The organism is Cellulophaga tyrosinoxydans, from assembly GCF_900176415.1.
GTDB classification, from domain to species: domain Bacteria; phylum Bacteroidota; class Bacteroidia; order Flavobacteriales; family Flavobacteriaceae; genus Cellulophaga; species Cellulophaga tyrosinoxydans.
The window spans coordinates 1-115,343 of the sequence record NZ_FWXO01000003.1; the positions used below are offsets into that span (position 1 = coordinate 1).

Below are 115,343 nucleotides of genomic sequence, written 5' to 3' on the forward strand. Positions count from 1 at the left end.
ACTTTAGAATTAACTATTGATACTACAGCGCCGAGTGCTCCAATTGTAGAAATCACGGAAGACGTTAATAATGAAGGCTTAATTTCCGAAGATGAATTGATTGGCGATATTGATGCAGTGCTAACACTTCCTGCAGATGCTGTAGAAGGAGATACTGTAACAATTTCCGATGGAAATGGAAACACTCAAAATATCATACTGACAGCTACAGATATTGTTAATGGAACAATTAATGTAATTATATCAAATCCTGGTGATAATGGAACTATTGATGTAAATGCTTATATAACCGATGTAGCTGGAAATGTAGGATCTAATAGCGTAACAGATAGTGCAACACTAGATTTAACAAATCCTTTGGTTGATAGTTTCGCCACTATAGATATTACTCCTGTTTTAACTGGTCAAGGAGATCCAAATGAAACTTTAACCATAGCCTTAGACACTAATGCAGATGGCACACCTGACGTTACATATACAATTACTACTGACGGAAATGGAGATTGGAGCTTAGACACTGAAACAGCAACCCCTAATTCTGGAAGCTTCCCAGTTCTGGTAGATCAAGATGTAATTGATATTACTGCTACTGATCCTGCTGGCAATAGCGGAATGGGTGCAGTTACCGTTTCTGTTGATTCTGATGGCGATGGACTTAATGATAACGAAGAGGTTACCTTAGGAACTGATCCGAACAATCCGGATTCAGATGGCGATGGTATAAATGATGGACAAGAGGTAAATATTGACAATACAGACCCATTAGACGATTGTAGTTCTATTGGTGGAACTCCTTTAGATACTAGTGATTGTGATACCGACGGACTTACAACTTCTGAAGAGACCACTTTAGGTACGGATCCTAATAATCCGGATTCCGATATTGATGGTCTGCTAGATGGTGAAGAAGTAGCCTTAGGTACCGACCCAAATAATCCTGACTCAGATGGAGATGGCATAAATGATGGTCAAGAAGTTACCGATGCAACTAATCCTCTAGACGATTGTGATCATATTGGTGGCAATGCTCTTCCCGATAGTGATTGTGATGCGGATGGTCTAACCACTGCTCAAGAAGATGCTATTGGAACTGATCCAGATAATGCCGATACAGATGGTGATACTATTAATGATGGTCAGGAAATTAATGACGGTACTGATCCTCTTAATCCTTGCGATTCTATAGGTGGTGTACCGACGCTTGGTGCAGGTTGTAATTCTGAAGTAGTGGAATCTGGTATTGCCGTTTCTAACGAAATTATAACGCCTGATAATGATGGAACTAATGATTTCTTTAGAATTGAAAATATCGAATCTTTCCCAAACAATACGGTTCAAATTTATAACCGTTGGGGAGTAATTGTATATGAAATGTCAGGTTATGACAATGTTTCAAATACATTCAAAGGAACATCAAGTGGAAGAGCTACGATTAATAAAGATTCCGAATTACCTGTAGGCGTTTATTTCTATGTTATTAATTATGTAAATAATGGTGAAAATTTAAACAAATCAGGTTATCTATACATTAATCGTTAAAAGAAATATAATTAATAGTCATTAAGATAAAACATACCATGAAAAAATATATCATAATCATCCTAATAATCACTGGTTTTCAATCGGTTAGTGCTCAGCAAGATGCACAATACACACAATATATGTACAATACCATTGCCGTAAATCCTGCCTATGCTGGTTCTCGAGGAGTATTCAGCATTGGTGCGCTACACCGTTCTCAATGGGTAGGTCTAGATGGAGCACCTGTTACACAAACGCTTAACTTTCATACCCCTGTTTCTAACAGAGTGGGACTGGGTTTGTCTATAGTTAATGATGAAATAGGGAATGGAACCAATCAAGACACATATTTTGACGCGGCTTTTTCTTACACCATTCCTACCTCCGAAGAAGGTAAACTTTCCTTTGGATTAAAAGCGGGTGGGCATTTTCTAAACATAGATTTTACAAAACTTAGAAATTATGGAGCTGAGACCAATTTACCTAATATTGACAATAAATTCTCTCCCAATTTTGGAGCAGGAATTTACTACCATACCGATAAGTTTTATACCGGATTATCTGTGCCTAATTTTTTACAAACAGAACATTTTGATAATTCAGGCACTAATAGTTCTTCTTTTTTAGCTGAAGAGCGTTTAAATATTTACCTAATTACAGGGTATGTCTTTGATATAAATCCTAATTTAAAATTTAAACCCGCTGGATTGGCAAAAGCAGTTAAAGGTGCTCCTTTGCAAGTAGATGTTTCTGCAAATTTCTTAATTAATGAAAAATTCTCTGTAGGTGCCGCTTACCGATGGGATGCTGCCGTAAGTTTATTGGCTGGTTTTCAAATTTCAGATCAACTTATGTTAGGATTAGCCTATGACAGGGAAACTACTGATTTAGGCGCTACGCGTTTCAACGATGGATCTTTTGAAGTCTTTCTTCGTTACGAGTTTTTAACGAGATACAAAAAAGTACTAACACCAAGATTCTTCTAAATCAATTGAACATGAAACTAAAATATATTGTAATCTGTACTACCCTGCTTACCATAGTTGGTAATGCACAAGAAAAACAAATTAAAAAAGGCAATGCGTTGTTTGATAATTTTATTTATCAAGAGGCTATTGCTTCTTATGAAGAACTAATCGCTAAAGGCTATTCTAATGAAGATGTATATAAAAACTTAGGCAACGCTAATTATTTTAATGCCAATTATGAAGCTGCTGCTGGTTGGTTTGAAAAATTAGTGAGTTTAGATAATACTACTCTAGATGCTGAATATTTCTACAAATATGCCCAGAGTCTTAAATCCTTAAAAAAATATAAGGAATCGGATGATTGGATGCGAAAATTTGAAACTGCTAAATCACAAGATAATCGTGGACGAATATTTGGTAAAAGTGAAGATTATCTCAGCAAGATAAAAGAAAACTCTGGTAGGTATACCATTAAAAGTAGTAGCATAAACTCTACAGCCTCAGATTTCGCACCTTCTTTTAATGGTTCGCAATTGGTGTTTTCAACAGCTAGGGATTCTGGCATTACTAGCAAAAATATTCACCAATGGACCGGAAAAGCGTTCTTAAATTTATATGAAGCTACCATCAATAATCATGAAAATCTTACAGAACTTACGCCTCTTTCTAAAAAATTAAATAAAAAAACCCACGAGTCTTCCACTGTTTTTACCAAAGATGGAAAAACCATGTATTTCACCAGAAATAATTCTGAAAATGGTGCATTCTCAAGAGATGAACAAGGGGTTAGTAGATTAAAAATTTATAAAGCATCATTAATAAATAACACTTGGGATAATATTATAGAATTACCGTTTAATAGTGACAGCTATTCTGTTGCGCACCCCACCCTTTCCCCTGATGAATCTAAATTATACTTTGCTTCTGATATGCCAGGAACATTAGGTGCTTCTGATATTTTTATGGTTAATATTAATGACGATGGCACTTATAGTACTCCTATAAATCTTGGCCCTAAAGTTAATACCGAAGCACGTGAAACGTTTCCTTTTATATCTTCCTCTAACAAATTATACTTTGCTTCAGATGGGCATCCAGGACTTGGTGGCTTAGATATCTTTGCACTTGATCTTAATAACTTAGATAACGGAGTTGTTTTAAATGTTGGAGCTCCTGTTAATAGCGAAGAAGATGATTTTACTTTTATAATCAATGAAAGTACTCGTAAAGGATATTTTGCTTCCAACAGAAAAGATGGCTTAGGCAGTGATGATATTTATAGCTTCGTTGAAAATACGCCGCTTAATTTTTCGTGCATCACTATTTTAAGAGGAATAGTTAAAGACGAAAAAACGAGTGAATTCCTACCAGATACTCGACTTACTGTTATAAATGCTGAAGGTGAAACTGTTATTCAAGGCGTTTCTGATTCTAATGGTAATTTTACCCTAGAAGGCGATTGTACCAAAGGTGACTACACCATTGTTGCAGCTAAAACAGACTACAATGAAACTACATTTAATTTCACCAATTCTGGAGAATCCGAATTAAACAACCTTAATATTAGTCTTAAATCTAGCTTAGATGAAGCTGAAACAGGAGATGATTTAGCTAAAAAATTGAACTTAGAAAAAATCTATTTTGATTTTGATAAAGCTAACATTAGAAGAGATGCTCAAGCGGTTTTAGAAAAAGTAGTAACCTACTTAAAGCAATATCCTAATACTAATATCCAAATTGGATCGCATACAGATGCTAGAGGTAATGATAACTATAACCTAGCTTTATCCAACCGAAGAGCTAAAGCAACATTACAATATTTAATCACTCAAGGTATTGATGAAAATAGATTATCTGCGCAAGGTTTTGGCGAAACTAATTTAACTAATAACTGCGATAACACAACTAAATGCTCAGAGGAAGAACATCAACTTAATAGAAGATCTGTATTTTTAGTAATCAAATAAATACTTCCTTTTATAAGAGTAAAAAGGCAGAAAATCTACATTAGATTCTCTGCCTTTTTTAATTGAAAATTACTGAAAAATCTATTGATCTACAGTAGTCAATATTTAATAAAGAGTAGTAATTTTGTACCCTAAATTATAAGCATGCAAAAGCACTTTAAAAAATTTGCTAAAACAGCTTTAATACTAGTTTATCTAGTAATTATAGCGGGAGCGGTTGTTAGAATGACAGGCAGTGGAATGGGTTGTCCTGATTGGCCAAAATGCTTTGGTTATTATATTCCCCCAACAGATGAAGCTGTGTTGGAATGGCAAGAAAATAGAGCATTTGAAAAAGGACAGGTCATAATTTACGAAGAGTCTTTAAAAATTGCTAAATCTAATTTTACAACCACCAAAAACTTTAATAATGCAAATTGGGAAGATTATACTAAACATGACTATGCTATATTTAATGTTTGGCATACATGGATAGAATATATTAACAGGCTATTAGGTGCGTTAGCTGGGTTAGCAACTTTGGTATTGGCCATTGCATCTTTATGGTTTTGGAAAAAGAACAAGGTAATACCTATATTATCTTGGTTAGTAGTTTTTGGAATGGGCTTTCAGGCATGGCTAGGTGCAACAGTGGTGTATTCTGTATTAGAGCCAGTAAAAATAACACTACATATGATGATGGCCTTAATTATTGTGGCCATGCTCCTCTACATCATCTTTAAAGCTTCAAAATCGCGTAAAAATAGAAAAAATAGTAATCTACTAATCAAATTACTAGGTGTAGCGATCATTTTAACCTTAATTCAAATAGTTCTAGGAACACAAGTGCGTCAGTTTGTAGATCATCAAATAGATTTACATGGAGAACAAGCAAAAAATTTATGGCTTCAAAAACCAGAACTTCAATTTTATATTCACCGATCTTTTTCTGTTTTGGTTGTTTTATTGAATTTATATATCGCTTTTCTAATCCACAAATCTAACTTAGGTTATAAAAAAATAAATTGGGTTCTTATATTGTTATTATCAGAAATAATATCAGGTATCACCATGTATTATATGAATTTTCCCTTCGGAAGTCAGACGATACATTTAGTAATGGCCTCATTACTTTTTGGTGCACAATTCTATTTGGTATTAGAAGCAATAAATGCCAAACGAAGTGTCAAAACTTTGTAACTTTGCAGCACTATTAAAACATCAATAGAATGATTTATAAGATTCGTATAATTTTAGATACCGAAGAAGATATCTTTAGAGATATAGAAATAGAGGCTAGTAATACTTTAGAAGATTTTCATAATGCCATAACTCAAGCCTTTGGATTTTTAGGTAATGAAATGGCTTCTTTTTATACTTGCGATCAAGAGTGGAACCAAGATGAAGAAATTGCGTTACATGATATAAGTGATGGTAGTTCTGATGTGCGACTAATGAACGAAACGTTTATAGAAGACATCATAACCGAAAATACGCCAAAGCTAATTTATGTGTACGATTTTTTAAGCATGTGGACTTTCTTTGTAGAATTAGCGGATATTGCCGAAAAGGAAGATGGTAGAACTTATCCAAACATCTTATTTAGTTTTGGTGAAATCCCAGATTCTCCTCCAGAAAAAAGGTTTGAAGCTGATCCTTCTTTTGATTTTGATGATACCTATGAAAATTACGAAGATTTAGATTTTGATGAAAATTGGAACTAATTTCTAATACCTTAACTTAATATTTTTATTTCCCGAATTATAAACTATGATTAATTTATACGCCACTCAAATAGATACCATTTCCCTTCACCGCGTTGGGAATAAAAACAAAGGTGAAGCAATATTTTTATCTGAGGGCTCATTTGCTCTAAACGATGAAACAACAGGACTTTTAAAAGAATACTTTTTTAAGCCCTTTCGTGAGAAAGAAGAAAATTACTTTCATTTTTCAAATGATGTTGATGTTGAGTTTAATGAAATGTATAAGATAGTATCTGCTATTTTTACAGATCCGGATAGCTTACATGCAAACTCTAAAAAAATTGCATCCTACTTATATGAACAGTCCAACCATCCACACATAAAAAGTGGTGAAGTTTATATTGCCTATTTAAGTGGTGTTCTGTTGGACAATGTTAAAGTGAATGCCATTGGTATTTTTAAAAGCGAGTTAAAGCACGATTTTATACAGTTTGAAGAAAAAGGTAGTAATCTAGACATTATTATTCAGCAAGGAATAAATATTAATAAACTTGATAAGGGTTGTTTAATATTTAATTCTAATAAAGAAGAAGGTTATAAAATTTTATCGGTTGATAGCAACCGTTATGATACAAAATATTGGCTAGAAGAATTTTTAGGTGTTGAAGCCTTATCTGATGATAATTTTAAAACCAAAAACTATTTAAAATTCTGTCAAAATTTCGCAAAAGATGTTGTATTGCCTGCAGAGGATAAGCAACAAGAAGTGCTTTTTATGAATAGAGCAGTAAATCATTTTGCGAAAAATGATTTGTTTGAAGAAAGCAATTTTCTTAACGAAGTAATGGAAAATCCAGATCTTATCCCTGAGTTTAAACATTATAAAACAGAAAAAGGTCCAAAATATAGTGTAGAAGACGTTTCTACATTCGATATTGCTAATAAAGCGGTATCCGATGCAAGAAAGAAAATAAAAAACGTAATTAATCTAGACACCAATATTCAGATTAAGCTAGATTTTATAAATCCAGAATCTGCACAAAAATTTGTGGAAAAAGGTTGGGATGAAGAAAAACAAATGTATTACTATTTAGTATACTTTAATAAAGAGCAAAAAAGCTAAAACATTAGATATTAATTTTGTTCTCCATTATTTGTTTCATACTTACATCTTCGTAATTATTTAAAACAAACTCTAAGGCTAGATGTAATACCTCGCCCATTTTGGAGCATTTTTTAAAGTTTACATCTAAGGTTAGATCATAGATTTGCGATTTTAATAATTCTATATTCTCAGGTGTTGATATATCATCTTCAACACATGCTCGCATGAGTCGTTTTATTCTATTACCCGAACTTTTAATTCGTTTGGCGACAATAGAACGTTCTTCTAATTTATATTGATCTACTGATTTTTTCTGGAGCTTAGAGCGTACCAATTCTACCATTTGGTAGTTTTCTTTAAAAAACTGTGGGCGGTATACTTTTAATTTTCCTTCAAAGCATTGTTGATCAAAATCTATAGGCCTTATCTTATATACTACATGATCAAAATCATGAGTAGGTACAATAACATAATTATACGATCGCATGTCACCAAGCAACCTAATCATACAACGTTCATTAAATTTCACAAACTCTTTAGATAGTTGCGCTTTATCAGGTTCTGTACAGTTTGGTAACATTTCCTTTATAAATACATCGCCAGGAATACCAGCAATATGCTCTTCTATTAAGGTGTTTTTGTAAACCAAAAAGTTTAAATTATAAGGAGATAACATATGCTCTAGCTCTAATCCATAGATTCTTGAAGCATCGGTTTTTTTTACATAAAAATACGTGAAGTTATCATTCAGAATGTTTCTAACTTTAATTCTAAAGGGTTTAGAGTTACCGAAAGTACAGTAGTCCACAGCATCTACATTCAAATACTGAAAAATTTGGTCTCCCCCATCGGAAAGTAAAATAGAATATACTTTTTTTAGGCTTTGATCTATTTCAGCTCTTTCAAATTCCGAATAATATACGCGAACCCATAAACTATCTTCATCGTTAGAATCATAAACAACTATAGATCCTGAAAATCGCAATAAATCTTCGTAAAAAATCGGAATTTCTATAGTACGATTATAATGTCTTAAATAGCTCTCTAATTTGCTACTTACTGGGTAAGCGGGCTTTTTTTTAGACATTAATCTTTCTTCAGACATAAAAGCTATTTTAATATTGATTTCTTCTAAAGTTATTATTTAAATCCAAAAAAGCAACTAAATACCTAAAATAACCTAGTTATTATTTTATGAAATATGTCTTACGAAAACAGCAAATTTCCTACAATAGAAAATCCAAAGCAACATACAATTAATGGTTCACTACAACGGATAGTCAGTTCACAACATAGAATTGTCCGTTAGCTGAATTAGGCCTTATTTTATCTTAAAATGTGTCTTGATTTACCATAAATAGATGAAAAAATACTGTCTTCTCCTTCTTGCTTTACTTTCTTTTAGTAGTATTTCTTTTGCTCAGTTGAGTGATCTTCATTATTTGCCACCTTTAAAACAAGGAAGAAATAATGCCGCAATAGAGCGTCAAGCAGTTTATCTTTCTACTCCTGTAACAACAGCGTTTACTGTAAATGCCTATAGAGGAACCTCAGCTACTCCTATTGCAACATTCAATATTTCGAATGTAAGTCCAGCAGTATATACATTGGCCACCGGTGACAACAACATTACTTTAGTAACTGATGCGAATACTGGTATTGTTTTAAATAATAGTGGATTACGATTTGAATCTCCAAGTGGCAACAAGTTTTATGTAAACTATAGAGGATACTCTTCAGCACAAGCTACCTCGCTAACTTCTAAAGGAAGAGTGGCTTTAGGTCGACGTTTTAAATGGGGAGGTGTGCCAAACCTAGGTGCAGAAGTATCAAAATCTAACACATTAGGTATTATGGCTACGGCAAATAATACTAGAGTAACACTTTCTGGTTATGATCCTAATTGCGTTTTTAGATTAGGTAATAATGTTGCAGGTATTACAGCAGATAGCTATACCATAACTCTTAATGCTAACGAATCTTTTGTTTTTGAAAACTATGTGGGTAATACTCCTACATTAGCCAGCCGCCAAGGTTGGATAGGTGCTTCCATTGAAGCAGATAAAGACATTGTAATAAGTAATGGTTCATTGAACTTTGGTAGACAAGAAAATAATAGTAACAGAGATGCTGGTATAGATCAACCAGTACCCGAAAATAAATTAGGTAAAGAATATGTTTTTGTACGTGGAAATGGTCACTCTAACGGATGGACAGAATTTCCACTATTAATAGCAACTGCAGATAATACACAAATTTTTGTGAATGGGTCTGCAACGCCAATTGCAACTATAAACAATGGTGAGTTTTATGAAGTACCAAGCACTTACTATTCTTCAAGTACTGCTGGAGCAAATATGTTTATCTATACCTCAAAAGATGTATATGCGTACCAATGCTTGGCTGGAAGTACAGGAGCTCAAACCGCAGAACTTAATTTCGTAGCACCAGTAAACTGTTTGTTACCTGATGTTTTGGACAATATTCCTGATATTAGAAACATAGCTGGGTTAATTGTTACAGGAGGCGTAACTATTATTGCCGCTAACAATACCCCTGATGCAAATATTACTGTAACTGATGGAAATGGAAATGTTACGTTGCCAGCTTCACAAGCTGTTGCTGGAACTACCGATTGGAAAACTTTTTATATTCCTAATTTAAACGGAAACGTTAGAGTACAATCTACTGGTCCAATAGCCGTTGGATTTTTTGGTGTTAATGGTAATCAAGGAGTTGCAGGTTATTTTTCAGGATTTGATACCGTTCCGGAGGTTACCTTAGATGTAAGAGGTGGAAGCGGTTGTTTTGTTGGTTCTGAAATATATGAGGCTACAGGAAATTTTGATGCGTATCAATGGTACGAGGATGGCGTTGCTATCCCTGGGGCCAACGGTCCTAGTTATGCAGCGATGCGCGCTGGAGATTATTTCGTCAGAGGAACCAAAGGTCCTTGTACCTATGATTCACAGCCTTTAACCGCGCTATACTGCGATCCAGATGTGGTTATCAATAAAACTGTAGATAAATCGGAAATAATGGAAGGCGAAACTGCCACGTTTACGATACGTGTTCGTAACCTAGGCGCAGGTCCTTTAACTAATTTACGAATTACAGACAACATACCAACAGGACTTACCCTAGTGACAGCGCAAACGATAACTGGGTCTTGGAGTGGTAACACTTGGAATATTGGAACATTAAACGGTGGTGAATCGGCTATTTTAAGACTGGAAGTTCTGGCAGATGAAATAAACACTTTACCGCTTTTAAGTTTGGTAAATACAGCAACAAATACACAAGATCAAGTTGATACAAATATCACCAAAGATTCTCCTTCTGCTTATATAACTGTTCATAACGATTATGATAAGGATGGAATAAAAGATATTACTGACTTAGATGATGATAATGATGGAATTTATGATGAACAAGAATGCAGTAATTTATCTTTAAATATTGCAAATGGGGCTTCCTTTAACAATACGTTTGTTACTATTGATAATTATTTAGTCTTAGATATTTTTAACCTTGACAATTCCTTCAATTTACAAATTAATGGAACCAATATTGCTGGTGAAATTCAATTTCAATCTGCAGTTTCTGGCAATTTCGCTACTTTCTTAGACGGTTATGGTTATGGTCAAAATGGAAACTCACAAGTATATACATTATCTGGTTCTACAGCTACTCCATTAATAAGACTTGTTATTAATCAAGCAGGAGAATTAATGCTCTTTGGAGCTAAAACTAGTAATGGAACATTATTGCCGATGGTTCTAACAACCCCTGCAACCGCGGTTAACTGGAATGCATCGGGCACAAATACGGTAACTATTGGACAGATGGTTACAGGACCAACCAATATGCGTGGAATTTTAAGAACTGCAGGTTGTGATACAGACGCTGATGGTTTACCAAATCATTTAGATCTTGATAGTGATGGCGATGGCTGTAGTGATGCAAATGAATTTTATAAAAGTGACAATGCTGATGGTGGTGATGGTGGTGAATACGGTACGGGTGTTCCTGCTGTAAATGCATCAAACGGAACCGTTTCTGCTGCGTCATACGTTAGAGTACTAGCGCCAGAAATCCTACTAGGTAACACTTCTGAAAATTTAGGCGGAACCAATATTAATGGTCAATCAGTAACCCTAGGTCAAACATTACAATACGTATTACGCTTTCAAAATACAGGAGATGATAATGCCTTAAACTATACTATTCGAGATATTTTACCCAACAATGTAACCTTGGAGAATGTAGATGTATCTGGAGCACCAGGAACGACGTATACGTATGACATCAATACAAGAAACGTAGTATTTACCATCCCTAATAATTTAGTTGAAGTTGGTGACACAGAATATAGTATTAGAATAAGAGTTAAAATCACCTCCAATTGTACAGATTTTGTTGCGGCTTGTTCATCAAACCTTGAAAACATAGCCTATTCCACTTACCAAGGGGCAATCAATACAAGAACTTTTACAGATGAAGGTGGACTTACAACTATAACTGCCTGTGCACGTACGCCAGAAATAGCTAGTAATTCTATTCTTAATGATTTAACTGCCTGTAACCAAGCTAGAACAGTACAATTATGTGGAGATTTTACCATATTAACGGCTGGTGCTGGTTATGTATCTTACAACTGGTTTTTAGATACTAATAACAACGGCGTTATCGATGCTGGTGATACTGCTTTAAATGATGGCAATCCAGATAATAATCCAAGAACATACCGCACCACGGTAATTGGTAACTTTATAGTACAAAAAATATCAGATGGTAGTTGTCCTAATTTAGTAGAACGCATCACAGTAGAACGCTTTGGAACCACCCAAACAAATCCTATTGTAGATTATTTTAACCAAGTAAATAGTGACGCTAACCCAGATAATGATTTACAGGGTGAAATTGTAACATGTTCTATAGATGGTGATTTATTACCAAAAATATTTCTTTGTGGAGCATCTGATGAAGCTACTATTCAATTGGGAATTACAGACGCACAAAGTATTTCATGGCAATTGCTAGATGAAAACAGTTGTACGGATAGTGGTGAAGATTGTGGTAACAAAAACGGAACTTGCTCTTGGACAACTGTATCTAATTTAAACAATTTCACGGTTTCAAATAGTGGTGAATACAGAGTTGTTTTAAATTACACGAACGGATGTTCCAGTCGTTTCTATTTTTCAGTATTTAAAAACGAATTAGATATTAACTATACTTCAAAAAACATACTTTGTGCAACTGATGGAAATATTAGGATAACAAATGTAGGTTCTGGTTATGGCTTTAGTTTAGTAAATGCATTAGACAACACGGTTATCATACCTTTCTCTGCTAATAACGGCCCTAACTTTAATATTGCCAATAGTGGTACTTACAAGGTGCAAATAACACAACTTAACCCAAGTGACAATGCACCAATTGCGGGAAGTTGTATTTTCGAAACAGAAGATATAGGTATTCGAAGAGAAGATTTTACAGTGAATATTAGTACTACTCCCGAAGATTGTAATGCTGGTGGAACCATACGCGTACAAGTAGAAAATGCACTTCCAAATTATAACTATGAGTTACGTTTAGATGACGGTAGTAATGGCGGTTTAGGCTCTCCTGTTCAAAATCATCCTACACAAAATGATAACTCTTACGAATTTACAGGAGTTAGTGCAGGCAATTATATTGTACTTACTACAACACAAGATGGCTGCTCAAATTCACAAGATATCACAGTCGGAATTATTGAAGAGTTAAAACTAAATGCGGTAACATCTGAAAACATTACTTGTACAGCTGGAATTGTTAATCTTACTCCTTCTGGAGGATTACCAAGTCCAAATTATGAAATGGCTATTTGGAGTAAAGATGGTGTAGCTCTTTATAGTAATGAAATAAGCGTACCTGCTTCAGCCTATACAACTGAAGTTAGTTTCTTATTTGGTTATCGAGGTTCTCCTATTACTTATTACCCAAATGAAGAGGGAGACTATGTTTTTATTTTAAAAGATGGCAATGGTTGTTATGCATTCTCTAACTCGGTTCGTGTTGAGGATTTTGGCACTCCAAGCATAACTCCTTCCCATAGTCAAATTATTTGTGCGGATAGCTCAAGTTCTACATTAACTGTTTCGGTTACAGGTGGCACAGCACCATATAGATATAGTTTAAACGGTGGAATTAATTATCAATCCACAAATACTTTTGAAAATTTAGCTGCAGGCATATATTCTATTACCGTAATGGATGCAAGTGGCGCAACGGAAACAACAGGCTGTGAAACAAGTATCGAATACGAAATAGATCAACCTTTTAGATTACTTGCTTCTGCTGCAATAATAGAAGATGCATCATGTAATCCTACTGGTGCATTGGTTAAAATATTAAACCCTACAGGAGGCGATGGCATCTATGAATATAGTTTTGATGGTGGCTCAACATTTACCGCAGCTAACGCTAGAAATTTAGCTCCAGGGGATTATGATTTAGTATTACGTGATGGATTAGAGTGTACTTATGAAATGGAAATAACCGTTCCATCTCCTTCAGCAGATCCTAGTTTTACAAGCGCAATTGATTATGATTGTAATGGATTAGGCACCATAACAGTTACTCCATCCAATACAACAGATTTTAATTATACCTATCAATTAAACGGCGCAAATAATACGCCGATAGATAATAATATTTTTACCGGTGTTTCGAATGGTACGCAAACAATTTCTATTGGTTATTCTGGCACTATCACACCTGCGCAAAGCACCTTGTTCTTTGAAAATTTTGGAGCAGGAATATCTACGCAAATTGCAGAAATAGGATCTGATTATTGCTATGAACCACAAAGTGGCGCTGAAACAGATTGTAATCGTGGGCCTGCAGGAATATTAGTAAACGGAGAATATACGGTTACTAACTTTGTTACCAATCCAATCCCAGCTTGGAGAAGTCCTAATGATCATAGTGGGTTAACGGATGGTCGTTTCTTAGTGGTCGACATAAGTACATTCTCTGATGTTTACGCAACTCCTGTCAGCAAAAGTATTTTATGGCAGAAAAATAATTTAGAAGTATTACCAAACAGAGAAATTACTTTATCACTCTATGCCTACAACCTAATGCAGGTTAGCGGTAATGGCAATAACCCAAGAATGCTTATAGAATTAATTGATACTAGTGGAAACATTATTGCAAGTACATCTACTGCAGAAATACCAAAAAATACTAATGCAAATGATTGGCATAACCGCACGGTAACTTTTAATCCTGGTGCTAATACCAATGTAGGAATTGTTATAAGAAGTGACCTAAATAGTGATTTTGGAAATGATCTTATCTTGGATGACATTCTAGCATATCAAACACCAGAAGTTTGTGAAAAAACAGAAAATATTACTGTAATTGTTGAAGACAATAAAGAATTTAGCGCAAGATCATTAAGCAAAACAGACCCAAGTTGTAATGCTGGTTCTGATGGTAGCATACGTTTTGAAGTATTAAATTTTGATACAGCCACAGGATTTGAGTATTCTGTTGATGGTGGCACTAACTGGACCACCTCTTTAGTATCTCCTATTACAACCACAGCTACTTTAGCAGATGGATTGTATACCGTATTAGTTAGAAAGGTAAGTGACAATGCATGTGCGACTAACTTTGATGTTACCTTGGTTGAACCATCAGCTATTATTCCTGGCTTAAGTCAGACTGCAGATTACACATGTTTTAACACTGGAGCAACGCTTACTGCTTCAGCCACAGGCGGGAACCCTGCTTATCAATATCAACTAGAACAAGCTGGAAATGTTATTGTAAGACCATTCCAAACAAACAAAATCTTCAACAATATTACTGAAGGAGATTACTTTGTTAGAGTAAGAGATGCTAAAGGTTGCGAGCAAATTACAACCGTAGCAATAACTGTAGATCGTTATCAAGATGTTGACTTTGATTTGACAGCAACTGCATGTTATGATGGTAGTAATAACGCTACAATTACAGCAACGGTAACTTCTGGTAATACTGGTTACACTTTTAGAATTAATGGAAACGCATGGATTACTCCTAGCCCATCAACTTCTAATACACATACTTTTAGTGGTTTAGCAAATGGAAGTTATACCGTTGAAGTAACCGACGCTTATGGTTGTGTTTCTGTAGTTAAAACTATTGATATTCAACCTATTTTAAATGCTAGTATTACTTTAAATCATGTGAGTTCATGCGCAGATGGTAGCATTACTGTTAATGCAACTGGTGGTGATGGTAATTTAGCCTATGCTTTTGTACCAACTGGTACTGGTGTTTCTTTTTCAGATTTTGGTCCTTCAAATGTATATACAGTTGCTGCAGCAAACGCAGGTACTTATGATGTTTATGTTTGGGATAACAATGCAGCAAATCCTCATTGTGAATATTCAGAAACGGTTACCATAAACCCTGCTACGCCATTAACCATAAACGCAGTAGCAACGGATCCATCTTGCTATAATGGCAATGGTAGAATAACAGTATCTGTTAGCTCAGGAATTGCACCTTATACTTATCAAATTATCGATCTGGATAATGGAGGTGCTTCCAACCAAACAACAAGTAGCCTATCGGCCAATACAAGAACATTCTTTAATCTTGCTCCAGGAAATTACACTATTAATGTTACTGATGCTTCTGGTTGTACCAGTACTCAAACACCAGTAACTATTGGTAATCCAGATGAATTAATATCAGACTTAGAATCTATATTATCAGATGATTGTGCACCTGCAACAGGATTTAGATTTATAAACTATACTACAACCCTTAGCGGAACCTTACAGTTTAGTCACAATGGTGGAACCACTTGGCAATTATCTGATACTTTTGAATCACCTGCTTATACGTTAACATCTGGTAATACGGTTAACCCATCTATTAGAACAGTTGATGGTTCCGGAAATACTTTATGTAGAGTAGATTTCCCACAATACACCATAAACTTTCCACTGGATGATCTAGATATTACTGTTTCTACGGTTATTAAAAACTGTAATGAATTAATTGTTACTGTACAGGGGAATGAAGGTACAGCTCCATATCAATATACTTATAGTGATGATCCAGCAAACTTTAATGCTATTACTCCTGCCAACCCATGGTCCACACCTGCAAGAGGCTTAGGAGACCCAGAAGTATTTAATGGTTTAATTCCAGGTAGAACTTATGTTTTTTATGTGAAAGATGCCAATGGATGTATCAGACAGAGCGACCAAAACGTTGCAGAACTGAACACCAATCCAATAGATATTGATGCGACTTTTACACCATCATGTTCAGCCCTAAATAACGGTCAAATTGTATATACTCTTATTGACAATCAAGCTCCTACCGAGCTTAACATGAGATGGGAATTACGCAATTTAAGTGGAACTATTATCCGTTCTAGTGGTAATGGACTTACTCCAGGACTTCCTGGTGCTATTATTGGCTATAATTCTTCAATTACTATTGGTAACTTAAGTCCTGATGATTATTATATAACTGTAACCGAAGTAAATGGCACAACAGACACCTGTATTTCAGCATCGGAAAACCTAAAATTAATTGAATTAAATCCTATAACTGCAGCATTAAATAAACTGCAAGACATGACTTGTGACAATCCTGGTTTAATAGCGATTGAAAATATAAATGGTGGTGGCGGCAGCTATAATTACACAGTAACAGGTCCTGCTCCATTTAGCGCTATTTCTGGTACAACAGATAATCCAATTGAAATTCCTGCAGGTTCTCCTACGGGCACATACAATGTTTCCATTAGTGATCAATATGGTTGCGGTGCCTATGCTATAGGTAGTGTAAATATGACTATGCCCCTTCCACCAACTATTACGAGCGTAGCAGTAGAGAATTGCAGTACCAAACCAAGTATTACAATTACGGCCAGTAGTCCTTCTTCTTCCATTCTTTATTATTCTATTGATGGCGGATTAAATTATGTAACCAACAACGTTTTTAATAATTTAACTGCAGGAACATATGCTGTTTTTGTTAAAGATGGTAATGGCTGTACGTTTATATACACTACTAGTCCTGTAATTGTACATCCAAGATTGCAAGCAACGGCTTCGTTGGTTTCAAGTTTAGGTTGTGGTCCAGGTCAGGAAGCAGAAATAGAAATTAATGCAATCTCAGGATCTGGCAATTATGATTACATCATTGCTGATTCTTCTGGTCCTTTAGGAGTAAGACAAGCATTAACATCACCAGAAATAGTTTTGGTTTCTGTGGCAGACATTTACACGATTACCGTTTATGATAACAATACTTCCGGACCTGAATGTTCTAGAGTATTTACTGTAGAAGTTCCTGCGGCTGTTCAACCCAATTTTACAGCAACACCTACAGATGTTAGTTGCGATGGATCAACTGATGGAACTATTGCTATTGCAGAAACTAACAATGGCAACAATCCACTAAGCTACAGTTTAGTGCCCAATAATGGTAGTTATGACAGTGCAACAAATTCTTTTATTAATTTGCCTGCTGCAACTTATCAAGTAACTGGAACAGGACCTAATGGCTGCCAAACTGTTGTTAATACTGTTGTGGTTGGAGTACCTAACCCTATTACATTTACAACACCAGTAGTGAATGAATTTGGTTGTACTACTAATAATACTACAAACAATGCAACTATTGTATTGGACGCTTCAAGTATAACTGGAGGTAGCAATAATTATGTTCGATTTGAATTTATTGATGTAGCAACTGGAACTATTTTACAAAACAATACGTCTTCTACATACCAGTATACAGATTTCAATGGTGGTGATGTTATTGTTCGTGTTATAGATAATAATGGTTGTAGTGGTGAAGAAACCGTTACAGTAGCTCCTTATGATCAACTTATTTCAGCTTCTACAAGTGTTGTTGAAGCCATAAATTGTATCAATGCAGGTGAAGATATTAGCGTTTCGGTAACTGGGCGTCTTTCAACCTATGCGACTAATCCAGGAGATTATACCTTTAGATTATTGCCTTCAGGTACTGTACAAGGATCAAATATTTTCCCAGACTTACAACCAGGCACGCACACCATTGAAGTTAGAAATAGTATTACAGGTTGTGTTATAACTACGCAACATGTAGTGCGAGCGCCAAATACATTTACTGTTTTAGTAGAGAAATTGTCAGATGCAGTTTGTTATGGGGACAATGGTAGCATTAGACTTACAATGAGTGACGCTACGTACACCGGAAGTTATACCTATCGAGTGTACAATACAAACAATACTCCTAACGATCCTTCAGATGATGGTAGCGCTATTTTTACAGCAAGCTCACCTAATGCTGGTCCAACTCCTGCAATTGATGTGGCTGCTGGAAATTATAGAGTAGAAGTAATTCAGGACGGCTTACCAAATTGTCCGCAAAATAGAGTATTCAGTATTTCTACACCAAGTGCTCCGGTTACACTAGCGCCTATAGCTAGAAAGGATGTAGGTTGTACTAATGACCAAGGAACGGCTATTATTGATCCAAATGGTGGATTAGCACCTTATACTATAACCTTAACAAACGATGATACTAGTGTTAGTAGAACTGTCACAAATGTAAATGCTCAGCAATTTCAAAATTTAACAGCAGGTCGTTATTCAGTAGTTGTTGTAGATGCTTTAGGATGCTCTAATACTTTCACAAATGTATTTGAATTATTGCTTCCTGATCCAATATCTGGCACAATTAGTAATACAAATTTAGTTTGTGCAGGTGATACGGATGCATCTGTTAGTATTAGTGTAAATTCAAGAAATATTACTACTAATTACAGATATAAATTAAACAGATATAATGATGCTTTAGGAAGTACATTACTGCAGTCAACTGCTAATCAAACCTCAGCAACATTTAACAATCTTGGGGCCGGATATTACAGTATTAGTGTAATAGATGATATGAATTGTACCTTCGAATCTTCTATTGTAGAAATCATTAATCCTATAAAACCAAAAGGTTCACTAGTTATGTTATCACCTTTAGGTTGCACAGTTGGGGCACAATTACAATTAACAGCCACTGGCGGATCTGCACCCTACACATGGAGTACTGATGGTGTTACATTTAATGCTATGAACGAAACTAATGGTAGTGATACGCATCTTTTCCTAAACATGACAGCTGGAACGTATACCTATTACATTAGAGATAGTTTCAATTGTATTTCAACGGTTTCTAATACAGTAGTTGTAGATCCTATAGAGACATTAACTCTGGCTGTAAATACAACAGCGGCGGTAATTAATTGTAATGGCGAAAGCACCGCAGTTATAAGCGTAAGAGCCGATGGTGGATTAGGAAATTATCAATATGGTTTATTCGCAGATGCCGGTTTAACTAATCAAATTAGAGCCTATCAAAATTCTGAGGTGTTTGCAGATTTACCAATGGGTGTATACTTTATAAACGTTCAAAGTGAAGATTGTGAGACTATTTCAAGTCAAATAAACATTACAGAACCAACACCATTGATAGTTGACCCTGTTGTGACAAATGTGAGTTGTTTTGAGGAAAATGATGGAAGTATTGTTGTTAATTTAAGTGGAGGTTCTGGTAATTACCAATATGCCATATCGCCAAATCTTAATAAGTTCGATACCAAAAACACCTTCACTAATTTAGGACCAGGAACTTATACCATAATTGCTCAAGATAAAAACGGTTGTTTTGAACAATTAGAAATCACAATTACTGAGCCTAGTCTATTGGAGTTTGTTGCTACAACCACTCCAGAAGTTTGCGCTGGCGATGAAGATGGTACCATTAGCTTAACCATAAATGGCGGCACTGGACCATATAGCACTAGTTTAAATTCAGATAATGATGCAGATTTTGTTGAAGGTCAAACACTTTATCAAGATTTAGCGGCTGGAACTTACACCGTTTTTGTAAAAGATGCTAATAACTGTATTACTAATCAGGCTATTATCGTTGAAGGAGGTGAAAATTTAAACACCACGCTTACAGTAGTCTACGAGTGTACTGGTGATACTCCTAACAACAGTCTTGCTATTGATTTTGAAGATCCAAGTATTAGTGCTGATGTTCTTTACGGTTTAGATACAATGGATCCAAATGATTTTGTAATGGATCCTGACTTTACCAACATAGCGCCTGGAGCACATTATTTAACTATTGCTCACGCAAATGGTTGTATTAGAACATTTGATTTCAATGTAGAAGCATATGAACCTCTTGTACTAACATTAGAACAAAGAGCTATTAATGAAATTACGGCGACTGCTGTAGGTGGTAAAGAAGGATATACCTACTATTTTGATGGCATTGAGAATGGTGAAGATAATACATTCTATATAAAACGTACAGCTACCTATACTGTTCGTGTTGTTGATGAAAATGGCTGTGAGTCGGTAGCCTCCATTGCAATGGAATTTATAGATATAGAAATACCAAATTTCTTTACACCAGATGCTGACGGAATTAATGATTACTGGATCCCAAAAAATATTGAACATTTCCCTAACATATGGATTAATATTTTTGATAGGTATGGTAGATTAATTTACAAACTTGAAGATAATGCTGCAGGTTGGGATGGACTATACCAGAACACTGATTTACCAACTGGGGATTACTGGTATATTATTAAGCTAAATGGTGCTGAAGACACACGTGAATTCGTAGGAAACTTCACCCTGTATAGATAGAAAACTTTTAAATTAAGCCTATATAAAACCGAAAGAATTATTTAGAATAATTCTTTCGGTTTTTAATTTTATGACTAAATAGACTGTAACGTTTTTAACTATTCAACCTCAAACCACAGCTAATTCAAAATTCACAACATTTAATTGAACTTCACATCATATATGTGCTATTTTGCAAGAAATCAATTGTAAATACTAGAAAAATCTAGAAAACATTTGACCTGTTCATGAAGTATTTTTATTTATTTTTTCTACTGGTATTCCTTTCAACAAACTATGTTTTTGCGCAGTTAAGTGATTTACATTACTTGCCACCCCTAAAACAAGGGAGTAATAACCAAGCTATTCAACAACAGGCAGTCTATTTATCTACTCCAGAAACAACCGCCTTTAATGTAGATGTATATTTAGGCACAAACACTACAGCAATAGCAACACTCTCAATATCAAAAACTAGTCCGGCGGTGTATAATCTTTCTAACGGGGATAATAATGTTACTTTGGTAACAAATGCTAATACGGGGATTGTTTTAAATAGTAGTGGATTACGATTTGAATCACCGAGCGGAAATGAATTTTATGTAAACTACCGAGGTATTTCTGGATCACAGGCAGCATCATTAACTTCAAAAGGTAGAGCAGCTATGGGTACCCGTTTTAAATGGGGAGGTGTTCCAAATTTAGGAACTCACGTTTCTAAATCCAATACCGTGGGCATCATGGCAACAGAAAATAATACAACCATAAATTTAACTGGTTATGATCCAAATTGCGTATTTAGGTTAGGCAATGATCCAGATGGAATTACAGCAGACTCATATCAAATTACTTTAAATGCTAATGAATCATTTGTATTCGAAGCCTACATGGGTAACTCTTTTTCTATTGCTCAAAGCCAAGGTTGGATTGGAGCCTCAATTGTGTCCGATAAAAATATAGTTATCAGCAATGGTTCTTTAAATTATGGGCGACAAGCAAATTCAAGTAACCGAGATGCAGGAATTGACCAACCTGTTCCTGAGAACAGATTAGGAAAAGAATATGTTTTTGTAAGAGGAAATGGAGGATCAGGTGGTGAAACAGAATTTCCTATAATTATCGGAACTCAAAACAATACTGCGATTTATGTGAATGGTTCCGCTACTCCAATTGCAACAATTAATAATGGTGATTACTTTGAAATACCAAGCAGTTTTTATTCATCTAATTCAGTTGGGGCAAATATGTTTGTAACAACTTCAAAAGACGCTTACGCTTATCAATGTATAGCTGGATCTAGTGCTATTTACACTCAAGGATTAAATTTCGTTGCGCCAGTCAACTGTCTTCTACCCGATATTATGGATAATATTCCAGATATCACTAATGTAGCAGGAACAACATTGTCTGGAGGAGTAACCATAATTGCCTCTACCTCTACTCCAGATGCTAATATTCAAGTTACGGATGGAACAGGGCCAATTACACTTCCTAGTTCAACTAGCGTTGCGGGCACAACTTTATGGAAAACGTATTACGTACCCGGGTTAACCGGAGATGTTAGTGTAGAATCTACAGGACCCATAGCGGTCGGATTTATAGGTTTTAATGGAGCTAGAGGTATCGCTGGTTATTTTTCAGGTTTCGATACGGTTCCAGATGTGGAACTTCAAGTTTCTGGAGGTGGTTGTCTACCTTCAGCAGATGTGGAAGTTGTAGATCCAAATTTTGATAACTATCAGTGGTTCGAAAATGGTAATTTAATTGTGGGTGCAAATTCCGCAACATATACGCCAAGTCAAGCTGGCGATTATTACGTTCGTGTAACCAAAGGTGGTTGTACTTATGACTCGCAGCCGTTAACAGCGTATTATTGCGACCCAGATATAGTGCTAAATAAGGATGCAGATCAAAATATTGTTTATGATGGTGATACCGTAACATTTACGATTACTGTCGAAACTTTAGGCATAAATCCTGTAACTAATTTAGTACTAACAGATGTACTTCCATCTGGATTAGAATTACTATCATCTTCAGTTTCTAAAGGTGCATTCTCTTATCCAAACTGGAATGTAGGAAACATGAATCCAGGGGATCTTGAAACTTTAATTTTAGTAACTAAAGCAGGGCTTGAAAATATCTACATTTCTTCTGCAAATTATACAAACACGGTAACCAACAGTCAAGATCAAATAGATACCAATATTACAACCGATGACCCATCGGAAACAATTACAGTGAATATGGTTAATCCTACTTCGGTAATTACCAACAGAAGAATAACGTATCGTATCAAAAGAAATTGATTTAACATCAATCTTATACAGCCTTAGGCTGCTGATTATTTTTTTCTTCATTTTAGCTTTACTGATAGCTAATAAAACCACCTATGCAACATGTATTTATTCTTTTACAACAAACAGTTTATCATTAAAATATAGTATACGTTCTTTACTTAAAGTAACATATATTTCGGGCATCGTCCTAGTGAAAAAATGAAGCATTCTTATTCAGTAGCTATTGTTCTACTATTGTTTGTTAATCTAGGGTATACTCAATTGAGTGACTTACATTATTTACCACCTTTAAAACAAGGAAGTAATAATTCATCAGTAAAGGAACAGACCATTTATTTGTCTACTCCAGAAACCACGGCGTTTATAGTAAATGCTTATATTGGCACTTCCACAACCCCAGCAGCAACTTTTTCTATTTCAAATTTAAATCCAGGTATCTATAATTTAGCTAATGGTGACAATGATGTCACTATGGTTAGAGATAATAATACAGGAGTAGTCCTTGCTAATAGTGGACTACGATTTGAATCGCCCGGAGGACAAAAATTCTATGTTAATTATCGTGGTTCTTCTAGCGCACAAGCAACTTCATTAACATCTAAGGGCAGACAAGCTTTAGGAACTAAATTTAAATGGGGTGGCGCACCAAATTATGCTACAACAAGTGATATATCTACCTCATTGGGGATAATGGCCACTGAAGACAATACTGTTGTAGACATTTCAGGATATGATCCAAATTGCGAGTTTAGACTTCAAAATAATAGAGGTGGAATAACGAGTAATACGATACAAATTACACTAAACAAAAATGAATCTTTTGTCTTAGAAGCGTATACTACTCAAACAACTGCAAATATAGATGGATGGTTAGGTGCATCGATTGATGCTACTAAAAATATTGCTATTAGTAATGGTGGATTAAACTACGGTGTTGTAGCATCCTCTAGTGGTAGTCGTGATGCGGGAATTGATCAACCTGTACCAGAAAATAAACTTGGAAAAGAATACGTTTTTATACGTGGTAATGGTCGTGATGACACTGAATTTCCCATTATTATTGGTACTCAAAACAATACAGACATTTTTGTAAATGGTGCTACAACTCCTATTGCTACAATAAATACTGGAGATTACTTTATTGTGCCTGGCACTAATTATTCTAGTGGTTCACCAGGTGCTAATATGCTAGTAACAACATCAAAAGATGCTTACGCCTACCAGAATTTGGCGGGTAGTTCTGGAGTACAAACTATAGGTTTAAATTTTGTGGCACCAGTAAACTGTTTATTGCCTGATAATATGGATAATATTCCCAATATTACCGATGCAGCAGGAACAACATTAACTGGAGGAATTACCATAATTGCCTCTACATCTACACCTAATAGTAATATTACTGTAAAAGATGGGTCAGGAAATGTTACATTACCCACTCCTTTAAATGTTGCGGGAACTACAGATTGGAAAACTTTTTATTTACCTAACTTAACTGGTAATGTTAGTGTTCAATCAACGGGACCCATTGCGGTCGGTTTCTTTGGAGTGAATGCCAATAGAGGAATTGCAGGTTATTTTTCTGGGTTTGATACGGTACCTGTGGTTGGCTTACAACTTTCTGGTGGCGGTTGCCTACCTGGCGCAGATATTGAAGTTATTTCAGGTACATACGATTCGTATCAGTGGTATGGTGATGGTGCTTTAATTCCTGGAGCAATTTTTGCAAAATATACACCCACAACAGCTGGAGATTATTATGTTAAAGTAAGAAAAGGAACCTGTACCTACGACTCACAACCGATTGCTGCATATTATTGTAATCCGGATATTGTTATTAAAAAAACAGCTAATAAAACTGCTGTTCTCGAAGGTGAATCCGTTACATTTAGAATTACTGTGGAGAGTTTTGGCATTAACCCCGTAACTAATTTAAACGTTACAGATGTTATGCCTTCTGGTTTTACTTTAGTTTCAGCAAACCCAACTGTTGGAAGTTGGACTAATCCTGTTTGGAATGTAGGAACTCTTAATTCAGGTGCACTAGAATCTATAACTATTATAGCTACAGCCAATCAATTACCAAGTAACTCAGAGTTTCAGTCGTTCACAAATACAGCAACTCACACCCAAAATCAAACCGATAATAACTTGACTACAGATAGTCCTAGTGCAACAGTACGAGTGAATAATGACACCGATTTAGATGGTGTTATTGATAGTGATGATCTTGATGATGATAATGATGGTATATTAGATACTGTGGAATGTGGGGCAGCCTCGGGTGCTAATGTTGTATTCAATGGTGATTTTTCATCTTGGTATTTTAATGGATGGACACCAGATGGCAGTAACTGGCAAGAACCCGGTTCAGGACTATATGCTTTTTATGAAAGTTATAATACAGGAACCAGAGCATTATACCAAAATTTAAATGTGGTATCAGGAACTACGTATATATTATCGTTTCAAGTAGGTACCATATCTAGTTTTGTAAATTCTTCTACGCTGAGAGTTTATTTAAATGGAGTTCTGCTATATTCTAAAATTTCAGACCAAATGAGTATAGAAAATGGCGGGGATACTGCAGACATAGGTGGTGGAAATTTATCTAATACTACTGTTGTCTCTATACCATTTACCGCCACATCAAATACAACACAGTTACGTTTTGAAGGAATATCAGCAGCACAGCCACACGATCAATTTTTTTTAGACAATGTTAGTTTAACACCGAGTAATGCTTGTGCAGACACTGATGGTGATGGTATTTTTGATCGTGTAGATTTAGATAGTGACGGAGATGGATGCTCTGATGCTAATGAAGCTTACAATAATTCCAATGCTGATGGTGGCGATGACGGAAGATATGGAGTAGGAAATCCAGCAGTAAATTCCAATGGTACGGTTGTAGCTGCAACATACGCTGTTCCAGCCGATAATAATTCTAATGGTACATACGAATTTAAAGAAGCCAGTGCTGCACCTAGTATTAGTTCACAACCAATTAGTACCTTAGTATTTGATACTAGCAATGCTTCATTTAGTACAAATGCATCAAATGCTAGTTCATACCAATGGCAAGTTAGTACAAATGGTGGTGCTAGTTTTAGTAATCTAACTAACGGATCAGAATATTCAGGTGCGCAAACAAATAATTTAACGGTATTAAATGCCAACCTGACTAAAAATAATTATCAATATAGAGTAGTAATTGCAAACAATAGTTATGTCTGCGGTACTACCACTTCTGCGGTTGGCATACTATCTGTACGAGTTAAAAATGTAATTACCAATAGAAGAATTACCTATCGGGTTCAAAAAACATAAACTTTAAATTCATTTTTAAGTCTATTTCATTTTTCTTTTTTTAGGTAAGTTGTAACAATTAGCAATCTAATTCGTCAAACATACACAACCTAAAACTAGCGCTATTTTGAATACGATACTTACAGTAACCAATTTAACCAAGAAATTTGGTGCACTAACAGCAGTCAGTGATTTATCTTTTATCATAGAAAAAGGAAATGTTTACGGCATTTTAGGACCCAATGGCAGTGGTAAATCTACCACTTTGGGCATTGTATTGAATGTTGTAAATAAAACCTCTGGGGAATTTAGTTGGTTTGACGGTCAAACCTCAACACATGAGGCATTAAAAAAAGTAGGGGCTATAATAGAAAGACCCAACTTTTACCCGTACATGACGGCAATTCAGAATTTAAAGTTAGTTTGTAAAATTAAAGAGGTTCCTGAAACTAAAATAGAAGAAAAGTTAGAATTAGTTGGACTTTTAGATCGTAAAAACAGTAAATTTCAAACGTATTCATTAGGGATGAAACAGCGTTTAGCTATTGCCTCTGCCCTACTTAACGATCCTGAAATACTTATTCTTGATGAACCAACAAATGGCTTAGATCCGCAAGGAATTCATCAAATTAGAGAAATTATTAAAAAAATTGCTTCACAAGGCACAACAATCCTTTTAGCGTCTCATTTATTAGACGAAGTAGAAAAAGTTTGTAGTCATGTAGTTATACTACGCAAAGGCAAAAAATTATATTCTGGCAGTGTAGATACTATGCTAGCAAGCCATGGCTTTTTTGAGCTTAGAACTAAAAAAGAAAAAGAGCTATTAGATTATTTAGAAGGCAACTCCAGTTTTGGATCTGTAAAAAATATTGACGGCTTAATTACTGCATATCTTAACGAGGATTTACAAGCAGAGGAACTTAATAAAATACTCTTCGAAAAAGGAATTATACTGTCTCATTTATCCAAACGACGAGAAAGTTTAGAAGAGCAATTTTTAGCACTTACTAATAACTCCAGCAATTAAGTATCCCAACCAACTAAAACATTTAAAATGATACGTTTACTACAAATAGAATTTATAAAACTTTGGAATAATAGAGCTAGTAAATTTCTAATATTCGCATATTTTGGCCTCATACTTTGTATGGCATTAATAGCTATGATAAAGATAGATAGGCCACCGATAGTTTTCAATATTGCCGATCAAGGAATATTTAATTTTCCCTATATCTGGCACATGAATACTTGGATTGCCTCTTGGCTTAAACTGTTCTTTGCTATTGTAATTGTGTCGATGATGGCTAATGAATATAGCAACAAAACTATTAAACAAAATTTAATCGACGGACTCTCAAAAAAAGAGTTTCTTATGAGTAAATTTTTAATGGTAATTAGCTTTTCAATCCTATCCACAATTTTTGTGTTTTTAGTTTCTTTAGTCCTAGGATTACTATATTCAGATTTTACTGAAATAGCGATTATTTTCTCAGATTTGGAGTATTTTCTGGGCTATTTTGTTAAGTTACTTGGTTTTTTCACCATGTGTTTATTTTTGGGCTTATTAGTAAAAAGATCCGCTTTTGCATTAGGCTTTTTAATACTTTGGTGGGGTATTTTTGAAAACTTAATAGTGCGAATTTCTGCTTGGAAACTTTTTGGCAAAGAAGGCTCAGAATCAGTAATGCGCTTTATGCCACTAGAGGCCATGTCTAACCTTATTGTCGAACCAGTAACCAAGTTTAAGGCCGTGCAATCTTTAAGTACACAATTAGGCACAGATTTGTCTAGAGATTATGCTGTGCATTGGTATGATTTACTCATTGTTTTAGGCTGGACAGCTATTTTCATATATTTATCGTACGCGTTATTAAAGAAAAGAGATTTGTAGTATATTGTAGCGTCTGAGAAACGCTATGCAAAAAAACTACTTTTTAATTTTATTACTATGCTTGTGCTCCTATAGTACTATTTATAGTCAAGGAGAAACATCTAATTGGTATTTTGGCCAAGGTGCTGGTGTGCGTTTTACGAATAATGGCAGTATTACCCCATTAACAAATGGCAAACTAAATACCGTTGAAGGTTGTACTTCTATTTCTGATGCAGACGGTAATTTATTAGCTTATACAGACGGTATAACAGTATATAATAAAAACCATCAAATTGTTCAAAACGGAAATGGATTGTATGGAGATCCATCCAGTACGCAATCTGCAATCATGGTACCAAAACCAGAAGATCCTAACATCTACTACATATTTACGGTTGATACCTCAGTTAATGACAATGATCCTGATTACGGTCTTAATTATTCTGTTTTAGACATTTCAATGAATGGCGGAAACGGTGCTATTGTTCAAAAAAATGTGAATTTATTACAAGATAGTTCTGAAAAAATTACCGGTGTTATAAAAGATTGTTTTGACAAATCTATTTGGGTAATAACATTGGCAGCAGAAAATGGTTCTCCTGACTTTTTCAACACCTATCATTGTTTTGAGGTTAACACATCTGGTGTAAATACAAACGCAGTGCGCAATACTTTTGCAAATTTGAACATTGGCGATCCAAGAGGGTATTTAAAATTATCATCTGATGGCAAGAAAATGGTTAGTGCGAATGTCTCCGATGGCGTATACATTTATGATTTTGAACCAGAAACGGGAACATTATCAAATCAGCTACAATTAACGGTACCTGGATATGAAAATCAAGCATATGGTGTCGAATTTTCTACAGAAGGTCGTTTCTTATATTTAAACACATTTACCAATGAAAATGTGAGTCAATCTTTATTATTACAATACGATCTAAATGCACCAGATATTTCGGGTTCTGTTGTTATTATAGATCAAAGAGCAGCGTATAGAGGTGCTTTACAAATGGCGGAGAATGGTAAAATTTATAGAGCAAACCCTAATAGTTATACCGAAGGAATTCCTTTTTTAAGTGTTATTAATAAACCTAGTGAAAAAGGTTTAGCCGTAAATTATGTACATAATGCAGTCTCTTTAGCTGGCAACAATGTCATGCAAGGCTTACCTCCATTTATACAATCATTTTTCAATAAAACAGATCTTATTAGGAATCCTGATGGTACCTCAAGTGCAACTTTGGAAATTTGTGAAGGAGATTCCTTTATTCTAGAAGCAGACAACATTCCTGGCGCTATTTACGAATGGGAAAAAGACGGCAACCCAATCGCTAATCCAAATAATTACTTTTTAGACATATCTAATGCCAGCCTAAATGAAGCTGGAAAATATAGTTTGAAAATAACCTCAGCGGACCCTAAAGTGTGCCCAATACTAGGAGAATCAGCAATTATAGTAAATCCCGCTCCTCCAAATGGCACCTTAACTATTGTACAATGCGATATAGATAATGATAATTCTACCGATGGCATCACAACAATTAATCTCGAGCAAGCTTACATTTACGAAACAAATTCGCGAGATTTTACTTTTACGTTCTATGAAAACGCTGCAAATTTAGCCAGTAATACGCCAATTACAAATACAATTGGCTATATAAACACAACACCATTAAACCAAACAATATATTACAAGGCTACAAGTACAAAATGGTGTGATTCTGAAGGGATAGTGGAAATCAGTATACTACCAACAACAGTTAGTATAAATCCACAAAGTCCGTTTTATGCTTGTGACAATAATGCAAATGATTCGCAAGAATTAGGCACTTTTGATTTAGAAATGATCAAACTCCTTAACTATCCAAATTTAGAGGCAACATTCTATACCTCTTTGGCAGATGCTTCTTTAGAGCAAAATGCAGTTTCTGGCATATTAACAACAGCATCGACAAACTTGTATGTACGATTAGAAAATTCGAATGAATGTCAAGGTGTAGATGAAATAGCGTTAATCGTAAATTCTACTCCGATTTTATCTTTTCCTGAGCTTCATTATTTATGTACAGATGGCAATGATCTGGTTTTAAACGCTCCGGATGGTTATGATGTATACAAATGGATAAAAGTAGAAAATGGCATAGAAACTATAATCTCAAACTCCACATTTATAGCTATTAATGAAATTGGAAATTATCAACTAGAATTAGGTTATGAATATATTACCAATGGCGGAACAATGGTATGTGAAAACAGCACTAATTTTGAGGTTAAACCATCTAATATTGCCAATATAGAAACGATAGAAATTAAAGATCTATCTGATGAAAATACCATAGAAATTTTCACTTCAGGTGATGGTGACTATGAATTTTCTATAGATGGAATCAACTTTCAAGAAAGTCCTAAATTTGAAAATCTTTTACCTGGGTTTGTCACCGTTTATGTTCAAGATAAAAATGGCTGCGGCGTTAAAGATGAAAAAATTGCCATTATAGGCTATCCAAAATTTTTCACTCCAAATGGCGATGGCGCCCATGATAATTGGCAAATAATTGGTGTTGACGATATGTTTCAACCAAATAGCTTAATTACCATCTATGATCGTTACGGTACGCTTGTAGCCAATATTTCTCCAAAAAATAGTGGCTGGAATGGTAATTTTAATGGCCAGCCTTTACCGGCTTCGGACTACTGGTTCAAAGTAAATTTAGAAGATGGTAGAATTTTTAAAGGTCATTTTGCTCTAAAGCGATAATAACGTTTAAAATGAATTATAAAACTCAAAGATTTTAATAAGATCCTCTTTTGATTTATTTCCCAATTTTTCTTTTTTCATATAGGCTTCAATTTTTTCAGCATCTTCTTTAAATAAACTTAGAAAATCATTCTTTTTTCTGGGTAATTCTACGGCATTATGATCAGCCTGTGAAACAAAAAATTTGTCTGTTACACGCTTTAATGTAGGAGGTGTATCTTCTTTCAAAGTAGATCTGGTTTTAACTCCTTCAAAAAATTTCACATCCTCTAATACTAAAAGTTTATGCCTTCCTTTAGTTAAAACCACAAAAAACTCAGTAGTAAATTCACCATCAACAAAATAATCAAATACTTGATACGTCTTATCAGTTGTAGTGAAGTTTATGGTCACGTTATAAGACATCGGCGCCAAATAAATCCCATCTTCCTGCTGTGCCTCCATTTGATTAGTATAGGCGTCATATCTCATAAAATACAACACTTTACCATCATTAATTTTGGCAGGCAAAAATTCCTCATTAATATATGGCGTTCCTACTAACGCTCCGCCTCCCAAATCAAAACTCTTAAAAACTGTACCTCTAATTAAATCTTGATCTAAAACGTCTTGAGCATAAGCACTTATACTTATTAGTAGAAAAAATAGCATTTTAAACATGGTAAATAATTTTAATTCATACATCTCTAAATCCCTCTATTATAGCTTAATACACAGAAACGACAAAAGTAAATATACTTTTTTTTTAACGCTTAATTCTAATACCAATCAACTTTCGTAATTTTATAGTATGAAATTTAAGGTCGTATCTGAATTCAAACCTACTGGAGATCAGCCCCAAGCTATAAAACAATTAGTACAAGGAATTGAAGTAGATGAAAAATACCAAACATTACTTGGTGTAACTGGTTCAGGAAAAACCTTTACCGTGGCTAATGTTATAGAAAATGTGCAAAAGCCAACGCTTGTTTTAGCACACAACAAAACGCTTGCAGCCCAATTATATTCAGAGTTCAAGCAGTTTTTTCCTGAAAATGCTGTAGAATACTTTGTTTCTTATTATGATTATTATCAGCCAGAAGCATATATACCTACATCTGGTTTATATATTGAGAAAGATTTATCTATAAATGAAGATATTGAAAAACTTCGTTTAAGCACTACATCTTCATTACTATCTGGAAGAAGAGATGTTATTGTTGTTGCGTCCGTTTCTTGCTTATATGGTATTGGAAATCCTATAGAATTTCAAAAAAATGTTATTTCTATAAAAAAGGATCAGGTTATTTCTAGAACCAAATTTCTACATCAATTAGTACAAAGTTTGTATTCTAGAACAACCGCGGATTTCAGAAATGGTAATTTTCGTGTTAAAGGAGATGTTGTAGATGTTTTTCCTAGTTATGCCGACCATGCGTTTAGAATTCACTTTTTTGGTGATGAAATTGAGGAAATTGAAGCTTTTGATCCTTTAAAAAATAGCAAGTTAGAAAATTACGAAAACCTTAATATTTACCCTGCAAATATGTTTGTTACCTCACCAGACATTTTGCAAAATGCCATTCATCAAATTCAAGATGATATGGTAAAGCAAGTAGATTACTTTAAAGAAATAGGAAAACCTCTAGAAGCTAAACGACTTGAAGAACGCACAAGTTTTGACTTAGAAATGATTCGTGAATTAGGGTATTGCTCTGGTATTGAAAACTACTCGCGTTATTTAGATGGAAGAGAACCCGGAACAAGACCCTTTTGCCTTTTAGATTATTTTCCGGATGATTATTTAATGGTTATTGATGAGAGCCATGTAACCATTTCTCAAGTACATGCCATGTATGGAGGCGACCGTTCTAGAAAAGAAAATCTTGTAGAATATGGTTTTAGATTACCTGCGGCTATGGACAATAGACCCTTAAAGTTTGAAGAATTTGAAGCTTTACAAAATCAGGTTATTTTTGTAAGTGCAACACCTGCAGATTATGAATTACAACTGTGTCAGGGTGTATATGTAGAGCAAATAATTAGGCCAACAGGATTACTAGATCCAATAATTGAAATAAGACCTAGCCTTAACCAAATAGATGATTTAGTTGAAGAAATTCAACAACGAACAGAAAAAGACGAACGTACTTTAGTAACTACATTAACGAAAAGGATGGCTGAAGAATTAGCCAAATATTTAGATAGGATTAATGTACGTTGTAGATACATTCATAGTGATGTGGATACCTTAGAAAGAGTTGAAATCATGCAAGATTTGCGTAAAGGTATTTTTGATGTACTTATTGGTGTTAACCTGCTACGTGAAGGCTTAGATTTGCCCGAAGTATCATTAGTAGCTATTTTAGATGCTGACAAAGAAGGCTTTTTACGCAGTAATCGATCACTCACACAAACAGTAGGACGCGCAGCGCGTAATTTAAATGGTAAGGCTATTATGTATGCCGATAAAATTACCAATAGTATGCAAAAGACTATTGATGAAACCAACTATAGAAGAGAAAAGCAAATTGCTTATAACACCAAACACAATTTAGTACCTAAAGCGCTAAATAAAAGTTTGGACAGTGCCTTATCTAAAAATTCAGTTTCTACCTATCATTTTGAGAAGGAAGTATTACGTGCAGCAGAACCAGATGTAGATTATTTAACGAAAGAACAAATAGACCAATTAATTCGTGATAAACGAAAAGATATGGAAAAAGCAGCTAAAGAACTAGATTTTCAGCAAGCAGCTAAATTACGAGATCAAATAAAGGCCCTTCAAGAAAAGGTTTAAAAACTCTTCTTATTTTATCAACTATTTAGTTATCTTTTCTTGATTAAAACCTGAGACCATGAATTCAATTCGCTCTTTATATGGGTTGTTATTTATTTTGATAAGTTTTTCTGCACAGGCACAAAGTTTATCAAAAGAAAAAATCTATGCCTTGTCAAAGGAAAAATTTCCAAAAGCAATAGAAAGCTACAACGCCTTTCTAGAATTACCGAATGATGGCCATTATCCAGATCAGATTGAGGATAATTTAATTTATTGTCAAAAAATATTTTCAGATTTAAAATTTGAACTAAAGCGAATAGAAACAACGGGAGCTCCACTCCTATTTGCACAAAAAATTGTTCGTAAAAGTGCTAAAACGGTGTTGTTCTATATGCAAATAGACGGGCAAGCCGTGGATACTTTGGCTTGGGATCAGCCAAATCCGTTTAAGCCTGTTTTAAAAGAAAAGCAAAATAATTCATGGCAAATTATAGACATGAATTTACTCCAAGAACAATTTAATCCGGATTGGAGAATTTTTGCTCGTTCTTCTTCGGACTCAAAAGGACCTGCAATGTCGCTAATAGCAGCATTACAAATTCTTCAAGAACAGCGTATAAAACAGGCTTATAACATAAAAATAATAATGGATTTTCAAGAAGAAATGGGTTCTCCAACGCTTCCTAAAGCCGTATTAGACAATAAGGATTTACTTTCTGCCGACATGTTATTTATTATGGATGGTACAAGACATGTTTCTAACCTTCCTACACTTACTTATGGTGCCCGAGGAATTGCAACCGCCACTATAAAGTTCTTTGGTCCAATAGAGCCCTTACACAGCGGTCAATATGGCAATTATGCACCTAATCCAGTGTTTCAAGCCACTAAACTTTTAGGTGGCTTAAAAAACGACCAAGGCAAAGTTACTTTACCAGGGTTTTATGATGGAATCAACCTAAGTAATGAAGAAAAAGAAATCTTACAGCGAACACTAGAAAATAAAGATAGTATTATGGCAAGATTAGGCATTTCTATACCTGATGCCATTGGTGAATCTTATGAAGAATCTTTACAATATCCGTCGTTAAACATTAGAGGATTAAGTTCTGGATGGGTTGGGAAAGAAGTAAGAACAATTATTCCCTCGGAGGTTACAGCCGAAATAGACATGCGTTTGGTGCCAGAATCTGATGGGAAAAAATTAATGGAATCTCTAAAAACTTATATCGAGGAAAATGGGTATCATTTGGTTGACTCTATACCTACCGCCGAAGAAAGAATTAAGTATCCTAAACTTGCCTCTTTTACCTTTAGATTGGGATCCTTACCATTTAGAACAGAAATGAATTCAGAAATTGGCAATTTACTAAATAAGGCTATGAAAAAAGTTTTTGGTGATGCTGTAGTAAACATGAGAACCACCGGAGGCTCACAACCAATGTCGCCATTTATAACCACATTAAACATTCCCGCTGTTTCTGTTAGAATACCTAATCCCGATAACAATATTCATAGTCCTAATGAAAATTTACGTATTGGAAACTTTCTAGAAGGTATTATTACGTGTTTAGCTATTTTAAATGAACCCGTAAAGTAAAAAAACGTCTCGATACAAGTACCGAGACGTTCCTAACCAACTAACCAACCAATCATTATGAAAATCTATGATATTCATAAAACTTTAATACTTACCCTAATTCAATTAATCTTTTAGGCTTAGGTAAAGCTTCTTCCTTTTTTGGAAGATTAAAACTTAATATTCCATTTTCATACGATGCTTTAATTGCATCTACATTAATAGTTTCTGGTAAGGTAAAACTTCTTTTAAATGATGAAAATGAAAATTCTTTTCTTGTATACTTTACTTTATTTTCTTCCTTCTCATCAACAACTTCATTGGATTGCTCAGAAGTGACTGTCAAAAGATCATTTTCAACTTCAATTTTAAAGTCTTCTTTTTTTCTTCCAGGTGCAATTAAATCTAGAACAAAGGAAGTTTCATCTTCTTTAATGTTTACTGAAGGAATTTTGCTATTCAACACTTCTGCTCCTCCAAACCAATCTGGTTTGAATATTTCATTCATTAATGCTGGAAACGAAACCTGATTTCTATTTACTATACTCATAATATCAATTTTTTAATTAAACTTTATTCATTGTTTATATGTTAATTGACAAATTATATACCAGAGATAAAAACATGTCAATATGTCGTTTTTAATGTGATTAACAATGTCATTTTGTCTTATAATGGTGCTTTTTCTCCATTTTATTTAAATATTTAAGGAATAAGACACCATAAATATGATGTAGAACACTGAAAATTAATGTCCCTATTATTTAAAATAGTACCTTGCGGCAAAATTTTAATGAATGACGAATAATGATATCCTTAAGAAATTACGTGTAGCGTTAATGCTTAGAGATGACGAAATAGTAGATATATTAAAATTGGTAGATTTTAAAATGTCTAAAGCAGAATTAGGTGCCTTCTTTAGAAAAGAAGATCACCCGAATTACATGGAATGTGGTGACCAGGTGTTACGTAATTTTTTAAACGGATTGGTAATACATTTCAGAGGAACAAAAGAGAGTCCTAAAAATCCTAAAGTAACTTTAGCAAATCTTAAAAAAGGACCAAGCTTTAAAAAAAGCTATGATCCGGACTTTAAAGCTAAGCAAGAAAAAAAAGTGGATAAAAATATTATACACGGAAAGTACAAAAACAAAAAAAGTCCTAAGTAATCTTAGGACTTTTACTAATAATCAACATAATAATACTACCTATTCAGACACTCTTACCGGCAAAGAATAAGTTCTACCTTCACGATAGTCCTCAAGAGTAACTTTTTGATAGTTTAATCTTCCTTTTACAAACTGCTCTAATTTTCCACTATCTGTTTTCACAGATAATACCACAATTTCTTTTTCTTCATTAATAGTGAAAAGCACTGTTGCAACTTCTTCACCTTGGACAACTATAGAATTATCCCTTAACAATTCAGCAATTTGTGTTGACAATTTTTTTCTTGGGTTATCTTCTGATTTTACATCATTAGCAAAAATAGACCCAGCAAAAAGTAGCATCGCAGCTACTAAAAATAAACTTGATTTTCTCATGATAATTTGTTTTAAGATTGATAAAATGATTAATTGATGATATATAAAAGACGACTAGTGGAATATAATGTTACACTTAATTTTTACTTTAACACATTCTTAACTCCACCAAGGTCTTTTATTTTCATGTCAAAATTATACCTAAAAAATTGTAAAAAGGAACAAGTTCTAAAGCCTTAACCAAGATTTAAAGCACGTAACTCAAAGTTTAAACTAAATTGCAATTACAGTCATTTTGTATAATTGTAAACTGATTAAACTTTTTGTAAAATACTTAGATTTTAAAGCGGAATTCGCTTTTAATGATGAAGAAAATGAAATAACAAATACATTTTATTAGCAAAAAAAAAAAACGGACAATGTTAAATTAACATTGTCCGTTTTAAGATATTATTTTTGAGTTTTTAATTTCTTAACTCAATACTGCTTTTACTTTATCAGCTGCTTCTTGGAATTGAACCGCCGATTGAACGTCTAACCCAGAATTATCAATTAATTCTTTTGCAATATCTGCATTAGTTCCTTGTAAACGAACAATAATAGGAACGTTTATGTTACCCATATTTTTATAAGCATCAATAACACCTTGTGCTACTCTATCACAACGTACAATACCACCAAAAATATTTATTAAAATAGCTTTTACCGCAGGATCCTTTAAAATGATTTTAAAAGCAGCCTCAACTCTTTTAGCGTCAGCAGTACCACCAACGTCTAAGAAGTTAGCTGGCTCACCACCTGCTTGCTTAATTAAATCCATGGTTGCCATTGCCAATCCAGCACCATTAACCATACAGCCAACGTTACCATCTAAATCTACATAATTAAGACCTAAAGCACCAGCTTCAACTTCAATAGGGTTCTCCTCACGAAGATCACGCATTTCAGCATATTGCTTTCTTCTAAACAATGCATTATCATCAATAGATACCTTTGCATCTACTGCCATGATTTTATCATCAGAAGTTTTTAATACTGGATTAATTTCAAACATACTAGAATCACTTTCTACATATGCCTTATATAAAGAAGAAACAAATTTTGTCATTTCTTTAAATGCATTTCCAGATAAACCTAAATTAAAGGCAATCTTTCTTGCTTGAAAAGGTAATAATCCAACTGCTGGGTCTATTTCTTCAGTAAAAATTAAATGTGGTGTATGCTCTGCAACTTCTTCAATATCCATTCCACCTTCTGTAGAATACATAATCATATTTCTTCCAGTACCACGGTTTAATAAAACCGACATGTAAAACTCATTAGTTTCACTTGCCCCAGGATAATACACATCCTCTGCAATTAACACCTGATGCACTTTTTTACCTTCAGCTGAAGTTTGTGGAGTTATCAGATTCATTCCAATAATTTGTCCTGCAATTTCTTCAACTTCTTTTAAATTTTTAGCCAATTTAACTCCGCCACCTTTTCCGCGACCACCAGCGTGTACTTGAGCTTTGATAACGTGCCAACCTGTTCCCGTTTCTGCCGTTAATTGTTTTGCTGCATCAACTGCTTCTTTTGCATTGTGAGCTACTATTCCACGTTGGATACGCACCCCAAAACTTGCTAAAATTTCTTTTCCTTGATATTCGTGAAGATTCATAAGTAAATCGTGTCTTAATTTTACGTGCACAAAAATAACAAACCAATACTAATTACCCTAATGAAATTATAATACTCTGGTTTAAATTTTTAATCATTCTAATATACCTCCTAAAGAAATGAACTTTATAACGCATTTATTATCACAATACCACACGAATTTCCCAATAAAACCAAGCCCAATTGTTTATAACTAAACAACCCCTACCATAGAAAGTTTCATTTATTAAATTTTGTTTTATATATAACAATTTGTTGTATTTTGAATTTTTGGTTAAATATTTTGTTCAAAAGCTAGAAGTAGTCTAGATTTGCTCTTTAAATAAATTTGCAATGACTAATAAAGATTTATTGAACATAGCTAAAACATACGGAGATCCAGTTTATGTTTATGATTCAGAAAAGATTATATCTCAGTTTAACCGACTAACCAACGCGTTTAGTGGAGTTAAAAAATTGAAACTAAACTATGCAGCTAAAGCACTTTCGAATATCACTATTTTAAAGTTAATGAATAGTCTTGGTAGCGGACTTGATACTGTTTCTATTCAAGAAGTGCAATTAGGACTTTTAGCTGGTTTCAAACCAGAAAATATCATATTTACACCTAATGGAGTTTCATTAGAAGAAATAGAAGAAGCTTCTAAATTAGGGGTGAGCATCAATATTGATAATTTGTCCATTTTAGAACAATTTGGAAGCAAATATCCAAAAGTACCCGTTTGTATTAGAATAAATCCACATGTTATGGCTGGAGGCAATTCTAACATATCTGTTGGTCATATCGATTCAAAATTTGGAATAAGCATTCACCAAATTCCTCATTTACTGCGTATTGTTGAACTTACCAAAATGAATATTAATGGTATTCACATGCATACTGGTAGTGATATATTAGATATTGATGTGTTCTTATATGCCTCTGAAATATTATTTGAAACTGCCAAAAATTTCAAAAATTTAGAATTTATTGATTTTGGTAGTGGTTTTAAGGTACCTTATAAAGAAGCTGATATCGAAACTAACATTGAAGAGTTAGGTAAAAAGCTTACAGAAAAATTTAATGCTTTCTGTAAAGAATATGGTAAGGAACTTACCTTGGCTTTTGAGCCAGGAAAATTTTTAGTGAGTGAAGCTGGACATTTTTTAGCAAAAGTAAATGTAGTAAAGCAAACCACTTCTACTGTATTTGCTAGTGTAGACTCTGGTTTCAATCACTTAATTCGTCCAATGCTTTATGGCTCTTACCATAGAATAATAAACATATCAAATCCAGAAGGAAGAGAGCGCTATTATTCTGTTGTAGGATATATTTGTGAAACAGACACTTTTGCAAGTAATCGTCGTATAAACGAAATATCGGAAGGTGATATTCTTTGCTTTAAAAACGCAGGAGCCTATTGTTTTACTATGGCTAGCAATTATAACAGCAGATTTAAACCTGCAGAAGTATTGTGGCACAATGGCGAAGCTATTTTGATACGCGAACGAGAGACTTTTGATGATATTTTAAGAAATCAAGTTGATGTTAAAAATCTTTTCACAACTAAAAAAGAAAAAGTTGCCGTAAAATAATAGAACCCAATAGATTCAACAAAAAAAATCCTTTTACCAAGGATTTTTTTGTTTTACAGCTATTCGTTTTTAATATGGCTTTAACAGTGGTCAGAAAATAAAATCAATATTAAAACGTTAGTTTTATTTAAGTTAGTTGACTAAGTAAAAAAGATTACAATGAAAACCTTACTGTATATTTTCTGTTTTGTATTAAGCTTAAACTCCATAACCATTAGTGCCCAAGAAGTAAAATGGTTATCATGGGAAGAAGCTGTGAAATTAGCGGAAACAGATAAAAATCCTAAAAAAATATTTATTGATGTTTATACCGACTGGTGTGGATGGTGCAAAAAAATGGATAAAGACACTTTTCAAGATGCCACTGTAGCTGCTTACATGCAAAAGAATTTTTATATGGTTAAATTAGATGGGGAAGGTAAAGATCCTATCGAATTTAAAGGTAAAACGTTTAAGTTTGTTGCATCTGGTAGAAATGGTTATCATGAATTTGCTGCTGCTTTAATGCAAGGCAAACTTAGTTACCCAACGACTATTTTTTTAGATGAAAAAATGAATATGCTTTCACCCGTTCCTGGATACCAAAAGCCAGAACCTTTTTTAAATATCGCTAAATATTTTGGCGACAACATTTATAAAGAAAAAGATTGGAAGACCTATTCTGAAGGAAAATAATATTAGTTTACTTTTTGAGCCCATTCTGTCCATGAACCATCATAGACAGAATTTTTTTTATCCAGTACTAAAGTGCTTGCCAATAATACTATACAGGCAGTTATTCCCGAACCACAACTAAATATCAAAGGTCGTTTGTCGCTTTTAAGGTCTTTGAAAATTTTCTCTAGCTTTTCCTTAGATTTAAATTTTCCATTATTTAAAACAGTTTCATATGGGATATTTACAGAATTTGGAATATGACCGCTACGTAAGTCTTTTCTTGGTTCAGGTTCTGTACCCTCAAATCTCCCTTTAGATCGGGCATCAATTAATAGCGCTTCTTGAGTCAGTGTATTTGTATATACTTTATTAAAACCCTCCACCATATCGTCTTGAAAACTAGCCGTAAAATCACCCTTTTTAATTTCGAGCTTTTCATATTTTTCCGAAATTGGGTAGTTATTCTTCATCCAATCTTGCAAACCACCATCCAATACTGCAATTTTTTCATGCCCCATGGCCTTAAACATCCACCATACTCTAGGGCTCCAATAAACCCCTAAATTATCATAGACCACTATTTTGCTAGAATTATTTATCCCCAGTTTTCTGCATGATTCTTGGAATTGTCCAAAGGAAGGCATTGTATTAGGCAAAGAGCTAGTACTATCTGAAAAATCGTTTTTCAAATCAAATGCACGAGCACCCATAATTCTAGTATTGTTATGTTCAGATACATGTCCGGTTACTGTTGACGCTACACTTGCATCAAGAATAATTAAATCTGCGTCATTTAAATACGCCGCCAACCATGCTGAAGATACAATTGATTCCATAATATATATAATAAAAAAGAGGCGCTAAAGGCCTCTTTGATTATTTATCTACTGTAATTTGGTGATTCTTTTGTTATGGTAACATCATGCGGATGACTTTCATTTATACCGCTTGCTGTAATTTTTACAAACTTGCCAGTGTCTTGTAATGTAGCAATATCTTTCGCACCACAATAGCCCATTCCCGCTCTTAATCCACCTACAAACTGATGTATACTTTCAAACAAATCTCCTTTGTAAGGTACACGACCTACAATACCTTCCGGTACTAATTTTTTAATATCATCTTCAACATCTTGAAAATAGCGATCTTTAGATCCTTGTTTCATAGCCTCAACAGAACCCATCCCTCGGTACGATTTAAATTTTCTTCCTTCATAAATAATGGTTTCCCCTGGCGATTCTTTTGTACCAGCCAATAAAGAGCCTAACATTACGGTATCTGCACCAGCTGCAATAGCTTTTGGAATATCACCAGTATAACGGATTCCTCCATCTGCAATCACAGGCACTCCACTACCCTTTATTGCGGCTGCCACTTCTAAAACTGCAGAAAATTGTGGAAAACCAACACCTGCAACCACACGTGTAGTACAAATAGATCCTGGGCCTATTCCAACTTTAACTGCATCTGCACCTGCTTCAACTAAATATTTAGCTGCTTCACCTGTTGCAATATTTCCAACAATTACTTCCAAATTTGGAAATTTTGCTTTTACCTTCTTCAACACATCCACTACTCCACGAGTATGGCCATGTGCAGTATCAATAACTACGGCATCTACACCGGCATTCACCAAAGCTTCTGCTCTATCCACAGCATCTGGTGTCACACCTAAAGCAGCTGCAACTCTTAAACGACCATACTGATCCTTATTAGCTATAGGTTTTTGAGTAAGTTTTGTAATATCTCTAAAAGTAATTAAACCTACTAATTTGTAATCTTTATTTACAACCGGTAATTTTTCAATTTTATTTTCTTGTAAAATATCTTCGGCTTGTTCCAAAGAAGTTCCTTCTGCAACAGTTACTAAATTTTTAGAAGTCATTACTTCTGAAATTGGTCGGTCGTTATTTTTTTCAAAACGTAAATCACGATTTGTAACAATACCTATGAGCTTACCTGAAGCATCTACTATTGGAATACCTCCAATACCAAATTCTTTCATGTTTGCTTTTGCATCGCGAACTAGTGCAGTTGTTGGTAAAGTAACAGGATCGATAATCATACCGCTTTCAGCTCTTTTTACCTTACGAACTTTCATTGCCTGTTGCTCTATAGACATGTTTTTGTGTAGCACTCCAATACCACCTTCCTGCGCCATAGCTATTGCCATTTTTGACTCAGTAACTGTATCCATAGCTGCGGAAACTATTGGAACATTGATAGTAATGTTTCTTGTGAATTTTGTTTGAATATTTACTTCTCTTGGAAGTACTTCAGAAAAAGCTGGGACTAAGAGTACGTCATCATAAGTAAGACCTTCTCCAACTATTTTATCAAGATGTGCTTGCATGGCAATTAAAGATTAATTGCGTGCAAATATACGATTTTTATTGGTTAAACTCCTTGACGCTAAAAATATATGATGATTTGATTTACTCGATGATACTAAATTTAAAAAATTTATAATTTAAACTGTAATGTTGTATAAAACGTTCTTGTTTGTGATGGCAAAATTCCAGGGCCTGGATAGCCTGTAGCTCTACGAGTAAAATAGTTTTTATCTAAAAGATTGTTTATTCCTGCTTCTAATTTAAAATACGAAAAAGAATATGAAAAAGAAAGATCTAAAATATCATAAGCTGGTATTTCTCCAACAATACCACTTTGACTATCAAAATCTCTTGGAGAATTAGTAGCATCGGTATACTGACTACCTAAATAGGTATACTGCAAACTTCCCAATAGGTTTTTGTATCCAAAACTCAAGCCTGTTTTTAGATTAACATTTGGAATAAATTCTACTTTATTCCCTTCTATATTGTTTTCTTCAGAAGAAATATACTCACTATCAGTTAAAGCCAAATTTACAAAGAGGTTAAGTTTCCCATTTTCATTATTAGAAATTGTTTTCCATAAATTAAAATCTATAAAACTTTCAAATCCATAGGTAACAGCATCTCCTATGTTACCTCTAAATTGTTCTTGTTGAATATCGCTCACCGCTCTTAAAACAACTCCTAAACGATTATCATATCGCAATAAAAACCCTCCTAAGTCATACGATAGTACATTACCCAATCTACCTCTAGCACCAAGATCAAATGTATACCCACTTTCATCTGAAATATTAGGGTCTATTACCAAGGATGGATTATTTATACGGATATCATTGAAGGTTACCGATCTATAATTTTGACTAAAATTTCCGTATAACTCCAAATAATTTAAAGGTTTATAACTTATGCCAACACCTAATAAAACAAATTGTCTGGCAAAATCTCGATTATCAGGTATGTCTACATTTAGAATTGGATTACCTGCATTATCCAAATTTATTTGCTTGTATTCTCCTTTACTTTCTGTTTTAATATATTCAAAACGAGCCCCTGGAGTAATTGATAAATGATCTGTTACATTAAAAATATTTTCAGCAAACAACGCTAAATTCAAGTTAGGAAATTCAAAATCGCTTTGTCTTGAATAATTTGGGTAGTCATTATCGGCAAAACTAAAATCGGCATCAGCACCATTTGTTCCCGGTCCTTGGCGTTCTGAATTTTTTGATTGATAGTATTTTGAGCCAATTAAAAACACATGGTTCGCATCCAATATACTATAACGGGTCAATACTCTTGCTTCGGCTCCCCAGTTATTAAAATTACCAACTATTAGTTCTCTAGGAGCAGTTAAATCATCTTCTTGTGAAACTCTATTTTCTCTAAAACCAACTGATTTTCTAAAAGCATCTAATGCAAATAAGTTTAAACTAAAATCAGTTTTATCAGATAGTGAATGATCTAATTTCATAGAATATAATTTCCAATCTACGTTAAACCAATTTCTTGTTCTATTGCTAAAAGTTGGATCATCTTCAAATTGTTGATCTGTTAAGCCACCTGGTTGATGCGCCAAATAATTTAAATAACTAAACTCGAATGAAACTTTGGTCCTATCTGAAAAATTATGATTTACGTGTGCATAACCATTATAAGAATCGAATTCTGAATTTGGTCTAAACCCATCTCCTGTTTTAAAATTATAAAAAGCGTAATATTGCGTTTTACCTACCGTTCCACTTAGGCTGCTAAAGTTGGTTATCAAATTGTTAGAACCCAATGTTTGCCTTGTAATCCATTCTATTTTTTTCTCTGAATTTGGCTGTTTCATTTTAAAATTAACCAAACCTCCAAATTGTGTTCCGTATTGCAATGATGCTGCCCCTCTAATAACCTCGATCCTATCTAAACCCTCTGCTGGTGGTGTATAATAGCTTTCTGGATATCCAAGCACATCGGCAGAAATATCGTATCCATTTTGCCTGGTATTAAAACTAGCTGTTCTGTTTGGATCCAAACCTCTACCGCCAATATTTAATTGTAAGCCAGCATCATTATTCTCGTAAATATTTAATCCTGCAACCTGTGCATACAACTGTCTTGCCGTACCACTAGCCAGGTTTATTGTTAAATTATCAACAAGAACTACTTCACTTTTTTTACCTTCGTATATGGAGGTGCCTTCTACCGCTTTTAGCTTATTTAAAGCAAATATTTTTTCCTTTCTTGCCACCAGAACAACTTCTGATAAATGCTCTCCTAGTGCTTCTAATGCGATAGATATAGTAGTATTATCAGTAACATTTAAATTTTGCTCAGAAATCGCATATTCATATGAAAACACCACTAATTTATAATTGCCAGGTTTAACATCATTAAACTGAAAAGTTCCATCTGCCTCGCTTACTACTTTTTTAGAGAGTTCGTAAATATACACTTCAGCATTAGCAACAGGCTCTAAAGAATCTGCGCTAGTAATTGTACCTGAAATAGTCCATTGGCTTTGTGCTGTAGAAGCAAGCAACAAAAAAACTATGCCTAAAATTATTTTAAAGTCCTTTAATTTCATCATTAAAACTAAGTATCCATTTTTTTGGTGCAAAAGAATCTTTTTCTTTTGCCAAATCCACATTAGGATCTACATAAGGCTGGCTCAATCTTCCATTTAAAGCAACGTAACTTTCTACATAAACCGCAATATCCTTTTTACCATTTTTCGAAAAATGATCTGCTAAATAGTGAGCGTATTGCAAAATAAAATCGGGTTGCGTACTCATTTGCTTTTCCTGAAAAGATGTTAAAAAATCATTATTATTAATTAAAAATGACTTTCCACTAGTCTTGTCAACAACCTTAAATTGAGCATAGCCTGCTTTTTCCATTAACATTACTCGCCATGAAAAACGATACCCTTCTTCTGTCCAGAAAAGTTCATTTTTATAAAGTAAATAACGCCATGGCAAAAGTAATTGTATTAAAAGAAATAGCCCTATTATAAACAGCGGAATTTTACTAGTTGTTTTTTGTTTAGCTGTTATATTATCCAGTGGTTTTAATTTTAAAAGTTTTGAAGTCTTTGCAATTAACTTTTCGTGAAAACTACTATCAAAAAAAATTAAAGCGCTTACAATCATGACAAAAGGAAATACACCTATCGGAAACAAAATACTTGTAAGTAAATGAAAAACCACTACCAGGAAGAAACCAAACCAACGTGTGGGTTTATATAGTAACAGAAATGGTATCATCAAATCATATAATGCTCCTCCCCAACTAAAGGCATAATGCACCCATTCTTTTTGCAATAGATTTCCTAAAATGGGTAAATCATAATTTGAAGGCAACCATATTTTAAGGGGCATAGCGTCTACCAACCAGTCACTATTTAATTTCGCTAAACCTGCATAAAAATATACTATGAATAGCATTACTTTTATACCATCTACATTCCACTTGGGAATATACTCTTGGTTAATTGAGTTATCTAGATAGGCATCTAAAGAAAATCTCCCATTTGCAGGCAAAAAAATCATTAGAAAACTAAGACAGCTCACAAAATAATAATGATTAAGATATGTGGTTTTATCCATCAATTCGATATAGGTAAAACATAAAAAAAAGATGATGATACTATATCTGTATTTATACCCTATTGCAATTAGAAACGAACTTATTAAACAAATAATGAATAAGGCGTAAGTATAAACGCCTAATGGCCTAATCCATTCAAAACCATAATAAGAAAAAAATAATTTAGGTTGAATATATAATTTATCTACCCAACCATAACTCAAAAACCGAAGAGTACTAAAAAACATCATCAATCCAAATAAAACACGAAAGACCGCTAAATTAGCGGCCTTAGTTTCTTTATTTAAATAAGCATTGAAATTCATACCTATTAATCTCCGTCAGCATCAACAAAATCCACATTAATACTTAGCGCCTGCAACATATCTACCTTAAGTAAAATAACATTGCGCTGCAATTCATCGTAAGTAGCGGTCATTTTAGAATTATCTGTAGTAACTTGAAGTGCCAAATCATTCAACAACTCCTCTGCTTTTGACTTTGAAACATTGAATTGATTATTTATTAGCGCACTTAAATCGTCACCATTCTTTATAGTATTTAAAAAATCTAAATAAGATTTTAGACTTTCTCCTTCTGTCGTTGAAGTAAAACTTTTACCATTAAAAAAATCTTTAGAGGCTGTAATTGCAGCTAATAATAAATCTTTTCCAATTTCTTTACTATAAAAAGCTTCAACTTTTTCTGGTAATGGATCTGCAGAAAAAACTCCTGCAGGAATGCCAATTTTTCCAGCTCTTAACGATTTTTCGTAGTAAAAAAGAAAATCATTAACCAACTTATCTACAGAGCCAGTAGCTGAAGAACTTGTGGCAGCCACAAAACTATTTCTATAACTACCTTCCCAATCATTTAAAACTGTTGTAGACAACTCTAAAATTGTAGTTGTAAGTTTATTTAAATAACCGTTATAGCCCGTTGTAGCATCTGAATTATAATAAGCTACAATTTCAGCATCGGTCTCCGCCAAACCATTTATCATATAATCAATAGCCGGGAAACCTTGTATAGCAATATTTGATGGTAATGAAAAGTTATAGGTATTACTTGCTACATTTTCTTCTATTTTTTGAACGTCTGTAGGATATACGTTTAACCTATTTCTAAAGTTTAGTTCTTCTGCTTTACCAATTTCAAACATAGACACACTTTGAAAAGCCAAATAGGCATTTTTCCATGCACTACGTAAACTTTGCAAATTTACTTCTGATGGGGATTCTGTGAATACCGTAGATGCCTGAACCATGGCCGCAACCTCTATATTAAATGCGTTATGCGCAGGAATAATAATATTATCTGCCCAATTTACAAGCATTGCACTCCGGTTGAAATTATCCTCAACTTCTGAGGTTCCACCTCCATTATCACTTGTTGAACAAGCAAATACTATTAAACTCAAAAAGATAAATCCTAATACTTTTGTTCTTTTCATACTAACATTTTGTAACATCAAGCCTTATTTAATGAAATAAGGCTTTGTATTTTATGTATTCTACTTTTTTATTCTACACTCGCTGCTTGAGCAACAGTAAAATCAAATTTCGCTGCAATTGCCGCTGAAATACTATCAATGGTAGTTGCCTTTAAATCCCAAAGACCATTTGCTCCATCGCCTAAAAGTTGCGAAAGTAATCCATCCACTTCTTGTTTGCTAAAATATGGACTAGTTGTTCCTGGTTTTCTTGTAAATCTAAGGCTGTAAATAAAACCATAAGCCTCAGACAATGCATGAAAAGAACCAGTTATTTGGTCGTTCTCAATTTTAGTTTTAGCTTGTTGAAGGTAGTATATACCTCTAACAGCAATAACCTTAGAAATATTTTCGCGAATTATTTCTGCTTGTTCATCACGAACATTATAATTTTTAGCAACAATAGCAGCTCTACCTAATTTAAAAGCTTCAAATATATCAGCTGCAATGGTAGCAAAATCTGAATCATCATTAACACGGCCTGTATACTCGTTTAAGAACTTATCATCTGAGCCAATGGTTAAATTTGGATTTGCAGCGTTGGCAGAAGTACCATAAATATACCCATAAGCTTCATCCCATTTATGCTCCATGCTTGTATAAGTTTTACCAGCTTCTAATACATCATTGTCATTATTTGAACGATTATTTTCAGCATCTAACACAGAAGTACTCAAATAGTTATTTAAAATTTGATCTACCATTAATGCACCTAATAATGATTTAGCGAACATTTGATTGTATTCTAAACCTTGTGCATTTATATATCTTGTAGAAGTACCATCTGCAATTTGACCTGCAACACCTGCGGAAGCAACTACGTCTTTATTAGGAAAAACTTCATTTATCTGCCCTTCGATATACGCAGCAAATTCACCTTTTATGATTGCAGACTCTGTGGTATTTGCTGCAAAAAAATCTGAAGAAGCAGCTACTTTACTCTCGATGCTCTTATCAGAACTGTTTAATTCAGTTAGTGAAAAATCTACTGCATCTTTTTCATGAGCGAACATAGCTTTTATAGAAGCTTCAGTTGCTGTATCAAAAGCCTTAAAGGCATTCGTAGTTTCACCAGCCATTAAAATTCTAGTAGTTTGCCCATCAAAACTAACTGTAGAAGCACCGTCTCTTTCAAAAGTATACAATGCTGGATTTAAAATCTCTTTGCTATTATCCCCAGAATTGTTATCATCTTTATCACAAGAAACAAATAACAGTGCTGAACAAAGTACTAGTAAAATATTTTTTTTCATTATTAATTTTTATTAAGATTGAATTTAAATAAAATTTTCAGCTGCAAATCTAATATCAAAAAATATTTCGTGCAAACTTATTTGTAATAAATCTAAATAAATTTAGTGCGCATTAAAAAAAAGTAATAATCTACACTTTTTTTAGCAATAAAAATTTAATGATAGACCGAAAACAAATCCGTAGCCTTATTAAATGCTGCCTCAAATACCATCCAATTAACATTGGTATCTGCCTTTTCTGAAGTGAAGTATGAAAGTATTTTTTCAGTGGGCATATTTCCTGTAAGATCATCTTTTGCCATAGGACATCCGCCAAAACCTTGAATTGCTCCATCAAATCTTCTGCAACCCGATTTATAAGCGGCATCAATTTTCTCATGCCATTTGGTTGGTGTGGTATGCAAATGTGCACCAAATTCTATATGCGGGTATTTTGGAATAAGATTAGAAAATAAATATGTTATTTCCTCAGGGGTTGATGTTCCTACAGTATCTGATAAGGACAAAATATCTACACCCATTGCTGCCAACTTCTCGGTCCATTCGCCAACTATTTCAACATTCCAAGGATCTCCATATGGGTTACCAAATCCCATGGAAATATAGGTAACTACTCTTTTGTTGGCTTTATCAGAAATTTCTAATATTTCCTTTAAGGTGTCTACAGACTCGGCAATAGTTTTATGTGTATTTCGCATTTGAAAATTCTCCGAAATAGAAAATGGATATCCTAAAAAATCTATTTTCTCTTGTACAACAGCATCTTCTGCGCCTCGAACATTCGCAACAATCCCCAATAATTTACTTTTAGTTTTCGACAAATCTAATTGTGACAATACCTCTGCCGTATCTGCCATTTGTGGAATTGCTTTTGGAGATACAAAACTACCAATATCAATAGTATCAAAACCACAGCCAAGTAAAGATTGAATGTATTTTACCTTTTGAGCCGAAGGAATAAAGGTTTTTATTCCTTGCATAGCATCTCTGGGGCATTCAATTATTTTTACTTTCTCTGACATAGGAATAGTTTTGTCTTAACACCAAAATTACCATTATTTATTTGAAAAAAATAAATATATGGCAATGCCTATAAATACCACAATTTGTACCCATTTAAGAATTACTCCTATATTTTTATGTGATTTTATATAGTAAGATACTGCACTGGACATAACAGCAATAAAGTAAAAAACTAAAAAAGAAACTAGTATAAATATAAAACCAAGTATATAAAATTGGTATACTGAAGACATTGTATTACTAAATAAAAAACCAGGGAAAAAAGCTAGGAAGAATATGGTAACCTTAGGGTTTAACACATTCATTATAAAACCTTGCTTATACAACTGCCCAGTGCTTTTATTTTCAATTTTCTGATTGCCAATTGTAATCTCAGCAGGACTTTTAAATACCATATAAGCCAAATAAAGTAAATACATGGCTCCAAATATTTTTATTCCTAAATAAATAAAATTCTTTTCTTTTATTAAAACAGAAACACCAAAAGCTAATAAAGTTGTATGTACCAAACAACCAGACACTAAACCTAAAGCCGTTGCGATACCATACTTTTTCCCATTAACAATACTCTGCATCAATACATAAATATTATCTGGCCCTGGTGAAATGGCTAATGCTGCGGAAGCAAGTATGAATGTCAAGAGAATTTCGTAGTTCAACGCGAAGGTAATTAGTAGTAATTTGATTTAAAAGTAAGAATAAAATTAATTGCCAATGTTATTTCATATCTTTCATTCTAAAATCAAAACTAATGAAATTTAAACTTTGTTTTACACTACTATTTTTATCCTTATTAATTACTAGTTTCACTTCTAACAAAATCATCAACAAGGAAAATAGTAATATGGAAAATAAAAAAAACGACAGTCTACTTAGACATGTAGTTTTATTCAAGTTTAAAGACAACACGCCTTCAGAAAAAATAAAAGAAATAGAAGAGGCCTTTAAAAATTTACCTAATAAAATTCCACAAATACAAGGTTATGAATGGGGTTTAAACAATAGCCCAGAAAATTTAAATAAAGGCTTTACACATTGCTTTTTATTGACTTTTAAGAGTGAAACGGACCGTGATATTTATTTACCGCATCCAGACCACAAAGCATTTGGAGCGATTCTTACTCCTTATTTAGAAGATGTGTTAGTGGTTGACTATTGGAGTAATTAATAACCCCTTTCCAAAATTGCTTTATTAATTTTCTTCACTAAAGAAGGGCCTTCATAAACAAACCCTGTCCAAAGTTGAATTAAATCAGCTCCAGCATCCAATTTTTCAAGCGCATCTTCAGCAGAATGAATACCCCCTACTCCAATTATAGGAAATGCTTTATTGCTTTTTTCTGATAAAAACCGAATCACTTCGGTACTACGATTCTTTAATGGAGCGCCACTAACTCCACCAGCTTCCTCCAATAATAATTGATGCGATTTTAAATTATCACGACTTATTGTGGTATTTGTGGCTATTATACCTTCAATTTTTGTCTCTGCCACAATATCAATAATATCTAACAACTGACTATCGGTTAAATCTGGAGCAATTTTTAATAAAATAGGTTTTTCTTTAACCTGCTTTTTGGCAGCTAATTTGGTATTTGCTTTTTTAAGTTCAATAAGCAGTTTCGTAAGTGGCTCCTTATCCTGCAACTCTCGCAAACCAGGCGTATTTGGTGAGCTCACATTAACCACAAAATAATCTACTGAATCAAACAAAGCGTCAAAACAAATTAAATAATCCAATGTAGCCTTGTCGTTAGGAGTTACTTTATTCTTACCAATATTACCACCAACAATTACGCGATGCTCTTTCTTTAATTCTTCGACTGCCTCTAAAACTCCCATGTTATTAAAGCCCATTCTGTTGATAATAGCTTTATCATCAACCAATCTAAACAGACGTTTTTTAGGATTCCCATCTTGAGGCTTTGGGGTTAGCGTACCTATTTCTATAAATCCAAATCCAAAATCGGATAATTCATTATAAAGTTTAGCATTTTTATCAAATCCTGCGGCCAAACCTACTGGATTTTTAAATGTAATTCCGAATAACTCACGTTCTAGTTTTTTATCCTCAATTACATAAATAGATCTTATGATTTTAGTAAGTCCTAATTTTCCAAAAAGTTTAATCATGAAAAACGAGAAGTAGTGTACTTTTTCAGGATCAAATAAGAAAAATATTGGGCGTAAAATAAGTTTGTACATACCAATGCTAAATTTAGACAAAAATACAAACATCAGTCAGCAAGTTGACTACCTTACTTTATTTTTATTAACACTGTAATAAACGTTATTCCTCTTGTTTAGAAATCGGAGTTCTATTTGCCGAAGTACACAATAAAACATACCGTTCGTATTGTTTTGCATTAAAAAGCGAAATTAACTTTTGATCATAAATAATAGTAGTTTCAAACATACTATCCTCTAGTGCCTTATGCTTTTTAGCAAGAATTAAAAGTTCATCTGGAGTACTCTGCGGATGGGTTTCAAGCAATTTTTTAACTTCGTTTTCTTGTAAATCTCTCTCCGAAATTAACTGAGTTCTCAAAGAATCTAGTGAATGTATTTGCTCCTTATTTAATTGAAAAGTTTTGGTGATATTCTCCACATTTTTACTCCCAATATCTAAAATACAAGTCTGAGAAATGGCACTTACACTTAAAAAGGTCATTATAAATACCGATAACAAAAATTTAAAGTTCATTACTAAGAATTAGAATTTACAGCTAATATAGACATAAGAACGTGTTTTTTGGCAAAAAAATATACTGCAGGTACAGCATTTTCAGAAATAAAAATCACAACCTTCATCCAAAGCTGGAAAATAGTATTTTCTGATAAAACTTTTAAAAAAGAATACCCTTTAGAAAAAATACTAAATTTCAAATTGTATTTTTATCAAAAAAAGATGCAGCATATCATAGATAGATTTTTAAGTTATGTGAAAATTGACACACAAAGTGATGCCAATTCTAATACCACACCTAGCACAACAAAACAATGGAATTTAGCTCATAAATTAGTGGATAATTTAAAAGACATAGGCTTACCAGAAGTTTCCATTGACGAAAATGGATATATTATGGCAACACTTCCTAGCAATGCTAGCAAAAGTAATATCCCCATCATTGGTTTTATCGCTCACTATGATACTTCGCCAGATTTTTCCGGTACAAATGTTAATCCACAAATCATTAAAAACTACGATGGAAAAGACATTACACTGAATAAAGGAAAAAATATAGTCTTATCTCCAGATTATTTTGATGATTTATTACAATACAAAGGTCAAACCATAATTACAACTGATGGTACAACCTTGCTTGGCGCAGATGACAAGGCTGGTTTAACAGAAATTGTCACTGCAATGGAATACCTAATAAACAACCCCGAAATTATACACGGTACTATTAAAATAGGCTTTACTCCAGACGAAGAAATTGGAAGAGGAGCACATAAATTTGATGTAAAGAAATTTGGCGCAGATTGGGCATACACTATGGATGGAAGTCAAATTGGAGAACTAGAATACGAAAATTTTAATGCAGCTAGCGCAACTATAAATATTACAGGTAAAAGCGTTCATCCTGGGTATGCTAAAGGCAAAATGGTAAACGCCATTACCATTGCTAATGAATTCATTACTTTTTTACCAGAAAATGAAGTTCCACAAAAGACAACTGGAAGAGAAGGATTTTTTCATGTACACAATTTTTCTGGTGAGATAGAAAAAGCCAAAATTGATTTGATAATTAGGGATCATGATAAAGTGAATTTTGAAGCACGTAAAGCACTAATGCATCAAATAAAAAAAAACTTATGCGCTAAACATGGTGACTTTATTGATCTTGAAATAAAAGATCAATATTTTAATATGAAAGAAAAAATAGCACCTGTAATGCACATTGTTGACATTGCAAAAAATGCAATGGAAGTTCTTGGAATTAAGCCCATTATAAAACCAATAAGAGGTGGAACTGATGGCTCTCAATTAAGCTATATGGGATTACCATGCCCTAATATCTTTGCTGGTGGTCATAATTTCCATGGAAAATACGAGTATATTCCAGTAGAGAGCATGCAAAGTGCTGTTAAAGTGATTGTTAAAATTTGTGAACTCACTGCCAAATAAAACTCAAAATCATGTCCGACGCCGATAAAATTGAAGCTTATTTTCAAAAAAAACAACCCTTCAGAGAAGGACTACTAAGGCTTCGTGAGATTGTTAAAACCACAAAACTGTCAGAAACCTTAAAATGGGGTGCTCCGATATATACAGTAAACAACAAAAATGTAATCGGAATTCTTGCATTTAAAAACCATTTTGGCATTTGGTTTTACCACGGATCGCTTTTAAAAGATGCTAGTCAGGTTTTAGAAAACGCTCAAGAGGGAAAAACCAAATTTATGCGGCATTGGAAATTTACTAGTTTAGAGGAAATAAATGAACCTTTGATTCTAAGCTACATTAATGAAGCCATTTTATTGCAACAAAATAATTTAATACCAAAAACACAGCACAAGAAAGTCGAAAAAATTATTGTACCCGACATATTATCTAATGCCTTGAACAATAATTTAAAAGCAAAAAAGTGTTTTAAAGAGCTAACACCTTATAAACGAAAAGAATATTGCGAGTATATTACTTCAGCAAAACAAGAAAAAACAAAGCAAAGTAGACTTTTAAAAAGTTTAGATTTATTAGCCGAAGGAAAAGGATTAAACGATGCCTACAGAAATTAAAAAAGCACCCCTAAGGGTGCTTTTTCTTATACTTTCATGTATAAATTACTTTTTATCAGCCGCAGCTGGTGCATTTAATTTAGCACTCATTTCCATAGAAATTGCTGAGCGATCAAATTTAATTTTACCGGCCATTGTTTCCAACACACAAGAAGAATCCTTATCACTTAACTCTACAATTTTTCCGTGCATGCCACTTTTGGTAATTACCTTATCTCCTTTTTTAAGTTCTTCCGCAAACTTTTTCTCTTGCTTTTGGCGCTTTCTTTGAGGTGCCAACATAAAAAAGTAGAATACTACAAAAATGGCAATTAAAGGAAGGAATGGATATTTTTCTAACATAATATATTTAAGATTTTTTCAATGGGCCAACTGGAGCTCCATCAATAGGTGTTACAAATGCTTTAATTCTTAATTGTTCTGTACCTTTTTCTGTATTAGCGGTTACCGTTACAACTTTAGTTACTGCATTACTTCCAGATCCATTAAACTTCACTACTAATTCTCCTGATTCACCAGGAGCAACAGGTCCTGTTGGTCTTTCTGGCACAGTACATCCACAAGTACTTTTTGCATCAGTAATAATTAAAGGAGCATCACCTGTATTTGTAAACTTAAAAGTAGTTTCTTGTGGTGTATTTTGTACAATGGTACCAAAATCATGCTCTACTTTTTCAAAAGACATTACCGGTAGTTTCTTTGCTGCTTCATCTCTCTGCTGAGCAACTTCAACATTGGAGTTATTAATTTTGCTAGTTGCATCTTCCTTACAAGACGCCAAACCAACCATTACCAATAAACTTAACGTGATAACTATTTTTTTCATAACAGTTTAAATATTTAAAATTTGAACAAAAATAAACAATATTTACAACAACCCTCTTCCTATTTTATTAAGTTTTCCATCTTGTTGGTACTCCTTAACAAGTTTATCTAAAATACCATTAATAAAAGTACTACTCTTAGGTGTACTATACTCTTTGGCTAATTCTAAATATTCATTAATAGTTACTCTTTCTGGTATCGATGGAAAGTTTAATAATTCTGAAATGGCCATTTTAAGAAGAATTGCATCTATATCTGCAATTCTGTCTTTATCCCAATTTGGAGTTTTCCCCTCAATCTCTTTTACCAATTTTTCATTAGTAAGTAAGGTTTTGCTTAATAACCTCTTAGCAAACTCAATATCCTCTTCATCTTTCACTAATGAAGGTAAAAAATAAGATTCTGGAGCGGTTTCTTTTGTCTTTTTTAATAACTTTAAAATATAGGTGTTCACTAGAGGAAGGTCATCTATCCAAGTAAGCCTATCATCTTCAAAGTGATCATATATTTTTTCATTAGGCGCAATAATGTCTTTAAAAATATCCACTATCAATTGTTTATCATCTTGAAAAGAAGAATCTTTTTTAGACATGTATTTTAAATACATATCACTACTTACAATTTCTTTATAAAGCAGTTTAACATACTCATCATTTAAATACCAGTTCTTAAGTTTTCTTATTTCAAGCTCTTCTTGTAAAGCCTTGTTATTAGCAATAAGATTTAGAAAACTATTGTTTACAAATTTACTTTTATCCGGAAATTTATCAGTCGTGTTTGTCAAGTACGTATTTGAAGACAGCTCTACCTGCTCTTTTGCTAGTAAATGAATCTCTTTTATTAGACTCAATAGTAATAGATACAAAGCGTATGTATTTTCTATACTGAACTTTAAAAATTTCTGCTGTTTTTCCAAAGAATCATCATTGGATCTGGTTAATGCATAGATACATTGCATTACTTTTACTCTCACATGCCTTCTTGTAAGCATTTTTAAAGAACTTAAATTGGTTAAACTTGAAGATGCAAAAATAGAACTATATTTTCAATACTACCTAAAGGAATCTATAATCTTATAAGTTTAATAACATATGTTTTTATATTAAACAATTATCTTTGCTTCTTTGCGCTAATTAATTACACTATTTTTCTGTTTGCCTAACATATGAAGGAATTAAAATATATTAATAAATACTTTAAAAAGTATGCCGTACAACTACTTTTAGGAATATTTATTACCATTGTAGCAAGAGTGTTTTCATTAGTTACACCCTCGTATGTAAAAAAATCTATTGAAGTTTTAGAACGTTATGGTGGTGATCTAATTTCTAAGTCTGAGGCTAAAGAAATTCTACTGCAACATATTCTTATTATAATTGGTACGGCCTTGCTTGCAGCATTGTTTACCTTTCTAATGCGCCAAACCATTATAAAAGTGTCTCGCTTTATAGAATACGATTTAAAAAATGAAGTTTTTGATCATTATCAATTATTGAGTCTAAATTTCTATAAAAAAAATAGAACGGGCGATTTAATGAATCGTATCAGTGAAGATGTTAGTGAGGTCCGTAATTATGCCGGACCAGCATTAATGTATGGAATAAACACCATTACGCTTTTTGCCACAATTGTACCATTAATGTTTATGACTGCCCCAAAATTAGCCGTATACACTTTGCTTCCATTACCTATATTATCGGTTTTAATTTATAAAATAAGTAAGGTTATTCATAAGCGAAGTACAATTGTTCAACAATATTTATCCAAGCTATCCACCTTTACACAAGAATCTTTTTCTGGTATTTCGGTTATAAAAGCCTACAGCCTTGAAAACAAAATAAACAATGAATTAACCGATTTAGCTATTGAAGGTAAAAATAAGAGCATGGATCTTGCGAAAGTAAATGCGTGGTTTTTTCCATTAATGGTATTACTAATAGGTATCAGCACCATTTTTGTAATTTATATTGGAGGGCAACAATATATTAATGGAGAAATTACCTCTATTGGAGTTATTTTAGAATTTGTTATTTATGTAAACATGCTTACTTGGCCTGTTGCTGTAATTGGTTGGTTAACATCTATTGTACAACGTGCTGAGGCATCTCAAAAGAGAATAAATGAATTTTTAAGTATTACGCCTTCTATTAAAAATGATGTTTTAGAAGACACTCCACTAAACGGAAAGATTGAATTTAGAAACGTAACCTTCACGTATGAAGATACAGAAATCACCGCTCTAAAAAACATTTCATTTACAATAGAAAAAGGAGATACAGTGGCAATAATTGGAAAAACAGGCTCTGGAAAATCGACAATTTTAGACCTTGTAGCCAGATTATACGACGTAAGTTCTGGTGAAATTCTATTAGATGATGTACCTATTAAAAAATTAAACTTAAATAGTATCAGAACGGAAATTGGTGCCGTACCACAAGACGCCTTCTTATTTTCTGATACCATTAAAAGCAATATAAAATTTGGCAAAGAAAATGCTACTGATGAAGAAATAATTGCAGTTGCAAAAAAAGCAGTTGTTCATAAAAACATAATGGGCTTCAATAAAAAATATGATACTATATTAGGTGAGCGCGGAATTACCCTCAGTGGCGGGCAAAAACAACGTGTATCTATAGCTAGAGCACTATTAAAAGACCCTAAGATTTATTTATTTGATGATTGCCTATCAGCCGTAGACACAGAAACAGAAGAAAAAATATTGAATAATTTAAAGAATGCCTCTAAAGATAAAACCACTTTAATTGTAAGTCATAGAGTATCTTCTGCAAAAAACGCTGATAAAATTATTATTTTAAAAGAAGGTGAAATCTTACAAATTGGCACGCATAACTCTCTAATAGAGATAGATGGCTATTACAAAGATCTTTATCATGCTCAATTGATTGATAAAGAAAACTAAAAAAAGGTTGTCAGATTAGCTTTTTTTTTCCAATTTTGGAAGTACACTAATAATTAACTATAGATTTTTTAAAATGGGGGAAAAAGATTCAATGGATCAAGAAGAGATATATTCTAAAGTTCTAAGAGCTGGACGAAGAACGTATTTTTTTGATGTAAGAAGTACTAAAGCTGGAGATTATTATTTAACAGTTACTGAAAGTAAAAAGTTTACGCATGATGATGGTTCATTCCATTATAAGAAACATAAAATTTATCTTTACAAAGAAGATTTTTCTGCTTTTAGAGAAAATTTAGATGAAATGATGGACTACATTATTGACGAAAAAGGATCTGAAGTAATCTCTGAGCGTCATCAGAAAGATTTTAAGAAAGAAGATGAAGAAATTGAGAATATACCAACTACATCTTCTACAGACAGTTTTACTGATGTAAATTTTGACGATATTTAATCGTAGAAATCTAAAAAAAAAAAAAAAAGGAAAACGACTCTTATAATCAAGAGTCGTTTTTTATTTTTATAAAAACTAATTACAACCAATATGAAAAAACTACTCGTAACACTCTGCTTTTTAAGTTGCACTCTTGGGTTAGTAGCTCAAGAGAATTTAACATTGGATTATTATATTCCTCAAGGTATTTCATATAATCCGAATATTCCAAAACCAGCAGATGTGATTGGTCATGAGGTTGGAGAATGGCATGTTACGCATGACAAACTCATGTTTTACATGCAAACACTGGCGGCATCTAGTAATAGAATTACCATCGAAGAAAGAGGTACCACATTTGAAGGCAGACCATTGTTATTATTGACCATTACCTCTCCTGAAAACCATCAAAATATTGACGAAATTCAAAAAAATCATCTAGCATTAACAACCCAAGCAGGAAGCAATGCCAATGTAAGCAACATGCCAATTGTAGTCTATCAAGGATTTTCCATTCACGGAAATGAGCCTAGTGGCGCAAATGCAGGATTGGCTTATGCATACTATTTAGCTGCAGCTGAAGGCACGGAAATTGAGCAACTTTTAGAAAATACTATTATTCTAATGGATCCATCATTTAACCCTGATGGATTGCAACGTTTTGCATATTGGGCTAACACAAACAAAAGCAACAATTTAAACCCTGATAGTAATGATAGAGAATATCATGAAGTTTGGCCAGGTGGGCGTACAAATCATTATTGGTTTGATATGAATAGAGATTGGCTTCCAGTACAACTACCAGAAAGTAGAGCAAGAATTGAAACTTTTCATAAATGGATGCCTAATATTTTAACAGATCATCATGAAATGGGAACCAATTCTACCTTCTTTTTTCAACCAGGAGAACCAAGTAGAGTGCATCCTTTAACACCAAAGATAAATCAAGAACTAACAGCCGAAATTGGAACATATCATGCGAAAGCATTAGATAAAATAGGTTCTTTATACTATTCTGAAGAAAATTACGATGACTACTATTATGGAAAAGGTTCCACATTCCCAGATGTAAATGGTGGTATTGGAATTTTATTTGAACAAGCCAGTTCACGTGGACATATACAAGAAAGCGATAATGGAATTCTAACCTTTCCTTTTACTATTCGCAATCAGTTCACCACAGCTCTATCTACCATTGAGGCAGCTCAAAAAATGCGCGTCAAGATATTGACTTATCAACAAAACTTCTTTAAAGATGCATTAACGGAGGCCGCTAAGAATAAAACTAAAGCAATTGTATTTGGTGATGCTAAAGATGCTGCAAAAGCCTGGCATTTAGCTGAAATATTACAACGTCATAAAATAAAATTCAACACCCTTTCAAATGATTTGAATACTAATGGCAAATTGTTTAAAAAAGAGACTAGTTATATCATTCCGATGAATCAAAGAAATGCTAGACTTGTAAACGCAATGTTCGAAAAACGCACATCATTTACAGATAGTTTGTTTTATGATATCTCTGGATGGACATTTCCATTAGCGTTTAACCTTGATTATCAAGAACTAAATAGCTTTAGTAATGCAGCGTCAGAAATTACCGAATTACCTCCATTAAAGGGTACAATTGGCACTCAAACTAATTATGCTTATTTATTTGAATGGAATGAATATTACACGCCAAAAGCCCTTAATAAATTATTAAATAACGGAATTCGCGTAAAAGTTGGAAAATCACCTTTTACTGTTGAGGGAAAAACGTATGATTACGGCTCCATTTTAATTCCTGTTCAGAATCAAAAACTAGATTCAGACCAACTTTACAAAGTATTAACTCAAATTGCCGAAGAAAGTTTTATTAACATAACTTCTGTAGGAACAGGGCATGCCATGGGAATAGATTTGGGTAGCGGTGATTTTGAAACTGTAGAAAAACAAGAGATTGCCATGTTGGTAGGTAGCGGTATTACCTCTTATGATGCAGGAGAAATATGGCATTTATTGGATCAGCGCTATGACACTAAGCTTACAAAATTAGATACCGAATATTTAAATAGGGTTGATTTAAGTAGATATACAGCTATAGTAATTCCAAATTCTTATGGTGGATTAGACAAATCTGTTACTGAAAAACTAAAAACTTGGGTTAAGAATGGCGGTACATTAATTGGTTTCTGTAGCACTACAGAATGGTTGGCGAAGAACGAATTTATAGACCTGAAATTTAAAAAAGACACTTTAGTAGCTAAAAATATAAGTTTTGATCAAAGGCAAAATTACTTAGGCGCTCAGGTTAATGGAGGCGCTATATTTGAAGCAAATTTAGACCGATCCCATCCTATAAATTTTGGCTATAAAAATAAGAATTTAGCACTTTTTCGCGATACCAATATTTATATAGAACCAAATAAAAACAGCTACAATAACCCAATACAGTACACTTATAATCCTTTGCTAAGTGGTTATATTTCTGAAGAAAAAATTAAACTACTAAAAAACAGTGTACCCTTTCAAGTGCAACGTTTAGGAAGTGGTAGAGTAATTGCGTTTACAGATAATACCAACTTTAGAGCCTTTTGGTACGGAACAAATAAATTATTTATGAATGCTATTTATTTTAGCAAGCTTATGTAAATTAATAAGGCTATTCTTTTACTACCAAGAATAGCCTTTTAATTTGTTTTGATAAAGATTAAATTATACCCAAAAACTGCAATTACAATATAAGCTGCCACTATGGGATTATAAAGTAATGCACCTATTACGAATAAAAAAGAAAGGTAAATAGGATAAAAAAGTACGCCAAACGCAAACCTAAACGTGCTTTTAAACTCTACTTCTTTAATTTTTAATTTTACGTTGTTCCATAGAAGAATTAAAGGAAGGTTTAAACAATTAAATACAACTCTTTGAATGTTTATTGAAGGTCTTTTGTTTTGAGATTCTTTAAGATGATCTGCATTATGATCCAAATTCTGAATGGTGTTATTCACTTCTGCAGGCTTTAAAAAATCTACTCCAATTGCCGTCAATTTATTTAAGGTTTCGTTGTACCCAATTGGTTCAATATGTGTGGTTAGTTTTTTTAAATTAGCAGAAACTAAAGCTTTTATAGCATTCATAGACGCTGGAACATCATTTTTATTATAATAGGATTGAATTGCTATAGGTTTGCCATAATAAACCGCTGCCCTATCAGGGAAATCAGCAGCATTCTTGTAATTTACCCCAACTGGAATTAGTTGTATATCTAAATTTGGATACTTTTCTAAGGTATTCGATAAGATTCTTGTAAAACCTTTACTTAATGGTCTTACCCTTCGCTCCAAATTATGATTGGCTTCAGGAAAAATAACCACTGCTTCTTTATCTTTTAATAGTAAACTACAACTATCAAAAGTTTGCTGATTGTGTTTCAAAGAACTTATTCCGTCTCTCATTCTAAAAATCGGAATCATTTTACAAAAAGCAAAAATAGGCTTAAGGACAGGCGATTTAAAAACATCAGAACGTGTTAAGAAATACGGACTTCTATTGCATTTAGTGGCAATTAAAATAGTGTCTAAAAACGCATTTTGATGATTTGGCAAGAATAAAACCGGTTTATCTTTTGGGATATTAGAAATACCATATACTTTAATTTTACCAAAGTACAGGTGTAAGAGGCATTTTACCAAGCCCCTAATTGCGGAATATCCTACTTTTTTCAAGCTATTTCTTCTTTTTCAATAATCGTTTTTGAACTCCAAAAACTTGACAACATAAGGCCTGACACCAAATGCCAGATTCCCCAAAAAGCTGCCAAAAGGGCCATACCTCCTAATCCATCAAAAAATGTAAAAATTAAAAGCAGCCCCAAACCAGAATTTTGTATACCTGTTTCTATGGTGATTGTTCTAATATTTTCAGATGATAACCTAAATACTTTAGCGATGGAAAATCCGGTAAAAAAAGCAAGTAAATTATGAAATACAACTATCCAAAAAACATACACAACATAATCCATAAAAATTATTCTATTCTTGTAAAGCGCGAGAAAAATTAAGGCTACAAAAAAAACAAGCGATAATATCTTTAAGACTTTGGCAACTTTCTTTGCAATACTAGGAAAAAAGTGATTTACCAGCATCCCTAAAATAAGGGGAACACCTAATAGTAAAAATACCAATTGTATCATCTTACTAGGTTCGATTGCAATATTCTTTAAAATCTCGGAAGTTGGCCCATAAAGTGAACTCCAAAACTCTAAGTTTAATGGCGTCATTACTATGGCAAGTAGGGTAGCAATAGCGGTTAAACAAACAGATAAAGCAGTATTTCCTTTAGCCATATGGGTTATAAAATTAGAAATATTTCCCCCAGGGCAAGCGGCAACCATAAACATACCTAAAGCGATACTTGGTACTGGTTTTATAAGTACAACTAATAAAAAGGTAACAAAAGGTAAAACTACAAATTGGCTTACAACACCAATAAAAATAGGTTTTGGTTTTTTTAATAAGTCTTTAAAATCTGATACCGAAATATCTAATGCTATCCCAAACATAACTAGGGCCAATGCAAAATTTAATACCCAGAGAGATTGTTCGTCAAAATTAATATGTAGGCTATCTAATAGTGAATCTGTCAATTATTTATGAAATTTTAAGTCCGTTTTTAGTTTTTAATCCAGGTTGCAACAAGGTTACTTCTTTATTATCTACGGCTCCCAATATAAGACATTCACTCATAATACTTGCAATTTGTTTTTTGGGAAAGTTTACTACAGCAACAACTTGTTGTCCTATAAGTTCTTCTTTAGCATAAAGTTTAGTAATTTGAGCTGATGTTTTTTTTATTCCTATTTCTTAGCCAAAATCTATTTCTAAAATATAAGCAGGATTTCTCGCCTCAGGAAAATCATTAGCAGTTACTATAGTACCTACACGCATATCCACTTTTTCAAAATCTGACCAACTCAAGGTATTCATATATCACAATATCTAATTATACTTTCAATCATTAACAGCTTAACCATGGAAATTTAAAAAAATCTAATAACTTTAACCTAAAAAATATTTACAATGTCATTAACACCAAGCAATATGTTGCCGTTGGGCACTATAGCACCAAATTTTAAGTTACAAGACACCATTACTGAAAAAGAATATACTTTGGACCAATTAAAAGGTCCTAAAGGTACTGTTATACTATTCATTTGTAATCATTGTCCGTATGTGATTCATGTAAACCCAATGCTAATTAAAATTGCTAATGACTATAAACCGAAGGGGATAAATTTTGTAGCCATTTCGAGTAATGATATTGTTAATTACCCGCAAGACGCTCCGCATTTAATGAAAAAGAATGCAGAACAAATGGGCTATAACTTTCCCTATTTATTTGATAGTACTCAAGAAGTTGCGAAAGCATACGACGCAGCATGCACACCAGACATCTATTTATTTAATAAAAAACTAGCGTTAGTTTACCGAGGGCAATTAGATGGTTCTCGCCCTGAAAATTCTATTCCTTTGACTGGATCGGATTTAAAAAATGCACTTGATTGCCTTTTAGAAAATAAGATGAACACTAGCATTCAAAAACCTAGCATGGGGTGTAATATTAAATGGATTAAATGATTATCACCAACCTTTACTAGCAATTAGCCCCTTAATATGTGCTAGATGGTGGTTACTATGCCAAGCATATTTACCAATATTTTCAGCCACACTTACATGAATATTACCATCAGGGTGAATATATTCTCTTTTTAAATCTGAAGTTGTTAAACCTTTCAATAGATAAACTAATTTGGCATGTAATGCAATTAAATAATTTAATGAAAGCTCAATTGGAGCTGTTTTAGCATCAAAAAGCAGACTCCAGTCTTTTTCTTCATAGGCTTTAATAACAGGCGATTTTTCAGTTAAAGCCCACTTAAAACGAGTATAACTGTGGTGGTGACTATCAGCAATATGATGTATAAGCATTCTTACCGTCCAACCTCCTGGTCTATAAGGAGTATCCAGTTGTTCTTGATTTAAATGTTCCACCAAATCCTTTAATCTAACGGGTAATAATTCTAAATCATTAATCCAACTATTAATATGTTCATCACTAATAGTTTCTGGGCAAGTAAAATAACCTATGGGGTATTTTAATTTTTCGAGTGCTGTGCTTTCCATATTTTAAAAATAGTAAATTTTAATACATTTTTAACCTGATAAAAGTGGAATTTTATTATTTAATCCACTAATTTTATAGACTAATAAATAATTCTAAAAACAACATAAAATGGCAACACTTAGATTAGGAGATACCGCACCAGATTTTACAGTAGATAGCTCTATGGGAATGATAAATTTATATGATTACCTAGGTGATAGTTGGGGTATCCTATTTTCACATCCTGCTGATTTTACTCCAGTTTGTACTACAGAATTAGGAACTGCAGCTAAATTTAAAGATGAATTTGACAAACGAAATGTAAAAATGTTAGCCTTAAGCGTAGATAGCGCAGCTTCTCATGCCGAATGGATTAAAGATATAAATGAGGTGCAAAATACAACGGTAAATTTTCCAATTTTAGCGGATGAAGACAGAAAAGTATCAGATTTATATGATATGATTCACCCAAAAGCTGATAGTACACTAACGGTACGCTCGGTATTTATAATTGCACCAGATAAAACAGTAAAACTTATACTTACTTATCCGGCATCTACAGGTCGAAATTTTTACGAGCTATTACGCGTAATAGATTCGTTACAATTAACAGCATACCATAAAGTTGCGACACCTGCGAACTGGAAAAATGGTGATAACGTTGTTGTTAGCCCTGCTATTGCTACGGCCGATGCAAAGAAGATATTCACCAAAGGAGTTGAAGAAATAAAGCCTTATTTACGCATGACACCTCAGCCTAATTTATAAAACCCTAGTAATCATTGTAAATAAATAGTTATTTATTAAATATAACTATCAAAAAATCACTGTGTTAAATTTTAATACACTACCTTTGTGACTTAATTAATTTTTTTAATATTTTATAATGAATAAAGGAACAGTAAAATTCTTCAATGATTCTAAAGGTTTTGGATTTATCACTGAAGAGGGCTCAAGCGAAGATCATTTTGTACACATCTCTGGATTAGTAGATGAAATTCGTGAAGGTGATGTTGTAGAATTTGAACTACAACAAGGTAAAAAAGGATTGAACGCAGTAAATGTAAGAGTACTATAATACATACGTAAAACTTTTTTTTTGATTAGAAGCCCGACCAATTGGTCGGGCTTTTTTTAAATACAATTTTAGACAAAACACCTACCCTGACAGCTTCTGACATTAAAAACTTACAAATATTTACAAAAATCTATAATTTACACGCAACTCTTTTATGCATTCTGCATCTGTTATATAAAACAAATAAGTTCCCCCAGAATTACTATACAATTAATCCAATACTATGAATACTTTTTTCGGAATCTTATTTTTATTATTAGCAATAAATATTCTCCTCTTAATCTTAAGTGTAAATAATTCTAAACATAAACGGACTTTAAAGTAGGGTTTTCACCCCTTAAAGTGTTTTATAAGTAAATACAAAACTTTAAAGTTTATATAATGATTACATTTTTTTCTATACTATCTATTTTGGTTGTAATTAATATTATAATACTACTTTTTAGTGTTAATAGAAAACCTTCTAAACTATAAATGGCTCTCAAAAATTGAGAGCCATTTATAATTCTATAGTCTTTTAAAGTTGGGTTAACTAACTTTCATTAATTCTACATCAAATACCAAAATAGCATTTGGAGGTATTACTCCGCCAGCTCCAGCACTTCCGTACCCTAAATCTGAAGGGATAACAAATCTCGCTTTGTCACCAACTTGCAACAAACAAATACCTTCATCCCATCCTTGTATCACTTGACCAACACCAACTTGAAAATCTATTGGTTCTTTTCTTTTGTATGATGAATCAAAAACAGTTCCGTTAATTAAAGCCCCCTCATAGTGTACAGAAACTTGCATTCCTGGCTCTGCCTTTTTACCACTTCCTTTTTGAATAATTTTATAACGTAATCCACTTTCTGTTTCTTCGAAACCAGCAGATACCTTATCCAATTCTGCAGCTTGCTTTGCTCTTTCTTCTGCAATTCTTTTCTCTCTAGATCCCTCAAAAGTTCTAAATGCCTCCACAGCATTCCATTTCTCAGCTTCAGCGCCAACTCTTACAATTTCTAAAGATTCAATTTTATCGCCTTGTTTTATAGCATCAACAATGTCTTGACCTTCAACTACATGTCCAAAAACAGTATGTTTGTTATCTAACCAAGGTGTTGCTATATGTGTAATGAAAAATTGACTACCATTTGTACCAGGACCTGCATTAGCCATAGAAAGTACTCCAGGACCATCATGCTTTAATTCTACATGAAATTCATCATCAAATTTATACCCTGCATCACCTGTTCCTGTTCCTTGTGGACAACCACCTTGGATCATAAAATCAGGAATTACACGGTGGAATTTTAACCCATCGTAGTATGGTGTTCCCTGTGGCTTAACTTTGTTATCTAAATTACCCTCTGCTAAAGCAACAAAGTTACCAACAGTACCAGGTGTTTTGTCATGTGTAAGCTTTACTAATATTTCTCCTTTTGAAGTATTGAATTTTGCGTAGATTCCGTCTTTCATTTTGCTCATTTTTTGTGAGCGACAAAGGTACTATTAAGTTTTTGCCTAAAAAAATACTTTACATTGTAAAGATCTTATAAAACCATCTAAAAAATAAAATGGCTTATAAAATCTTTACATCAATTAATTGATATCGTTTCCATATTTATCAAACAAATACACCAAACTTGCCATTGAAGCAGCTCCAAGTTCAAGTTCTCTTTTGTTTACATGCTCAAATGTATCATTGGCAGCATGATGATGATCAAAGTAACGTTGAGAATCAGGTACTAAACCTGCTAAAACAATATCTTGATTTTTTAAAGGTCCAATATCCGCACCACTGTATCCTTTTATAAAAAGATGGACAAAATAAGGTTCAAATAAATTTTTCCAAGATGCTATTTTTTTAAAATCATCTTCATTACAATCAAATGAAAACCCTCTTGGAGAGAAACCTCCCGAATCGCTTTCTAGTGCAAAAATGTGCTTTTCTTTGCTAGATTTTGCTACTTCGGCGTATTTATTGCCCCCTCGAAGTCCATTTTCCTCATTCATAAATAAAACCACTCTTATTGTACGTTTTGGCTTATATCCGGTTTCTTTTAATAAGCGCAAAACATCCATACTTTGAACACAACCTGCGCCATCATCATGCGCTCCATCCCCTAAATCCCATGAATCTAAATGTCCTCCAACAACAATTACTTCATTTGGATATGTAGTTCCCTTTATTTCTCCAATTACATTATAAGATTCAACGTCTTCAAATTGTTCACATGTTTGTCTAAAAAAGAAATTTATATCCGGATTTAAACGCAAAGATATACTCAATAAATCCGCACCATTTGTACTTATTGCTGCAGCAGGAATTCGGTCTTTTACAGGAATATCTCCATAACTCATTGAACCTGTATGTGGATAATCATCTAGTCTAAGATTCATAGATCTTACGATAACACCCACTGCTCCATATTTAGCCGCTTCTGCAGCGCCAGCATAGCGTTGATCTACGCAACTAGAATAAGATGTAAAGGTGCTAATGTTTTTTGGATCCATTGGGCGATTAAAAAAGACTATTTTACCCTGTAAGCGTTGTTTACCTAAAATAGCAAGATCATCTAAACTCTTTACTTCAACCACATTTGCTTTAAGTCCGCCTAAAGGTGTTGCAACAGATCCTCCAAGAGCACAAATAGGAATATTTGTAGTAACACCTGGATCAGTTTCGAAATAAGCAAATTCTGGAATTCCCCTATTCCATTTTGGAACCATTACTGGTTGTAACCAAACTTTATCCAAACCTAAATCTTCGAGTTGTTTTTTGGTATAATCAACCGCTTGTTGCGCTTGTACAGAACCTGACAATCTACCCCCAATTTGATTGGACAAATAGTTTAACCAATCGTATGATTTTCCATTACTTAATGACGTATCAAAAATTGATTTTATTTGTTGCTCATCAGTTTTTTGAGAAAAAGTTGTTAAAGCACATAATAAGCTTATTGTAAATACTATATTTTTCATTCCTTTTCTGATTGTAGTTGGTTCTTATAATCTTCCATATTAGCTTTAATTTTATCATCTAATTCTGGCTCTTTAATATCTTTATATTTTTTTAGCTCTTGTAATAATGTATTGGCTACTATAAGACGAGCTCCTTTTTTATTATCTGCAGGAATAACGTACCAGGGAGCATGTGGTCTTGATGTTTTATTTAATGCATCTTCATAGCATTCTTGATACTTATCCCAAAGTTGGCGTTCTTTTAAATCTCCTGGAGAAAACTTCCAATTTTTTTTCTGAAGTTGCAATCTTCTTAATAGTCGCTGTCTTTGCTCCTCTTTAGATAAGTGTAAGAAAAACTTAAAAATAATTGTTCCGTTATCTGCAATATGCTTTTCAAAATTATTTATTTGCTCAAAACGCTTTTTCCAAAAAACATCATCAATATCTTCGACTGAATGGATCCCTGGAATATGTTCTCCCATAATATACTCAGGGTGCACTCTGGTTACTAATACATTTTCATAATGTGTACGATTAAAGACACCAACTTTACCCTTTGCTGGTAATGCAATATAATGCCTCCAAATGTAATCATGCTTAAGCTCTAATTCTGTTGGCACTTTAAAACTATGCACAACAACTCCTCGAACATTAAAATCTTTAAAAACTTCTCGAATTAGGCTATCCTTACCTGCAGTATCCATACCTTGTAAACAGACCAGAACACTGTATTTGCCATGTGCATATAAGGTATCTTGAAACTCGCCTAATTCTCTTCTTACTTTGTCTAATTGCTTTTTAAGATCATCATCATCTTCGCCAAAATTTTCATAAGTATTGCAATTATCTAAACTTATTTGATCTTTAACACGGTAAAAATCTATATCAATGTCCTTCATGGTATGAATATAAAATATTTTTATAGACTTTAATATTCTATAATTTTAAAACTATCAATTTTAGGTAAAAATTAGCATAATTTGAGTTTCTTATACAGAAAAAACTGGCGTACATCGAGAAAATAGTTTTTTACGGTAATTTGATATTAAATTTACGTAAGCAACATCCCAAATGTTACTTTTTTAAAATCTTAACCTAATGAGAAGTATTTCAAATATACTATGCCTTTTGGCATTTCTGCTATTTACCTCTTTTACAACAGATAGAGCTTGCGAATATGTGGGTTCTAATATTGAGTTTATAGAGACACAAACTAAAAAGGCACTCTCAGAGCAAGATCTTAATAAAGCCAAGTTTCAGGTTTACAAAGCTATTAATGCTATTGAAAAAACTAGAGAAAAATTAAAAGACTGTGGTTGTAGTTATGCATCGAAAAATTTATTTGATGGCTTAGATAATTTAATTAAAGCAACAAAAACATCTACTATAAAAGCCGCACATTTATTAATAGAACGAGCTTTAGTTAACACTGCATCCAGTTTAGAATCTTTACACGAACATTATACACACCAAGGTAATTATCAAGCAGATTTACTTACTTTAAATATTAAAACTTCTGATGAAGAAAAGTTAAGTAATAAAATAACTACAGATAGAGAACTTCGTCAAAAAATAGATGTTTCATTAGAAAAATTTGAAAAATCACTAAACTTAGTAGTTGAAAGTGTTGATTGTAAAGAAGCAACAAAATTTACTACCGATATTTATAAAAAATGCGAACAAGCGCTTCTAAAAGATGATCTAACAGAAGGCAAGAAATACTACAATTTAAGAACAAAAGCTATAGCCTCCGCAGCGCTAAAAAAATTAGAAGGTTGTAAATAATTCTGATTTTTATTTACTCGCAAATAATTTAACATCGTTTACATCAACTTCTGCGTTACCTAAAATTATTAAACGCTCTACCACATTTCTAAGCTCACGAATATTACCAGTCCAATCGTATTCTTTTAATAAGTTAACTGCCTTTTCGGTGAATACTTTAGGAGCTGTTCCATGCTCCGCTGCTATCTTTTCTGCAAAATGCCCAATTAACAGTGGAATATCATCACGCCTATCATTTAAAGCCGGAACTTTAACTAAAATCACCGCAAGTCGATGGTACAAATCCTCTCTGAACCTACCTTCTTCTATTTCTGTCTTTAAATCTTTATTAGTAGCCGCAACTACTCTAACATTAACCTTTATATCTTTATCCGTACCAACTCTAGATATTTTACTTTCTTGCAAAGCTCTTAGCACTTTTGCCTGAGCAGACAAGCTCATATCGCCAATTTCATCTAAAAATATGGTTCCATTATTAGCTGCTTCAAATTTACCAGCTCTATCTTTAACCGCAGAAGTAAAAGCTCCTTTTACATGACCAAAAAGCTCACTTTCAATTAATTCCGAAGGTATTGCCGCGCAGTTAACCTCAATAAAAGGCGCACTACTTCTCTGGCTTTTTTCATGAATCCAATGTGCTACCAGTTCTTTACCCGTACCGTTTGGACCTGTAATTAAAACACGAGCATCTGTAGGGGCAACTTTCTCTATCATGTCTTTAATAGCACCGATAGCATCGCTCTCCCCTACCATTTCATAGTTTTTACTAACCTTTTTCTTTAATATTTTGTTTTCAACAACCAGTTCTTTTCTGTCTAATGCATTTCTTACCGTAGTTAGCAATCTGTTTAAATCTGGTGGTTTTGATATATAATCAAATGCACCTAAGCGCATTGTATTTACAGCCGTATCCAAATCGCCATGGCCAGAAATCATAATAAAAGGAATTTCTGGTTTAATTTTTTTACATGCTTCAAGCACCTCTACACCATCCATTTTTGGCATTTTAATATCGCAAAGCACCAAATCGTAGTCTTCTTTTTTTAATATTTCTATACCCTTTAAACCATCTTCTGCTTCATCAACTGTATACGTATCGCTCTCTTCAGATAGAATTTTAACTAAAACTCTTCTTATGGCTGCTTCATCTTCTATTACAAGTATTCTTGACATGATTGTTTATTATAATTTATTAAAGTCCTATTCTAAAACCAGTTCTAAAATAGAAACTTGATTCGTTGTTTAATATAATGCTTTCTTTTCTTTCTTCATTGCGTAATACTCCATTATTAAAGAGTGTATGCCCCATAAAACCATAAACAAACATATTTTTAGCTATGGTATGTTGATAGCCTAATGTAATTAAAGCGGCAGAGGAAGAAATGGCCGCTGCTGAATTGCCGTTCGGAAGAAGCATATTATTTTGGAGATTTGCGTAATAACCATCCAAAATAAATTCGGTTTGAAACACACTTTTTTCTGTACGATAAAATTTTAAAGCACTTTTTGGCGCACCTATTACATATGCCCATTTAGGATCAAATCTCTTTTCAAAATACAGCACAGGCAGTGGTATTCGAAAAGCTACAGTAGAATTATAGGACAATCCCAAAACCAATCTGGTAGGCTTTTCAACATTTTTTTTCTCCTTCAATACTCCAACAGTGACATTCATGGCAATATCATTCTTTTGCAAGGGTTCGTTTAATGTGGAAGAAATTCTTGGAGTAACCACCCCAATAAAACGCCAATCTTCATTATACCGATACATATAAGCCAAATTAAGATCTATCACATGAAAATCTTTAAAAACATCCTTATCAAAAGCCACTTCCTGATCCAATACATAAGCGAATTTGTTATATTCTCCTCCAATGATAAAATTATCTTCTTTACCAACTTTAATTGGAACATTAGCCACTATTTTTAACCTTGTTAAAGCTACTTCGTCTTTATTTTTAGGCATACTCATATACTCAAGTCTAAAAACATCAGGAGTTTGAGCGTTTATTCCAGAAATCGTAATTAAAAAAATAATTACGGTACTCCAAATTCTCTTATTTATCATTCTAAATATTATAGTTTATCCTTCTTCATATTTAGAACGGGAGATTGTTGGAACAAATGAACATCTCTCTGAGGAAAAGGAATACTTACATTGTTTTCTTTAAACTTAGCGTTGATGGTGTAACGTATAGCGCTTTTAATTCTAGGAGAAGAAAAGCTATCGCTAACAAAAAAATTAATATCAAAAAGCAAAGCCGAATCTCCAAAATCTTGAAATAACACAAAAGGCTTAGGGCTTTTCAATACTCCTTTTTGTTGATGCACTGCATCTTCTAATAATTTGGTAACTAATTCTACATTACTTCCATAAGCCACACCTACGCTTACTGTTTCCCTTGTTGTTTTATGATTTTGTGTATAATTATAAATAATTTCTCCAATGAATTTATGATTTGGAATGATAATTACTTTATCATCTCGTGTAATGCACCTTGTTGTTCTTAGTTTTATTTCAAACACCTTACCAACTTTACCATCTATTTCTACTATATCTCCAACACTCATAGATTTATCTACGATGATAAATATTCCACCTATAATATCCTGAAATAGCTCTTGTAAGGCAAGACCTAAACCAACAAACAGTGCTGCAGATGCAGTAAGTAATATTGTTATATTTATTCCTGCAGCACTCATGGTAAATAATATCACCACCACATATACTACATACCGAATAAACTTGAAAACGCTGATAAATTTATTTTTATCATCAACTTCCATTTTTCGGGTAAACAAATATCGTAACCATTTTAAAATAAAAGATGTTGCAACAAAAGCCGCAAACAACAACAAAAGCAAACCAATTGTTATATGAATTTGTTTGTCGCCACTACCAAAATGGAAACCCAATTCAAGAAAATCTTGTATAGAACCCCAAATATCTTCTTCTATTATTTCTTTTACTTTTTCCGCTTTTTGTTGCATCATTTACTAATACTTTAACCACCTATAAAGTTCTTTATAGCTAGGTTTTTTTCCATACATTAAAATACCTACACGATATATTTTCGCAGCTAACCAAACTATACCAATAAAAGTAATAATTAATAATGTAATTGATAATATTACTTGCCATACCGGCACTCCACCTTCGCCTATTCCGCTGGATAGCCGCATAAGCATAACAATTGGAGATGTTAATGGAAATAATGAAAACGCTACTGCTATTGGACCATGGGGATTATTAAATACAGAAAAGAATCCTACATAAATTGCCAACATTAATGGTAAAATAACCGGAAAAACAAATTGCTGCGTATCTGTTTCGTTATCTACAGCTGCACCTATTGCTGCGTAAATAGAACTGTATATTAAATATCCTAACAAAAAATAAACCATAAAAAAGCTTATCAACATTACCCAAGGAATTTTATATATCTCTGCACCAAGAGCCATAGCTTTTTCACTAATATTAGATACAGATGTTGCCGCTGGCATTCCGTTTTTGGCTAATTGATTTGTGGTGTCGAAACTTGCTGGGTCTACATCAAAAACTAAAATTAACACTGTTAAAAGTATTGATGCAGAAATTATCCAAATAACGAATTGGGTTATACCTGCCAATGACGTACCAATGATCTTACCCATCATTAATTGAAAAGGTTTTACAGATGAAATTATAACCTCAATAATTCTACTTGTTTTTTCTTCTATTACACTGCGCATAACAAAACCACCATAAATAATAATGAACATCATTATTAAATAGCCAAAACCACCACCAATAAAAGCTTTAATTTCATTAAAACCTTTTATGTTTAATTCTCCAGAAAACGTTGCCGTATTAATAGCATATGCTTTGTCAATTTCGATAAATTCTTTTTTTGATACACCTAGTTCCTGCAACCTGTTTTGCTCTAATCTGTTTTTAAAAATTTGTTCTAACTTATCCAGAACCATTGTACTTGGAGCTTCTTTGGTATAAAAAAATGTTTGCTCAGAAATCTCCTCTAAAGTAGATGCATTAGGAATATGCAAAAGTCCGTAAAAGCCAAGATTTACCGTAGAATCTTTAGCTACACTTAACGGAATATTTTTAAAGTTAACATACGATGTACTTTCAGTCGTAACAAATTCATTTCCAAAATAATCACTTTCATTTAAAACAACTATAATCTGCTTATCCCCATCATTTAGCTTTGTTAAAAAAGCTATTAAAACAACCATGGCAACCATTAGAATTGGGCTTAAAAAAGTCATTATAACGAAAGATTTATTTCGGACTTTGGCCAAATATTCTCTTTTGATTATTAGTAAGAGTTTATGCATTAGAGTTTTTACTTTCTATGGTTTGTATGAAAATATCATTCACTGTAGGTATTCTTTCTAAAAAATGATTAATTGGTGCTTTAGATGCGAGATAAGTTAAAATCTCCTGTGTACTAAGGTTTTCCAATTGTAGGCTAAAGTTTAATTGATTCTCTTTTGCATCAATATGCGAATCTAGAATAATAAACCGCTTTGTTAACTCATTCAATATCTCTTGAAAATTACTAGTTTGCATGCCAACATCAAAAATGTTCTTTTTATATGCCTTTTTTATACTAGATAAACTACCGTCAAGTATTTTTTCAGATTTATGAATTAGCGTAATATATTCACAAAGCTCTTCAACAGATTCCATTCTGTGTGTAGAAAAAATGATAGAAGTTCCATTATTCTTTAACTCTAAAATTTCATCTTTAATCATATTTGCATTAATAGGATCAAAGCCGCTGAATGGTTCGTCAAAAATTAAAAGTTTAGGTTCATGCAGTACCGTAACTATAAACTGTACCTTCTGAGCCATCCCTTTTGATAGCTCTTGTACTTTTTTATTCCACCAATCCCCTATTTCAAATTTATCAAACCAATATTTTAGTTTCTTCTTGGCATCATCTTTAGACAATCCTTTTAATTGTGCCAAGTACAACGCCTGTTCCCCAACTTTCATGCTCTTGTACAAACCCCTTTCTTCAGGCAAATAGCCTATCATAGAAATATGCTCAGGATTTAGAGCTTGTCCGTTAAAGAAAACTTCACCTGAATCTGGATATGTAATTTGATTTATAATTCTAATTAAAGAAGTTTTACCAGCACCATTAGGCCCAAGTAAGCCGTAAATACTATTTTCAGGAATTTCTAAAGAAACATTATTTAAAGCAATATGGCTGCCATACTTTTTACTGACTTCTTTAGCTACCAAAATATGGTTCATGCAAACAATTTTACCAAAGATATTGAATTGATTTAAAAGTGGGATTCTGTTTAAAGAATAAATTAACACCTCACTTTTGCACCTTGTTTTTGTATGTATTTTCTTATAAAAAACAAAACCCACCCTCAAGTAATCAAGGATGGGAAAAAAATTGCTATGAAAAAGAAAATTAACGTTAGTTGCCCAACGTTATTTCAAATATAAGTTTTTTATTTTAAAAATTAATAAAATACCTAAGAGAACATATCTTTTACCTTTTCAAAAAATGATTTATCTGATTTTTCAGGACTAGGAATAAAGTTTTCATTATCCTGCATTTTCTCAAAAAACTCTTTTTGTTCTTTATTCAAAGTTTTAGGTGTCCAAACATTTACATGCACAAGTAAATCTCCTGCACCATAACCATTAATACTATTAATTCCTTTTCCTCTTAATCGTAATATTTTACCAGATTGAATACCTGGCTCTAATTTAATACGAACTTTACCTGTAACAGCGTCTATTTCTTTAGAAGTACCTAAAACAGCTTCAGATATACTCACATACAAATCGTAATGCAAATTATCCCCTTCTCTTTTTAAAGTTTCATGTTCTAAGGTTTCAATAGCAACAATTAAATCGCCAGGAACACCATTTCCTGGAGCATCATTACCTTTACCACTTACCTTTAACTGCATTCCATCTTCAACACCTCCTGGTATTTTTACAGATACAGTCTCTTCTTTAACCACCATTCCTTGAGCATCTGCATCATGTGGCCTTTTATCTATTAACTGACCAGCGCCTCCACAACTACTACAAGTAGCCGCAGTTTGCATACGACCTAAAATGGTATTGGTAATTTTTGTTACTTGCCCTCTACCACCACAAGTACTACAAGTTTTATAGGTAACACCGCTTGCTTGTACTTTACGTTTTACCTTAATTTTTTTCTCTACACCATTCGCAACCTCTTCTAAAGTAAGCGAAACTCTTATTTTAAGACTACTCCCTTTTACTCGTCGTTGGCCACCGCCACCGCCGAAACCACTAAAACCTCCACCGCCAAAAGCACCGCCAAAAATATCTCCGAACTGACTGAATATATCATCCATATTCATGCCACCGCCGCCTCCAAAGCCACCTGCGCCATCAAAAGCCGCATGACCGTATTGGTCATATCTTGCTTTTTTATTATCATCGCTCAGCACTTCATAAGCTTCTGCAGCTTTTTTAAACATCTCTTCAGCTTTTGCATCTCCAGGATTTTTATCTGGGTGATATTGTACCGCCTTTTTCCGATATGCCTTTTTAATTTCAGCTGCTGTCGCTCCTTTACTAATGCCTAATATGTCGTAATAATCTTCCTTCATATCTATTTATTAATTACCAACAACCACTTTTGGATGACGGATAATTTTATCTCCTAATTTAAAGCCCTTCTCGATTACATCTATAATTTTACCTTTCATTTTCTTATCTGGGGCAGGTATTTGGGTAATAGCTTCATGTAAGTCAGCATCAAAAACATCACCTGGTTTAGCTTCTACTTCTTCTAAACCTTTTGCTTTTAATACTTGCTTAAATTTATTTTGAATCAACTCAACGCCTTTAAACATTTCTTTATCTTCTGATTTTGACAATTCTTGTAGTGCTCTATCAAAATCGTCTGAAACTGGTAAAAGTGCAACTATTACCTCTTGACCAGCAGTACGGAATAAATCCATACGCTCTTTAGACGTACGTTTTTTGTAATTTTCAAACTCAGCAAAAAGTCTAAGAAATTTGTCTTTCTCTTTTGCCAAATCTTCTTTTAATTGATCCTCAACAGAAAGTTCTTCAACTTCAACATTTTCAACTTGCTCTTGTTCTTTATCCTGAACTTCTTCGTTTAAATTACCGTCTAGTATTTCGTCAATATTGTTTTTATCACTCATGGATTTTATCTATTTTCAATCTGCAGTTTACAATTGGCAAAAGTACTGCCAATTATTTAAAAATGTCAAAATGTCACAAAACTTTGTAACAATAAAAGACGAAAAGGTAAATTTTCAAGAGAGTTGGGCGGTTGCACATTAAAAAAGTAGTTTTAGCAACCTATTTGGCAGTATTATTTTTTATAAATTGATGCTAAGGCAGCACTTACATTTTCAAATTTAAAAGTAAACCCTTCTTCAATTATTTTTTTATTACTAACTCTTTGACTACTTAATAGTAATGCAGACATTTCACCAAGTATAGTTTTAAGAACAAACTCTGGAACCTTTGGAAAAAAAATAGGCCTATTCAATACTGTTCCTATTTGAGCAACTAATTTTTTATTTGTAACCGGATTTGAAGCAACACCATTATAAATTCCAGCAAGTTCATTTTTTATAACAAATAGAAATAAACGTGCCAAATCTTTCACATGTATCCAAGATTGCCATTGCTCTCCTGTGCCAAAGGCCGAACCTACGAATAATTTAATTGGTCTCGCCATTTCTGGCAATGCACCACCGTTACTAGACAATACCAATCCTATTCTGATTTTTACAATGTTTACATTAAAGGCTACAAAAGTATCTACTTCCTTTTCCCAAGCATTTACCACTTCGGACAAAAACCCGTCTAAAGGAAACTCATCATCTTCGTGATAAAGTTTATTAAATGAATTAGGGTAAATTCCTATTGCAGAAGCAGACACGAAAGATCTTATTTTATTTGTCTCAATGGCATTTAAGCCTTTATGCAATGTCTTTAGAGCGTTAATTCTACTATTTAAAATTTCTTTCTTATAGCTGTTTGTCCATCTTTTAGATATAGAAGATCCTGCCAAATTTATAATCGCTTCTACTCCATCAAAACACTTCAAATCTATCTCTAAGGCTTCTGGATTCCAGTAGAATCCCTTATAATTTTCATTAGAAACAATTTTGTTTTTGCTGGTAGTAAGGTAATGTACCTTAATAGCGTTGTTATGGCATTCTGCAACAATCGCCTTACCTACTAAACCTGTTGCGCCTGTTACGAGTATTTTCATTTCTTTTTTTATAAAGATAGCTGATTTTGACACCAGTCATTGAGCATTTAAAAAAGGTTTAACATAAACACTGCAACGGTTTAAACATGAACTAACTTAACTTTTTTGTTGCTCTCAACATTTCTCTTTTACCAGGAGGGCCAGGTAAACGTTCTACAAAAAAACCTACGGCCTGCATTGCTCTTCTGACACTACCCTTAGCACAGTAAGTAACCAAAACCCCATTGTTTTTCAGTGCCTTATACATAATTTGGAAGATATCTTCTGTCCATAATTCGGGCTGTACACGTGCACCAAACGCATCAAAATAAATAAGGTCAAAAAAATTAGATTGATTTATTTGTTGAAATTCTTTTTTCTGTTTTGTAAGCTTAAAATTATCAGAAATGGCAATTTCATTTTCCCAAGCACTACTGTGCATTTTCATGAATTGATCTTGAAAATTTGGAGCATTTAACTGGTCAATATAATTTAATTGCACAATTTCCTCCATAGCAACAGGAAAGGCTTCTACTCCACAATAGTTTATTTTTAATTGATATTTATCTGATTCAATAGCCGTAATAATGGCATTTAATCCAGTACCATAACCAATTTCTAGAAGTTGTATTTCTTTATTCTTAAAAAGCGACAATCCGTTTTTAATAAATACATGATATGCCTCTTGGATGGCACCATGTATAGAATGATACTGTTCATTCCACTCCACTAATTGTATTGTTGTGGAACCATCTGAAGTTGTTATTATTTTGCGTTCCAAATTATTTTTTTAATAAAACGCCATCGGCCTCGAACCTATACGTCTTTTTTGGAGCTGTAATAGCCGCAATTACTTCTTTAGATTCTCCAGCATCTTCGGCATAATGTTTTTGCTCTTCTACAGACATTTCTTCTATAAATGCTAATCCATTTACAATAACTTCTTTACCAGCAATATCTTTAGGCATAAAAAACCCATAATCTTTAAACTTAACCATTGCTTCTTCGCCATTTTCTAATTTTAATTTCATCCAGCATCCTTTAGATTGGCACACTTCTGTTACCGTTGCCGAGAATTTGGTTTTTAAAGTATCAGAAACTATTAAATTTTGAAATTTCGAAGTCATTTCATCACTCAAAATTGCGCCATTTTCATCTATTGCCACTCCAATTGAAGTATATTCTGTCGTTGATTTGGTTTCTACTTCGGTATTGGCTTCTTTATTTTGTCCTTTACATGCTGCAAAAAGCAAGATAAATACAAGTAAAATGTTAATTCTTTTCATAATATTTAAAGTTTGAGTAATATGTACAAAGTTGGACAATTTTAAATAAAAAAAGAAGTCTTATTGATAGAATTCCTTAATTTTATTCCTTTAAACTTAAAAGCAATGGAGACAAGTACAAAAAGCCTAATTTCAATTGAAAAAAGTAAAACCTCGAAAATTGATAAAGTAGATTTCGACAATCTGGCATTCGGGAGCGTCTTTACCGATCATATGCTAGTGTGCGATTATAAAAATGGTGCTTGGGAAAATCCTAAAATTGTTCCTTACGGTCCTATAACCTTGGATCCTTCGGCAAAAATCTTTCATTATGGTCAATCCATTTTTGAAGGCATGAAAGCGTATAAAGATATTGAAGAAGCAATTTGGTTATTTAGACCTTTGGACAATCATAAAAGATTAAATATTTCTGCAAAGAGAATGGCTATACCTGAAATTCCTGAAAACTATTTCATGGAAGGATTAAGCGCATTAATTACCTTAGATGAAAAATGGATTCCAAAAAAAGCAGGGAGTTCCTTATATATAAGACCATTTATTTTTGCATCTGGCCAAGGTTTTCATGCTTCTCCTGCAAACGAGTATAAGTTTATGATTTGTTTAGCTCCCTCTGGTTCCTATTTTTCAGGAAAAGTTAAAGTTTTAATAGAGGAAACTTATTCACGTTCTGCAAATGGTGGTGTTGGCTATGCAAAAGCTGGTGGTAATTACGCTGGACAATTTTATCCAACCCAATTAGCTATTGAAAAAGGATATAATCAAGTTATCTGGACAGATGATAATACGCATGAATACATTGAAGAAGCTGGTGCTATGAATATTTTTATTCGTATTAATGACACCTTAATTACTGGCCCAACAAGTGATCGTATTCTTGACGGTATAACAAGAAAAAGTATTATCGAGATAGCTAAAGATGAGAATATTAAAGTTGAAGTTAGAAAAATTACAGTAACCGAAGTTGTTGAGGCTGCTAAAAATGGCTCGTTAAAAGAAATGTTTGGCGCTGGTACTGCTGCAGTAATTTCACCTATCTCAACATTTGGGCATAAGGGTACAGATTATGATTTGCCTGAATTACAAGAAAGTTATGCTACGCGTTTAAAGAATAGAATTACAGACATACAATACAACCGAGCTGAAGACAAGTTTGGTTGGAGATACAAATTATAACATAATTTTATTCATACAATAAAGCCGCTCTGATCGAGCGGCTTTATTATTATTGTTCCAAAATAGATTTAATATTGGGCTGAAAATAATTAGGCCCTTTTAAGACTTTACCGTCTTCTCTATATATGGGTTTGCCATCGGCTCCAAGTTTACTCATGTTACTACGTTGTATTTCATTAAAAACTTCTTCTATTTTATATTGCATTCCATGCTCCAAAATAGTGCCACAAAGAATATACAGCATATCTCCAAGAGCATCTGCAACTTCAACTAAATTATTCTCTTGAGCCGCCTCTAAATACTCTTTATTTTCTTCATCCATTAAGTTAAAACGCAATAGATTTTTATCCGGCCCTAAATCTGCTCTCATTGTAGTGGCAACTCCCATTCCAAAAGTTTCATGAAAAAGCGCTACCGCATTAAGTTTATTTTTCATCTAATCTAGATTAAGTTATTTTTGCATAAAAATAAAAAATATGTTCAGTACGGGACAACTAATTTTTGCCGCTCTTTTTTTCGTTAGCTTCTCTATAATTATATACTTCACCTATAGAAAAGACAAAAATCTACATTTAAAAAATTATAAAGGTGTTAAATGGATTGGATTAACGTTCATAATCTTTATAGCAATTTTGTTCATAATTAAGTATTTGCTGAAAAATTAACTGAAAAATTGCGTACACCACAAAAATTAGAAAATACACAACATTAAATTTTTAAATGTAAGAAAAGTCATATTTTTGCGTTGTAATACTTAAATGTCAGTTATATGTTAACTTTTTTCAGTATTTTATTGGTTCTAGTAGGTTTAAATGCAGCATTATTGCTATTTAGTGTAAATTCTAATAAGAAAAGAACACAAAAAACAAATTCGAATATTGCAGATTATTCTCCTACAAAAATATATCCTTTAAATATTATTGAGGCTAAATACAAAAAAGCAGTGTAGTTTTATACTTTTAAAGTATGAAACACATTCTACTTGTTTTTTTAGGAGGAGGCCTTGGAAGCGTTTTACGTTATATAATTAGTAAAGCACTAAATACTTCCTACTCCAATTTTTACTTCGGTACTTTTCTTGTTAATATCTTAGGTTGTCTTTTAATAGGAATTATTTTAGGCTTTTCTTTAAAGGACAATTACCTCACTCAAAATCAAACATTATTATTGGCCACTGGTTTTTGCGGTGGTTTTACAACATTCTCTACTTTTGCGCTTGAAAACCAAACTTTTCTAAAGAATGGAGATCTAATTAACTTTGCTATATACACTATAAGCAGTGTTGTTATTGGCATTGTTGCTATTTCAATTGGTATTTGGCTTTCCAAACTTGTTTAAAAGACAGGCCTTTTTCCTACTTCTGTTATAAAAAACACAATAAACTCAGTTCTTTTTAAATTTTTAAGCATTTACACCTTTTCTTGTTAGTTTTTGAACAATTCTCAAAAAAACAAGCAAAAAAATCTACTTACCCTACAATTTCACATTATTTAACATTTTAGTATAATCAAATAAATATTATTTATAGATTAATTTATAGATACCCATAAATTTTTGGGGTTTAAATTATTATAATTATAAAAATCGACATGTTAACCCTAAATTTTAGGGGGTCTTTATTTTTTTGACATACATTTGTTTTGTTAATCAACAAATCAATTATGAAAAAAATCGAGGCAATAATTAGAAAATCAAAATTTGATGAAGTGAAAAAAGCGCTACATCAAATTGAAGTAAACTTTTTTAGTTACTGGGACGTAACTGGAGTTGGCAATGAAAAACAAGGACATGTGTATCGTGGAATATCTTATAGTACTTCAGATATTCAAAGAAGATATCTAACCATTGTAGTTTCTGACGAGTTTTTAGAAAGAACGGTTGATACCATTTTAGAAACCGCGAGCACAGGTAATGTTGGTGATGGAAAAATATTTGTTTCTGAAGTAACAGAAGCTTACAGAATCAGAACCAAAGAAAGTGGTCAAGCAGGAATCAACTAAATCAAACTAATAAATTAATACTATATAAGAATATGGAAGCAGGATTATTTACCGCAAACAACGTCTGGATGATGATATGTACAGCACTTGTATTTTTCATGCATTTAGGCTTCTCTTTTTTAGAGATAGGACTAACGAGACAAAAAAACACTATTAATATACTTTTTAAAAACGTATTTATAATATGCATTGGACTTTTACTTTACTACATTGGAGGATTTAACTTAATGTATCCAGGTGATTTTAATGGATATTTAGGATTTGCTGGATTTGGTTTAGATCCAGGAGAAAATGGAATGACACCAGAATATGCAAGTGGCGGGTATACGTATTGGACAGATTTTCTTTTTCAAGGAATGTTCGCAGCAACCGCAGCAACTATTGTTTCTGGTGCTGTAGCTGAACGTGTAAAAATTGGTGGATTTATGATCTTTACCATTATATACGTAGGATTAGTATATCCAATTGTTGGTTCTTGGCAATGGGGTGGTGGTTTCCTTTCTACACTAGGTGGTGAAGAAGGTGGTTTCCATGATTTCGCAGGTTCTACCCTAGTACACTCTGTAGGTGGTTGGGCAGCTTTAATTGCTGTTTATCTATTAGGCCCTAGAATTGGAAAGTTTGGCGAAGATGGTAAACCACAAGCTATACCAGGACACAATATACCTTTAGCAGCAGCAGGAGTTTTAATATTATGGTTAGGATGGTTTGGATTCAACGGAGGTTCTGTACTTTCTGCAGATCCTGCAGGCACTTCTCTTGTGTTAGTAACAACCTCATTGGCAGCTGCAGCTGGTGGTGTATCCGCTATGCTTTTTTCTTTTATTCTATACAAAAATTTAGATTTAACCATGTTCTTAAATGGTATTTTAGGAGGCCTAGTAGGTATAACTGCTGGAGCAGATCTTATGTCGCCAAATGAATCGGTAATTATTGGAGTATTAGCTGGTATATTTATTGTAGGTGCTGTTGCTTTGGTTGACAAAATAAAATTAGATGATCCTGTAGGAGCAATTGCTGTACACCTTATCTGTGGTATTTGGGGAACACTTGCTGTTGGTATCTTTGGAGCAAAAGCAGGTGTGGATCAATTAATTTATCAATTAACAGGAATTGGAGTTATTGGCGCATTCTGCTGTATAACTGCATTTATCATACTTATAGTAATTAAGAAAACAGCTGGAATTAGAGTTTCTAAAGAAGAAGAAATGGAAGGTTTAGATCTTCATGAACATGGAATGGATGCTTATCCTGACTTTAGAATGAATCAACATTAATAAAAAGAAAACGGAGCGTTTTGCAGAACGCTCCGCTACTTACACATTTTCAATTAAAAATTAAATCTCATCTAAATCTCTAAACAACAGATTTACTAAATCATTAATTTATGAAAACGATTAGAAAAACAAATTACGTAAAAAATATTTTCTTAGTTGCATCTTTATTCGCAGGTACCGCTATTTTCGCACAAGAAGAAGCTGAAGAAGAAAAAAAACCACTATCTATTTCTGGAACTGTAGATGCTTATTATAGAACAAATTTAAGCTCCTCAGATGTTGGTTCTCAAGCTCCTGGATCGTCTTTTGCAAATGAATCAGGATTTGCTTTAGGTATGGCTAATGTTATCGCTTCTTACGAAGGAGCTAAAACTGGAGCTGTTGCCGACTTAGCATTTGGACCTAGAGCTTTACAAGCAGCTGGAGGTGATGCTGGCATATTTGTAAACCAATTGTATGCCTACTGGAATGTATCAGAGGGAACTAAACTTACCGTAGGTCGTTTTAACACGTATTTAGGCTACGAAGTAATTTCACCTGCTGCTAATTTTAACTATAGCACATCATACTTATTCTCTTATGGACCATTCTCACACGTGGGTTTAAAAGCAGATTTTGCTTTATCTGAAGATTTTAGCTTAATGTTAGCTGTTATGAATGTTACAGATGAAAACTTCAATGGCACAAGTGGATCAGTACCTGGCGCTTATTCATTAGGAGCTCAATTAGGGTATTCAGGGCAATATTTAAATTTCTACTATGATGGCAATGCTAAATTAGGTTTTGAAATTGATTATACCGGTGGTTTTGATTTATCTGACACATTCTATTTAGGACTTAATGCAGCGTACCAAGACAATGATGGTGTAGGCTTCTTTGGTGCAGCAATTTACCCTCAATTAGCAACTTCTGATAGTTTTAAAATTGGATTAAGAGGAGAATACTTCGCTGAAAGTGGTGATTACGGAGCAATAGGAACAGGTGTAGAAGATTCTAGCGTTTTTACTGCTACATTAACTGGTAGCTATTCTATTGAAAATTTAACTATTAAGCCAGAATTGAGATTAGATAGCACTTCTGATGACGCATTTTTTGATAACGATGGAGCTGCTTCTAAAAGCTTATCATCTTTCTTAATTGCAGCTATTTACTCGTTCTAAACAAAATAATTTAAGTTGATAGAAAGAGGCCTTCTTAGTTAAGAAGGCCTCTTTTTTGTTTCATAATTATTAGAAACATAATTCTAAAGCATTAGTATAAAAGCAACATTTCTCTATTACATTAAAAAATTTCCACAAACTTCAATAGTCTATATTTAGCTTCTATTTTTTCCAAGTTATACCCATAATAAACACCAATAACAATGACGCTATAATTCTTTTTTTTCTTTTACATTTGTAAGTGAATCTAACATTTCTTTTATGAAAAAAATAGAAGCAATCATTCGTAAGTCAAAATTTGATGAAGTTAAAAAAGCGCTTCATAAAATTGAAGTAAACTTTTTTAGTTACTGGGATGTAACTGGAGTTGGCAACGAAAAACAAGGTCAAATTTATCGTGGAATTTCCTATAGCACATCTGATATACAAAGAAGGTATTTAACCATAGTTGTTTCTGATGAGTTTTTAGAGCGTACTGTAAATACCATATTAGAAACAGCGAGCACAGGCAATGTTGGAGATGGAAAAATATTTGTTTCTGAAGTTACTGAAGCCTATAGAATACGCACTAAAGAGAGTGGTAATGCTGGAATAAATTAAACAATTTTAATTAAGACAACATATTACACTACTTAACCTATACAATAGCGAAATCTACTAATTCTAAAAAATTAGATAGGCGTTTATCTTAGTTAAATTTTAGTGTTTTTTGAATGCCTTTACTCCTGCCCTAATAGCTACATCTAGTGTATTTATTTTAGGAACAATTGGGCACGAATATTTTTTATTATAGGCACAATAAGGATTATAAGCTTTATTAAAATCCAGTAAGATAGTATCTCCTTCTGGGATGGTTAGATCTATATACCTACCTCCCGAATAACTTTCATTCCCATTGGTTTTATCTGAAAAAGGTAAAAACAAATAATCTCTATATTTTTCTTGCAACATTAATTCTTGATTTTGATATATTTCTAATTGATAATCTTTGCCTTTTATTTTAAAATAAGCAATTCCATAAACTGCTTCTGTTGATTTACGACTAGTGGTGGTAGGCATATAAAACGGCAAGGCATCTGGCGTTCTAACAAATTTTGCAACAACTCTGAAGGTTGTGTCTGGTTTGAAAAAATCTAAACTTTTAAAATTTTTCCTGTCCTTATCATACAAAGGAGAAGTCTCTGGATCTTTATACTCTTTATTAAGCTCACGTTGAAATTCTAATATATCTTCTATTGCCTTAGACGCTACTTGCTCTAAATTATGCTCGGCTAAATCATGGTACTTTTTCTCTCCATTACAACCTAGCAATACCAATAGAAAAAATAAGTTTACTAATTTCATAGATATGATTTTAATCAAAAATACAATTTATTATATATTGTCTTACAAGTTTAAAGTGAATATTGTACTCCTAATGAAATGCATACAGAAATAACAATTTTCAATTCTTAGCATAGTTTTGACGGTGATATTACTTTTGTTTGTACTTTCGAGGCAAATTAACAAAGTCATGAAATCTACCTTATTTTTAGTCATACTTTCATTAGGTATTTTCTCTTGCGAAAATTCCTATACTTCTAGCAACAAAAACAATGCTAAATTAAAAATTAAGCCAGACCGTTATAATGTGGCGTTTTTAATTATGGATGGTACTTATAATACAGAATTAACTGCTCCTTTTGATATTTTTCAGCATACACAATATCGTAAAAATATCAAGGCCATGAATGTATTCACCGTTGCCAATACACTTGATCCTATAACAACTTTTGAAGGTATCCGTATTTTGCCAGATTTTGATTATACAAAAACCAATTTACCTGAAATTGATATATTAGTTATACCTAGTGCAGAACATCATATGGATAGTGATTTGGAAGATGTAGTGATGCTAAGTTTTGTTAAAAACGTTAATGAAAAAGCTTTGTACATGACCAGTCATTGCGATGGGGCTTTTGTTTTGGCAAAAGCAGGATTGCTAGACACCGTTGCTTCCACAACATTTCCAAGTGATATTAAAAAATATGAAAAAATGTTCCCTCAATTAAATGTAAAGAAAAATTCATTTTTTGTACACGATGGAAAATACATTACCTCAGCTGGTGGAGCAAAAAGTTTTGACGCTGCTCTATACTTATGCGAATTGCTTTATGGGAAAGAAGTTGCTATAGATTTAGCTAAAGGCTTAGTGATTGATTGGGATGCTGCAAAAACCCCACACTTTATTGCTCAATAACCTCGTAGCGCGCGTCTTTTAAATATTTTTCAACCAATAAGTTAAACTCTGGAGTTATACGTAATAAGGCCGAATGTTCTATTTCGTATAATGCTTTCTTATCTTGATAGCCTGCTTTTAATAATTCTTCTAAATAAAATAGTGCAGTCCCATAATCCTCAACTTTAGCAGCATATGAGATTACGTTTATATAAGAAGCATATTCTTTAGGATTAGTTATAGTTTTAAGCATCCATAGGTAACTTATTCCTTCTTCATCTACTGTAGGTTCCGCGCCTAACTCCCTAATATTACTATCCACTAAATGATTGACAAAACCTGTTAAACGTTTGCCCATTTGAGCCTCTAAAGAATTTGCACTCAATGAATATTTTTTTAGTTCTTGCATTTGGTAATTCCACCAACCTAAATTATTAAAATTATAGTTTAATACATCTTCATATAACGCATAATCATAATCCTCTCTTAGCAACATTTCTTTAAAAGAATAGCCAGATTCACTACGTTTTAAGGCTTTATAATTTTTATCTTTCTGCAGACTCTTTTGCCGAGCTTTGAGTGCATCTGTATCCACCAAAGATCTATAAATACTTAAAGATTCGGAGATTAAATTATTTGCTTTTATTAATTTATTTCTTGCGATTAAGCTTTCAATTAAGGCTAAAGTTGCTTTATAATTTTCAGCTATAAATGCTTCATCTTTTTGCACAACACCTTTAGCCATAGCTTCTAAAGTAAAGACTACAAGCGATTTTTCAATATATTCTAAAGAAGTAGGAGCGCTGCCATTTTCAAAAATGAATAATTCATTAGGAAAACGTAATGAATTCAACATCTTTTCATTCAATTGCATTTCGATTAAATTATAATCATCAGCGCCAACAAGTCCAATGTAATGAAAGGAGTTTTTTGAATCTAAAACATCGGTATTCCCAATTGGTTCACCAACCGACACTACCCCTTTTATGTTTTTAATGATCACAGGAAGAACAGATGCAAACTTGGCGCCTTCTGTAAAACCGGCAGTATACATACGTTGGCTATCTACAGGTAGAGTACTAAGCACAAAGTTCATCATTCTACTTGTAAGTAATACATTTTCTGAAATAGATAATGAATCATTTAGCTGATTAGGAGAGGCTATAATGTAATTTTGATTCTCTGCTGCTGCCGCAAACATTTGAATTGATTGTTTAGAATTCCCTTTCAAATCAAAAACAAATACGATTGGCCATTTTTGATCCAAATTGAAACTTTTTGGAAGAAAAAGCGCAAAATTCTCTCCATCTGTATCCGTAATTTCTATAGAATCTAAAACAACACCTTTTTTTAATGATATGTTTTGAGAAACTGCATTAATGGTTATAAAAGCAGTAATTAATAGACAAAATATTCTTTTTTTCATATAGTAAAAGGTATCAAAAACCTAGCCAAATTTTTATTTAAATCTACAAAATAAACAAGTGTTCTTGTGCTTATTTATTAAATTTCCTTAGTCTTTTTTCCTATTGGAGCATCAGAAATAACCTCAGACAAAATTATATGTGTTCTAGTTTCGCCATACTGAATTAGTTTATCGATGAATTTTTCTAAATGAAATTGGTCTTTCAAAACCACCTCCATTATAATATTTTCATTACCTGTTATGCGATAACAATTAATTACCTCTTCAAAAGTTTTGACAGTTTCTAAAAATGGCTTTAATTTTCCCATAAAAGCACGTAAAGTAATTATTGCTTTTAATTGATAACCAGTTTGGGTATGAGACACTACTGCCTTGTATCCATTAATAATCCCAAGGTCTTCCATTTTTTTAATTCTCTCTGCAACAGCAGGAGGCGTTAAACCCACTTTTCTTCCAATATTTGCAAAGGATTCTCTGGCGTTTTTTTGGAGACTCTTTAAGATTCCCCAATTCAATTCATCTATCTTTTGATTCAAAGGTTTTTGATTTAAATAATTTATAATCTAAAGCTAATTTAGTAAAATACCATGTATTAATAAGATAATATTTCCAATCTCGTTGTAATTTTATAAAAAATTGCTCGAAAATGCCCTACAGAAATTTAAGTACACTTCCAGTATACAGGAAAGCTTTAGACTTATGCCATATAAGTAGAGAGATTGCTACTTATGTGAGCTATAATAAAGATTTATTGCATTTATACAAATCAGAAAGTCTAAGAGATATTATTGCTGATGCCATATTGACTGATGCTATTTTAATTCCTCAAAAAATAGAGTTAGCTGAACGTTGCGAATCTCCTAGTTTAAGAATTTCGACTATAAACCATATTAACACCATGACCAAAAACATACTTTCTTATTGCATGGGACTTGAGAAAGATGGTGTAAAAGAAAAAGAATATTTAAATCTTCTAAGAGAAGAACTAAAAATATTCAAAAAGACTTATAAAATTTGGAAACGCTCTTTGTAACAAGAGCGTTTTTTTTTACTACATATTTCTACGGTATTGTCCGCCTACTTTAAACAAAGCATTGGTAATTTGGCCTAATGAACTAACCTTTGTTATTTCCATTAATTTTTCAAACAAGTTTTCATTTTGCATAGCCGCTTTCTGAATTTTAGCAAGTGCTTTAGCAGATTTATCAAAATTTAATTCTTTTAAATTTTCTAAGGTTTCAATCTGTGCCTTTTTCTCCTCATCGGTAGCTCTAATTACTTCCATTGGCAACACCGTTGGGGAACCTTTAGAACTTAAAAAAGTATTTACCCCAATTATTGGGAATTCTCCTGTGTGCTTTAATGTTTCATAATACAAGCTTTCTTCCTGAATTTTAGAACGTTGATACATAGTTTCCATAGCACCTAAAACACCACCTCTTTCTGTGATTCTATCAAACTCTAATAATACTGCTTCTTCTACCAAATCGGTCAATTCTTCTATAATAAATGAACCTTGCAATGGATTTTCGTTTTTAGCTAATCCTAATTCTTTATTAATTATAAGTTGAATCGCCATTGCTCTACGAACGGATTCCTCTGTTGGTGTTGTAATTGCTTCATCATAAGCATTGGTATGCAATGAATTACAGTTGTCATAAATAGCATATAAAGCTTGTAACGTAGTTCGTATATCATTAAAATCTATTTCTTGAGCATGCAAACTACGCCCTGAAGTTTGAATATGATATTTAAGCATTTGCGCTCGTGGCCCCGCACCATATTTATTTTTCATGGCTTTTGCCCATATTTTTCGAGCAACACGACCTATAACTGCATATTCAGGATCAATACCGTTAGAAAAGAAAAATGATAAATTAGGCCCAAAAGCATTGATATCCATTCCCCTACTCAAATAATACTCTACATAAGTAAAGCCATTGGATAAGGTAAACGCTAATTGTGTGATAGGATTTGCACCTGCCTCCGCTATATGATAACCTGAAATTGAAACGGAATAAAAATTTCTAACCTGATTTTGGATAAAATATTCTTGCACATCTCCCATTAATCTAAGTGCAAATTCAGTAGAAAATATACAAGTGTTTTGTGCTTGATCTTCTTTTAAAATATCTGCCTGTACTGTTCCTCTTACTTCATGTAATGTTTTTGTTTTAATGGTGTTGTAAACATCTATTGGTAATACTTGATCTCCTGTAACACCCAAGAGCATTAAACCCAAGCCATTATTACCTTCAGGCAGCTCGCCTTTATAAGTAGGTCTTTTTTCTTCTTTACCTTTATAAATGGCAGCTATTTTATTGTCAATCTCTTTTTCTAAGCCATTTTCTTTGATATATTTCTCACAATTTTGATCTATTGCCGCATTTAAGAAAAACCCTAAGACCATAGGTGCTGGTCCATTAATTGTCATGCTTACCGAAGTCATTGCATTGGTCAAATCAAAACCAGAATATAGTTTTTTAGCATCATCTAAACAACAAACAGAAACTCCTGCATTACCTATTTTACCATAAATATCTGGACGAATATCTGGGTCATTACCATATAATGTAACCGAATCGAAAGCGGTGGATAATCGTTTTGCCGGCAAACCTAAACTTACATAATGAAAACGACGATTGGTTCGTTCTGGTCCTCCTTCACCTGCAAACATTCTAGTTGGATCTTCTCCTGTTCTTTTAAACGGATACAAACCTGCAGTATAAGGGAATTCCCCTGGTACATTCTCTTGAATCATCCAACCTAATAAATCTCCCCAAGCCTTATATTTAGGCAAAGCAACTTTAGGTATTTGTGTGTGTGAAAGTGATTCGGTATGTGTATCTAATTTTAATTCTTTATCACGCACCTTAAAAGTATAAACTGGATCTTTATAGGTTTTTACTTTTGCTTCCCAATTAAGTATGGACTCCCAATGGTACGGATCTAAATCTAATTTAACACGATCGAATTCCTTAATTAATAAAGACAAAAACTCTTTGTTTTCATTAGTAACTGGCACTTTTGCAATTTCGTCTTCATCTAAACCATTTTTAGATAAATACATTTGCTCTGAGGCATCTCCTTTAATATTCAATAGTGATAAAATAGCTTGAAAAATACCATAAAGTCGTTGTGCCACATCTACCTGCCCAATACCATTTTTATCATAATTTCTATTACTCTCAGCAATCTCAGACAAATAACGGGTGCGTGCAGGCGGAATCACAAAAGAATGCTCCCCATCTTCGGTCATGAAATCAAAACTAGAATGCAATGCTGCACCTGCTTTTTCTACTAATTTTTGCATGACCACTTTATACAATCTGTTGGTACCAGGATCATTAAACTGACTCGCCATTGTTCCGAAAATAGGCAAGTCATCTTGATGCGTATCCCAAAGGTTGTGATTGCGCATATACTGCTTTTTTACATCGCGCAAAGCATCAAGTGACCCTCTTTTATCAAATTTATTAATGGCTACAACATCAGCAAAATCGAGCATATCTATTTTCTCTAATTGTGTTGCGGCTCCAAACTCTGGCGTCATCACATATAAAGAAACATTGGAATGTTGAATAATTTCAGTATCGGATTGCCCGATACCAGAGGTTTCTAAGATGATTAAGTCAAACTCAGCAGCTTTCAATACTTGAACAGCTTCTTCTACATATTTAGATAACGCTAAATTAGATTGCCTAGTTGCCAGAGAACGCATATAAACCCGATCATTATTAATGGCATTCATCCGAATACGATCCCCGAGTAAAGCACCTCCAGTTTTTCTTTTAGACGGGTCAACCGACACTAAACCAATTCTTTTTTCAGGAAAATCGGTTAAAAAACGACGTACCAATTCATCTACCAAACTAGATTTACCAGAACCACCCGTACCTGTAATTCCTAATACAGGAATGGTGTCTGGCACTTTTACACCATTAAATTGCACCTTAAATTCTTCAGGTCTGTTTTCGGCTAAAGAAATTAATCTAGCTATGGTATTAATATCTTTTGACTTTAAAGCTTCTGTTACAGAGACCTTATTTGGTAATTTCAATGCTGGAACTGGAAAATCGCTTTGCATTACCAAATCGTTAATCATGCCCTGCAACCCCATTCTTCTGCCATCATCAGGAGAATAAATCCTTGCAATTCCGTAATCCATTAAGGTCTTAATTTCTTCAGGAAGAATCACTCCTCCACCTCCACCAAATATTTTGATATGCTCCGCGCCTCTTTCCTTTAGCAGATCGTACATATATCTAAAATACTCATTATGCCCACCTTGATAAGAGGTTAAAGCAATAGCGTTTACATCTTCTTGAATAGCACAATCCACCATTTCTTGAACACTGCGATCATGCCCTAAATGAATAACTTCAACGCCTGTGGCCTGAATAATTCTACGCATAATGTTTATAGCAGAATCATGTCCATCAAAAAGTGAAGCAGCAGTAACAATTCGTATTTTATGTTTCGGGGAATATGGTGTAATTTGTTCCATTAGCAATAAAAGGTGTTTTTAACCCCTGCAATTTACGAAAAACGCAAATATTATCTACTACTATTTGCAATATTGTAAAAATACCTATTCATTAGGTGCTATTCTTTTCAATATCATAATTTTACTGCTTAAATATTACTTGTGAAAACTACAATTTTAATACATTGCCCAGATAAATCCGGCATAATCTATACAGTAACAGGCTTTATTCATGCACAAGGTGGAAACATTATATATTTAGATCAGCATGTAGATAAAGCCACAGGTGAGCTTTTTATGAGAATAGAGAGTGAATTTTCAGAGGATCAATTAAGCCTATCTGCTTTTAAGAATAAATTTGATAGTGAATTAACTGACACGTACAAAATCAAGTGGAGCATTCATTCTGATGAAATAAAACCAAGAATGGGTTTATTTGTGTCTAAATACAATCATTGTTTATACGATTTACTTAGTAGATTTAACTCAGGTGAATTGGCTGTAGATATACCTTTTATAATAAGCAATCATACCGATTTAGAATTTGTTGCCAAACAATTTGATATTCCTTATTACTATATACCAGTTACAAAGGATACAAAAGCAGAAGCTGAAAATAAGCAATTAGAATTGTTAGAAAAATACGAAATAGACTTTGTTGTTCTTGCAAGATATATGCAAATAGTAACTAGTAAAATAATAGATCGTTATCCAAACAAAATAATCAATATTCACCATTCATTTTTACCAGCCTTTGCAGGTGCCAAACCATATCACGCCGCATTTAAAAGAGGTGTTAAAATTATTGGAGCTACAGGCCATTATGTTACCGAAGAATTAGATGCTGGTCCAATAATTGAACAGGATACAACAACAGTTTCTCACACCCACACCATTGAAGACTTTATAGCTAAAGGTCGCGATTTGGAAAAAATAGTACTATCAAGAGCTGTCAAATTGCATATACAACGAAAAACTATGGTTTATAATAATAAAACAGTTATTTTCTCTTAAATTCCAGTAATACAATCGAATTAAAATACATTTTTAAATGAAAAATAAAATTTTAACATTTAGTCTTTGCCTTTTCTTTTTTAGTTGTAACGAATTACAACAAGTAGTAAATCAACTACCACAAGGAGGCGTTATTGGAAACGATCAAATAGCAAGTGGTTTGCGAGAAGCTCTAAATTTTGGCATAGAAAAACAAGTGACTAAATTAACGCAGACAGATGGTTTCTTTAAAAATGAAATGGTAAAAATACTATTGCCTGAAGAATTACAAAAAGTAGATAACACTTTACGTAAAATGGGGTTAAGCAACTTAGCTGATGAAGGACTAAAAGTTTTAAACCGTGCAGCAGAAGATGCAGTACAAGAAGCTACACCAATTTTTGTAAATGCAGTCAAGGGAATTACGTTTAATGATGCCAAACAAATTTTGCTTGGTAGTGACGATGCTGCAACAAATTATTTAAAATCTACAACTGAAACACAATTGTATGCGTCTTTTAATCCAGTTATAAAAAATTCATTTGAAAAAGTTGGCGCTGATCAAGTATGGAATAATTTAATAACCAAGTATAATGATATTCCATTTGTAACTAAGGTCAATCCTGATTTAACAGATTATGTTACACAACAAGCTTTGAAAGGTGTATACACCATGATATCTGTAGAAGAAAAGGAAATTAGAACTAAAACAGCCTCAAGAACCACAGCGTTATTACAAAAAGTTTTTGCCCTACAAGACAAGTAACTTGTTTAAAATAAAACCATTAAGACACAATAACTTAAAAAAAGACTCGTTATATAGCTATACAGTATTATTAACAATTAGCTAAGGTTAGCTTAACCTATTGGAGTTAATTTGATACTACTTTTGAAAAATAATATTTGAGTTAAGTAATTTTTTGAGTTAGTTAGTCTAAAACCGGTGGGAGCACCGGTTTTTTTTATTTTGTATTATTCTTAAACACCTGTATTCTTTAAAGAAAATCAAAATTTTAACTCGATTTTAAGAGAAGTACAATAATATTATTGCAAAAGAACCACTACTTTTACGAATTCCTAAAATATACAATAAGTGCAAAAAGTACTATTCTTTTTTGGATGTTTCTTTATCCTTACAACCACATATTCTATTACCAATACACTTAAAAGCCAGAAACAAAATTACTTTCAAAAAGTTGAATTTATACTCAACACTACTAATAGTAATTCTTCCAGCCATGATGTAATGGTAACTTATTCATTATTATTTAAGAATATTAGTATTGCACAAGACCTATATTCAAATACAGAGAGCGAAAGTTCTGTTATTTTTAAAGAACCTGATAATAGCATTCAAAAGAATTTTATTAATTGGCTATTTATATTAAATGCTATATTAGGAATCTTTATAGCACTGCGGATTATTTTAAAACACACACGCACAAATTCTAATAATTTATACTTCGGAATTTTTCTAACTGGTGTTTCTTTAATGCTGCTAGAATTAGCTTTATTTTGGTGGGAAGGACTTAATTACAACCCAAGAATATCATTTTTTAGAGTGCAATTTTATCTTTGGATTCCTTCATTATTTCTATATCTAAAGAATAATATTAAAAAAACAGCAACAAACAATAAACTCGAAATTATAGCACATTATATTCCGAGTATAATTATACTAGTCTGTGCGCTTATCGTTTATACCTCTTCATCAGAAATAGCCCTAGACCTAATTAATAGTCTAAGCTTAAAAGCCATACATACAACCATCTATTTAATCTTATTAATTTATTTTGGACTTAAACACAAGAAAGAAATACAAAAAATAAATAAAAATTGGCTTATCACTTTAATTGTATTCACCTCTATTGTTTTAGTTCTATTAATTACTAGAGCCTTATTCTCTAATGATATCACAGTAAATACATTAACCATTTACTTTGCTGCAATTCTCTTTTCCATTTTCATTAATATTATTAGTATAATTCTATTTCTACAATCTAACATTATTGTTAACGACATAGAAAACTTTGATAAAGAAAAATATAAAAATTCTGGGTTAACTACAGACATGCTTAAGTCATTAAAAATTCAATTAGAAGAGCTACTTAAGAATAAGAAGGTGTTCCTTGACAACAATTTAACCTTAGAAGATCTTGCCAATAAATTAAACACCGATCGCTACAGTCTTTCACAAACAATTAATCAGGAGTTTGGCAAAAACTATTATGAGCTAATCAATGATTACAGAGTTAATGAAGCGGTTAGAATTATTCATGATTCTAAGAAAGATATTTTAATTAGTGACCTTATTTTTGAATCTGGATTTAACAACAAAGTCTCATTTTATAAAGCATTTAAAAAGAGACACAACAAAACTCCTCTTGAATACCAAAAATTGGCGGCAAAAGAAAATAAAAATCTTCTTTAACAGATTATTATCTTAAAATTTTAACAATTAGCAAACGATTTGCAAAGTTCTAAAAATGAATAATTTAGAAGATTTGTAAATGGTAATTTCCATCGGGAATAGTTTACTTAGGTCGGAAATTAACTATAAGCAACTCCACTTTCATTCTTTTGCAAGTAGGTTTTAAAGCTAGTTGAAAAATCACAAGTGATTCCATTTACTGATGATTCATTTTTTATTTGAATTAGTTACTCCTTAAAAAATTAGACTAGCTTTTTAAACCTACTATAGACTAATTATTAATAACTAACTCAAAATTAATCTTCATGAGAATTAAGTATTTTTTATTTCTTAAGATTTTTCTATTGTCTTTGATGATTCATGGACAACAGAAAACAATCACTGGTACGGTAACGGATCAGTCAAGCTTGCCACTTCCAGGAGCAAGTGTATTAGTAAAAGGTTCCACATTAGGAACACAAACCGATTTTGATGGTAATTATTCCATTAATGCAAAAACAGGAGATGTATTGATCTTCTCTTACATTGGTCAAAAAACTGTTGAGAAAACCATTGGTGCATCCAACACAATTAATGTAACATTATTAGAAGATGCACAAGCATTAGAAGAGGTTGTTGTTACAGCATTAGGTATTGAAAGAAAACCAAAAGAATTATCTTATTCAGTTTCTAAATTGGATAATGATGAAGTAACGAAAACAAAAGCAGTGAACGTTGCCACTGCAATGGTTGGTAAGGTATCTGGTTTACAGATTAATACCGTAAACAACGGAGCAAACCCTAATACTAGAGTAGTATTGAGAGGTAACCGTTCATTATTAGGTAATAACGAAGCCCTTATTGTAGTTGATGGGTTCCCATCATCTAGAGGTGTGCTTGATCGTATTAACCCTAATGATATTGAAAACATAAGTGTCTTAAAAGGTGCTAATGCGTCTGCTCTTTACGGCTCGGAAGCATCCAACGGTGTACTCGTGATTACAACTAAAAAAGGTAAGGGAAAGTTAAAAGCAACTTATGTAACATCTTATCAGGCAGAAAGTGTAGCGTATTTACCGGAACTTCAAGACCAATTTGGTGCTGGCGGATTTCCTGATGGAACCCTTTATCCTCTCGAAAATGTTGCATGGGGTCCTAGATATGATGGTCAATTAGTTGATGCAAGTGAAACCTTAGATGATGGCCGTGTTTGGCAAGTACCTTACAGTCCAATAAAAAATAATCATAAAAACTTTTTTGATACGGGTTCAACAATTCGTCATGGAATTACTTTAAGTGGTGGTGATGAAACTGGTGATTTTTTACTATCTCTAGACCAAGTAAATACAAAAGGTACAGTACCAAATGACACATATAATAGAACCAATGTACGTTTAAAAGCTAGTCGTGAATTTAATAGACTTAAAGTTAGCGGTAACTTATCGTTCTTTAGATCACATGCAAATCTTGTTGGTAACGGCGGCCGCCAAGATAGACCTGTTTATTGGAACGTTTTAAACACACCTTTACACTTACCTTTAGATCAACTAAAAAACTGGAGAACAGGAGAATTTACTAGAAATGAAGTTTCTTACTACCGTTTTTATGAAAACCCTTGGTTTATTGTAGATACCCAAAGAGAAAAAACTGACTATCAAGAATTTAATTTATTAACCACAATAGATTATAAAGTAAATGATTGGTTAACCATTTCTAACAATTCAGGATATACAGGAGGAAACGAAACATTTAAAAGAGAATTTGGCGCATATACATATGCTTTTGAACTTCAAAGTACGTATGCCTCTATGGATCCTTATGGAGCTAGAACAAGAGATGATTTATCGAATTCTTCTCGATTTAACAATGATTTATTGTTAAAATTTAATCCTGAGTTTTCAGATTCTTTTTCTCTTAATGCTATATTAGGTCAGAACACAAGAATACAATCATCTAGCACTATTAATGTAGCTGGTAATGATTTAATTATTCCTGATTTTTATAATGTTTCTACTAGAACAGGAGATTTAATAGGAGGGCAATCTTCTTCATTTTATAGAAAATTAGGGGTATATGGTGATTTAACACTTGGTTTTAATGACTATTTATTTTTAAACCTTACAGCAAGAAATGATTGGTCTTCAACTCTACCAGCAAATAATCAATCGTTCTTCTATCCTGGTGCCGGTCTTTCTTTTATAGCTACCGATGCATTACCTAGTATTAAAACAGACCAAGGGTTAAGTTACTTAAAACTTAACTTTAACATAACAAAAACAGGTAATGATCCAGGTGTTTACGCAACTGCTAATACCTTTTTTGCTCCAGCTAATTTCCCTTATGGTAGTATAACTGGTTTATCACAATCAAGCAGAGACACAGATCCTAATTTAGGTCCTGAGTTTACAAGGTCTATTGAGGCTGGATTTGAAATAAAGTTTTTCAGAAACAGGTTAAATCTTGACTTAACTGCTTATAAAACAAATACAACTGATCAGATTGTTCCTGTATCAACTTCTTTGGCATCAGGTGCATCAAGTAGTTTAATCAACATTGGTGAAATTGAAAACAGAGGTTTAGAAATAGACTTAAAAGGAACTATATTAAGATCTGATAATTTTACATGGGATATGGGTATTAATTATACTGGTCAAGATTCTGAAGTTATCAGTATTTCTGAAGGTGTTGATGAATTAGAAATTGGTGGTTTTTCTGACGCACAAGTAATTGCAAAAGTAGGGCAGCCTTATCCACAACTTAGAACATCTGATTACACTAGAGATGATCAAGGTAGAGTAATTGTAGGTGCTAATGGAGATCCTATAAGAGATGCACAATTTTCTACTCAAGGACAAACTGCTCCTAAATTTATTATGGGTTTAAATACGAATATTAGATACAAAAACTGGAGTTTTTATGCGGTTGCAGATTACAGAACTGGGCATGTATTTTTTAATGATATCGTAAATGCATTAGAATTTACCGGATTAACTAAACACAGTGCTAGTGCTGGAAGACAGCCATTTGTATTTCCTAATTCAGTTTATTCTGATGGTAATGGTGGTTTTGTACCTAATACTGATCGATTAACATCTGGAGGTGGTAATGCATTTTGGGATGCTTACGGTGATGTAAGATCGAATTATGTGACGGATGCGACTACCCTCAAAATTAGAGAAGTTTCTTTTTCTTACACATTTGACGCTAAAGTTTTAGAGCAACTTGGAATTGAAAACCTTTCAATGGGCTTATTTGGAAGAAACTTGTTTACTTTCAGACCTAAAGATAACGTTTATACAGATCCAGAATTTAACTTTACTACAGGTAACGCTATTGGCGTAGGTACACAATCACAAACACCACCTACCAGACAATATGGTATTAACTTGAACATAACTTTTTAAAAAAAAAATATGAAAACAAATAAATTTATAACATTTACACTACTTATATTATCCATGCTGGTGGTATCCGTTAGTTGTAGTGAGTTTTTAGATGTCAATGAAAATCCAAATGATCCGGCGATTTCAACACCTAGTTTAACTTTACCAGTTGCGCAAGCAAGTCTTGCAAGTTTAAACGCAACAAGTATGACATATCTAGGCCAATCTATTGCTTACAACTGGGCAACACCATCTAACTGGTCTGCTAATGGAGATTTAACAAGGTATGCGATAACTACAGGTTTTTATTCTAACATTTTTGAAACCTCGTATGTTAATATTTTCAAAAATCTTACTTATATAGAAACGTATGAAGATCCAACTGGTGCTGTTGACTACAGTGCATACCAAGTAATTTCTAAAACATTGAAAGGTTTTCAATACCAGTATTTAGTAGATTTATATGGTGATGTACCTTACACAGAAGCTAATCAAAGAGGTGCTAACACAACACCAAAGTATGATGATGCTGAAACAGTTTATAAAGCAAACATTGATGCTTTAACAGCGGCAGCTAATTTAGCTCTTAATTTACCTAGCAATGCTGAAAATCCTGACACAAAAGACATTATTTTTGGTGGTGATATGCAACATTGGGCAGAATTTGCTAATACAATTAAATTAAGAATGCTAGTGCGTTTAAGTAATACTGGCCAAGATGCTTACATTCGTGAGCAAATAGCTTTAATTGATGCTAATGGTGCTGGTTATATTACTGCTGATGTAAACTCTAATCCTGGATATTCAGATGCTGAAAACAGACAAAGTCCTTTCTATGGTTATTTTAGAAATGTAAACACAAATTTACAAACTAATAGAGGTGACTACACTGTAGGTAGCGATTTTACGATTGACTACTTAACGAACACTAATGATGATCGGTTGGAAAGATTATATACAGGAGCAGCTAATGGTGGCGCCTTCAAAGGAGCTCCACAATCTACTATCCTTCCAGGAACTGGATTCACAAGTGACGATTTAGCTAAAGTTGGACCAGGACTTTTAAAAAGTGCCGACCAAGATCAACCTATTATGCTATTATCAGAAGCTCTATTATTGCAGTCCGAAGCTATAGTAAGAGGTTATATTGCTGGTACTGATGCCGATGCTCAAGCTTTATATGAAGAGGCTATTGAAGAATCTTATATATATTTAGGTGTTGGAGCAACCAATGCTGCATCTGTAACAGCAGCACAGACTTATTACGGACAAAATACCAATAACATCTCTTGGGCAGCTTCTTCTGATAAAATCGCAGCAATTATAAATCAAAAATGGATTGCATTAAACGGTACTTCATCAATTGAATTATGGATAGAAAAAACCAGAACCGGATTCCCTGCTAATTTACCAATACCTGCTGAATCTGGGGGAGTTAGACCTGTTAGCTTATTATATCCAAGTTCAGAGATCGGTAGAAATTCAAATAATGTTCCCGCACAAACAGCAGCAGATGCGTTTACTAACAATCCATTTTGGAAATAAAAATAAAAGCAATGAAAAATATAATTAATAAATTTAATGTTTTAGCATGCATTGTGCTAACAACTATGTTTATATCTTGTGATGCGATACTTGACCAAGATGAAACTGATTTTGGAAAAGGACCTATTTTAGCTCAATTCGAAAGTCCAAAAGGAGAAATTAATATCATTAAAGATCCAACAGTCACTTCAATAGATTATGAAATTCCTATTACTTTTTTTGGAGGACTTAATGTTCCTTTAGATAGAGATGTTCAAGTTACTATTGCAACTAGCCCAAACTCTGCTGCTAAAGAAGGTGTTGAATTTGAATTAACTACAACAACATTCACAATTCCTGCAGGACAAAAAGTTGCAAATGCATCAATAAAAATCTTACCAGCTAATTTAGTTGCTTTTGATTTTAAGGATATTGTTCTTGAAATTACTGATTCATCAGAATCAGTTTCTGATAATAATACTTTTGCGCTTACAGTAAAAGCATTAGATGCCAACACACTTGCTGGCACCTATACCGTTGAAGAAGGACTTTATAGTCTAAGAGCTGGCACTCCTTCTAGTTTTGCCGGAAGAAAAGTAGTAATATCTGCAATAAGTCCAGGGCTTTATGCACATCCAGGTATTGGCCCGTTTGATGGTGGAGGTACTTATTATTTTACTGTAGATGATGCAACAGGTTTTATAACTATTTTACCAAACGATTTAGAAGGTGAACCAACTTTACTAAATGGATCTCCTATAATGACTTGTGCTGGTGGCCAATTTGAAAAATTTACTTGTGATAATACTACAAATAAAGCTACACTAATGCCTAATGGCAAACATATTGTCGAAACCACTACTGGTTATTTCAGAGGAGTTGGTCAGACTAGAGAATTTTATGAAAGATTAGTAAGGGATTAAATCAAACCTTTTAATTTTATTGAGAATAAAAGAAAGAAGCAGTCTGTTAAAACAACTGCTTCTTTTTATGCTAAAAAAAATACACTATCTAACATTTAAAATCACATACTAACAAAAAATATAGTTTAGTTTTTAGTAAGATTTCCATTAAAATATTTTGAATATTTTTTATTGAGTGAGTAATTTGAGTTAGTTAGTCTAAAACCGGTGGGAGCACCGGTTTTTTTATGTCAAAAAATTATGGTTTTAATTATTATATACCATTTTTCATGTCATTTTTTTTGCAGAAAAATAAAAGAAGCTAACACTTCAAAACATTTATGATAATAGTTTTGCTGCATTAAGACTTTTTTATGAATTTAGATGTACTAATTCATAAAAAACTTAAAGATGAAAACAAAACTTCATGTATTTCTGAAGGTGCTAATTCTACTGCTACTTCAAGTTACTTTCGGTCAGGAAAAAACTATTTCTGGCTCAGTAAATGATCAACAAGGTCTACCTCTTCCTGGAGTAAATGTACTTATTAAAGGAAGTACTAGTGGTACCCAAACCGATTTTGATGGTAATTATTCCATTAGAGCAAAATCAGGAGATATACTGGTTTTCTCATATTTAGGTCAAAAAACGGTAGAACAAGTTGTAGGTTCTCAAAATACAATTAATGTACAACTAGAAGAAGACGCATCTCAACTAGAAGAGGTTATTGTTGTAGGTTATGGAACTCAAAGTAAACGAACACTTACAGACAATATTTCTAAATTAACCTCTGACGATATCTCAGAAGTTCCTAATCCTAACTTACAAAACGCTTTAGTTGCAAAAGCAGCAGGGGTTCAAGTAACACAAACCAATGGTAAAGTTGAAGGAGGAATAAATATTAGAGTTCGTGGTGCTGCGAGTGTGAGTGGCGGTACACAACCTCTATATGTATTAGATGGTATTCCTTTAATTGATCCTACTGGAGGTCGCACAGATATTGGAAATGGCGCACCAACAAACCCTTTATTAACTTTAAGTGCGAATGAAATTGAGTCTATTGATATTTTAAAAGATGCTTCTTCTGCAGCTATTTATGGTGCAAGAGGTGCCAATGGTGTTGTACTTATAACAACCAAAAGAGGAAAACAAGGTAAAGCTAAATTTAGTCTAAACGTATCACAAGGTTTTAGTGAACCTACAAACACAAGAAAATGGCTAAATTCAGCGCAGTATATTGAACTTTTTACAGAGGCTGGAAGAAACAGTCCATTCTTTACTCCTGAGGAAGGGCAAGCTGAAGCGGAAGCAACTTTCGATTTTCTAGCGGGTGATACAGATTGGAGAAGTGGTGAAGTTGACACTAATTGGTCGGATATAGCTTTTCAGAATGGATATCAGTCCGACGCTGATTTTTCTATGTCTGGTGCCGATGCAAAAACAGCCTATTTCTTTTCTGGTGCCTATAATAATACCACTGGTATAATCAGAGGTAATGAATTAGAACGTGCAAATGCAAGAGTAAATCTTAGTCATCAGCTAACCACAAAGTTCAAAGCAGGCATGAACATGAGTTTTTCAAGAACTGAGATTGATCGTATCGCAAATGACAATGCATTCTCAACACCACTTCAGGCAATTGCTCAATCACCTCTTTCTCCGGCAAGACTTGATGATGGCACACCAAATCCAGGTACTTTATATGGAAACTTCTTGTTAGATGCAGAAAATGCGTTTTTTAAAACTATAATTCGCAGAACAGTAGGTAAAGCATATGGTGAATATAAATTTTTACCATCTTTAAGCCTTAACTCTGATTTCTCATACGATCTTTTTTCTCAAACAGAAGATAATTTCAGAGGTCAGAATGCTCTTTTTCAATCAACTAATGGAGAGGCTTTCGCTTCTGATTTAGGTTCAGAAAGTTACACTTTTAGTAATTATGCTACTTTTGACAAACTTTTCAATGACCGACACAATATAAATGTTGTCGCTGGTACTGAATTTATTAAATACAATCGTAGAATTACAAGTGTTACGAGCCAACAATTCCCATCTGACGATTTATCGACAGTTAGTGGAGGTGCTGAAGTAACAGCAGGTACTGGAGTTAACTTAAAAAGTTCATTTTTATCCTATTTCGCGAGAGCTACATATGATTTAGATGGTAAATATTTATTAAAGGCGAGTATTCGTCGCGATGGTTCCTCAAGATTTGGTAGCAATGTACGATTTGGTACTTTTCCTGCTTTTTCTGGAGGGTGGATCATTAGTGAAGAAGATTTCTTAAAAAGTTCAGAAACCCTTAGCTTTTTAAAACTGAGAGCAAGTTGGGGTAAATTAGGAAATGCTGACATAGGTGGTGATTATCCTTCTCTATTTTTATTCTCTGGAGTTTCTTACAATCAACGTCCAGGTTTAGCCCCTGCTCAACCAGGTAATTCAAATTTAACATGGGAACAATCTGAACAGTCAGATTTTGGTGTGGAATTCGGATTTTTAGATAATCGTATTTCTGGAGAATTGGATTATTATAAAAAAGATACAAAAGATTTATTATTCAGTGTACCACTAGTACCTAGTAGTGGAGCATCAAGTATTAATCAAAACATTGGAACATTAGCAGGACAAGGTATAGAGTTTGTTTTAAACACTAAAAACATACAAACTGATAATTTTAGTTGGTCCACTAATTTTAATATAAGCAAAAACACCAATGAATTAAAGTCCTTACCGAATGAAAATGCCGATATAGTAACAGGAAGGCACATTAACCGAGTTGGAGAAAGCGTTGCTGCATTTTATCTTAGAGAATATGCCGGAGTTGATCCAGCTAACGGAGATGCACTTTACTATTTAAACACCGAAAACCCAGATGGTTCAATCAATAGAGATACTACAAATGATCCTGATGAAGCACAACGTGTTGTTGCTGGGAATCCATTTCCAGAACTAACTGCAGGTTTAACGAACACCTTATTATTTGATAATTTCGATTTCACCTTTACTTTTCAAGGCGAATGGGGAGCAAGTATATACAATGGTGGTGGTATATACCAATCTGTAAATGCAGATTATTTTGACAATCAAAGTATTGACCAATTAAATAGATGGCAACAACCAGGAGATATTACCAATATTCCTCAAGCTAGATTGTATGCTGGTAATGGTACAGCTCACTCAACTCGCTTTTTAGGAGATGCTGATTTTATTAGACTTAGAAATATAAGTTTAGGGTATTCTTTACCAAATACAGTAATTGATAAAATGGGATTAAGCAAACTTAGAGTTTACCTAACAGCAATCAATTTATTGACTATTACTAACTATCCTTTTGAAGATCCTGAAGCGAGAAGTGATGTAGATGGTCAAAATACACCAGGTGAAACATTCTATTCATCTCCTCCAGCGAAAACAGTAACCGTAGGTGTTAATATTAATTTTTAAATATCCAATAATCATGAAAATACATAAAATTATATCCGTTTTTTCTATCCTATTTATGGTAATAGGATGCGAAAATGAATTAGAAATAAACCCAACGGACAATTTACCTGGGGAATTAGCTTTTACATCCGAAGCAAATATTGCAGCTATACTAGTTGGTACTTATGACGAGGCTGGACAAGCAGCAACTTACGGAGGAGATTTACAAATTTTCACCGACTTATTAGGTACATCTGATCAAGTTTTCTGGACAGGTTCATTTGCAACATTTAGACAAGCATTTGTAAAAAATGTTTTAATCGATAATGGTTTTGTTGATGATATATGGACCAATTCATATGAAACTATCAACCAAGCCAATTTAGTTATTGATAATTTAGAAATAGTAACAAGCAGTCAAGAAGAGCGCGATAGAATTGAAGGTGAAGCAAAGTTTTTACGTGCATTAAACTATTTAGACCTAGTACGTAACTTCAGCGCACCATATATCGCTGGCCAAGTTAATGATCAACTAGGCGTTCCATTACGCTTGGTAGGTATTGTAGATTATTCACTAAACCAAGATATTCCGAGAAGTTCTGTTGAAGCTGTTTATGATCAGATAATTTCTGATGCCACTGACGCCTACAATTTGTTACCTGACACAAATAGTTTTTATGCCGATAAATATGCTGCACAAGCTTTGTTAGCTAGAACTTATTTTCAACAGGGTAATTATGTAGCTGCTAGAGATGCTGCTAATGATGTGCTAGTAAATAGTGGTCATAGTTTAGTAACTTCGGGTTTTGCTGGTGCTTTCAATAATGACACCGATAGTTCGGAAGATATTTTCGCATTCCAAGTTACAAGCCAAACAGGAAGTCATGATTTAACCAATCATTATGCATCAGAACTTGATGGTGGCCGAGGTGGCGATATTATAATCGAAGATGCCTATCTTGATTTGTTCGACGATCCAAATGACGAAAGAGCAAACTTTACATATATAAATCCTGTAAACGATCGAAGATTAACACTTAAATACACTAATCAATTTGCAAACATAAGTATCTTCAGAATTGCGGAAATGCACTTAATTAGGTTGGAAAGTAATTTCAGAGAGAATACTTCTGTAGGATTAGCTCCTTTAATCGAAATAAATGCTTTACGCGGAAGATCTGGAGCATTACCTTTAGTAGGGCCTTTAACTTTGGATTTGATCTTTAACGAAAGACAATTAGAGCTTGCCTTTGAAGGTTTTATTTTAAATGACTCGAAAAGAATGCAAAAAAATGTAGGAAGTATTCCATGGAATGATAATTCACTGGTATTGCCTATACCACAATCTGAAATGGATACAAATAAATTAATGGTTCAAAATCCAGGTTACGGAAACTAATAAAAAGAATTTAATAAGTGAAAATGTAAAAAGCAGTCAATTTAAAAAATTGACTGCTTTTTTTTTATAACTGTCTTAAATAAGATATAACGGTATTATTAAAAACCATAGGTTGTTCAACGTTTACTACGTGTCCGCATTTTTCAACAACAAATAGGTCTGAAGTACTATGATTTGCTACTATTTTTTCAATTGTAGGTAAAAACAAATAATCTTCCCTACCCATTACATACAAAGTAGGTATTTTAATATCTACTGTTCTAAAAAAACGTAATAAAGGATTAATTTCAGAGGTAAGTTTAAACCAACGAATAAACTCTTTTTGATATAATTTTTTGGCTTCGCGAACAAAAAGCAATCTAGATTCTTTATGATTTTTATTTGGCATTATTACAAAGGCAAAAAATTTGTACAACCAAATATAGGGTACTACTGATTTAAAGATAACACCTAAGCGCATTAATACCTGTGATCGCAAATTCAATTTCATAATTGCACCACCCATGATCATACTCTCCACTCTTTCAGGATGCTTTTCTGCAAGATTTCTGATTAAGATGGTACCTAATGAGATTCCCACGAAATGCGATTTCTCAATTTTTTCATGATTTATAACCTCAACAATATCATTAGTAATAAAATCAAAAGTATATTTATCGCTAAACACATCTTTAAAATTGTGTTTAGAATTTCCATGGCCTCTTAAATCTAAAAGCAGCACGTTAAAATGCTTTTTAAATTCCCGAACTTGTTTATACCAAATAGTAGAACTACCTCCTGCTCCATGAACAAAAGTCACCCATTTATTTGAAGTTTTATGCTTGTGCTTGGTATAACTTAGCAATCTTTTCGATTTTTGGTAAATGTAGTTTATTTTTCTGATTGTCTAGAACCTCAAAACTCAGTATTCTACTAAAAACATACCATTCATCGTTAAAATATACATTTTATCGTATTTACAGAAATGCATCCTTAAAATAGCGTCATTTAAATTGAACATTACGATTTTGCGGCCTTTAAAAACTAGCGTTAAAACAGTATATGAGAAATCAATTTTGCAAAGTAGGATCTTCTAAAGCCTTTACACATAAATCTAAAGCTGTAATTATAGAAGATTTATATGAAACTTTTAAAGAAAAATCAATTACAACAAGTCCTTTGAACAAAAAAAGGATTGAATTTTTTGAGTCAAAAACGCAACAATTTGAAAAAATGCTGAAGGTGTTGCATTAGTTAAAAAGGGTAAATTAGAATCTCTATAACTCGCAAAACAATACAATTCTCAACCAATTATCGCGTTTTTTTACCATTCATCATTAAAGATCATCCATTTATACAAAACATCTGATTTATAGATAGATATAACGATTTCTAAACATCTAAATACGTGTTTTGAACGTATATTTGTAAAAGAGAGAAAAAAATAAAGCTATGCAAAATCAATACTGTAAAGTTGGTTCCGTGAAACCAATGAACAACGAAGAACAATCTGTTGCCCTACTTGAATATTTATATCAAAACTTTGCTGATAAAGCAAACAATATAAAATATGCAAATACAAGACTTGGTGATTTTTTTGAGTCTAAAGCTCAAAAATTAGAAAAATTATTGAACGAATTATAATTAGAATTTTCGCGCTAATTCTTGCGCCATCTGATTTTGTAACTCTTTCGCATTTTTCATAGCTTCTTGTGCGAAATTTTCTCCCTTTGATGCATAAATAATTCCTCTAGAAGAATTTACTAAAAGCCCCACGTTTTTATTCATTCCATAATTACAAACTTCTTTTAAGCTCCCTCCTTGCGCACCAACACCAGGAACCAATAAAAAATTATCCGGAACTATTTGTCGAATTTCTTGTAAATAGGTTGCTTTGGTTGCTCCAACCACATACATTAAATTTTGCGCGTTTTTATAGGTCTTTGAAGTTTCTAATACCTGTTTATAAAGGGCAGTACCTTCTAATTTTTTAGTTTGAAAATCAAAAGCACCTTCATTGGAGGTTAAAGCTAATAATATAGTATGTTTATCCTCAAATGCTAAAAATGGCTCCACAGAGTCTTTACCCATATAAGGGGCAATAGTGACTGAATCAAAGCCTAAATCATCGAAAAATGCTTTTGCATACATGGTTGATGTATTTCCAATATCACCTCGCTTAGCATCAGCAATTGTAAATATTTCTGGATAGTTCGTATTCAAATAGTTGATAGTCTTTTCCAAAGCCATCCAACCCTTTATGCCGTATGCTTCATAAAATGCCGTATTTGGTTTATAAGCAACACAAAACTCATGAGTAGCATCAATAATTGCTTTATTGAAAGCAAAAATCGGATCTTCTTCTTTTAATAAGTGCTCTGGAATTTTTGTTAAATCTACATCCAAACCAACACACAAAAATGACTTTTTTTTATGGATTTGGGCTATTAACTGTTTTGTGGTCATTTCTTAAAAAATTTCTGAAGCCTCTTTCAGTTTTTCAGTATTTTCAACAAGACTTAACTCATCAATAATTCTCTGAATATCTCCATTTACAATATTCTGTAAATCGTATAGCGTAAGTCCAATTCTATGATCGGTTACCCTTCCTTGAGGATAATTATAAGTTCTAATTTTTGCAGAACGGTCACCACTACTTACTTGAGAGTTTCTTTTAGCTGCATCTTCTTCTTGCTTTTTAGCTAATTCTTGATCATACAAACGAGAACGCAATACTCTAAAAGCCTTTTCTTTATTTTTATGCTGCGATTTTTGATCTTGACATTGTGCCACCAAACCTGTAGGTAAGTGCGTTAATCGTACCGCAGAATAGGTTGTGTTCACCGATTGTCCTCCTGGTCCTGAAGAACAGAAGAAATCTATACGAACATCCTTTGGATCAATTTGCACATCAAAATCTTCCGCTTCTGGCAACACCATCACTGTTGCTGCACTAGTATGTACACGACCTTGTGTTTCTGTCTGTGGCACACGCTGAACTCGGTGAACACCTGCTTCAAACTTTAAAGTACCATAAACATCCTCGCCAGTAACTTCAAACTGAATCTCTTTATAGCCACCACTAGTACCTTCACTCAAATCTATAACATTGGTTTTCCAACCTCTAGATTCGCAATACTTAGTGTACATACGGTATAAATCTCCAGCAAAAATACTAGCTTCATCTCCTCCGGTACCTGCTCTAACTTCAACAACAACGTTTTTCGCGTCTTCTGGATCTTTCGGAATTAAAAGTACTTTTATCTCTTCTTCTAAAAGTGGTAAAGCAGCTTTAGCTTCCTCTAATTGCATCTTGGCCATTTCAACCATTTCTGCATCGCTTCCATCAGATATAATCTCTTGAGCTTCTTCTATATTATTTGTAAATTCAATATATAATTCGCGCTTGTCTACAAGATTTTTTAAATCTTTGTATTCTTTATTTAATTCCACATATCGTTTTTGATCGGAAATTATATCAGGCTGAATAATTAAGTCTGACACTTCATCAAAACGCTGTTTTACTATATTTAATTTATCTAACATGATTAGGCTAACAATTTCTGCAAATTTACGATAAATACTACCGAAATCATAGTGCAAAATTTAGGTTCTTATTTTTAAGATTTTTTATCCTTTTAAAGCTGTAAAAATCTCGCTTACACAAAAAAACTTAGTTACTTTTAAACGGAAGTGGAGAAATAGTATTAATTACTAGCGTCAATTTTTATTCCGTTGGTTTTATGAATGTGGTTTTCTACATCAACAATAATAATTTCAATATTATCTAATTGTTTTGCAAATTCTAAACCTGCTTTAACCCCCATAACAAAAATAGCTGTTGCAATGGCGTCACTAAATTCCGCACTTTTCGAAAATACAGAAACTCTATTGATTCCTTTGGTTGGATATCCTGTTCTTGGATCTATAATGTGCGAGTATTTTTCACCATTAAATACAATGTATTTTTTATAATTATCCGAAGTTGCTACAGCAGATTCATCTAACGGCAACCAAGTAAGAATATCTTCTCGTTTTTGCGGATTAGCAATTCCATAAATCCATTTTTCGCCAGATGCTTGCCTACCCCAGGTAACTAAATCGCCCGTAGAGCTAATTGCCCCAGCAAACACTTTTTTAGATTGCATTAATTCTTTGGCTTTATCTACGGCATACCCTTTTCCTATAGCATCAAATCCAATTTTCATTCCAACTCTTGGAAGAAAAACCGTAGAAAGCTCTTGATTTAGCATAATATTTTCATAGCCAACGCTGCTTATAGAAGAATTTATCTCATCATGACTTGGTAAGTTTTTAAGACTACCATCAAACTTCCAAACAGTGTTCATCGAAGCAAAAGTGATGTCAAAAGCACCTTTGGTTAGTTTAGACAGGGAAATAGAACGTTTTATTAAATCAAAAATTTCAGCACTCACTTTTACAGGCTGTATGCCTGCATTTTTATTTATTAATGAAGTTTCAGAAGAGGTATCCCAAGAAGAAATTAATTTTTCAATTCTTTTAATTTCATTGACTATGTAGTCTATGTTTTTTAAAGCCGCCGTTTCGGATTCTGCAACAATAACGATATCAAAGTTGGTTCCCATTAAATTATGGGTGCGCTGGATAGTCACATATTTCTTCTCTTGTGCTGAAAGCATCACAACAAAAAACAACAAGAGCACTAAGGGGATCTTTTTCAACCTAAAACAAAATTTTAGGTGAAATATACTCAAATGAATTTGAATTTCACAAGCCCTTGAGCTTATTACTTTTAAATAATTACTCGAAGATTCTTAGCTTGTTATCTGCTAAAAGTTCCGTGTTATATATTTTAAGAGGATTTGTCGTTATTGAATTCAAAGGTGTTCCATCTTGCGAGAATCTTGATCCATGCACATCGCAACGATAAATTCCGCCATCTTCAGAAAGAAACTCTACATTTGGATTACCTTCATGGCTACAATATTTACTAGCAGCCACCAAATTGCCTTCCAAATTACGAACTACAATTACATCGTTTTGTGTAAATGTTGATTTTGATTTTACAAAAATAAATCCACCATTATTTTGAAGATTAGCAGAAGTAGTTGCATTCAAATCTATTATAAAACCGCCTTCAGGAATTTCTGGCACTAGAGGTTCTTCTCCGCCTCCTTTATCTGAACAGCCGTGGAGGCATGAAAAAGTTAATGCAAATGCTGCTCCGGCGCCTAAAGTTTTTAAGAATGCTTTTCTTTCCATAATAGATCTCTTTTATTGAGACAACGAAAAAAAAGAGGTATTCGTATATACTAATACTGAAAAGTACCTTTTGAACTTTTTATAGTTAGTTTCTTTTCGTCACTAGCTTCTACCCTACCAATAATTCTACCGCGTACTCCAAAACTATCAGCTATTTGTATAAGGTCGAGAGCTATATCTTGACTAACGTAAAATTCTAACCGGTGACCACAATTAAAGACTTGATACATTTCTTTCCAATCTGTACCGGATTGCTCTTGAATAAGATTAAACAATGGTGGCACCTCAAAAAGATTGTCTTTTATAATATGTAAATGATCTATAAAATGAAGAATTTTAGTTTGGGCCCCACCACTACAGTGTACCATACCGTGAATTTCTTCACTACTATATTGCTCCAATACTTGTTTAACTATAGGAGCATAAGTTCTAGTTGGTGACAAAACCAATTTACCGGCATCTAAAGGCGTACCTTTTACGGTATCTGTAAGTTTTATTCTTCCTGAATATACTAGATCTTCAGGCACTTCTGCATCATAACTTTCCGGATATTTTTCTGCCAAATATTTTGAAAAAACATCATGCCGAGCCGAGGTAAGTCCGTTACTTCCCATCCCGCCATTATACTCTTTTTCATAACTAGCTTGTCCAAAAGACTCTAATCCAACAATAACATCACCTGCTTTTATATTGGCATTATCAATAACATTGCTCCGTTTTAAACGTGCAGTAACAGTAGAATCAACAATAATTGTTCGTACCAAATCACCCACGTCGGCAGTTTCTCCTCCTGTGGAATGTATGGTTATACTATGCTTTTTTAAATCGGAAATAAGCTCCTCTGTTCCATTGATTATTGCCGAAATAACTTCTGCTGGAATTTTATTTTTGTTCCTTCCGATAGTAGAAGAAAGTATAATATTATCCGTAGCGCCAACACAAATTAAATCATCAATATTCATTATAAGAGCATCCTGCGCTATTCCTTTCCAAACAGAAATATCACCAGTCTCTTTCCAATACATATATGCCAGTGATGATTTTGTTCCAGCTCCATCGGCATGCATCACTAAACAATATTCATCATCATTAGTTAAATAATCAGGAACAATTTTACAGAAAGCTTTAGGAAATAAGCCTTTATCTATATTTTTTATGGCGTTATGCACATCTTCTTTTGATGCAGATACCCCTCTTTGATTATATCTTTCACTGTGTGATGAACTCATGAATATTGATTTTGAACAAAAATAGTGGAAACATAAAAAAAAGCACACCTAAATGTGTGCTTTTACTTAAAAATTTTGTGATTTTATTTCTGAAATAGTAATTCGCGGTACTTTGTCAATGGCCAAAGAT

93 protein-coding genes and 1 pseudogene (1 of these 94 running past the window's edge) are annotated in these 115,343 nt (G+C 33.2%); 47 read left to right on the forward strand and 47 right to left on the reverse strand.

The window, feature by feature from the left end; translation table 11 throughout:
- The 6 genes from B8963_RS09600 to B8963_RS09625 all read left to right on the forward strand — a co-directional run.
- The coding region (locus B8963_RS09600) for a T9SS type B sorting domain-containing protein (protein ID WP_084061312.1) at positions 1-1,539 on the forward strand (1,539 nt) is incomplete at its 5' end.
- 38 nt (positions 1,540-1,577) lie between these two features.
- Positions 1,578-2,507, forward strand: a complete 930-nt coding sequence (locus tag B8963_RS09605) for a PorP/SprF family type IX secretion system membrane protein (protein ID WP_084061313.1) — start codon at positions 1,578-1,580, stop codon at positions 2,505-2,507.
- Between the two features lie 11 nt (positions 2,508-2,518).
- Positions 2,519-4,456 (forward strand): OmpA family protein, encoded by a 1,938-nt coding sequence (locus tag B8963_RS09610; protein ID WP_200810830.1) that lies wholly within the window; start codon positions 2,519-2,521, stop codon positions 4,454-4,456.
- Positions 4,457-4,600: 144 nt separating this feature from the next.
- Positions 4,601-5,635 carry a COX15/CtaA family protein gene (locus B8963_RS09615; protein WP_084061315.1) on the forward strand — a complete coding sequence of 345 codons (1,035 nt, stop codon included), beginning with the start codon at positions 4,601-4,603 and terminating at the stop codon, positions 5,633-5,635.
- A 29-nt stretch (positions 5,636-5,664) separates the two neighbouring features.
- Positions 5,665-6,159 carry an IS1096 element passenger TnpR family protein gene (locus tag B8963_RS09620; protein ID WP_084061316.1) on the forward strand — a complete coding sequence of 165 codons (495 nt, stop codon included), beginning with the start codon at positions 5,665-5,667 and terminating at the stop codon, positions 6,157-6,159.
- 46 nt (positions 6,160-6,205) lie between these two features.
- A complete protein-coding gene (locus B8963_RS09625) occupies positions 6,206-7,264 on the forward strand; it encodes a nucleoid-associated protein (RefSeq protein WP_084061317.1) in 1,059 nt (352 codons plus the stop codon).
- Positions 7,265-7,268: 4 nt separating this feature from the next.
- On the opposite strand, the gene B8963_RS09630 is transcribed toward B8963_RS09625, so the two are convergent.
- Positions 7,269-8,351, reverse strand: a complete 1,083-nt coding sequence (locus tag B8963_RS09630; protein WP_084061318.1) for a hypothetical protein — start codon at positions 8,349-8,351, stop codon at positions 7,269-7,271.
- Between the two features lie 256 nt (positions 8,352-8,607).
- On the opposite strand from B8963_RS09630, the gene B8963_RS09640 reads away from it, so the two are divergent.
- From B8963_RS09640 to B8963_RS09665, 6 genes are all read left to right on the forward strand, one after another.
- Entirely contained in the window at positions 8,608-20,961 is a 12,354-nt protein-coding gene (locus B8963_RS09640) for a T9SS type B sorting domain-containing protein (RefSeq protein WP_234989651.1), read from the forward strand.
- A gap of 227 nt (positions 20,962-21,188) precedes the next feature.
- The gene (locus B8963_RS09645) at positions 21,189-23,249 is read left to right on the forward strand and encodes a DUF11 domain-containing protein (RefSeq protein WP_084061319.1); all 2,061 of its coding nucleotides are present in this window, start codon (positions 21,189-21,191) and stop codon (positions 23,247-23,249) included.
- 189 nt (positions 23,250-23,438) lie between these two features.
- A complete protein-coding gene (locus B8963_RS09650) occupies positions 23,439-26,567 on the forward strand; it encodes a DUF11 domain-containing protein (RefSeq protein ID WP_084061320.1) in 3,129 nt (1,042 codons plus the stop codon).
- Positions 26,568-26,673: 106 nt separating this feature from the next.
- Complete coding sequence (locus B8963_RS09655) at positions 26,674-27,576, forward strand: ABC transporter ATP-binding protein (protein WP_084061321.1); 903 nt, start codon at positions 26,674-26,676, stop codon at positions 27,574-27,576.
- Between the two features lie 27 nt (positions 27,577-27,603).
- Positions 27,604-28,440: an ABC transporter permease gene (locus tag B8963_RS09660; RefSeq protein WP_084061322.1), complete on the forward strand. Its 837-nt coding sequence runs from the start codon at positions 27,604-27,606 to the stop codon at positions 28,438-28,440.
- A gap of 25 nt (positions 28,441-28,465) precedes the next feature.
- A complete protein-coding gene (locus B8963_RS09665; protein WP_084061323.1) occupies positions 28,466-31,183 on the forward strand; it encodes a T9SS type B sorting domain-containing protein in 2,718 nt (905 codons plus the stop codon).
- A gap of 6 nt (positions 31,184-31,189) precedes the next feature.
- Here the strand turns inward: B8963_RS09665 and B8963_RS09670 are convergent, their stop codons facing one another.
- Positions 31,190-31,843, reverse strand: coding sequence for a hypothetical protein (locus B8963_RS09670; RefSeq protein ID WP_143312504.1), 654 nt, complete (start codon positions 31,841-31,843; stop codon positions 31,190-31,192).
- 130 nt (positions 31,844-31,973) lie between these two features.
- Here B8963_RS09670 and uvrB point away from each other — a divergent pair, with 130 nt between their 5' ends.
- Positions 31,974-33,962 (forward strand): excinuclease ABC subunit UvrB, encoded by a 1,989-nt coding sequence (gene uvrB, locus B8963_RS09675; protein ID WP_084061325.1) that lies wholly within the window; start codon positions 31,974-31,976, stop codon positions 33,960-33,962.
- Positions 33,963-34,020: 58 nt separating this feature from the next.
- On the forward strand, positions 34,021-35,544 hold the full coding sequence (locus B8963_RS09680) for a M20/M25/M40 family metallo-hydrolase (protein WP_084061326.1): 1,524 nt from the start codon (positions 34,021-34,023) through the stop codon (positions 35,542-35,544).
- Between the two features lie 91 nt (positions 35,545-35,635).
- Here B8963_RS09680 and B8963_RS09685 read toward each other — a convergent pair whose 3' ends face one another.
- Positions 35,636-36,073, reverse strand: a complete 438-nt coding sequence (locus B8963_RS09685) for an Hsp20/alpha crystallin family protein (RefSeq protein ID WP_084061327.1) — start codon at positions 36,071-36,073, stop codon at positions 35,636-35,638.
- A 247-nt stretch (positions 36,074-36,320) separates the two neighbouring features.
- Here B8963_RS09685 and B8963_RS09690 point away from each other — a divergent pair, with 247 nt between their 5' ends.
- Positions 36,321-36,692 carry a DUF1456 family protein gene (locus B8963_RS09690; RefSeq protein ID WP_084061328.1) on the forward strand — a complete coding sequence of 124 codons (372 nt, stop codon included), beginning with the start codon at positions 36,321-36,323 and terminating at the stop codon, positions 36,690-36,692.
- A 39-nt stretch (positions 36,693-36,731) separates the two neighbouring features.
- Here B8963_RS09690 and B8963_RS09695 read toward each other — a convergent pair whose 3' ends face one another.
- Positions 36,732-37,067 (reverse strand): hypothetical protein, encoded by a 336-nt coding sequence (locus B8963_RS09695; protein ID WP_084061329.1) that lies wholly within the window; start codon positions 37,065-37,067, stop codon positions 36,732-36,734.
- A 412-nt stretch (positions 37,068-37,479) separates the two neighbouring features.
- The gene (gene sucC / locus B8963_RS09700; RefSeq protein WP_084061330.1) at positions 37,480-38,670 is read right to left on the reverse strand and encodes an ADP-forming succinate--CoA ligase subunit beta; all 1,191 of its coding nucleotides are present in this window, start codon (positions 38,668-38,670) and stop codon (positions 37,480-37,482) included.
- Between the two features lie 332 nt (positions 38,671-39,002).
- Here sucC and lysA point away from each other — a divergent pair, with 332 nt between their 5' ends.
- Positions 39,003-40,244: a diaminopimelate decarboxylase gene (gene lysA / locus B8963_RS09705; protein WP_084061331.1), complete on the forward strand. Its 1,242-nt coding sequence runs from the start codon at positions 39,003-39,005 to the stop codon at positions 40,242-40,244.
- A 159-nt stretch (positions 40,245-40,403) separates the two neighbouring features.
- Positions 40,404-40,919 carry a thioredoxin family protein gene (locus B8963_RS09710; protein ID WP_084061332.1) on the forward strand — a complete coding sequence of 172 codons (516 nt, stop codon included), beginning with the start codon at positions 40,404-40,406 and terminating at the stop codon, positions 40,917-40,919.
- A 2-nt stretch (positions 40,920-40,921) separates the two neighbouring features.
- Here the strand turns inward: B8963_RS09710 and B8963_RS09715 are convergent, their stop codons facing one another.
- The 8 genes from B8963_RS09715 to B8963_RS09750 form a co-directional block, all read right to left on the reverse strand.
- Complete coding sequence (locus tag B8963_RS09715; RefSeq protein WP_084061333.1) at positions 40,922-41,737, reverse strand: sulfurtransferase; 816 nt, start codon at positions 41,735-41,737, stop codon at positions 40,922-40,924.
- A gap of 44 nt (positions 41,738-41,781) precedes the next feature.
- A complete protein-coding gene (guaB, locus tag B8963_RS09720) occupies positions 41,782-43,254 on the reverse strand; it encodes an IMP dehydrogenase (protein ID WP_084061334.1) in 1,473 nt (490 codons plus the stop codon).
- 110 nt (positions 43,255-43,364) lie between these two features.
- The gene (locus B8963_RS09725) at positions 43,365-45,809 is read right to left on the reverse strand and encodes a TonB-dependent receptor (protein WP_084061335.1); all 2,445 of its coding nucleotides are present in this window, start codon (positions 45,807-45,809) and stop codon (positions 43,365-43,367) included.
- Positions 45,790-47,136 (reverse strand): HTTM domain-containing protein, encoded by a 1,347-nt coding sequence (locus B8963_RS09730; RefSeq protein WP_084061336.1) that lies wholly within the window; start codon positions 47,134-47,136, stop codon positions 45,790-45,792. Before B8963_RS09730 ends, B8963_RS09725 begins: the two co-directional genes overlap by 20 nt.
- Positions 47,137-47,141: 5 nt before the next feature.
- A complete protein-coding gene (locus B8963_RS09735; RefSeq protein ID WP_084061663.1) occupies positions 47,142-48,263 on the reverse strand; it encodes an imelysin family protein in 1,122 nt (373 codons plus the stop codon).
- Between the two features lie 68 nt (positions 48,264-48,331).
- The gene (locus B8963_RS09740; RefSeq protein ID WP_084061337.1) at positions 48,332-49,555 is read right to left on the reverse strand and encodes a DUF4856 domain-containing protein; all 1,224 of its coding nucleotides are present in this window, start codon (positions 49,553-49,555) and stop codon (positions 48,332-48,334) included.
- Between the two features lie 155 nt (positions 49,556-49,710).
- Complete coding sequence (locus B8963_RS09745) at positions 49,711-50,577, reverse strand: hydroxymethylglutaryl-CoA lyase (protein WP_084061338.1); 867 nt, start codon at positions 50,575-50,577, stop codon at positions 49,711-49,713.
- A gap of 33 nt (positions 50,578-50,610) precedes the next feature.
- Positions 50,611-51,237 carry a LysE family translocator gene (locus tag B8963_RS09750; protein ID WP_084061339.1) on the reverse strand — a complete coding sequence of 209 codons (627 nt, stop codon included), beginning with the start codon at positions 51,235-51,237 and terminating at the stop codon, positions 50,611-50,613.
- 92 nt (positions 51,238-51,329) lie between these two features.
- Here B8963_RS09750 and B8963_RS09755 point away from each other — a divergent pair, with 92 nt between their 5' ends.
- The gene (locus tag B8963_RS09755; protein WP_084061340.1) at positions 51,330-51,746 is read left to right on the forward strand and encodes a Dabb family protein; all 417 of its coding nucleotides are present in this window, start codon (positions 51,330-51,332) and stop codon (positions 51,744-51,746) included.
- On the opposite strand, the gene B8963_RS09760 is transcribed toward B8963_RS09755, so the two are convergent.
- Positions 51,743-52,783, reverse strand: coding sequence for a quinone-dependent dihydroorotate dehydrogenase (locus B8963_RS09760; RefSeq protein ID WP_084061341.1), 1,041 nt, complete (start codon positions 52,781-52,783; stop codon positions 51,743-51,745). The genes B8963_RS09755 and B8963_RS09760 overlap by 4 nt on opposite strands.
- An 85-nt stretch (positions 52,784-52,868) precedes the next feature.
- Positions 52,869-53,282, reverse strand: coding sequence for a hypothetical protein (locus B8963_RS09765; protein WP_143312507.1), 414 nt, complete (start codon positions 53,280-53,282; stop codon positions 52,869-52,871).
- Positions 53,283-53,486: 204 nt separating this feature from the next.
- On the opposite strand from B8963_RS09765, the gene pepT reads away from it, so the two are divergent.
- Both pepT and B8963_RS09775 read left to right on the forward strand, forming a co-directional pair.
- Positions 53,487-54,710 carry a peptidase T gene (gene pepT, locus B8963_RS09770; RefSeq protein WP_084061664.1) on the forward strand — a complete coding sequence of 408 codons (1,224 nt, stop codon included), beginning with the start codon at positions 53,487-53,489 and terminating at the stop codon, positions 54,708-54,710.
- A gap of 11 nt (positions 54,711-54,721) precedes the next feature.
- Positions 54,722-55,321, forward strand: a complete 600-nt coding sequence (locus tag B8963_RS09775) for a YdeI/OmpD-associated family protein (protein WP_084061343.1) — start codon at positions 54,722-54,724, stop codon at positions 55,319-55,321.
- Between the two features lie 45 nt (positions 55,322-55,366).
- Here B8963_RS09775 and yajC read toward each other — a convergent pair whose 3' ends face one another.
- From yajC to nusB, 3 genes are read right to left on the reverse strand one after another with little or no spacing between them, the layout of a single operon-like run.
- Positions 55,367-55,663, reverse strand: a complete 297-nt coding sequence (gene yajC, locus B8963_RS09780; RefSeq protein WP_084061344.1) for a preprotein translocase subunit YajC — start codon at positions 55,661-55,663, stop codon at positions 55,367-55,369.
- 7 nt (positions 55,664-55,670) lie between these two features.
- Positions 55,671-56,147 carry a DUF1573 domain-containing protein gene (locus tag B8963_RS09785; protein ID WP_084061345.1) on the reverse strand — a complete coding sequence of 159 codons (477 nt, stop codon included), beginning with the start codon at positions 56,145-56,147 and terminating at the stop codon, positions 55,671-55,673.
- 42 nt (positions 56,148-56,189) lie between these two features.
- On the reverse strand, positions 56,190-57,137 hold the full coding sequence (nusB, locus tag B8963_RS09790) for a transcription antitermination factor NusB (RefSeq protein ID WP_084061346.1): 948 nt from the start codon (positions 57,135-57,137) through the stop codon (positions 56,190-56,192).
- A 174-nt stretch (positions 57,138-57,311) separates the two neighbouring features.
- On the opposite strand from nusB, the gene B8963_RS09795 reads away from it, so the two are divergent.
- The 3 genes from B8963_RS09795 (at position 57,312) to B8963_RS09805 (ending at position 62,130) form a co-directional block, all read left to right on the forward strand.
- Positions 57,312-59,066 carry an ABC transporter ATP-binding protein gene (locus B8963_RS09795; protein ID WP_084061347.1) on the forward strand — a complete coding sequence of 585 codons (1,755 nt, stop codon included), beginning with the start codon at positions 57,312-57,314 and terminating at the stop codon, positions 59,064-59,066.
- 73 nt (positions 59,067-59,139) lie between these two features.
- Positions 59,140-59,517 carry a PUR family DNA/RNA-binding protein gene (locus tag B8963_RS09800; RefSeq protein ID WP_084061348.1) on the forward strand — a complete coding sequence of 126 codons (378 nt, stop codon included), beginning with the start codon at positions 59,140-59,142 and terminating at the stop codon, positions 59,515-59,517.
- Positions 59,518-59,607: 90 nt separating this feature from the next.
- Complete coding sequence (locus B8963_RS09805) at positions 59,608-62,130, forward strand: M14 family metallopeptidase (protein ID WP_084061349.1); 2,523 nt, start codon at positions 59,608-59,610, stop codon at positions 62,128-62,130.
- Between the two features lie 38 nt (positions 62,131-62,168).
- On the opposite strand, the gene B8963_RS09810 is transcribed toward B8963_RS09805, so the two are convergent.
- The 3 genes and pseudogenes from B8963_RS09810 to B8963_RS09820 form a co-directional block, all read right to left on the reverse strand.
- Positions 62,169-63,206 (reverse strand): lysophospholipid acyltransferase family protein, encoded by a 1,038-nt coding sequence (locus B8963_RS09810; protein ID WP_084061350.1) that lies wholly within the window; start codon positions 63,204-63,206, stop codon positions 62,169-62,171.
- Positions 63,203-64,126 carry a bile acid:sodium symporter family protein gene (locus tag B8963_RS09815; protein ID WP_084061351.1) on the reverse strand — a complete coding sequence of 308 codons (924 nt, stop codon included), beginning with the start codon at positions 64,124-64,126 and terminating at the stop codon, positions 63,203-63,205. The genes B8963_RS09810 and B8963_RS09815 overlap by 4 nt, the downstream gene beginning before the upstream one ends.
- A gap of 4 nt (positions 64,127-64,130) precedes the next feature.
- Positions 64,131-64,466: pseudogene (locus B8963_RS09820) on the reverse strand (tRNA-binding protein).
- A 93-nt stretch (positions 64,467-64,559) separates the two neighbouring features.
- Between B8963_RS09820 and B8963_RS09825 the strand changes: the two are divergent.
- Entirely contained in the window at positions 64,560-65,117 is a 558-nt protein-coding gene (locus tag B8963_RS09825; RefSeq protein WP_084061352.1) for a thioredoxin family protein, read from the forward strand.
- Between the two features lie 3 nt (positions 65,118-65,120).
- Here the strand turns inward: B8963_RS09825 and B8963_RS09830 are convergent, their stop codons facing one another.
- On the reverse strand, positions 65,121-65,663 hold the full coding sequence (locus B8963_RS09830; protein ID WP_084061353.1) for a YfiT family bacillithiol transferase: 543 nt from the start codon (positions 65,661-65,663) through the stop codon (positions 65,121-65,123).
- A 109-nt stretch (positions 65,664-65,772) separates the two neighbouring features.
- On the opposite strand from B8963_RS09830, the gene B8963_RS09835 reads away from it, so the two are divergent.
- Positions 65,773-66,411: a peroxiredoxin gene (locus B8963_RS09835; RefSeq protein ID WP_084061354.1), complete on the forward strand. Its 639-nt coding sequence runs from the start codon at positions 65,773-65,775 to the stop codon at positions 66,409-66,411.
- A 118-nt stretch (positions 66,412-66,529) separates the two neighbouring features.
- A complete protein-coding gene (locus B8963_RS09840) occupies positions 66,530-66,721 on the forward strand; it encodes a cold-shock protein (RefSeq protein ID WP_013549199.1) in 192 nt (63 codons plus the stop codon).
- 528 nt (positions 66,722-67,249) lie between these two features.
- Here B8963_RS09840 and B8963_RS09845 read toward each other — a convergent pair.
- From B8963_RS09845 to B8963_RS09855, 3 genes are all read right to left on the reverse strand, one after another.
- Positions 67,250-68,182 carry a peptidylprolyl isomerase gene (locus B8963_RS09845; RefSeq protein ID WP_084061355.1) on the reverse strand — a complete coding sequence of 311 codons (933 nt, stop codon included), beginning with the start codon at positions 68,180-68,182 and terminating at the stop codon, positions 67,250-67,252.
- Between the two features lie 123 nt (positions 68,183-68,305).
- A complete protein-coding gene (locus B8963_RS09850; RefSeq protein ID WP_084061356.1) occupies positions 68,306-69,688 on the reverse strand; it encodes a M20/M25/M40 family metallo-hydrolase in 1,383 nt (460 codons plus the stop codon).
- The gene (locus B8963_RS09855; protein WP_084061357.1) at positions 69,685-70,569 is read right to left on the reverse strand and encodes a PPK2 family polyphosphate kinase; all 885 of its coding nucleotides are present in this window, start codon (positions 70,567-70,569) and stop codon (positions 69,685-69,687) included. Before B8963_RS09855 ends, B8963_RS09850 begins: the two co-directional genes overlap by 4 nt.
- Positions 70,570-70,768: 199 nt before the next feature.
- On the opposite strand from B8963_RS09855, the gene B8963_RS09860 reads away from it, so the two are divergent.
- Complete coding sequence (locus tag B8963_RS09860) at positions 70,769-71,455, forward strand: hypothetical protein (protein ID WP_084061358.1); 687 nt, start codon at positions 70,769-70,771, stop codon at positions 71,453-71,455.
- A 9-nt stretch (positions 71,456-71,464) separates the two neighbouring features.
- Here the strand turns inward: B8963_RS09860 and B8963_RS09865 are convergent, their stop codons facing one another.
- The 10 genes from B8963_RS09865 to B8963_RS09910 form a co-directional block, all read right to left on the reverse strand.
- Positions 71,465-72,628: a sigma-54-dependent transcriptional regulator gene (locus tag B8963_RS09865; protein ID WP_084061359.1), complete on the reverse strand. Its 1,164-nt coding sequence runs from the start codon at positions 72,626-72,628 to the stop codon at positions 71,465-71,467.
- A 19-nt stretch (positions 72,629-72,647) separates the two neighbouring features.
- On the reverse strand, positions 72,648-73,523 hold the full coding sequence (locus B8963_RS09870; protein ID WP_084061360.1) for a DUF6268 family outer membrane beta-barrel protein: 876 nt from the start codon (positions 73,521-73,523) through the stop codon (positions 72,648-72,650).
- A gap of 8 nt (positions 73,524-73,531) precedes the next feature.
- Positions 73,532-74,449 (reverse strand): mechanosensitive ion channel family protein, encoded by a 918-nt coding sequence (locus tag B8963_RS09875; RefSeq protein WP_084061361.1) that lies wholly within the window; start codon positions 74,447-74,449, stop codon positions 73,532-73,534.
- Between the two features lie 3 nt (positions 74,450-74,452).
- Positions 74,453-75,790 carry an ABC transporter permease gene (locus B8963_RS09880; protein WP_084061362.1) on the reverse strand — a complete coding sequence of 446 codons (1,338 nt, stop codon included), beginning with the start codon at positions 75,788-75,790 and terminating at the stop codon, positions 74,453-74,455.
- Complete coding sequence (locus tag B8963_RS09885) at positions 75,783-76,718, reverse strand: ABC transporter ATP-binding protein (RefSeq protein WP_084061363.1); 936 nt, start codon at positions 76,716-76,718, stop codon at positions 75,783-75,785. The genes B8963_RS09880 and B8963_RS09885 overlap by 8 nt, the downstream gene beginning before the upstream one ends.
- A 233-nt stretch (positions 76,719-76,951) precedes the next feature.
- A complete protein-coding gene (dnaJ, locus tag B8963_RS09890) occupies positions 76,952-78,070 on the reverse strand; it encodes a molecular chaperone DnaJ (protein ID WP_084061364.1) in 1,119 nt (372 codons plus the stop codon).
- Between the two features lie 9 nt (positions 78,071-78,079).
- A complete protein-coding gene (locus B8963_RS09895; RefSeq protein ID WP_084061365.1) occupies positions 78,080-78,634 on the reverse strand; it encodes a nucleotide exchange factor GrpE in 555 nt (184 codons plus the stop codon).
- A 173-nt stretch (positions 78,635-78,807) separates the two neighbouring features.
- Positions 78,808-79,719, reverse strand: a complete 912-nt coding sequence (locus B8963_RS09900) for a TIGR01777 family oxidoreductase (protein WP_084061366.1) — start codon at positions 79,717-79,719, stop codon at positions 78,808-78,810.
- Positions 79,720-79,810: 91 nt separating this feature from the next.
- Positions 79,811-80,479 carry a tRNA (5-methylaminomethyl-2-thiouridine)(34)-methyltransferase MnmC2 gene (gene mnmD, locus B8963_RS09905; RefSeq protein ID WP_084061367.1) on the reverse strand — a complete coding sequence of 223 codons (669 nt, stop codon included), beginning with the start codon at positions 80,477-80,479 and terminating at the stop codon, positions 79,811-79,813.
- 1 nt (position 80,480) lies between these two features.
- Positions 80,481-80,984 carry a DUF4920 domain-containing protein gene (locus tag B8963_RS09910; RefSeq protein ID WP_084061368.1) on the reverse strand — a complete coding sequence of 168 codons (504 nt, stop codon included), beginning with the start codon at positions 80,982-80,984 and terminating at the stop codon, positions 80,481-80,483.
- Between the two features lie 105 nt (positions 80,985-81,089).
- On the opposite strand from B8963_RS09910, the gene B8963_RS09915 reads away from it, so the two are divergent.
- Positions 81,090-82,157, forward strand: a complete 1,068-nt coding sequence (locus tag B8963_RS09915; protein ID WP_084061665.1) for a branched-chain amino acid aminotransferase — start codon at positions 81,090-81,092, stop codon at positions 82,155-82,157.
- A 49-nt stretch (positions 82,158-82,206) separates the two neighbouring features.
- Here B8963_RS09915 and B8963_RS09920 read toward each other — a convergent pair whose 3' ends face one another.
- Positions 82,207-82,593 (reverse strand): pyrophosphohydrolase domain-containing protein, encoded by a 387-nt coding sequence (locus tag B8963_RS09920; RefSeq protein ID WP_084061369.1) that lies wholly within the window; start codon positions 82,591-82,593, stop codon positions 82,207-82,209.
- Between the two features lie 40 nt (positions 82,594-82,633).
- On the opposite strand from B8963_RS09920, the gene B8963_RS16095 reads away from it, so the two are divergent.
- The 7 genes from B8963_RS16095 to B8963_RS09955 all read left to right on the forward strand — a co-directional run bounded on the left by B8963_RS16095 (position 82,634) and on the right by B8963_RS09955 (position 87,194).
- Positions 82,634-82,822 (forward strand): hypothetical protein, encoded by a 189-nt coding sequence (locus B8963_RS16095; protein ID WP_084061370.1) that lies wholly within the window; start codon positions 82,634-82,636, stop codon positions 82,820-82,822.
- A 104-nt stretch (positions 82,823-82,926) separates the two neighbouring features.
- Positions 82,927-83,106, forward strand: a complete 180-nt coding sequence (locus B8963_RS09930; RefSeq protein WP_084061371.1) for a hypothetical protein — start codon at positions 82,927-82,929, stop codon at positions 83,104-83,106.
- A 17-nt stretch (positions 83,107-83,123) separates the two neighbouring features.
- The gene (crcB, locus tag B8963_RS09935) at positions 83,124-83,495 is read left to right on the forward strand and encodes a fluoride efflux transporter CrcB (RefSeq protein WP_084061372.1); all 372 of its coding nucleotides are present in this window, start codon (positions 83,124-83,126) and stop codon (positions 83,493-83,495) included.
- Between the two features lie 323 nt (positions 83,496-83,818).
- On the forward strand, positions 83,819-84,157 hold the full coding sequence (locus B8963_RS09940) for a P-II family nitrogen regulator (RefSeq protein WP_084061373.1): 339 nt from the start codon (positions 83,819-83,821) through the stop codon (positions 84,155-84,157).
- 32 nt (positions 84,158-84,189) lie between these two features.
- A complete protein-coding gene (locus tag B8963_RS09945; protein WP_084061374.1) occupies positions 84,190-85,434 on the forward strand; it encodes an ammonium transporter in 1,245 nt (414 codons plus the stop codon).
- Between the two features lie 110 nt (positions 85,435-85,544).
- Entirely contained in the window at positions 85,545-86,594 is a 1,050-nt protein-coding gene (locus B8963_RS09950) for an outer membrane beta-barrel protein (protein ID WP_084061375.1), read from the forward strand.
- 261 nt (positions 86,595-86,855) lie between these two features.
- Positions 86,856-87,194, forward strand: a complete 339-nt coding sequence (locus tag B8963_RS09955; protein WP_084061376.1) for a P-II family nitrogen regulator — start codon at positions 86,856-86,858, stop codon at positions 87,192-87,194.
- 99 nt (positions 87,195-87,293) lie between these two features.
- On the opposite strand, the gene B8963_RS09960 is transcribed toward B8963_RS09955, so the two are convergent.
- Complete coding sequence (locus B8963_RS09960) at positions 87,294-87,938, reverse strand: DUF1684 domain-containing protein (RefSeq protein WP_084061377.1); 645 nt, start codon at positions 87,936-87,938, stop codon at positions 87,294-87,296.
- A 169-nt stretch (positions 87,939-88,107) separates the two neighbouring features.
- On the opposite strand from B8963_RS09960, the gene B8963_RS09965 reads away from it, so the two are divergent.
- Positions 88,108-88,833 carry a DJ-1/PfpI family protein gene (locus tag B8963_RS09965; protein WP_084061378.1) on the forward strand — a complete coding sequence of 242 codons (726 nt, stop codon included), beginning with the start codon at positions 88,108-88,110 and terminating at the stop codon, positions 88,831-88,833.
- Here B8963_RS09965 and B8963_RS09970 read toward each other — a convergent pair.
- The gene (locus tag B8963_RS09970) at positions 88,820-90,238 is read right to left on the reverse strand and encodes an alpha/beta hydrolase (RefSeq protein ID WP_084061379.1); all 1,419 of its coding nucleotides are present in this window, start codon (positions 90,236-90,238) and stop codon (positions 88,820-88,822) included. The genes B8963_RS09965 and B8963_RS09970 overlap by 14 nt on opposite strands.
- Positions 90,239-90,315: 77 nt before the next feature.
- Entirely contained in the window at positions 90,316-90,774 is a 459-nt protein-coding gene (locus tag B8963_RS09975; RefSeq protein WP_084061380.1) for an Lrp/AsnC family transcriptional regulator, read from the reverse strand.
- Positions 90,775-90,884: 110 nt separating this feature from the next.
- On the opposite strand from B8963_RS09975, the gene B8963_RS09980 reads away from it, so the two are divergent.
- Positions 90,885-91,271, forward strand: a complete 387-nt coding sequence (locus B8963_RS09980) for a hypothetical protein (RefSeq protein WP_084061381.1) — start codon at positions 90,885-90,887, stop codon at positions 91,269-91,271.
- A gap of 18 nt (positions 91,272-91,289) precedes the next feature.
- On the opposite strand, the gene B8963_RS09985 is transcribed toward B8963_RS09980, so the two are convergent.
- Positions 91,290-94,745 carry a methylmalonyl-CoA mutase family protein gene (locus tag B8963_RS09985; RefSeq protein WP_084061382.1) on the reverse strand — a complete coding sequence of 1,152 codons (3,456 nt, stop codon included), beginning with the start codon at positions 94,743-94,745 and terminating at the stop codon, positions 91,290-91,292.
- Positions 94,746-94,886: 141 nt separating this feature from the next.
- Here B8963_RS09985 and purU point away from each other — a divergent pair, with 141 nt between their 5' ends.
- The 8 genes from purU to B8963_RS10025 all read left to right on the forward strand — a co-directional run bounded on the left by purU (position 94,887) and on the right by B8963_RS10025 (position 108,761).
- Positions 94,887-95,738 carry a formyltetrahydrofolate deformylase gene (gene purU / locus B8963_RS09990; RefSeq protein ID WP_084061383.1) on the forward strand — a complete coding sequence of 284 codons (852 nt, stop codon included), beginning with the start codon at positions 94,887-94,889 and terminating at the stop codon, positions 95,736-95,738.
- Between the two features lie 37 nt (positions 95,739-95,775).
- Positions 95,776-96,483, forward strand: coding sequence for a DUF4197 domain-containing protein (locus tag B8963_RS09995; RefSeq protein ID WP_084061384.1), 708 nt, complete (start codon positions 95,776-95,778; stop codon positions 96,481-96,483).
- 327 nt (positions 96,484-96,810) lie between these two features.
- A complete protein-coding gene (locus tag B8963_RS10000) occupies positions 96,811-98,148 on the forward strand; it encodes a helix-turn-helix domain-containing protein (protein WP_084061385.1) in 1,338 nt (445 codons plus the stop codon).
- 305 nt (positions 98,149-98,453) lie between these two features.
- The gene (locus tag B8963_RS10005; RefSeq protein WP_084061386.1) at positions 98,454-101,531 is read left to right on the forward strand and encodes a SusC/RagA family TonB-linked outer membrane protein; all 3,078 of its coding nucleotides are present in this window, start codon (positions 98,454-98,456) and stop codon (positions 101,529-101,531) included.
- A gap of 9 nt (positions 101,532-101,540) precedes the next feature.
- Entirely contained in the window at positions 101,541-103,055 is a 1,515-nt protein-coding gene (locus B8963_RS10010; RefSeq protein WP_084061387.1) for a SusD/RagB family nutrient-binding outer membrane lipoprotein, read from the forward strand.
- Positions 103,056-103,066: 11 nt separating this feature from the next.
- Complete coding sequence (locus B8963_RS10015) at positions 103,067-103,957, forward strand: hypothetical protein (protein ID WP_143312508.1); 891 nt, start codon at positions 103,067-103,069, stop codon at positions 103,955-103,957.
- Between the two features lie 390 nt (positions 103,958-104,347).
- Positions 104,348-107,383 carry a SusC/RagA family TonB-linked outer membrane protein gene (locus B8963_RS10020; RefSeq protein WP_084061389.1) on the forward strand — a complete coding sequence of 1,012 codons (3,036 nt, stop codon included), beginning with the start codon at positions 104,348-104,350 and terminating at the stop codon, positions 107,381-107,383.
- Between the two features lie 13 nt (positions 107,384-107,396).
- Positions 107,397-108,761: a RagB/SusD family nutrient uptake outer membrane protein gene (locus B8963_RS10025; RefSeq protein WP_084061390.1), complete on the forward strand. Its 1,365-nt coding sequence runs from the start codon at positions 107,397-107,399 to the stop codon at positions 108,759-108,761.
- Between the two features lie 64 nt (positions 108,762-108,825).
- Here the strand turns inward: B8963_RS10025 and B8963_RS10030 are convergent, their stop codons facing one another.
- Positions 108,826-109,605, reverse strand: coding sequence for an alpha/beta fold hydrolase (locus B8963_RS10030; RefSeq protein WP_084061391.1), 780 nt, complete (start codon positions 109,603-109,605; stop codon positions 108,826-108,828).
- Positions 109,606-109,802: 197 nt separating this feature from the next.
- Here B8963_RS10030 and B8963_RS10035 point away from each other — a divergent pair, with 197 nt between their 5' ends.
- Both B8963_RS10035 and B8963_RS10040 read left to right on the forward strand, forming a co-directional pair.
- A complete protein-coding gene (locus B8963_RS10035; RefSeq protein ID WP_084061392.1) occupies positions 109,803-109,994 on the forward strand; it encodes a hypothetical protein in 192 nt (63 codons plus the stop codon).
- A 198-nt stretch (positions 109,995-110,192) separates the two neighbouring features.
- A complete protein-coding gene (locus tag B8963_RS10040) occupies positions 110,193-110,384 on the forward strand; it encodes a hypothetical protein (protein ID WP_084061393.1) in 192 nt (63 codons plus the stop codon).
- On the opposite strand, the gene pyrF is transcribed toward B8963_RS10040, so the two are convergent.
- From pyrF to B8963_RS10070, 6 genes are all read right to left on the reverse strand, one after another.
- Complete coding sequence (pyrF, locus tag B8963_RS10045; protein ID WP_084061394.1) at positions 110,385-111,206, reverse strand: orotidine-5'-phosphate decarboxylase; 822 nt, start codon at positions 111,204-111,206, stop codon at positions 110,385-110,387.
- Between the two features lie 3 nt (positions 111,207-111,209).
- Positions 111,210-112,286: a peptide chain release factor 1 gene (prfA, locus tag B8963_RS10050; protein ID WP_084061395.1), complete on the reverse strand. Its 1,077-nt coding sequence runs from the start codon at positions 112,284-112,286 to the stop codon at positions 111,210-111,212.
- A 161-nt stretch (positions 112,287-112,447) separates the two neighbouring features.
- On the reverse strand, positions 112,448-113,443 hold the full coding sequence (locus B8963_RS10055; RefSeq protein WP_143312509.1) for an FAD:protein FMN transferase: 996 nt from the start codon (positions 113,441-113,443) through the stop codon (positions 112,448-112,450).
- A gap of 79 nt (positions 113,444-113,522) precedes the next feature.
- The gene (locus B8963_RS10060; RefSeq protein ID WP_084061397.1) at positions 113,523-113,984 is read right to left on the reverse strand and encodes a Rieske 2Fe-2S domain-containing protein; all 462 of its coding nucleotides are present in this window, start codon (positions 113,982-113,984) and stop codon (positions 113,523-113,525) included.
- Positions 113,985-114,034: 50 nt separating this feature from the next.
- Positions 114,035-115,213, reverse strand: coding sequence for an AIR synthase related protein (locus B8963_RS10065; RefSeq protein WP_084061398.1), 1,179 nt, complete (start codon positions 115,211-115,213; stop codon positions 114,035-114,037).
- An 83-nt stretch (positions 115,214-115,296) separates the two neighbouring features.
- Positions 115,297-115,343, reverse strand: the final stretch of a protein-coding gene (locus B8963_RS10070) for a glutamine synthetase III family protein (RefSeq protein ID WP_084061399.1). 2,140 nt of this gene lie beyond the right edge of the window; 47 of the gene's 2,187 nt are visible here — the last part of the coding sequence; the start codon falls outside the window, past its right edge; it ends in the stop codon at positions 115,297-115,299.

Coding starts and splice junctions, on each gene's coding strand:
- B8963_RS09795 (WP_084061347.1), top strand. CDS start 57,312: ATGAAGGAATTAAAATATATTAATAAATACTTTAAAAAGTATGCCGTA.
- B8963_RS09870 (WP_084061360.1), bottom strand. CDS start 73,523: ATGATAAATAAGAGAATTTGGAGTACCGTAATTATTTTTTTAATTACG.
- B8963_RS09835 (WP_084061354.1), top strand. CDS start 65,773: ATGGCAACACTTAGATTAGGAGATACCGCACCAGATTTTACAGTAGAT.
- B8963_RS09660 (WP_084061322.1), top strand. CDS start 27,604: ATGATACGTTTACTACAAATAGAATTTATAAAACTTTGGAATAATAGA.
- B8963_RS09755 (WP_084061340.1), top strand. CDS start 51,330: ATGAAATTTAAACTTTGTTTTACACTACTATTTTTATCCTTATTAATT.
- sucC (WP_084061330.1), bottom strand. CDS start 38,670: ATGAATCTTCACGAATATCAAGGAAAAGAAATTTTAGCAAGTTTTGGG.
- B8963_RS09685 (WP_084061327.1), bottom strand. CDS start 36,073: ATGAGTATAGTAAATAGAAATCAGGTTTCGTTTCCAGCATTAATGAAT.
- B8963_RS09955 (WP_084061376.1), top strand. CDS start 86,856: ATGAAAAAAATAGAAGCAATCATTCGTAAGTCAAAATTTGATGAAGTT.
- B8963_RS09940 (WP_084061373.1), top strand. CDS start 83,819: ATGAAAAAAATCGAGGCAATAATTAGAAAATCAAAATTTGATGAAGTG.
- B8963_RS09950 (WP_084061375.1), top strand. CDS start 85,545: ATGAAAACGATTAGAAAAACAAATTACGTAAAAAATATTTTCTTAGTT.
- uvrB (WP_084061325.1), top strand. CDS start 31,974: ATGAAATTTAAGGTCGTATCTGAATTCAAACCTACTGGAGATCAGCCC.
- B8963_RS10060 (WP_084061397.1), bottom strand. CDS start 113,984: ATGGAAAGAAAAGCATTCTTAAAAACTTTAGGCGCCGGAGCAGCATTT.
- B8963_RS09965 (WP_084061378.1), top strand. CDS start 88,108: ATGAAATCTACCTTATTTTTAGTCATACTTTCATTAGGTATTTTCTCT.
- B8963_RS10010 (WP_084061387.1), top strand. CDS start 101,541: ATGAAAACAAATAAATTTATAACATTTACACTACTTATATTATCCATG.
- B8963_RS09710 (WP_084061332.1), top strand. CDS start 40,404: ATGAAAACCTTACTGTATATTTTCTGTTTTGTATTAAGCTTAAACTCC.
- B8963_RS09920 (WP_084061369.1), bottom strand. CDS start 82,593: ATGAAAAATAAACTTAATGCGGTAGCGCTTTTTCATGAAACTTTTGGA.
- B8963_RS10040 (WP_084061393.1), top strand. CDS start 110,193: ATGCAAAATCAATACTGTAAAGTTGGTTCCGTGAAACCAATGAACAAC.
- B8963_RS09960 (WP_084061377.1), bottom strand. CDS start 87,938: ATGAAATTAGTAAACTTATTTTTTCTATTGGTATTGCTAGGTTGTAAT.
- B8963_RS10005 (WP_084061386.1), top strand. CDS start 98,454: ATGAGAATTAAGTATTTTTTATTTCTTAAGATTTTTCTATTGTCTTTG.
- B8963_RS09765 (WP_143312507.1), bottom strand. CDS start 53,282: ATGAACTTTAAATTTTTGTTATCGGTATTTATAATGACCTTTTTAAGT.
- B8963_RS09865 (WP_084061359.1), bottom strand. CDS start 72,628: ATGTCAAGAATACTTGTAATAGAAGATGAAGCAGCCATAAGAAGAGTT.
- B8963_RS09725 (WP_084061335.1), bottom strand. CDS start 45,809: ATGAAATTAAAGGACTTTAAAATAATTTTAGGCATAGTTTTTTTGTTG.
- B8963_RS09855 (WP_084061357.1), bottom strand. CDS start 70,569: ATGAAGGACATTGATATAGATTTTTACCGTGTTAAAGATCAAATAAGT.
- B8963_RS09900 (WP_084061366.1), bottom strand. CDS start 79,719: ATGAAAATACTCGTAACAGGCGCAACAGGTTTAGTAGGTAAGGCGATT.
- B8963_RS09980 (WP_084061381.1), top strand. CDS start 90,885: ATGCCCTACAGAAATTTAAGTACACTTCCAGTATACAGGAAAGCTTTA.
- B8963_RS09845 (WP_084061355.1), bottom strand. CDS start 68,182: ATGAAAGACGGAATCTACGCAAAATTCAATACTTCAAAAGGAGAAATA.
- crcB (WP_084061372.1), top strand. CDS start 83,124: ATGAAACACATTCTACTTGTTTTTTTAGGAGGAGGCCTTGGAAGCGTT.
- B8963_RS09895 (WP_084061365.1), bottom strand. CDS start 78,634: ATGAGTGATAAAAACAATATTGACGAAATACTAGACGGTAATTTAAAC.
- prfA (WP_084061395.1), bottom strand. CDS start 112,286: ATGTTAGATAAATTAAATATAGTAAAACAGCGTTTTGATGAAGTGTCA.
- B8963_RS09715 (WP_084061333.1), bottom strand. CDS start 41,737: ATGGAATCAATTGTATCTTCAGCATGGTTGGCGGCGTATTTAAATGAC.
- B8963_RS10035 (WP_084061392.1), top strand. CDS start 109,803: ATGAGAAATCAATTTTGCAAAGTAGGATCTTCTAAAGCCTTTACACAT.
- guaB (WP_084061334.1), bottom strand. CDS start 43,254: ATGCAAGCACATCTTGATAAAATAGTTGGAGAAGGTCTTACTTATGAT.
- pepT (WP_084061664.1), top strand. CDS start 53,487: ATGCAGCATATCATAGATAGATTTTTAAGTTATGTGAAAATTGACACA.
- dnaJ (WP_084061364.1), bottom strand. CDS start 78,070: ATGAAGGAAGATTATTACGACATATTAGGCATTAGTAAAGGAGCGACA.
- B8963_RS09910 (WP_084061368.1), bottom strand. CDS start 80,984: ATGAAAAGAATTAACATTTTACTTGTATTTATCTTGCTTTTTGCAGCA.
- B8963_RS09690 (WP_084061328.1), top strand. CDS start 36,321: ATGACGAATAATGATATCCTTAAGAAATTACGTGTAGCGTTAATGCTT.
- B8963_RS09730 (WP_084061336.1), bottom strand. CDS start 47,136: ATGAATTTCAATGCTTATTTAAATAAAGAAACTAAGGCCGCTAATTTA.
- B8963_RS09830 (WP_084061353.1), bottom strand. CDS start 65,663: ATGGAAAGCACAGCACTCGAAAAATTAAAATACCCCATAGGTTATTTT.
- B8963_RS09995 (WP_084061384.1), top strand. CDS start 95,776: ATGAAAAATAAAATTTTAACATTTAGTCTTTGCCTTTTCTTTTTTAGT.
- B8963_RS09665 (WP_084061323.1), top strand. CDS start 28,466: ATGCAAAAAAACTACTTTTTAATTTTATTACTATGCTTGTGCTCCTAT.
- B8963_RS09840 (WP_013549199.1), top strand. CDS start 66,530: ATGAATAAAGGAACAGTAAAATTCTTCAATGATTCTAAAGGTTTTGGA.
- B8963_RS09825 (WP_084061352.1), top strand. CDS start 64,560: ATGTCATTAACACCAAGCAATATGTTGCCGTTGGGCACTATAGCACCA.
- pyrF (WP_084061394.1), bottom strand. CDS start 111,206: ATGACCACAAAACAGTTAATAGCCCAAATCCATAAAAAAAAGTCATTT.
- B8963_RS16095 (WP_084061370.1), top strand. CDS start 82,634: ATGTTCAGTACGGGACAACTAATTTTTGCCGCTCTTTTTTTCGTTAGC.
- B8963_RS09875 (WP_084061361.1), bottom strand. CDS start 74,449: ATGATGCAACAAAAAGCGGAAAAAGTAAAAGAAATAATAGAAGAAGAT.
- B8963_RS09930 (WP_084061371.1), top strand. CDS start 82,927: ATGTTAACTTTTTTCAGTATTTTATTGGTTCTAGTAGGTTTAAATGCA.
- B8963_RS09605 (WP_084061313.1), top strand. CDS start 1,578: ATGAAAAAATATATCATAATCATCCTAATAATCACTGGTTTTCAATCG.
- B8963_RS09945 (WP_084061374.1), top strand. CDS start 84,190: ATGGAAGCAGGATTATTTACCGCAAACAACGTCTGGATGATGATATGT.
- B8963_RS09680 (WP_084061326.1), top strand. CDS start 34,021: ATGAATTCAATTCGCTCTTTATATGGGTTGTTATTTATTTTGATAAGT.
- B8963_RS09970 (WP_084061379.1), bottom strand. CDS start 90,238: ATGAAAAAAAGAATATTTTGTCTATTAATTACTGCTTTTATAACCATT.
- B8963_RS09885 (WP_084061363.1), bottom strand. CDS start 76,718: ATGAACCATATTTTGGTAGCTAAAGAAGTCAGTAAAAAGTATGGCAGC.
- B8963_RS09880 (WP_084061362.1), bottom strand. CDS start 75,790: ATGCATAAACTCTTACTAATAATCAAAAGAGAATATTTGGCCAAAGTC.
- lysA (WP_084061331.1), top strand. CDS start 39,003: ATGACTAATAAAGATTTATTGAACATAGCTAAAACATACGGAGATCCA.
- B8963_RS10015 (WP_143312508.1), top strand. CDS start 103,067: ATGAAAAATATAATTAATAAATTTAATGTTTTAGCATGCATTGTGCTA.
- nusB (WP_084061346.1), bottom strand. CDS start 57,137: ATGCTTACAAGAAGGCATGTGAGAGTAAAAGTAATGCAATGTATCTAT.
- B8963_RS09670 (WP_143312504.1), bottom strand. CDS start 31,843: ATGTTTAAAATGCTATTTTTTCTACTAATAAGTATAAGTGCTTATGCT.
- B8963_RS10025 (WP_084061390.1), top strand. CDS start 107,397: ATGAAAATACATAAAATTATATCCGTTTTTTCTATCCTATTTATGGTA.
- B8963_RS09625 (WP_084061317.1), top strand. CDS start 6,206: ATGATTAATTTATACGCCACTCAAATAGATACCATTTCCCTTCACCGC.
- B8963_RS09695 (WP_084061329.1), bottom strand. CDS start 37,067: ATGAGAAAATCAAGTTTATTTTTAGTAGCTGCGATGCTACTTTTTGCT.
- B8963_RS09760 (WP_084061341.1), bottom strand. CDS start 52,783: ATGTACAAACTTATTTTACGCCCAATATTTTTCTTATTTGATCCTGAA.
- B8963_RS09620 (WP_084061316.1), top strand. CDS start 5,665: ATGATTTATAAGATTCGTATAATTTTAGATACCGAAGAAGATATCTTT.
- B8963_RS09785 (WP_084061345.1), bottom strand. CDS start 56,147: ATGAAAAAAATAGTTATCACGTTAAGTTTATTGGTAATGGTTGGTTTG.
- B8963_RS10065 (WP_084061398.1), bottom strand. CDS start 115,213: ATGAGTTCATCACACAGTGAAAGATATAATCAAAGAGGGGTATCTGCA.
- yajC (WP_084061344.1), bottom strand. CDS start 55,663: ATGTTAGAAAAATATCCATTCCTTCCTTTAATTGCCATTTTTGTAGTA.
- B8963_RS10020 (WP_084061389.1), top strand. CDS start 104,348: ATGAAAACAAAACTTCATGTATTTCTGAAGGTGCTAATTCTACTGCTA.
- B8963_RS09800 (WP_084061348.1), top strand. CDS start 59,140: ATGGGGGAAAAAGATTCAATGGATCAAGAAGAGATATATTCTAAAGTT.
- B8963_RS09775 (WP_084061343.1), top strand. CDS start 54,722: ATGTCCGACGCCGATAAAATTGAAGCTTATTTTCAAAAAAAACAACCC.
- B8963_RS09860 (WP_084061358.1), top strand. CDS start 70,769: ATGAGAAGTATTTCAAATATACTATGCCTTTTGGCATTTCTGCTATTT.
- B8963_RS09915 (WP_084061665.1), top strand. CDS start 81,090: ATGGAGACAAGTACAAAAAGCCTAATTTCAATTGAAAAAAGTAAAACC.
- B8963_RS09640 (WP_234989651.1), top strand. CDS start 8,608: ATGAAAAAATACTGTCTTCTCCTTCTTGCTTTACTTTCTTTTAGTAGT.
- B8963_RS09740 (WP_084061337.1), bottom strand. CDS start 49,555: ATGAAAAAAAATATTTTACTAGTACTTTGTTCAGCACTGTTATTTGTT.
- B8963_RS09610 (WP_200810830.1), top strand. CDS start 2,519: ATGAAACTAAAATATATTGTAATCTGTACTACCCTGCTTACCATAGTT.
- B8963_RS09615 (WP_084061315.1), top strand. CDS start 4,601: ATGCAAAAGCACTTTAAAAAATTTGCTAAAACAGCTTTAATACTAGTT.
- B8963_RS09805 (WP_084061349.1), top strand. CDS start 59,608: ATGAAAAAACTACTCGTAACACTCTGCTTTTTAAGTTGCACTCTTGGG.
- B8963_RS09630 (WP_084061318.1), bottom strand. CDS start 8,351: ATGTCTGAAGAAAGATTAATGTCTAAAAAAAAGCCCGCTTACCCAGTA.
- B8963_RS09735 (WP_084061663.1), bottom strand. CDS start 48,263: ATGAAAAGAACAAAAGTATTAGGATTTATCTTTTTGAGTTTAATAGTA.
- B8963_RS09745 (WP_084061338.1), bottom strand. CDS start 50,577: ATGTCAGAGAAAGTAAAAATAATTGAATGCCCCAGAGATGCTATGCAA.
- B8963_RS09645 (WP_084061319.1), top strand. CDS start 21,189: ATGAAGTATTTTTATTTATTTTTTCTACTGGTATTCCTTTCAACAAAC.
- B8963_RS09985 (WP_084061382.1), bottom strand. CDS start 94,745: ATGGAACAAATTACACCATATTCCCCGAAACATAAAATACGAATTGTT.
- B8963_RS09850 (WP_084061356.1), bottom strand. CDS start 69,688: ATGAAAAATATAGTATTTACAATAAGCTTATTATGTGCTTTAACAACT.
- B8963_RS09650 (WP_084061320.1), top strand. CDS start 23,439: ATGAAGCATTCTTATTCAGTAGCTATTGTTCTACTATTGTTTGTTAAT.